At 55.9% G+C, this 113,820-nt stretch carries 103 protein-coding genes and 1 riboswitch; of the genes, 55 read left to right on the top strand and 48 right to left on the bottom strand.

The window, feature by feature from the left end; all coding sequences use genetic code 11:
- Positions 1-388: 388 nt before the first annotated feature.
- On the bottom strand, positions 389-1,240 hold the full coding sequence (gene murI, locus IPZ49_RS07700; protein ID WP_023298885.1) for a glutamate racemase: 852 nt from the start codon (positions 1,238-1,240) through the stop codon (positions 389-391).
- Positions 1,185-3,032 carry a TonB-dependent vitamin B12 receptor BtuB gene (gene btuB / locus IPZ49_RS07695; RefSeq protein WP_063146865.1) on the bottom strand — a complete coding sequence of 616 codons (1,848 nt, stop codon included), beginning with the start codon at positions 3,030-3,032 and terminating at the stop codon, positions 1,185-1,187. Before btuB ends, murI begins: the two co-directional genes overlap by 56 nt.
- Positions 3,033-3,097: 65 nt before the next feature.
- A riboswitch (cobalamin riboswitch) is annotated at positions 3,098-3,274 on the bottom strand.
- 104 nt (positions 3,275-3,378) lie between these two features.
- Here btuB and trmA point away from each other — a divergent pair.
- The gene (gene trmA, locus IPZ49_RS07690) at positions 3,379-4,479 is read left to right on the top strand and encodes a tRNA (uridine(54)-C5)-methyltransferase TrmA (protein WP_023298887.1); all 1,101 of its coding nucleotides are present in this window, start codon (positions 3,379-3,381) and stop codon (positions 4,477-4,479) included.
- 90 nt (positions 4,480-4,569) lie between these two features.
- Here the strand turns inward: trmA and IPZ49_RS07685 are convergent, their stop codons facing one another.
- Complete coding sequence (locus tag IPZ49_RS07685; RefSeq protein WP_017383113.1) at positions 4,570-4,929, bottom strand: YijD family membrane protein; 360 nt, start codon at positions 4,927-4,929, stop codon at positions 4,570-4,572.
- Positions 4,930-4,938: 9 nt separating this feature from the next.
- Complete coding sequence (gene fabR / locus IPZ49_RS07680; protein WP_003862059.1) at positions 4,939-5,577, bottom strand: HTH-type transcriptional repressor FabR; 639 nt, start codon at positions 5,575-5,577, stop codon at positions 4,939-4,941.
- 196 nt (positions 5,578-5,773) lie between these two features.
- Here fabR and sthA point away from each other — a divergent pair, with 196 nt between their 5' ends.
- Entirely contained in the window at positions 5,774-7,174 is a 1,401-nt protein-coding gene (gene sthA, locus IPZ49_RS07675; protein WP_003862057.1) for a Si-specific NAD(P)(+) transhydrogenase, read from the top strand.
- Here sthA and oxyR read toward each other — a convergent pair.
- The 4 genes from oxyR to argC all read right to left on the bottom strand — a co-directional run bounded on the left by oxyR (position 7,157) and on the right by argC (position 11,646).
- Positions 7,157-8,074: a DNA-binding transcriptional regulator OxyR gene (gene oxyR, locus IPZ49_RS07670; protein ID WP_022649783.1), complete on the bottom strand. Its 918-nt coding sequence runs from the start codon at positions 8,072-8,074 to the stop codon at positions 7,157-7,159. The genes sthA and oxyR overlap by 18 nt on opposite strands.
- Positions 8,075-8,379: 305 nt before the next feature.
- The gene (gene argH / locus IPZ49_RS07665; protein WP_063146863.1) at positions 8,380-9,753 is read right to left on the bottom strand and encodes an argininosuccinate lyase; all 1,374 of its coding nucleotides are present in this window, start codon (positions 9,751-9,753) and stop codon (positions 8,380-8,382) included.
- Between the two features lie 105 nt (positions 9,754-9,858).
- A complete protein-coding gene (gene argB / locus IPZ49_RS07660) occupies positions 9,859-10,635 on the bottom strand; it encodes an acetylglutamate kinase (protein WP_094948456.1) in 777 nt (258 codons plus the stop codon).
- 6 nt (positions 10,636-10,641) lie between these two features.
- Positions 10,642-11,646: an N-acetyl-gamma-glutamyl-phosphate reductase gene (argC, locus tag IPZ49_RS07655; RefSeq protein WP_045623064.1), complete on the bottom strand. Its 1,005-nt coding sequence runs from the start codon at positions 11,644-11,646 to the stop codon at positions 10,642-10,644.
- An 88-nt stretch (positions 11,647-11,734) separates the two neighbouring features.
- On the opposite strand from argC, the gene argE reads away from it, so the two are divergent.
- From argE to IPZ49_RS07630, 5 genes are all read left to right on the top strand, one after another.
- Positions 11,735-12,886 carry an acetylornithine deacetylase gene (gene argE, locus IPZ49_RS07650; RefSeq protein ID WP_015569956.1) on the top strand — a complete coding sequence of 384 codons (1,152 nt, stop codon included), beginning with the start codon at positions 11,735-11,737 and terminating at the stop codon, positions 12,884-12,886.
- 305 nt (positions 12,887-13,191) lie between these two features.
- Positions 13,192-15,843, top strand: coding sequence for a phosphoenolpyruvate carboxylase (gene ppc, locus IPZ49_RS07645; RefSeq protein WP_058646045.1), 2,652 nt, complete (start codon positions 13,192-13,194; stop codon positions 15,841-15,843).
- A gap of 102 nt (positions 15,844-15,945) precedes the next feature.
- Entirely contained in the window at positions 15,946-16,710 is a 765-nt protein-coding gene (locus IPZ49_RS07640; protein ID WP_023298892.1) for a helix-turn-helix transcriptional regulator, read from the top strand.
- A gap of 128 nt (positions 16,711-16,838) precedes the next feature.
- Positions 16,839-17,501, top strand: coding sequence for a fructose-6-phosphate aldolase (fsa, locus tag IPZ49_RS07635; protein WP_022649789.1), 663 nt, complete (start codon positions 16,839-16,841; stop codon positions 17,499-17,501).
- A 12-nt stretch (positions 17,502-17,513) separates the two neighbouring features.
- The gene (locus tag IPZ49_RS07630; protein WP_046621342.1) at positions 17,514-18,617 is read left to right on the top strand and encodes a glycerol dehydrogenase; all 1,104 of its coding nucleotides are present in this window, start codon (positions 17,514-17,516) and stop codon (positions 18,615-18,617) included.
- Between the two features lie 91 nt (positions 18,618-18,708).
- On the opposite strand, the gene katG is transcribed toward IPZ49_RS07630, so the two are convergent.
- The 4 genes from katG to metB all read right to left on the bottom strand — a co-directional run bounded on the left by katG (position 18,709) and on the right by metB (position 25,790).
- On the bottom strand, positions 18,709-20,889 hold the full coding sequence (gene katG / locus IPZ49_RS07625) for a catalase/peroxidase HPI (protein ID WP_063146862.1): 2,181 nt from the start codon (positions 20,887-20,889) through the stop codon (positions 18,709-18,711).
- Positions 20,890-21,033: 144 nt separating this feature from the next.
- Positions 21,034-21,924: a methylenetetrahydrofolate reductase gene (gene metF / locus IPZ49_RS07620; protein WP_022649792.1), complete on the bottom strand. Its 891-nt coding sequence runs from the start codon at positions 21,922-21,924 to the stop codon at positions 21,034-21,036.
- Between the two features lie 270 nt (positions 21,925-22,194).
- A complete protein-coding gene (locus tag IPZ49_RS07615) occupies positions 22,195-24,627 on the bottom strand; it encodes a bifunctional aspartate kinase/homoserine dehydrogenase II (protein ID WP_023298896.1) in 2,433 nt (810 codons plus the stop codon).
- Positions 24,628-24,629: 2 nt separating this feature from the next.
- Positions 24,630-25,790 (bottom strand): cystathionine gamma-synthase, encoded by a 1,161-nt coding sequence (gene metB, locus IPZ49_RS07610; RefSeq protein WP_017383102.1) that lies wholly within the window; start codon positions 25,788-25,790, stop codon positions 24,630-24,632.
- A gap of 275 nt (positions 25,791-26,065) precedes the next feature.
- Between metB and metJ the strand changes: the two genes are divergently transcribed.
- Positions 26,066-26,383 carry a met regulon transcriptional regulator MetJ gene (gene metJ / locus IPZ49_RS07605; protein WP_006179183.1) on the top strand — a complete coding sequence of 106 codons (318 nt, stop codon included), beginning with the start codon at positions 26,066-26,068 and terminating at the stop codon, positions 26,381-26,383.
- A 48-nt stretch (positions 26,384-26,431) separates the two neighbouring features.
- On the opposite strand, the gene rpmE is transcribed toward metJ, so the two are convergent.
- Complete coding sequence (rpmE, locus tag IPZ49_RS07600) at positions 26,432-26,644, bottom strand: 50S ribosomal protein L31 (RefSeq protein ID WP_003862040.1); 213 nt, start codon at positions 26,642-26,644, stop codon at positions 26,432-26,434.
- 200 nt (positions 26,645-26,844) lie between these two features.
- Here rpmE and priA point away from each other — a divergent pair, with 200 nt between their 5' ends.
- The 7 genes from priA to rraA all read left to right on the top strand — a co-directional run bounded on the left by priA (position 26,845) and on the right by rraA (position 34,782).
- Entirely contained in the window at positions 26,845-29,040 is a 2,196-nt protein-coding gene (gene priA / locus IPZ49_RS07595) for a primosomal protein N' (protein WP_063146861.1), read from the top strand.
- 119 nt (positions 29,041-29,159) lie between these two features.
- Complete coding sequence (gene cytR / locus IPZ49_RS07590) at positions 29,160-30,185, top strand: DNA-binding transcriptional regulator CytR (protein ID WP_063146860.1); 1,026 nt, start codon at positions 29,160-29,162, stop codon at positions 30,183-30,185.
- Positions 30,186-30,277: 92 nt separating this feature from the next.
- On the top strand, positions 30,278-31,246 hold the full coding sequence (gene ftsN / locus IPZ49_RS07585) for a cell division protein FtsN (RefSeq protein WP_017383099.1): 969 nt from the start codon (positions 30,278-30,280) through the stop codon (positions 31,244-31,246).
- A gap of 94 nt (positions 31,247-31,340) precedes the next feature.
- Positions 31,341-31,871 carry an ATP-dependent protease subunit HslV gene (hslV, locus tag IPZ49_RS07580; protein ID WP_022649795.1) on the top strand — a complete coding sequence of 177 codons (531 nt, stop codon included), beginning with the start codon at positions 31,341-31,343 and terminating at the stop codon, positions 31,869-31,871.
- A 9-nt stretch (positions 31,872-31,880) separates the two neighbouring features.
- Positions 31,881-33,215, top strand: a complete 1,335-nt coding sequence (gene hslU / locus IPZ49_RS07575; protein WP_022649796.1) for an HslU--HslV peptidase ATPase subunit — start codon at positions 31,881-31,883, stop codon at positions 33,213-33,215.
- Between the two features lie 62 nt (positions 33,216-33,277).
- Positions 33,278-34,204, top strand: coding sequence for a 1,4-dihydroxy-2-naphthoate polyprenyltransferase (gene menA / locus IPZ49_RS07570; RefSeq protein ID WP_088581795.1), 927 nt, complete (start codon positions 33,278-33,280; stop codon positions 34,202-34,204).
- Positions 34,205-34,296: 92 nt separating this feature from the next.
- Positions 34,297-34,782, top strand: a complete 486-nt coding sequence (rraA, locus tag IPZ49_RS07565) for a ribonuclease E activity regulator RraA (RefSeq protein WP_063146859.1) — start codon at positions 34,297-34,299, stop codon at positions 34,780-34,782.
- A gap of 583 nt (positions 34,783-35,365) precedes the next feature.
- Here rraA and zapB read toward each other — a convergent pair.
- The gene (gene zapB, locus IPZ49_RS07560) at positions 35,366-35,605 is read right to left on the bottom strand and encodes a septal ring assembly protein ZapB (RefSeq protein WP_022649799.1); all 240 of its coding nucleotides are present in this window, start codon (positions 35,603-35,605) and stop codon (positions 35,366-35,368) included.
- A 400-nt stretch (positions 35,606-36,005) separates the two neighbouring features.
- Between zapB and IPZ49_RS07555 the strand changes: the two genes are divergently transcribed.
- The 4 genes from IPZ49_RS07555 to fpr all read left to right on the top strand — a co-directional run bounded on the left by IPZ49_RS07555 (position 36,006) and on the right by fpr (position 40,405).
- Positions 36,006-36,851 carry an MIP/aquaporin family protein gene (locus IPZ49_RS07555; protein ID WP_058646049.1) on the top strand — a complete coding sequence of 282 codons (846 nt, stop codon included), beginning with the start codon at positions 36,006-36,008 and terminating at the stop codon, positions 36,849-36,851.
- A 21-nt stretch (positions 36,852-36,872) separates the two neighbouring features.
- On the top strand, positions 36,873-38,381 hold the full coding sequence (glpK, locus tag IPZ49_RS07550; RefSeq protein WP_022649801.1) for a glycerol kinase GlpK: 1,509 nt from the start codon (positions 36,873-36,875) through the stop codon (positions 38,379-38,381).
- Positions 38,382-38,551: 170 nt separating this feature from the next.
- Entirely contained in the window at positions 38,552-39,562 is a 1,011-nt protein-coding gene (gene glpX / locus IPZ49_RS07545) for a class II fructose-bisphosphatase (protein ID WP_023307187.1), read from the top strand.
- Between the two features lie 96 nt (positions 39,563-39,658).
- The gene (fpr, locus tag IPZ49_RS07540) at positions 39,659-40,405 is read left to right on the top strand and encodes a ferredoxin--NADP(+) reductase (protein ID WP_022649803.1); all 747 of its coding nucleotides are present in this window, start codon (positions 39,659-39,661) and stop codon (positions 40,403-40,405) included.
- On the opposite strand, the gene IPZ49_RS07535 is transcribed toward fpr, so the two are convergent.
- The gene (locus tag IPZ49_RS07535) at positions 40,406-40,825 is read right to left on the bottom strand and encodes a DUF805 domain-containing protein (protein WP_022649804.1); all 420 of its coding nucleotides are present in this window, start codon (positions 40,823-40,825) and stop codon (positions 40,406-40,408) included.
- Positions 40,826-40,937: 112 nt separating this feature from the next.
- On the opposite strand from IPZ49_RS07535, the gene IPZ49_RS07530 reads away from it, so the two are divergent.
- A complete protein-coding gene (locus tag IPZ49_RS07530; protein WP_022649805.1) occupies positions 40,938-41,534 on the top strand; it encodes a DUF1454 family protein in 597 nt (198 codons plus the stop codon).
- Between the two features lie 111 nt (positions 41,535-41,645).
- The gene (gene tpiA, locus IPZ49_RS07525) at positions 41,646-42,413 is read left to right on the top strand and encodes a triose-phosphate isomerase (RefSeq protein ID WP_003862019.1); all 768 of its coding nucleotides are present in this window, start codon (positions 41,646-41,648) and stop codon (positions 42,411-42,413) included.
- Positions 42,414-42,460: 47 nt separating this feature from the next.
- Here tpiA and IPZ49_RS07520 read toward each other — a convergent pair whose 3' ends face one another.
- The 6 genes from IPZ49_RS07520 to cpxP all read right to left on the bottom strand — a co-directional run bounded on the left by IPZ49_RS07520 (position 42,461) and on the right by cpxP (position 48,606).
- Positions 42,461-43,765 carry an SLC13 family permease gene (locus tag IPZ49_RS07520; protein ID WP_023307188.1) on the bottom strand — a complete coding sequence of 435 codons (1,305 nt, stop codon included), beginning with the start codon at positions 43,763-43,765 and terminating at the stop codon, positions 42,461-42,463.
- Between the two features lie 73 nt (positions 43,766-43,838).
- Positions 43,839-44,582 carry a CDP-diacylglycerol diphosphatase gene (locus tag IPZ49_RS07515; RefSeq protein WP_023307189.1) on the bottom strand — a complete coding sequence of 248 codons (744 nt, stop codon included), beginning with the start codon at positions 44,580-44,582 and terminating at the stop codon, positions 43,839-43,841.
- 111 nt (positions 44,583-44,693) lie between these two features.
- Positions 44,694-45,683, bottom strand: a complete 990-nt coding sequence (locus tag IPZ49_RS07510) for a sulfate ABC transporter substrate-binding protein (RefSeq protein ID WP_023298902.1) — start codon at positions 45,681-45,683, stop codon at positions 44,694-44,696.
- Positions 45,684-45,914: 231 nt separating this feature from the next.
- Positions 45,915-46,877: a 6-phosphofructokinase gene (gene pfkA, locus IPZ49_RS07505; RefSeq protein ID WP_003862009.1), complete on the bottom strand. Its 963-nt coding sequence runs from the start codon at positions 46,875-46,877 to the stop codon at positions 45,915-45,917.
- Between the two features lie 184 nt (positions 46,878-47,061).
- Positions 47,062-47,946, bottom strand: a complete 885-nt coding sequence (fieF, locus tag IPZ49_RS07500) for a CDF family cation-efflux transporter FieF (RefSeq protein WP_063146857.1) — start codon at positions 47,944-47,946, stop codon at positions 47,062-47,064.
- A gap of 153 nt (positions 47,947-48,099) precedes the next feature.
- Complete coding sequence (cpxP, locus tag IPZ49_RS07495; RefSeq protein WP_023305089.1) at positions 48,100-48,606, bottom strand: cell-envelope stress modulator CpxP; 507 nt, start codon at positions 48,604-48,606, stop codon at positions 48,100-48,102.
- Positions 48,607-48,756: 150 nt separating this feature from the next.
- Between cpxP and cpxR the strand changes: the two genes are divergently transcribed.
- Entirely contained in the window at positions 48,757-49,455 is a 699-nt protein-coding gene (gene cpxR, locus IPZ49_RS07490) for an envelope stress response regulator transcription factor CpxR (RefSeq protein ID WP_003862004.1), read from the top strand.
- Positions 49,452-50,825, top strand: coding sequence for an envelope stress sensor histidine kinase CpxA (cpxA, locus tag IPZ49_RS07485; protein WP_022649811.1), 1,374 nt, complete (start codon positions 49,452-49,454; stop codon positions 50,823-50,825). The genes cpxR and cpxA overlap by 4 nt, the downstream gene beginning before the upstream one ends.
- A gap of 99 nt (positions 50,826-50,924) precedes the next feature.
- Here cpxA and yiiM read toward each other — a convergent pair whose 3' ends face one another.
- Together yiiM and sodA are read right to left on the bottom strand one after the other, a co-directional pair.
- Positions 50,925-51,599, bottom strand: a complete 675-nt coding sequence (gene yiiM, locus IPZ49_RS07480; RefSeq protein WP_038416933.1) for a 6-hydroxyaminopurine reductase — start codon at positions 51,597-51,599, stop codon at positions 50,925-50,927.
- A gap of 66 nt (positions 51,600-51,665) precedes the next feature.
- Complete coding sequence (gene sodA, locus IPZ49_RS07475) at positions 51,666-52,286, bottom strand: superoxide dismutase [Mn] (RefSeq protein WP_003861999.1); 621 nt, start codon at positions 52,284-52,286, stop codon at positions 51,666-51,668.
- Positions 52,287-52,574: 288 nt separating this feature from the next.
- On the opposite strand from sodA, the gene rhaT reads away from it, so the two are divergent.
- Entirely contained in the window at positions 52,575-53,609 is a 1,035-nt protein-coding gene (rhaT, locus tag IPZ49_RS07470; protein WP_022649813.1) for an L-rhamnose/proton symporter RhaT, read from the top strand.
- Here the strand turns inward: rhaT and rhaR are convergent, their stop codons facing one another.
- Both rhaR and rhaS (IPZ49_RS07460) read right to left on the bottom strand, forming a co-directional pair.
- Positions 53,610-54,458 carry an HTH-type transcriptional activator RhaR gene (gene rhaR, locus IPZ49_RS07465; RefSeq protein WP_063146856.1) on the bottom strand — a complete coding sequence of 283 codons (849 nt, stop codon included), beginning with the start codon at positions 54,456-54,458 and terminating at the stop codon, positions 53,610-53,612. It abuts the gene before it with no gap.
- Between the two features lie 73 nt (positions 54,459-54,531).
- Entirely contained in the window at positions 54,532-55,368 is an 837-nt protein-coding gene (gene rhaS, locus IPZ49_RS07460; RefSeq protein ID WP_022649815.1) for an HTH-type transcriptional activator RhaS, read from the bottom strand.
- Positions 55,369-55,669: 301 nt separating this feature from the next.
- On the opposite strand from rhaS (IPZ49_RS07460), the gene rhaB reads away from it, so the two are divergent.
- From rhaB to rhaM, 9 genes are all read left to right on the top strand, one after another.
- Positions 55,670-57,139, top strand: coding sequence for a rhamnulokinase (rhaB, locus tag IPZ49_RS07455; RefSeq protein WP_063146854.1), 1,470 nt, complete (start codon positions 55,670-55,672; stop codon positions 57,137-57,139).
- The gene (gene rhaA / locus IPZ49_RS07450; protein WP_022649817.1) at positions 57,136-58,395 is read left to right on the top strand and encodes an L-rhamnose isomerase; all 1,260 of its coding nucleotides are present in this window, start codon (positions 57,136-57,138) and stop codon (positions 58,393-58,395) included. Before rhaB ends, rhaA begins: the two co-directional genes overlap by 4 nt.
- A gap of 121 nt (positions 58,396-58,516) precedes the next feature.
- Entirely contained in the window at positions 58,517-59,347 is an 831-nt protein-coding gene (gene rhaD, locus IPZ49_RS07445) for a rhamnulose-1-phosphate aldolase (RefSeq protein ID WP_022649818.1), read from the top strand.
- Between the two features lie 82 nt (positions 59,348-59,429).
- On the top strand, positions 59,430-60,416 hold the full coding sequence (gene rhaS, locus IPZ49_RS07440; RefSeq protein WP_023298909.1) for a rhamnose ABC transporter substrate-binding protein: 987 nt from the start codon (positions 59,430-59,432) through the stop codon (positions 60,414-60,416).
- Positions 60,417-60,515: 99 nt separating this feature from the next.
- On the top strand, positions 60,516-62,018 hold the full coding sequence (locus IPZ49_RS07435; protein ID WP_023305095.1) for a sugar ABC transporter ATP-binding protein: 1,503 nt from the start codon (positions 60,516-60,518) through the stop codon (positions 62,016-62,018).
- The gene (locus IPZ49_RS07430) at positions 62,018-63,022 is read left to right on the top strand and encodes an ABC transporter permease (RefSeq protein WP_023305096.1); all 1,005 of its coding nucleotides are present in this window, start codon (positions 62,018-62,020) and stop codon (positions 63,020-63,022) included. The genes IPZ49_RS07435 and IPZ49_RS07430 overlap by 1 nt, the downstream gene beginning before the upstream one ends.
- Entirely contained in the window at positions 63,019-64,020 is a 1,002-nt protein-coding gene (locus tag IPZ49_RS07425; RefSeq protein ID WP_046621318.1) for an ABC transporter permease, read from the top strand. The genes IPZ49_RS07430 and IPZ49_RS07425 overlap by 4 nt, the downstream gene beginning before the upstream one ends.
- Positions 64,021-64,155: 135 nt before the next feature.
- On the top strand, positions 64,156-65,304 hold the full coding sequence (gene fucO, locus IPZ49_RS07420) for a lactaldehyde reductase (RefSeq protein ID WP_022649823.1): 1,149 nt from the start codon (positions 64,156-64,158) through the stop codon (positions 65,302-65,304).
- A complete protein-coding gene (rhaM, locus tag IPZ49_RS07415) occupies positions 65,301-65,615 on the top strand; it encodes an L-rhamnose mutarotase (RefSeq protein ID WP_022649824.1) in 315 nt (104 codons plus the stop codon). The genes fucO and rhaM overlap by 4 nt, the downstream gene beginning before the upstream one ends.
- 31 nt (positions 65,616-65,646) lie before the next feature.
- Here the strand turns inward: rhaM and IPZ49_RS07410 are convergent, their stop codons facing one another.
- The 6 genes from IPZ49_RS07410 to IPZ49_RS07385 form a co-directional block, all read right to left on the bottom strand.
- Entirely contained in the window at positions 65,647-66,348 is a 702-nt protein-coding gene (locus IPZ49_RS07410; protein ID WP_080463635.1) for a molecular chaperone, read from the bottom strand.
- Positions 66,348-67,652: a fimbrial protein gene (locus tag IPZ49_RS07405; protein WP_063146852.1), complete on the bottom strand. Its 1,305-nt coding sequence runs from the start codon at positions 67,650-67,652 to the stop codon at positions 66,348-66,350. Before IPZ49_RS07405 ends, IPZ49_RS07410 begins: the two co-directional genes overlap by 1 nt.
- Positions 67,653-67,671: 19 nt before the next feature.
- Positions 67,672-70,194, bottom strand: coding sequence for a fimbria/pilus outer membrane usher protein (locus IPZ49_RS07400; protein WP_048965900.1), 2,523 nt, complete (start codon positions 70,192-70,194; stop codon positions 67,672-67,674).
- A gap of 35 nt (positions 70,195-70,229) precedes the next feature.
- The gene (locus tag IPZ49_RS07395; RefSeq protein ID WP_022649828.1) at positions 70,230-70,958 is read right to left on the bottom strand and encodes a molecular chaperone; all 729 of its coding nucleotides are present in this window, start codon (positions 70,956-70,958) and stop codon (positions 70,230-70,232) included.
- A gap of 59 nt (positions 70,959-71,017) precedes the next feature.
- Complete coding sequence (locus IPZ49_RS07390) at positions 71,018-71,557, bottom strand: fimbrial protein (protein WP_022649829.1); 540 nt, start codon at positions 71,555-71,557, stop codon at positions 71,018-71,020.
- Positions 71,558-72,022: 465 nt separating this feature from the next.
- Positions 72,023-72,571: a helix-turn-helix domain-containing protein gene (locus IPZ49_RS07385; RefSeq protein WP_022649830.1), complete on the bottom strand. Its 549-nt coding sequence runs from the start codon at positions 72,569-72,571 to the stop codon at positions 72,023-72,025.
- A 103-nt stretch (positions 72,572-72,674) separates the two neighbouring features.
- Between IPZ49_RS07385 and IPZ49_RS07380 the strand changes: the two genes are divergently transcribed.
- Both IPZ49_RS07380 and IPZ49_RS07375 read left to right on the top strand, forming a co-directional pair.
- Complete coding sequence (locus tag IPZ49_RS07380) at positions 72,675-73,334, top strand: AzlC family ABC transporter permease (protein WP_022649831.1); 660 nt, start codon at positions 72,675-72,677, stop codon at positions 73,332-73,334.
- Positions 73,334-73,657, top strand: coding sequence for an AzlD domain-containing protein (locus tag IPZ49_RS07375; RefSeq protein WP_022649832.1), 324 nt, complete (start codon positions 73,334-73,336; stop codon positions 73,655-73,657). Before IPZ49_RS07380 ends, IPZ49_RS07375 begins: the two co-directional genes overlap by 1 nt.
- Before the next feature lie 39 nt (positions 73,658-73,696).
- On the opposite strand, the gene IPZ49_RS07370 is transcribed toward IPZ49_RS07375, so the two are convergent.
- Entirely contained in the window at positions 73,697-73,909 is a 213-nt protein-coding gene (locus IPZ49_RS07370; protein ID WP_003861966.1) for a DUF1471 domain-containing protein, read from the bottom strand.
- A 114-nt stretch (positions 73,910-74,023) separates the two neighbouring features.
- On the bottom strand, positions 74,024-74,860 hold the full coding sequence (gene fdhD / locus IPZ49_RS07365; protein ID WP_045308722.1) for a formate dehydrogenase accessory sulfurtransferase FdhD: 837 nt from the start codon (positions 74,858-74,860) through the stop codon (positions 74,024-74,026).
- 371 nt (positions 74,861-75,231) lie between these two features.
- Here fdhD and fdnG point away from each other — a divergent pair, with 371 nt between their 5' ends.
- From fdnG to fdhE, 4 genes are read left to right on the top strand one after another with little or no spacing between them, the layout of a single operon-like run.
- Positions 75,232-78,282: a formate dehydrogenase-N subunit alpha gene (gene fdnG, locus IPZ49_RS07360; RefSeq protein WP_139153886.1), complete on the top strand. Its 3,051-nt coding sequence runs from the start codon at positions 75,232-75,234 to the stop codon at positions 78,280-78,282.
- Positions 78,283-78,294: 12 nt separating this feature from the next.
- On the top strand, positions 78,295-79,197 hold the full coding sequence (gene fdxH, locus IPZ49_RS07355) for a formate dehydrogenase subunit beta (protein ID WP_003861960.1): 903 nt from the start codon (positions 78,295-78,297) through the stop codon (positions 79,195-79,197).
- On the top strand, positions 79,194-79,829 hold the full coding sequence (gene fdoI / locus IPZ49_RS07350; RefSeq protein ID WP_006808711.1) for a formate dehydrogenase cytochrome b556 subunit: 636 nt from the start codon (positions 79,194-79,196) through the stop codon (positions 79,827-79,829). The genes fdxH and fdoI overlap by 4 nt, the downstream gene beginning before the upstream one ends.
- Complete coding sequence (gene fdhE / locus IPZ49_RS07345) at positions 79,826-80,755, top strand: formate dehydrogenase accessory protein FdhE (RefSeq protein WP_063146851.1); 930 nt, start codon at positions 79,826-79,828, stop codon at positions 80,753-80,755. The genes fdoI and fdhE overlap by 4 nt, the downstream gene beginning before the upstream one ends.
- Positions 80,756-80,794: 39 nt before the next feature.
- Here the strand turns inward: fdhE and IPZ49_RS07340 are convergent, their stop codons facing one another.
- Positions 80,795-81,166, bottom strand: a complete 372-nt coding sequence (locus IPZ49_RS07340; protein WP_080339264.1) for a type II toxin-antitoxin system VapC family toxin — start codon at positions 81,164-81,166, stop codon at positions 80,795-80,797.
- A gap of 2 nt (positions 81,167-81,168) precedes the next feature.
- Positions 81,169-81,411: a ribbon-helix-helix protein, CopG family gene (locus tag IPZ49_RS07335; protein ID WP_023298920.1), complete on the bottom strand. Its 243-nt coding sequence runs from the start codon at positions 81,409-81,411 to the stop codon at positions 81,169-81,171.
- 199 nt (positions 81,412-81,610) lie between these two features.
- Here IPZ49_RS07335 and IPZ49_RS07330 point away from each other — a divergent pair, with 199 nt between their 5' ends.
- Positions 81,611-82,531 (top strand): alpha/beta hydrolase, encoded by a 921-nt coding sequence (locus tag IPZ49_RS07330; protein WP_063146850.1) that lies wholly within the window; start codon positions 81,611-81,613, stop codon positions 82,529-82,531.
- A gap of 8 nt (positions 82,532-82,539) precedes the next feature.
- Here IPZ49_RS07330 and fabY read toward each other — a convergent pair whose 3' ends face one another.
- The 6 genes from fabY to IPZ49_RS07300 all read right to left on the bottom strand — a co-directional run bounded on the left by fabY (position 82,540) and on the right by IPZ49_RS07300 (position 87,284).
- The gene (gene fabY, locus IPZ49_RS07325; RefSeq protein WP_022649838.1) at positions 82,540-83,481 is read right to left on the bottom strand and encodes a fatty acid biosynthesis protein FabY; all 942 of its coding nucleotides are present in this window, start codon (positions 83,479-83,481) and stop codon (positions 82,540-82,542) included.
- A gap of 44 nt (positions 83,482-83,525) precedes the next feature.
- The gene (gene dtd / locus IPZ49_RS07320; RefSeq protein ID WP_063146849.1) at positions 83,526-83,963 is read right to left on the bottom strand and encodes a D-aminoacyl-tRNA deacylase; all 438 of its coding nucleotides are present in this window, start codon (positions 83,961-83,963) and stop codon (positions 83,526-83,528) included.
- Positions 83,960-84,841 carry a virulence factor BrkB family protein gene (locus IPZ49_RS07315; protein ID WP_023298923.1) on the bottom strand — a complete coding sequence of 294 codons (882 nt, stop codon included), beginning with the start codon at positions 84,839-84,841 and terminating at the stop codon, positions 83,960-83,962. The genes dtd and IPZ49_RS07315 overlap by 4 nt, the downstream gene beginning before the upstream one ends.
- Complete coding sequence (gene yihX, locus IPZ49_RS07310; protein ID WP_003861947.1) at positions 84,835-85,434, bottom strand: glucose-1-phosphatase; 600 nt, start codon at positions 85,432-85,434, stop codon at positions 84,835-84,837. Before yihX ends, IPZ49_RS07315 begins: the two co-directional genes overlap by 7 nt.
- A gap of 118 nt (positions 85,435-85,552) precedes the next feature.
- On the bottom strand, positions 85,553-86,353 hold the full coding sequence (locus IPZ49_RS07305) for a DeoR/GlpR family DNA-binding transcription regulator (protein WP_023298924.1): 801 nt from the start codon (positions 86,351-86,353) through the stop codon (positions 85,553-85,555).
- A gap of 34 nt (positions 86,354-86,387) precedes the next feature.
- Complete coding sequence (locus IPZ49_RS07300) at positions 86,388-87,284, bottom strand: sugar kinase (protein WP_022649843.1); 897 nt, start codon at positions 87,282-87,284, stop codon at positions 86,388-86,390.
- A 155-nt stretch (positions 87,285-87,439) separates the two neighbouring features.
- Here IPZ49_RS07300 and yihU point away from each other — a divergent pair, with 155 nt between their 5' ends.
- The 7 genes from yihU (at position 87,440) to ompL (ending at position 96,177) form a co-directional block, all read left to right on the top strand.
- Complete coding sequence (yihU, locus tag IPZ49_RS07295) at positions 87,440-88,330, top strand: sulfolactaldehyde 3-reductase (protein WP_022649844.1); 891 nt, start codon at positions 87,440-87,442, stop codon at positions 88,328-88,330.
- Positions 88,331-88,347: 17 nt separating this feature from the next.
- Complete coding sequence (gene yihT, locus IPZ49_RS07290; RefSeq protein WP_058677378.1) at positions 88,348-89,223, top strand: sulfofructosephosphate aldolase; 876 nt, start codon at positions 88,348-88,350, stop codon at positions 89,221-89,223.
- Positions 89,224-89,237: 14 nt separating this feature from the next.
- Positions 89,238-90,479 carry a sulfoquinovose isomerase gene (gene yihS / locus IPZ49_RS07285; RefSeq protein WP_022649846.1) on the top strand — a complete coding sequence of 414 codons (1,242 nt, stop codon included), beginning with the start codon at positions 89,238-89,240 and terminating at the stop codon, positions 90,477-90,479.
- A gap of 16 nt (positions 90,480-90,495) precedes the next feature.
- A complete protein-coding gene (locus IPZ49_RS07280) occupies positions 90,496-92,520 on the top strand; it encodes an alpha-glucosidase (protein WP_063146848.1) in 2,025 nt (674 codons plus the stop codon).
- A 45-nt stretch (positions 92,521-92,565) separates the two neighbouring features.
- Positions 92,566-93,948: an MFS transporter gene (locus IPZ49_RS07275; protein ID WP_022649848.1), complete on the top strand. Its 1,383-nt coding sequence runs from the start codon at positions 92,566-92,568 to the stop codon at positions 93,946-93,948.
- Positions 93,949-93,991: 43 nt separating this feature from the next.
- Positions 93,992-95,416, top strand: coding sequence for an MFS transporter (locus IPZ49_RS07270; RefSeq protein WP_022649849.1), 1,425 nt, complete (start codon positions 93,992-93,994; stop codon positions 95,414-95,416).
- A 74-nt stretch (positions 95,417-95,490) separates the two neighbouring features.
- Positions 95,491-96,177: a porin OmpL gene (gene ompL / locus IPZ49_RS07265; protein WP_032626918.1), complete on the top strand. Its 687-nt coding sequence runs from the start codon at positions 95,491-95,493 to the stop codon at positions 96,175-96,177.
- A 79-nt stretch (positions 96,178-96,256) separates the two neighbouring features.
- On the opposite strand, the gene typA is transcribed toward ompL, so the two are convergent.
- Complete coding sequence (typA, locus tag IPZ49_RS07260; protein WP_022649851.1) at positions 96,257-98,080, bottom strand: ribosome-dependent GTPase TypA; 1,824 nt, start codon at positions 98,078-98,080, stop codon at positions 96,257-96,259.
- A gap of 377 nt (positions 98,081-98,457) precedes the next feature.
- Between typA and glnA the strand changes: the two genes are divergently transcribed.
- The 4 genes from glnA to IPZ49_RS07240 all read left to right on the top strand — a co-directional run bounded on the left by glnA (position 98,458) and on the right by IPZ49_RS07240 (position 102,729).
- Positions 98,458-99,867: a glutamate--ammonia ligase gene (gene glnA / locus IPZ49_RS07255; protein WP_023298930.1), complete on the top strand. Its 1,410-nt coding sequence runs from the start codon at positions 98,458-98,460 to the stop codon at positions 99,865-99,867.
- Positions 99,868-100,034: 167 nt separating this feature from the next.
- Positions 100,035-101,084: a nitrogen regulation protein NR(II) gene (gene glnL, locus IPZ49_RS07250; RefSeq protein WP_058677723.1), complete on the top strand. Its 1,050-nt coding sequence runs from the start codon at positions 100,035-100,037 to the stop codon at positions 101,082-101,084.
- An 11-nt stretch (positions 101,085-101,095) separates the two neighbouring features.
- Positions 101,096-102,508, top strand: a complete 1,413-nt coding sequence (gene glnG / locus IPZ49_RS07245; protein WP_038416956.1) for a nitrogen regulation protein NR(I) — start codon at positions 101,096-101,098, stop codon at positions 102,506-102,508.
- A gap of 110 nt (positions 102,509-102,618) precedes the next feature.
- Entirely contained in the window at positions 102,619-102,729 is a 111-nt protein-coding gene (locus IPZ49_RS07240; RefSeq protein WP_017382667.1) for a YshB family small membrane protein, read from the top strand.
- Between the two features lie 100 nt (positions 102,730-102,829).
- Here the strand turns inward: IPZ49_RS07240 and hemN are convergent, their stop codons facing one another.
- Together hemN and yihI are read right to left on the bottom strand one after the other, a co-directional pair.
- On the bottom strand, positions 102,830-104,203 hold the full coding sequence (gene hemN, locus IPZ49_RS07235) for an oxygen-independent coproporphyrinogen III oxidase (RefSeq protein WP_032626916.1): 1,374 nt from the start codon (positions 104,201-104,203) through the stop codon (positions 102,830-102,832).
- Between the two features lie 188 nt (positions 104,204-104,391).
- The gene (yihI, locus tag IPZ49_RS07230; protein ID WP_022649854.1) at positions 104,392-104,907 is read right to left on the bottom strand and encodes a Der GTPase-activating protein YihI; all 516 of its coding nucleotides are present in this window, start codon (positions 104,905-104,907) and stop codon (positions 104,392-104,394) included.
- A gap of 580 nt (positions 104,908-105,487) precedes the next feature.
- Here yihI and yihA point away from each other — a divergent pair.
- Complete coding sequence (gene yihA, locus IPZ49_RS07225; protein WP_003861913.1) at positions 105,488-106,117, top strand: ribosome biogenesis GTP-binding protein YihA/YsxC; 630 nt, start codon at positions 105,488-105,490, stop codon at positions 106,115-106,117.
- A 311-nt stretch (positions 106,118-106,428) separates the two neighbouring features.
- Here yihA and polA read toward each other — a convergent pair whose 3' ends face one another.
- A complete protein-coding gene (polA, locus tag IPZ49_RS07220; RefSeq protein ID WP_045308732.1) occupies positions 106,429-109,221 on the bottom strand; it encodes a DNA polymerase I in 2,793 nt (930 codons plus the stop codon).
- 439 nt (positions 109,222-109,660) lie between these two features.
- Here polA and IPZ49_RS07215 point away from each other — a divergent pair, with 439 nt between their 5' ends.
- Entirely contained in the window at positions 109,661-110,569 is a 909-nt protein-coding gene (locus IPZ49_RS07215) for an acyltransferase (protein WP_022649857.1), read from the top strand.
- A gap of 21 nt (positions 110,570-110,590) precedes the next feature.
- On the opposite strand, the gene dsbA is transcribed toward IPZ49_RS07215, so the two are convergent.
- The 3 genes from dsbA to IPZ49_RS07200 form a co-directional block, all read right to left on the bottom strand.
- Positions 110,591-111,214, bottom strand: coding sequence for a thiol:disulfide interchange protein DsbA (gene dsbA, locus IPZ49_RS07210; RefSeq protein ID WP_022649858.1), 624 nt, complete (start codon positions 111,212-111,214; stop codon positions 110,591-110,593).
- Positions 111,215-111,241: 27 nt separating this feature from the next.
- Positions 111,242-112,228, bottom strand: coding sequence for a serine/threonine protein kinase (locus IPZ49_RS07205; protein WP_022649859.1), 987 nt, complete (start codon positions 112,226-112,228; stop codon positions 111,242-111,244).
- Positions 112,229-112,303: 75 nt separating this feature from the next.
- The gene (locus IPZ49_RS07200) at positions 112,304-112,573 is read right to left on the bottom strand and encodes a YihD family protein (protein WP_003861904.1); all 270 of its coding nucleotides are present in this window, start codon (positions 112,571-112,573) and stop codon (positions 112,304-112,306) included.
- Positions 112,574-112,641: 68 nt separating this feature from the next.
- Between IPZ49_RS07200 and mobA the strand changes: the two genes are divergently transcribed.
- Positions 112,642-113,226 carry a molybdenum cofactor guanylyltransferase MobA gene (mobA, locus tag IPZ49_RS07195; protein ID WP_063146847.1) on the top strand — a complete coding sequence of 195 codons (585 nt, stop codon included), beginning with the start codon at positions 112,642-112,644 and terminating at the stop codon, positions 113,224-113,226.
- The gene (mobB, locus tag IPZ49_RS07190; RefSeq protein ID WP_022649861.1) at positions 113,223-113,726 is read left to right on the top strand and encodes a molybdopterin-guanine dinucleotide biosynthesis protein MobB; all 504 of its coding nucleotides are present in this window, start codon (positions 113,223-113,225) and stop codon (positions 113,724-113,726) included. The genes mobA and mobB overlap by 4 nt, the downstream gene beginning before the upstream one ends.
- The last annotated feature ends 94 nt before the right edge of the window (positions 113,727-113,820 follow it).

Raw genomic sequence — 113,820 nt, 5'->3', positions numbered from 1 at the left:
TCAATTTAAGTTTGATGCTCGTGAATTAAACTTCGTAATGAATTACGTATGTTCACTCAGAGACTTGGTATTCATTTTTCGTCCGAGGACGTTAAGAATCCATGTCACTTTGAGTGCCCACACAGATTGTCTGATAAATTGTTAAAGAGCAGTTGCGACGCGCTTCAGCGCTCTGTCGCGAGGTGGCGTATATTACGCTTTCCTCTTTCAGAGTCAACCCGTTATTTTCACTTTTCTCTGTTGGCGTTCATCTCTGAACCCCGCTGTCCCGGCGGCTTGTAAGCCGTTGTTCCGTGTCAGTGGAGGCGCATTATAGGGAGTTCTCAGACGTTGACAACCCCTCTTTGAAAAAAAACGTTCAACCGTCTCTTTTTTGCTCAAAACCGTGCTACAGCGCCAGTTTTTCGAGCGTTTCGAAGCCATAACGACGTAAAACGGGCAAAAGTTGTTCGGTTTCTTTTGTTATCGCCATACAGAAAGCGATGTTCGCATCCGCTGATTTCGCATCCGGCGCCTCGTGCTCCAGTAGCCAGGCCGTCCGACGCGCAATCGCAGCACCGGAATCCACCAGCCGGGTCCCTTCAGGCAAAACCTTTAACAGCTCTTCCTGTAATAGCGGGAAATGGGTGCAGCCGAGAACAACCGTATCCGGTGGTTCCTGCATCCGCAGCCATGGACGCAGAATGCGACGCAGCTCTTCAAGCGATACCGTCTCGCCGTGCAGTTTCGCTTCCGCCATTTCCACCAGCTCCGCGGAGCCGAGCATGGCGATCTGGCATTCATTGGCAAAGCGCTCAATAAGCTCACGCGTATAAGGACGTTTTACCGTACCGCGTGTCGCCAGCAACCCCACGATACCGTTCGCCGTCAGACGCGCCGCAGGTTTGATTGCCGGGACAACGCCCACAACCGGGAACGGGAATTTTTCGCGCAGGGCAGGAAGAGAGACCGTGCTTGCCGTATTACAGGCAATAACCGCCAGCGCCAGGGGATAGCGCTTTTGTACCGCAGTGACGATTTCAATCACACGCTCAACGATAAAGTCTTCACTCTTTTCCCCATACGGGAACGCGACGTTATCGAAGGCGTAGATGTAATGGAGATCCGGCAGGAGCTGCCGAATCTCATCATAGACCGAAAGCCCACCGACGCCGGAATCAAACACCAGCACGGTGGGACGCGGATCAGAAGGTGTAGCTGCCAGACAAGGTGTATTCCCGTCCTGCAGTTTTGTAGCCATAAACTGTCTCGTAATCTTTATCGAACAGGTTGGCTATTTTACCACGAACTGTGAGATGTGAGGTGACAGGATATGAAACCGCGACGTCCCACAGGCTGACGCCGCCCATTTTAACTTTCTCTGACGGATAGGTTCCAAAGTCGGTGTCGTAGCGCGTGCCGAGATAGTGATACGTCAGGCTCCAGTCAACATCATAGATCTGCGTATCAAGCTGATATTTCACCTGCTGTTTAGCACGACGGTCCAGAAGTTGATTGGTTGCCGCATTGCGGGCATCCACATAGTCGTAGCCCACAGTATGCGTCAACGGACCCGTATCAAACGACGCTGTCGCTTCTACACCTTTAATGCGTGCTTTGCCGACGTTGTAATATTGCTGCAGGTTATTGTTGAAGTCGATGAGATTATCAACGTCATTACGATAGCCGGATACGCGCCAGCTTACGCCTGCCGTCAGGCCTTCAAACGCCCCTTCCCACTGCTTGCTCTCTTCAGGATCAAGATGGGTATTGCCGTAGAAGCCATAGAGCTGACCCAGATTCGGCGCTTTATAGGCCGTGCCATAAGAGGCTATGAAGCGGTAACCGTCAACGAACTCCCAGGCTGCGCTACTTTGCCAGGTACCATGGCGACCAAACTGAGAGTTGTCATCGCTGCGGGCCGCCGCCTCCAGAGTGAAATCTCCAAACTGCTGCAACCCAGTCAGGTAGACGCCAGTGTTACGCAGGTCATAGGCGTTGGTTACGTAGTTGGTACCCGGCTCGGTGCTCTGTTTCTGCCAGTCAACGCCCGCGCCGATGTTGCCATGTCCCACGTCAACTGAGTTGGTCCACTGAACATTGTACTGTTTGATTTCATCCAGGGTTGCTGTGGAGTCATAGCGTCCAAGGTGCGGATCGTAATTGTAGTCTTTGCTGTGACTGTAGCTGGAGAGCAACTGTGAATGGAAAACATCCCGGTTAAACCGCAATCCGGCATCCCAGGTCTGGCTATAGAGTTGGCGGGTATCAACCAGCACATCAGGGGTGAATGAACTGTAATAGCCGTCATAGGCGGTACGGTTGCTGTAACCATAGCCGCGAACGAAACCACTCCATTGCTCAGAGAAAGCATGCTCCAGTGCGCCGTAGAGCGTTTTATTCATAAAGCCGTCGCGATCGGTCTGGGCAAGGCCGCCGTTATTACCGTCAGCAACGACGTCAAAGCCTTTTGTGTAGGTGTAATCCCCCGCCAGCGTAACGCGCGTACTTTCACCCAATGTTTGCTGGGTGCTGCCACCATAATTCTGGAAGCCGTGTGTCCCAACGCCAGCATTCAGCGTTGTGCCATCCTTCGCACGCGTAGTGATAATGTTGACTACACCACCGATCGCATCCGAGCCGTACACCGCCGAACGCGGTCCACGAAGATATTCGATGCGCTGCACCAGGGAGATCGGAAACTGGCTGAGATCGGACGACCCCGTGACGCCCGCCTGGTTAAGGCGGATCCCATCGACGAGAATCAGGACATGGCTGGAGTTCGTACCGCGTATAAAGAGAGAAGAGAGCTGCCCCATCCCGCCATTTTGTGCCGTATCTACGCCAGGCAGGCGACGCATGACATCCAGAACCGTGGTGGATTGCCAGCGGTCGATATCGGCCCGCGTCACGACAGAAGTCGCAGCCAGAACAGATTTTTCAGGTTGTTCGAAACGGTTTGCTGTCACCACCAACGAGTCGGCGCTTTCCTGCGCCCAGCCCGAAAATGCCGTGACGGAAAACGCCGTCAACAGCGATACTTTTTTAATCATTGTTAAAGCATCCACAATATAAGAAGGATGCCGCAGGCCTCATCGATAGCACGCGATGATGAAACCAAATGCGACGTGATCCCGGCAGGTCTTCGGGCTGGGTGGCGTTATACGGATGAAGACTTCCCGTTTTCACAGTGTCTACAACTCTCATCCCGCCAGTCTTTACCGCTGCGCGTCAGCTCCAGATTTGCACTGGATTCCCTTTTCACTCTCAGGAGACCGGAAACAGAATGCTACAATTAGACACGTATAGATGTCCAGATAGCTATTAGCCATTAAATCTGGACATCCACTGCACAATCCCTACAATCCCCGCGTAATTCTTTATCACTCAGGACGCATCATGACCCCCGAACACCTCCCGACAGAACAGTACGACGCACAGCTGGCAGAAAAAGTTGTCCGCCTGCAAAGTATGATGACGCCTTTCAACGCGCCCGTTCCCGAGGTGTTTCGTTCTCCGGTCAGCCACTACCGTATGCGCGCTGAGTTTCGCATCTGGCACGATGGCGATGACCTGTACCACATCATTTTCGATCAGCAGACGAAATCCCGGATTCGCGTAGACAGTTTCCCGGCGGCGAGTGAGCTTATCAACCAGCTAATGACGCTGATGATCGACGGTGTGCGCACTAATCCGGTGCTGCGCAACAAGCTGTTCCAGATTGACTACCTGACCACCCAAAGCAATCAGGCCATTGTCTCTCTGCTCTATCACAAAGCGCTGACCGACGAGTGGCGCGAGCAGGCAGAAGCCCTGCGCGATGCGCTGCGCGCGCAGAACATCAACGTGCACCTGATTGGCCGCGCGACCAAAACCAAAATCATGCTGGACCAGGATTACATCGACGAGCGTTTGCCGGTGGCAGGAAAAGAGATGGTTTACCGTCAGGTGGAGAACAGCTTCACCCAGCCGAATGCGGCAATGAACGTGCAGATGCTGGAGTGGGCGCTGAATGCGACGGAAGGGTCGACGGGCGATCTGCTGGAGCTCTACTGCGGTAACGGCAACTTCTCGCTGGCGCTGGCGCGTAACTTCGAACGCGTGCTGGCGACGGAAATCGCCAAACCGTCGGTGGCCGCCGCGCAGTACAACATCGCCGCTAACCATATTGATAATGTGCAGATCATTCGTATGGCGGCAGAAGAGTTTACCCAGGCGATGAACGGCGTACGTGAGTTTAACCGCCTGCAAGGGATTGATTTGAAGAGCTACCAGTGTGAGACAATTTTTGTCGATCCGCCGCGCAGTGGCCTGGACAGCGAAACCGAGAAGATGGTGCAGGCGTACCCGCGTATTTTGTACATCTCCTGTAACCCGGAGACGCTGTGCAAGAATCTGGAAACATTAAGCCAGACGCACAAGGTTGAACGTCTGGCGCTGTTCGATCAGTTCCCATATACGCACCATATGGAGTGCGGCGTACTGCTCACGGCGAAGTAATGTGGGCCTTGTAGGGCAGGTAAGCGAAGCGCCACCTGCCAAAAAAGCCGGATGGCGCTTCGCTTATCCGGCCTACAATGACAAAACCCTTTACTCTGGTAACTGGCTCTTGCGGCTACGCATGCGAGAGCCAATCCAGAACACCAGCGCCACAGACAGCACCGCAGGCAGGAAGTTAGAACCGATATCCGGATACTCTGCACGCACCACGGTGCTGTACAACAGTACACCCAGAATAAAACAGGCTGCGGCCAGCCCCGGTAACCCAACCGGCATGGTGCGGTTCAGATAACGTTGATGCAGGCAATACACCGTCAGCACCAGCGCGATAATCGGGAAAATCGAGAACGGTACAATTGAGCTGAAAACCGCCGCAAACGTACCGTTAATGGATAAGCCAGCGATCAATGCCAGCAACAGCGTTCCTTTATCCTGACCTGACTGTTTCATTACTCACCTTCACTCATCGTTTTGATGTGCCAACTTCTCTTGTTCACGGCGATACCAGTAGTACGCACCTTTAGAAATCATCCGCAGCTGCAATACCAGTCGCTCTTCGAGTTGCTTACGTTGTTCAATGCTGACATCCAGCGCTTCGGCACCCGCACTGAAAACAATGGTCACCATCGCCTCGGCCTGTGCTTCAGTAAACGCACGCGGCATATGGTTTTCGAGTTCAAGATAGTCGGCAAGTTCCGCGATGAAATGCTGAATTTCACGCGCGACGGCGGCACGAAACGCCGCCGACGTGCCAGAGCGCTCGCGCAGCAAAAGGCGAAACGCGTTAGGGTTATTGCCGATAAATTCCATAAATGTCGACACGGAGGTGCGGATCACGCTGCCGCCTTTGGCAATACGCTGACGCGCCTGACGCATAAGCTGGCGCAGCATCAAACCGCTCTCGTCGACCATGGTCAGGCCCAGTTCATCCACATCACGGAAATGACGATAGAAGGACGTTGGCGCAATCCCGGCCTCGCGCGCCACTTCGCGCAGGCTTAAACTGGCAAAACTCCGCTCAGCACTCAGTTGACTGAATGCGGCTTCCACCAGCGAACGCCGGGTTTTCTCTTTTTGTTGTGCTCTTACGCCCATCACGATAGTTGAATCCTTCCAAAGGCCCGTTGGCACTATACCAGAGAATAAAATTAATCTGTTTACCTGGCTTTGTGAATGATTGTTTACGCGCGGTTTGTGCTCCACTGCCCGAAAAAAGCACAACGATAATTGGGTTACCCAGGCAATGATGTTATGATTCTGTTGCTTTTATGTATAAGAACAGGTAAGCCTTGCCATGCCACATTCCTACGATTACGACGCAATAGTTATTGGTTCCGGCCCCGGCGGCGAAGGTGCTGCTATGGGTCTGGTAAAACAGGGAGCCAGAGTAGCGGTTATTGAGCGCTACCATAATGTCGGCGGCGGTTGCACCCACTGGGGCACCATCCCTTCGAAAGCCCTCCGCCACGCCGTTAGCCGCATTATCGAATTTAACCAGAACCCTCTTTACAGCGACCACTCCCGACTTCTTCGTTCTTCTTTTGCCGATATCCTGAATCACGCAGACACGGTCATTAACCAGCAGACGCGCATGCGTCAGGGTTTCTATGAGCGCAACCACTGTGAAATTCTGCAGGGTAACGCGCATTTTGTGGATGAACACACCCTGGCGCTGGAGTGCCACGACGGTTCGGTTGAGACGCTCACCGCTGAAAAATTTGTGATCGCCTGCGGATCGCGCCCATATCATCCGGCAGACGTGGACTTCTCTCATCCACGCATTTACGACAGCGACTCCATCCTCAGCCTGCACCACGAGCCACGCCATGTGATCATCTATGGCGCGGGCGTGATTGGCTGTGAATATGCGTCGATTTTCCGGGGAATGGAGGTCAAAGTTGATTTGATCAACACCCGCGACCGGCTGCTGGCGTTCCTCGATCAGGAGATGTCAGATTCCCTCTCCTACCACTTCTGGAACAGTGGCGTGGTGATTCGCCACAACGAAGAGTACGAGAAAATCGAAGGCTGCGACGACGGTGTGATCATGCACCTGAAATCTGGTAAGAAGCTGAAGGCGGACTGCCTGCTGTATGCCAACGGCCGTACCGGCAACACGGATTCATTGCAGCTGGAGAATATCGGGCTTGAAACCGACAGCCGCGGTCAGCTCAAGGTCAACAGCATGTACCAGACTGCGCTGCCGCACGTTTACGCGGTCGGCGACGTTATTGGTTACCCAAGTCTGGCCTCCGCTGCTTACGATCAGGGCCGCATCGCCGCACAGGCGCTGGTGAAAGGTGAAGCGACGGCGCATCTGATCGAGGACATCCCGACGGGCATCTACACCATCCCGGAAATCAGTTCTGTCGGCAAAACCGAGCAGCAGTTGACGGCCATGAAGGTGCCTTACGAGGTGGGTCGTGCCCAGTTTAAACACCTGGCGCGCGCACAAATTGTGGGGATGAGCGTGGGTACGCTGAAGATCCTGTTCCATCGCGAGACGAAAGAGATCCTCGGTATTCACTGCTTTGGTGAACGTGCCGCGGAAATCATTCATATCGGCCAGGCGATCATGGAGCAAAAAGGTGGTGGCAACACCATCGAGTACTTCGTTAACACCACCTTTAACTACCCGACCATGGCGGAAGCCTATCGGGTAGCTGCGCTGAACGGCTTAAACCGCCTGTTTTAACGCGTTGTCGAAATGGCCATCCATTGCACCACGGATGGCCTCTGCCAGCTGCTCATAGCGGCTGCGCAGCGGTGAACCCGGACGATAAACCAGGCCGATCGTGCGACGCGGCTCTGGCTTAATACACGGCAGATAGACCACGCCATCACGCTTACGCTCGCGCGGCACGGCCAGCGCAGGCAGCAGCGTAATGCCACTTCCCGCCGCGACCATGTTACGCAGCGTTTCCAGGCTGGTTGCGCGGAAATGGGTATCTTCATCTGCACCCGCTTCGAAGCAGAAGCCCATCGCCTGATCGCGCAGACAGTGGCCGTCTTCCAGCATCAGCAGCTTTTCTCCGGCCAGATCGGCCATCGGCACGCGATCGCGGTTCGCCCACGGGTGATCTTCATAGATCGCCAGCATCATCGGCTCATCGAACAGCGGTACTTCAATAAACGCTTCACTCTCTTTGACCAGCGCCAGGATCGCGCAGTCGAGCTTGCCGCTGTCTAACTGCGCCAGCAGCTGATGGGTTTGCGCTTCATGCAGGTACATTTCGAGTTTCGGGAACGTCTGGTGCAGCAGCGGAATGATTTGCGGCAACAGATACGGGCCAACGGTTGGGATCAGGCCAATATGCAGCGGGCCGGACATCGCCTCCCCCTGCTGGCTTGCCATTTCCTTGAGCACTTTGACCTCGCGCAGTACGGTGCGCGCCTGATCCACCAGCAGCAGACCTGCCTGCGTGAACAGTACCTTACGACTGGTGCGCTCCAGCAGCATCACGCCCAGCTCATCTTCCAGCTTGCGGATCTGACCGCTCAGCGTTGGCTGGCTGACATGGCAGGAGTCTGCCGCGCGGCGAAAATGGCGATGCTCAGCTAACGCTACCAGGTATTCAAGATCACGAATATTCATTATTCATCCTCCGTCGCCACGATAGTTCATGGCGATAGATAGCATAGCAACGAACGATTATCCCTATCAAGCATTCTGTTGAATAATACATCACATAGACGAGGCGGCACGTGTTTGACCCAAAACGACCCCGCACCGTCAGCGAGTTTCTCTCAAAACTCGAAAAACTAAAGCCAACGTGAACTTTTGCGGACCCCGTGGTCCGCTTTTTTTTGCGTATAAAAAAGCCCGGCACTAAGCCAGGCTCCGTTTTTCTCCCTCTCCCTGTGGAAGAGGGCCGGGGTGAGGGCACCAGCCCGCACAAATCAAACCAACCGGTTTTTCGCGTCCGCAATCGCCTGCGCTACCTGCTTCGGCGAGACTCCACCTTTCGCCGCACGCTTATCCAGGCAGGATTGCAGGGCCAGAATCGGGTAGACATCCTCCCTAATAACCGCACTGAATTTTTGCAGGTCGGCAAGCGCCAGCTCTTCAAGGGCTTTACCCTGACGAATCGCTTCCACTACCGCTTCACCCACAATATGGTGCGCCTCGCGGAACGGTACGCCTTTCGCCACCAGGTAGTCTGCCAGCTCGGTAGAGTTAGCATAGCCCTGCTGCGCCGCTTCCTGACAGCGCGGACGTTTCACCTGAATACCGTCCAGCACCAGCGCGCCCATATGCAGACAGTCCAGCCAGGTGTCGAGCGCGTCGAACAGCCCCTCTTTGTCTTCCTGCATGTCTTTGTTGTATGCCAGCGGCAGCCCTTTCAGGGTCATCATCATGCCGGTCAGCGCGCCCTGCACGCGGCCACACTTACCGCGGATCAGCTCCAGCGCATCCGGGTTTTTCTTTTGCGGCATCAGGGAGGAGCCGGACGTCACGCGGTCGGACAGCTCGACGAAGCCCGCTTCGCCAGAGTTAAAGAAGATCAGGTCTTCGGCAAAGCGCGACAGGTGCACCATCCCGATAGAGGCATTCGACAGCAGCTCCAGCACGTGGTCACGGTCAGAGACGCTGTCCAGGCTGTTGCGGGTGGCGGAAGCAAAGCCCAGCCAGCCTGCCAGCTGCTCACGGTCGATTTCATAAGCCGTACCGGCCAGCGCGCCGCTGCCCAGCGGGCTGACGTCCAGACGCGTTAAGGTATCCTGTAAACGGCTCTCATCACGCGCCAGCATCTCAACGTAGGCCAGACACCAGTGCGCGAACGTCACTGGTTGCGCGCGTTGCAGGTGGGTATAACCCGGCATCACCGCATCCTGATTGTTCTGCGCAGTGTCCACCAGCGCGCTCTGCAGCTGACGATTCGCCGCCAGCAGTTCGCCGACGGTCTCTTTACACCACAGCTTCAGGTCGGTCGCCACCTGGTCATTACGGCTACGCCCGGTATGGAGCTTTTTACCCAGCTGGCCGACTTTGTCGATAAGTTTGCCTTCCACCCAACTGTGAATATCTTCGGCATCGCTCTGGAGGATTTGCTGCGGATCCAGACGCACCTCTTCCAGCAGGTTGTTCAGCGCCTCTTCCAGCTGCTGCTGTTCGTCTGCGGTCAGCACGCCAACGGTCACCAGCGCTTTGGACCAGGCCACAGAGCCGACAATATCCTGTTCGGCCAGGCGGTAGTCGAAGCGCAAAGAGTCGTTGAACTGTTTGAACCGCTGATCCGCTGCCTGTGTAAAACGCCCACCCCAAAGTGCCATAACGAATTTCCTTAATGATGATATTTTTGCCCGGTGGCGCTGCGCTTACCGGGCCTACAAAATTCACGTAGGCCGGATAAGCGAAGCGCCATCCGGCACAGAATCTTAAGCCAGAATACGCGTACCAATCGGCGTACCGTTAAACAGCGCCGGGAGTTGCTCCGCGTGACGCCAGGAGGCGATATCCACCGGACGACCCAGCGTGCGCGCGGCATCCAGCGCCGCGTTCACCTTAACGATCATGCCGTCGGTGATAATGCCCTGATCGATCAGCTGTTCGGCTTTTGCGGCGGTCATTTCCGCTATACGCTGGCCTTTGCCGTCCAGAATACCGCTCACGTCGGAGAGCAGGATCAGGTCTGCGCCCAGCGTGGCCGCCAGCGCGGTTGCCGCCTGGTCCGCATTGACGTTCATCAGCTCGCCCTCTTCGGTCACGCCGATTGAGCTCACCACCGGCAGAAAACCACCTTCCAGCAGGGTGTTAATCAGCTTAGGCGAACCTGGCTGCGCCAGTCCAACATGGCCAAGCGCTTCGTCGAGCTGGGTCACTTTCACGCTATCGCCATCGCCCAGACAGAGACCAACGGACGCGATGTGGTGCTTCTTCGCCCACGCCAGCAGCGTTTTGTTCGCCGTCCCCGCCAGCGCACCAGTAATAATGTCAATCTGGTCGGCAGGCGTGACGCGCAGGCCATTTTTCTTAATCACCGGCAGGTTGAGCCCTTTCATCAGCTCGTCCACCACACAGCCGCCGCCGTGGACAATCACCAGCGGACGTTGATGTGATTCACGATAGTTCACCAGCGCGGTAAACAGGCGCTCCAGCGCTTCTTCGCTGTCCAGCAGTACACCACCGAGTTTGATAATTAATGGGTTCATCATCACACCTTAAATAAGAGCCTGCGTTTCAGGGAAGCCGAAACGAATATTTGCACACTGCATTGCCTGTGCGGCAGCGCCTTTGAGTAAGTTATCTTCTGCGGCGACCACAATCAGGTGCTCGCCCTGCACGGCAAAGCCGATGTCGCAGAACGGCAGGCCGACCACGTTTTTTAGCGCTGGTACGCCTTTGTCATACAGACGCACCAGTGGTTTATCCGCATACGCCTGCGTGAAGACTTCGCTCACCTGTTCTTTGGTCACACCCGGCTTCAGGCGGCAGGTAATGGTTTCGAGGATCCCGCGCGGGAAGCTACCGAGGTGCGGGGTGAAGATCACCTCCGCGCCCAGATGGGTGGTGATTTCAGGGTGATGACGGTGATTAAACACGCCATACGGCTGAAGGCTCACTTCGCAGAAACTGTTGGAGATCGCGGCCTTGCGCCCGGCGCCGCTCACGCCGCTGGTGGCGTTGATCACCGGCCACTGGTCAAGATCCAGCAGACCCGCGTCGATCAGTGGCTTAAGGGAGAGCTGCGCCGCCGTCGGGTAACAGCCAGGCACGGCAATCAGATTCGCTTCTTTCAGTTTATCTGCGCTCCACTCCGCCAGGCCGTACACCGCTTTTTCGAGCAGATCCGGGTGCTGATGGGTGAAGCCGTAATATTTTTCGTAGAACGCGCTGTCGTTAACGCGAAACGCGCCGGAGAGATCGAAGACCACGCAACCGGCTGCCAGAAACTGCGGCGCCAGGTCGTGACTGACCTCGTGTGCGGTGGCTAAAAACACCACGTCAACGCCGTCGGTAAACTCGCTGATGTCAGACATGGCCTGCAAAGGCAAATCAACCACGCCCTTAAGTTGTGGATGCAAATCGGAAATTAACTTTCCGGCATCATTGCTTTGCGCTGACACGGTCAAAGCGGTTATGGTCATATGTGGGTGGCGATTCACGTAGCTTACAAGCTCTGCGCCCGCATAACCGCTAGCGCCTACAATCAGCGTATTCAACATCGGGTTCCTTTATGCTCAACGTTAATGTATTTTTATTCACATTTATTGCATGAATATTGATACTATCACGACCTAAGGTGTGTCAACAATGAAAATGAACTTACCGCCATTTATCGAGATTTACCGCGCCCTGATTGCCACACCGTCCATCAGCGCAACGGAAGAAGCGCTGGATCAAAGCAATGAGTCTTTAATCAATCTGCTGGCGGGTTGGTTTAGCGATCTTGGGTTTAACGTTGAGGTTCAGCCCGTCCCCGGAACACGTCACAAATTTAACCTGCTCGCCAGCACCGGACATGGCGCTGGCGGCCTGCTGCTGGCTGGTCACACTGACACTGTGCCGTTTGACGATGGCCGCTGGACCCGCGATCCGTTCACCCTGACAGAGCACGACAACAAGCTCTACGGTCTCGGCACGGCGGACATGAAAGGCTTCTTTGCTTTTATCCTCGACGCGCTGCGTGACGTGGACGTGACAACGCTGAAAAAGCCGCTCTACATTCTGGCGACCGCCGATGAAGAGACCAGCATGGCGGGCGCACGGTATTTCTCTGAAAACACGTCGATTCGCCCGGACTGCGCGATCATCGGTGAACCTACCTCTCTGCAACCGATTCGGGCGCACAAAGGCCATATTTCTACCGCAGTGCGCGTGCTGGGCCAGTCTGGTCACTCCAGCGATCCGGCGCGCGGCGTGAACGCCATTGAGCTGATGCATGACGCGATTGGCCGCATCATGACCCTGCGCGACGATCTGAAAGAGCGCTATCACTACGAGGCGTTCACCGTGCCGTATCCGACGCTGAACCTCGGCAGCCTGCACGGCGGTGATGCGTCCAACCGTATCTGCGCCTGCTGCGAACTGCATATGGATATCCGTCCTCTGCCGGGCATGACGCTGAGCGATCTGGATGGCTTACTGAACGAAGCGCTGGCACCGGTCAGCGAGCGCTGGCCGGGACGTCTGACGGTCTCCGAACTGCATCCGCCGATTCCAGGCTACGAATGCCCGCCTGACCACCAGCTGGTTCAGGTGGTGGAAAAACTGCTCGGGGAGAAAACCGACGTGGTGAACTACTGTACCGAAGCGCCGTTTATTCAGACCCTGTGCCCGACGCTGGTTCTGGGCCCTGGCTCCATCAACCAGGCCCACCAGCCGGACGAATATCTCGAAACCCGCTTCATCAAGCCCACCCGCGAACTCATTACCCAGGTTGTGCATCACTTCTGCTGGCATTAAAACGGCCCCTCACCCTGCCCTCTCCCCAAAGGGGAGAGGGTGTTCAAGTACCCTCTCCCCTTTGGGGAGAGGGTTAGGGTGAGGGGAGTAAATCCCGCGATCTCCGTCACATTCCCATAAGCATCTCTTATCTGACGCAATACGAATTAAATTTCGTAAATTGCCCGCATTTATTCATCTGCTGAACCGTTTTCGCAGCAATTGACGACGGGGGTTTTACGTGGCTTTATAAAGGGAGATGACAAAATAATGTCCAGAAATTTTCGCCTGGGCATAAACAAAAATGATGGGGTGACTGGGTTTTTATGAACGAACAATATTCCGCGTTGCGTAGTAATGTCAGTATGCTCGGCAAAGTGCTTGGAGATACCATCAAAGATGCGTTGGGGGAGAACATCCTCGACCGTGTTGAAACCATCCGCAAGCTGTCCAAATCTTCCCGCGCCGGTAACGAGGCCAATCGTCAGGAGCTGCTCACCACCTTGCAGAACCTCTCTAATGATGAGCTACTGCCCGTTGCCCGCGCCTTCAGCCAGTTTCTGAACCTGGCAAACACCGCTGAGCAATACCACAGCATTTCGCCAAAAGGCGAAGCGGCCAGCAACCCGGAAGTCATTGCCCGCACCCTTCGTAAACTCAAAGACCAGCCCAACCTCAACGAAGCGACCATCAAAAAAGCGGTGGAATCCCTTTCGCTGGAGCTGGTGCTGACCGCACACCCAACCGAAATCACACGTCGTACGCTGATCCACAAAATGGTGGAAGTGAACAACTGTCTGAAGCAGTTGGATAACAAAGACATTGCCGACTACGAACGTAACCAGCTTATGCGCCGCCTGCGCCAGCTGATTGCTCAGTCCTGGCACACCGATGAAATTCGTAAGCATCGCCCAAGCCCGGTCGACGAAGCCAAATGGGGCTTTGCGGTGGTGGAAAACAGCCTGTGGGAAGGGGTGCCAAACTACCTGCGCGAGCTGAACGAACAGCTGGAAGAAAATCTGGGCTATCGCCTGCCGGTCGACTTTGTGCCGGTTCGCTTCACTTCCTGGATGGGCGGCGACCGCGACGGCAACCCGAACGTGACGGCGGAAATCACCCGTCACGTCCTGTTGTTGAGCCGCTGGAAAGCAACCGACCTGTTCCTGAAAGATATTCAGGTGCTGATCTCCGAGCTGTCGATGGTAGAAGCGACGCCGGATCTGCGCGCGCTGGCCGGTGAAGAAGGTGCCAGTGAGCCGTACCGTTTCCTGATGAAAAAACTGCGCGGTCAGCTGATGGCCACGCAGGCCTGGCTGGAAGCGCGCCTGAAAGGCCAGCGCCTGCCGAAGCCGGAAGGTCTGCTGAGCCAGAACGAACAGCTCTGGGAACCGCTGTACGCCTGTTATAAATCGCTTCAGGCCTGCGGGATGGGCATCATTGCCAATGGCGAACTGCTCGACACCCTGCGCCGCGTGAAGTGTTTCGGCGTGCCGCTGGTGCGTATCGACGTCCGTCAGGAAAGCACCCGTCATACCGAAGCGCTGGGCGAGCTGACCCGCTATCTCGGCATTGGCGACTATGAAAGCTGGTCCGAAGCCGACAAACAGGCGTTCCTGATCCGCGAGCTGAACTCCAAGCGCCCGCTGCTGCCGCGCAATTGGGAGCCAAGCAATGACACCCGCGAAGTGCTCAACACCTGTAAAGCGATCGTGGATGCGCCGAAAGGATCGGTGGCCGCCTATGTGATCTCCATGGCGAAGACCCCGTCCGACGTGCTGGGCGTTCACCTTCTGCTGAAAGAAGCGGGCATCGACTACGCTCTGCCGGTAGCACCGCTGTTTGAGACTCTCGACGACCTGAACAACGCCAACGACGTGATGACCCAGCTGCTGAACATCGACTGGTATCGCGGCTTTATTCAGGGCAAGCAGATGGTGATGATTGGCTATTCCGACTCCGCGAAAGATGCGGGCGTGATGGCAGCCTCCTGGGCGCAGTATCAGGCGCAGGATGCGCTAATCAAAACCTGCGAAAAAGCCGGTATTGAACTGACCCTGTTCCACGGACGCGGCGGCTCAATTGGTCGTGGCGGTGCGCCTGCACACGCGGCGCTGCTCTCCCAACCACCAGGAAGCCTGAAAGGCGGACTGCGCGTGACCGAGCAGGGCGAGATGATCCGCTTCAAGTACGGCCTGCCGGAAGTGACCATCAGCAGCCTGTCGCTCTATACCAGTGCGATCCTGGAAGCCAACCTGCTGCCGCCGCCGGAGCCAAAAGAATCCTGGTGCCGGATTATGGACGAGCTGTCTGACATCTCCTGCGATCTGTATCGCGGCTACGTGCGTGAAAACAAAGACTTTGTGCCTTACTTCCGCTCAGCCACGCCTGAGCAGGAGCTGGGTAAACTGCCGCTCGGCTCGCGCCCGGCCAAGCGTCGTCCTACTGGCGGCGTTGAATCCCTGCGCGCCATTCCGTGGATCTTTGCCTGGACGCAAAACCGTCTGATGCTGCCAGCCTGGCTGGGTGCCGGTGCGGCGCTGCAAAAAGTGGTGGAAGACGGTAAGCAGAGCGAACTGGAAACCATGTGCCGCGACTGGCCATTCTTCTCTACCCGTCTGGGCATGCTGGAGATGGTCTTCTCGAAAGCCGACCTGTGGCTGGCGGAATACTACGATCAGCGTCTGGTGAAACCCGAGCTGTGGGCGCTGGGTAAAGAGCTACGCGAGCTGCTGGAAGGCGACATCAAAGTGGTGCTGGATATCGCTAACGACTCCCACCTGATGGAAGACCTGCCGTGGATCGCCGAGTCTATCCAACTGCGTAACATCTACACCGACCCGCTGAACGTTTTACAGGCTGAACTGCTGCACCGTTCGCGTCTGGCGGAAGAGGAAGGTAAAGAGCCGGATCCGCGCGTTGAACAGGCGCTGATGGTGACGATTGCGGGCGTTGCGGCGGGGATGCGTAACACCGGTTGATCGGTTTTGCCGGGTGGCGCTTACGCTTACCCGGCCTACAATAGGCTTTTCGTAGGCCCGGCAAGCGCCAGCGTCGCCGGGCAATACCCTGGTATCCACACCATGCACCACGATATCCCCCACATCCTGAATGACCTGATCAACGGCACCTTGCCGCTGCGTCAGGTGCATTTCCCCCCTTCGGCTAAACCGCTCCCCCGAACGTCACCTTGCCTCGTGCTTAGCTTTGATACGGCCTGCGAAGCGTTATTTTTTTCATCCGGTAATATTCCGCTTCAACCCGCCTTTTCGCTCAACATCAGCTTCGGCAAGCAACAACTGACTCTTCAGCTCGAGCGCGACAACACGCTTTTGCAACAGCAACAGGTTGCCAGACGCGGGCCGCGAGTGGGCGCATTCCTTTTGCAGACGCTCGCTGAATTGCAAATGCAGCCAGACGATCGGGAAACGGCCAGACTGGTGGTATTAAGTTTGCTCAGCCACTGTCGCGATCTGCTGGGCAGCGATATCCATACCGCCAGCCGCAGCCGTGCATTATTTGAAGCGATTCGTCACTACATCGAAGAACATCACGCCTCTGCACTGACCCGTGAATCGGTGGCGCAGGCGTTTTATATTTCACCGAACTACCTTTCTCATCTTTTTCAAAAAACAGGCAGCGTGGGGTTCAACGAATATCTTACGCAAACACGCCTCGAGCACGCGCGTCAGCTTCTTAAAGGCTACGAGTTTAAAATCAAAGATATCGCTGCAAGCTGCGGATTTACGGACAGCAACTACTTTTGCCGTCTCTTTCGCAAGCACACTGAACGTTCCCCTTCCGAATATCGACGCCAGTATCACAGCCAGCTGATCGCCAAAAAGTAGCATTGTGATCGCTCTCTCACTTCGCCAGGGACATTACATTTATCCAGTATTTGGCAAAATTGACCTGTATTCGCCGCGACTGGGTGCGCCGTATCCTTTATTCAACCTTTCTGACTTAAGGAAAAATAATGGAACTGTACCTGGATACCGCCAACGTGGCAGAAGTTGAACACCTGGCGCGCATTTTTCCCATTGCGGGCGTGACCACCAACCCAAGCATCGTAGCCGCCAGCGGCGAATCTGTCTGGGAGGTGTTGCCGCGCCTGCAGCATGCTATCGGCCCGGAGGGCAGGCTGTTTGCCCAAACCATGAGCCGCGACGCCGAAGGAATGGTGGCGGAAGCAAAACGGCTGAACAATGCCCTGCCGGACATCGTGGTAAAAATTCCCGTCACTGCACAGGGGCTCATCGCGATTAAAGCGCTGAAGAAAGAGGGAATTACCACGCTGGGAACCGCCGTTTACAGCGCCGCTCAGGGGTTACTGGCCGCGCTGGCAGGAGCGAAATATGTCGCACCGTATGTAAACCGCGTCGATGCGCAGGGCGGTGACGGCATTCGCACGGTACAGGAACTGCAATCCCTGCTGGAACAGCATGCGCCAGAGAGCATGGTGCTGGCTGCCAGCTTTAAAACGCCGCGCCAGGCGCTGGATTGCCTGTTGGCAGGATGTGAGGCAATCACGCTTCCCTTAGACGTAGCGCAACAAATGCTCGGCACGCCAGCGGTAGAGTCAGCCATAGAGAAGTTCGAGCAGGACTGGAAAAACGCGTTTGGTAACCTCAACCTCTAAGGGAGAAATGTTATGGACCGTATCATTCAATCGCCGGGGAAGTACATCCAGGGCGCTGATGTTCTTACTCGTCTCGGCGACTACCTGAAGCCGCTGGCGACTCGCTGGCTGGTGGTAGGCGATAAATTTGTGCTGGGTTTTGCCGAAGAAACCCTGCGTCAGAGTTTTAAAAAAGCCGGACTCCATGCCGAAATTGCACCGTTTGGCGGCGAATGTTCGCAAAATGAAATCGATCGCCTGAAAAAACTGGCCGACAGTACCGACTGCCTGGCGGTGCTGGGTATCGGGGGAGGAAAAACGCTGGATACCGCCAAAGCGCTGGCGCACTTTATGGACGTGCCGGTGGCTATTGCCCCGACCATTGCCTCCACCGATGCGCCGTGCAGTGCCCTTTCCGTGATTTATACCGACAGCGGCGAGTTCGATCGCTACCTGATGCTGCCGCACAACCCGAACATGGTGATTGTCGATACCAGGGTGGTGGCGGGCGCACCTGCGCGCCTGCTGGCCGCCGGGATTGGCGATGCCCTGGCAACCTGGTTTGAAGCGCGCGCCTGTTCGCGTAGCGGCGCCACGACCATGGCGGGTGGCAAGTGCACGCAGGCAGCGTTAGCGCTGGCTGAGCTGTGCTACAACACGCTGGTTGAAGAGGGCGAGAAAGCGATGCTGGCGGCGGAACAACACGTGGTGACGCCTGCTCTGGAACGCATTATTGAAGCCAACACCTATCTGAGCGGCGTGGGCTTCGAAAGTGGCGGGCTGGCGGCGGCACACGCCATTCACAATGGCATGACGGCGGTGCCGGATGCGCACCATTTCTACCACGGTGAAAAAGTGGCATTTGGTACGCTGACGCAACTGGTACTGGAGAACGCGCCGGTAGAAGAAATCGAAACCGTTGCGGCGCTGTGCCATAGCGTCGGGCTGCCAATTACGCTGGCGCAGCTGAATATCAAAGAGGATATTCCGGCTAAAATGCGGCTGATCGCGGAGGCGTCCTGTGCCGAAGGGGAAACCATTCACAACATGCCTGGCGGCGTAACGCCGGATCAGGTCTATGCGGCGCTGCTGGTGGCGGACCAGTATGGACAGCGATTCTTGCAGGAGTGGGAGTAATAGAAAAGCCGGGTGGCGCTGCGCTTACCCGGCCTACATGGCACTTTAATTTGTAGGCCGGGTAAGGCGTAGCCGCCACCCGGCACAAGGGTTACTTCACGTCAAACCGATCCAAATCCATCACTCGCGCCCATGCGGCAACGAAGTCGCGGACGAACTTCTCTTGTGCATCGCTGCTGGCGTAAACTTCGGCCAGCGCGCGGAGGACAGCGTTGGAACCGAAGACCAGATCGGCGCGGGTGGCGGTATATTTCACTTCCCCGCTGGCGCGATCGCTACCGGCAAACAGCTCGTTTGAGTCGTCGGTCGCTTTCCACTGGGTATTCATATCCAGCAGATTGACGAAGAAGTCGTTGCTCAGCACGCCCTCGCGGTTAGTAAACACGCCATTCTTGCTGCCATCGAAGTTTGCACCCAGCACGCGCAAACCGCCGATCAACACCGTCAGTTCCGGCGCGGTCAGGGTCAACTGCTGGGCTTTGTCGATCAGCAGCGACTCCGTGGTGGACACATCCACCTGTGCGCGATAGTTACGGAAACCGTCGGCAATCGGTTCGAGCAGGTTAAACATCTCGATATCCGTCTGATCCTGGCGCGCATCCACACGACCTGGAGTGAACGGTACATTGACGTAAACGCCTGCCGCTTTCGCCGCCTGCTCAACGCCCACGACACCCGCCAGCACAATGATATCGGCCAGTGAAGCTTTGTTGGTGGTGCGCTGGATCGCTTCCAGAGCCGGTAATGCCCGCACCGCCGCGGCGTTAACGTCCCAGTCGCGCTGAGGTGCCAGCGCCAGACGCGCGCCGTTCGCGCCGCCACGCTTGTCGCCGCCGCGGAAGGTCGATGCCGACGCCCAGGCCACGGAAACCAGCTCGCTCACGGAGAGACCAGAGGCCGCGATTTCCGCTTTCAGGCTTTCAATATCTTCCTGCGTCGGATGGAACACCGGCTGAGGCAGCGGATCCTGCCAAATCAGATCTTCTTTCGGTACTTCCGGGCCGATGTACCGCACTTTTGGCCCCATATCGCGGTGGGTCAGCTTGAACCACGCGCGCGCAAAGGCTTCGTTGAAGGCCTGCGGATCGTTCAGGAAACGACGGGAAATTTTCTCGAATTCCGGATCAAAACGCAGCGTCAGGTCGGTGACCAGCATGGTTGGCTTGCGTTTTTTCGACGGGTCGAACGGGTCAGGCATAATTTCCGGCGCATCCACGGCTTCAAACTGAATTGCGCCCGCCGGGCTACGCGTCTGCACCCATTCGTATTTGAACAGGTTCTCGAAGAAATAGTTGCTCCACTGGGTTGGGGTTTGAGACCAGATAACTTCCAGCCCGGAGGTGATGGCGTCAGCGCCAATACCGGTGCCGTGCGTGCTGGCCCAGCCCAGGCCCTGCGCTTCAATAGGCGACGCTTCAGGGTCAGTGCCCACGTGCGTGGCTTCGCCTGCACCGTGCGTTTTACCGAGCGTATGGCCGCCTGCAATAAGCGCAACGGTCTCTTCGTCATTCATGCCCATGTTGCCAAAGGTAGCGCGGATCGCCGCCGCCGCAGACAGCGGTTCACCACTGGCGTTTGGCCCCTCCGGGTTAACGTAAATCAGGCCCATTTCTGTGGCGGCCAGCGGGCGCTTCGCCAGCGCTTCCGGGTCACGGTGAGTCAGCCAGGCTTTTTCATCGCCCCAGTTCACGTCCAGATCCGGTTCCCAGACGTCTTCACGCCCGGCACCGAAACCAAAGGTGCGGAAGCCGGAGTTCTCCAGCGCCACGTTACCCGCGAGGATAAACAGGTCGGCCCAGGAGATTTTTTGTCCGTATTTTTGCTTAATTGGCCACAGCAGACGGCGAGCCTTATCCAGGCTGACGTTGTCAGGCCAGGAGTTCAGCGGCGCAAAACGCTGCTGACCGCGACCGGCACCGCCGCGACCATCAACGGAGCGATAGGTACCCGCACCGTGCCAGGCCATACGGATAAACAGGCCCGCATAGCTGCCCCAGTCGGCAGGCCACCACGGTTGTGAGTCGGTTAACAGTGCTTTGAGATCGCCCTTAAGGGCGGAATAGTCGAGCTTACTGAATTCTTTGCGGTAGTCGAAGTCTTCACCCAGAGGGTTTGAACGGCTGGAGTGTTGATTAAGTAAATCGATGCGTAGTTGTTTAGGCCACCACTCTTTGCTGCCGGTACCTGCACCCGCGCTGTGATCGACGCCGCCCTGGTGGAACGGACATTTGCCGGCGGATGCCGCGTTATTGGTCTCGTCTGACATGCTCATCGCTATGCTCCCTTTACAGTGTTACCGTTACGATATACACCACTAGCGATAAGAGATAGTTGAATTAATCCACAGATTCGATAGCTAATACCTTTTAACTTTCTGTTCGAGTAAAAAACCCTCACTTTATGAGGGTTTTTTACTTTATAACGCCGGGCGGACACCCAGCGTATGGCAAATGGCGTAACTCATCTCCGCGCGGTTAAGCGTATAGAAGTGGAAATCCTTCACCCCTTCACGGCTTAAAATCTTCACCATATCCATCGCGATATTGGCCCCCACCAGTTTGCGTGTTTCTGGGTCATCGTCCAAACCTTCGTACATTTTGGACATCCACAGCGGAATGCGCACGTTGGTCATATCCGCGAATTTCTTCGCCTGTTTGAAGTTCGAGACCGGCAGAATGCCAGGGATGATTTCGACATCAATACCCGCCGAGACGCAGCGGTCGCGAAAGCGTAAATAGCTTTCCACATCAAAGAAGAACTGAGTAATGGCGCGATTGGCACCTGCGTCCACCTTACGCTTCAGGTTAAGCAGATCCGCCTGGGCGCTTTTCGCTTCCGGGTGAACTTCCGGGTAAGCGGCAACGGAAATATCAAAGTCAGCAACGTCTTTCAGCAGGGCAACCAGATCGGTGGCGTACATGTCCGGCTTACCGCTCCCCGGCGGCAGGTCGCCGCGCAGGGCAACGATATGACGAATGCCGTTGTTCCAGTAGTCCTGAGCAATCGCGCGCAGTTCATCAGGGGTGGCGTCGATACAGGTTAGGTGCGGTGCCGCTTCCAGACCGGTTCGGTCTTTAATGCCCTTAATGATGCTGTGCGTGCGGTCACGCTCACCGGAGTTGGCGCCGTAGGTTACGGAGACGAACTTCGGCTTCAGGCTGCTCAGGCGATCGATAGAGCTCCACAGGGTTTGCTCCATTTCACTGGTGCGCGGCGGGAAAAATTCAAAAGAGACGTTAATCTGGCCGTTTACTTCGGCCAGGCTCTGATTCAGGGCTTCCCGCTGGTTGGCGTGAAAAAAGCTCATACCTTACCTCTATCTTTCGCGTGTCATTGTTTGTTGTGTTGTGAACTTCTATACGTTTAGACGTCCAGATGTAAAAATGACGGAAAAGCGGGATGACGTCAACAGAAATAATCAACATTAACGGTGAGGTTTGTTCAGGGAAGATGAAGGGCGTTCATGATGGGGGGTGAGAAGGCCCCTCACCCCAGCCCTCTCCCCAAAGGGGCGAGGGGGGAAAGACCGCACCGAGCAGTCCCCTCTCCCCTAAGGGGAGAGGGTTAGGGTGAGGGGTTACAGTAGCTTAGCCAGGCGATTAATGTCGGACTGAATGGCTCCGGCGGTCACATCGCGCCCCGCACCCGGGCCACGGATCACCAGCGGGTTATCGCGGTACCAGCGGCTTTCGATGGCGAAGACGTTATCGCACGGCAGCAGCGCCGCCAGCGGATGTTCAGGACGTACCGCCTCCACGCCCACGCGCGCTTTACCGTTCGCCTCGAAGCGCGCCACGTAACGCAGCACCAGGCCCATCTCGTTTGCCGCTTCCAGACGTTGCACCATCTGCTCGTTCAGCTCGTCGCCGTTCTCAAAGAAGTGATCGACAGATCCTTCCTCGCAGCCCGCAGGCACCAGAGACTCAACGCGTACCTGACCCGGCTCAATGTCGTAGCCCGCTTCACGCGCCAGGATCACCAGCTTGCGCATCACGTCTTTACCGGCAAGGTCAACGCGCGGATCCGGCTCGGTTAAGCCCTGCTGCCACGCCTGATCCACCAGGTCGGTGAACGGCACGGTACCGTCAAATTGCAGGAACAGCCAGGAGAGCGTGCCGGAGAAGATCCCGCTCAGCGCCAGAATGCTGTCGCCGCTATCAATCAGATCGCGCACGGTATGGTTAACCGGCAGACCTGCGCCAACGGTGGCGTTATACAGCCAGTGACGACCCGTTTTTTCGAACGCGTCGTGGATCTGGCGATATTTATCAGTGCTGCTCGCGCCTGCCAGCTTGTTGGCGCTGATGACGTGGAACCCGTGGCTGGCAAAATCCAGATACTGATCGGCCAGTTGCTCGCTGGCGGTAACGTCCAGCACCACCAGATCGTCGTACGGGTGCGCGCGCATCCACAGGAACAGCGACTCTTCGTCCTGCTCAACCGCTTCATCGTTAAAGAAGGCCAGCGCCCGACTGGCGTCCAGCCCTTCGTAGTTCAACAGGCTGCGGCGGCTGTCCACCACGCCTGCCAGAATAAACTCAAATCCGGTACGCGCCGAAAGCGTGACCTGCTCGCGGGCGAACAGCTCCAGCCAGCGGGAACCGATGTTCCCTTTCCCGAACAGTACCAGGCCGATGCGTTTTTCCGCACGGAACAGGGAGGTGTGCAGGCCCTGAATCAGGCTTTCGGTTGGCCCCTTGCGCAGAACGGCAACCAGGCTGATGCCCTCTTCCGACTGCCAGGTGAACTCCACCGGCTGCCCTTTCAGCTGCTGCCAGAAGCGGTGGCAGTGCAGCGGGTTACGGGTGACGCCCGCGCCCACCATTGCCACCAGCGCCAGTCCCTGACGCAGGCGAAGCTCGCCCGGCAGTCCCGCTTCATCCAGAATCTTCAGGGCGCTGTCCACCACTTCAGCGGTATAGCAGAACTGCAACAGCTGGCGATCGTTATGCACGCCAACGGCCAGCGGACGCACCTGGGCACGTTTCAGGATGGTGTCGATATCTTTGTGCGCCAGTTTGAAATCCTGGCCCGCAGGCACCTGGAACTCAATCAGGCAGATGTCATCGTGGCTGGTGACAATGCGCGCGCCCGTACCGGATGCCAGCACGCGCTCGATGCGAGTGGAACCCTGATCCGGCGTGTAGCTACAGCGTAGTTGCAGGTCGATGTCGCTGCCGGAAACCGGCTGTAGCGTGCGCGCGTGCAGCACTGGTGCCGCCAGACGCGCCAGCTCGCTCGCTTCGTCGAGACGCAGCAGCGGCAACAGGCAGGCATCTTTCACTTTGCGCGGGTCCGCGCTGTAGACACCGGCCACGTCGCTCCAGATGGTGACGCGGGACACGCCCGCCAGGGCGCCAATCTGCGTTGCCGAGTAGTCAGAGCCGTTACGGCCCAGCAGTACGGTTTCACCTGCGTTGCTGCGACTGATAAAGCCGGTCACCACAATACGTTTACCCGGATGTTGCACCAGCAGCTGTTGCAGCAGCGGGTAGGACAACCCTTCGTCTACCTGCGGCTGTGCGGCGCGTTCGGCACGCAGGAAATCACGCGCGTCGAGCCAGGCGGCTTCCACGCCAAGATGTTGCAGCACGGCGGCCATCAGGCGCGCAGACCACACTTCACCATGGCCAACCACTTCCGCATACACCGCATCGGTAATGCCGCTGTCCAGCAGAGCTGCCAGACGCTCAAGGTCGTGCGTAAAAGCGCTTATCAGTCCGTCCGCCACGTCTGCAGGCAGCAAACCGGCAATCAGTTCACTCTGGTAACGACGTAAGGACTGTTGCACCTGATGCGCAGAGAGGCGATCGGTCTGGCTCAGTTTCAGCCAGCTAATCAGCTGGTTGGTGGTGCTGCCCGCCGCAGAGACAACCATCATGTCCCCCGGCTGTGAATACTCGGTCATGATCCCTGCGACACGCAGATAACATTTCACATCAGCAAGACTACTACCACCAAACTTGTGCAGCTGACGACCCTTCGCCCCTGCCTGCGCTATCACACTCATGATTACCCCTTGGCTGCGACCCGGAAGCCATTTTCCAGATCGGCAATTAAATCTTCAGAATCTTCAATACCGGTCGAGATACGCAGCAGCGTCTCGGAAATCCCGGCGGCGGCACGTGCTTCGGGTGCCATACCTGCGTGCGTCATGGTTGCGGCGTGGGAGATCAAGCTTTCTACTCCCCCTAAGGATTCCGCCAGCGTAAACAATGACAACCCGCTCAGGAAGCGACGCAGCGTTTGCTCGTCACCGTCCAGTTCAAAACTTAACATCGCGCCAAATCCTTTCTGTTGGCGCGCGGCAATCTCGTGCCCCTGGTTTTCCGGCAGCGACGGGTGATAAAGCTTCTTCACCAGCGGCTGGGTTTTCAGGAAATCCACGATCGCCTGGGCATTACGCTGCGCCACGTCCATACGCGGTGACAGGGTGCGGATACCGCGCAGCAGCAAATAGCTGTCGAACGCGCCCGCGGTGACGCCAATGTTATTGGCCCACCATGCCAGTTCAGTGACAACATCAGGATCTTTGGCAATCACCACACCCGCTACCACGTCAGAATGGCCGTTCAGATATTTCGTGCATGAATGCAACACCAGATCGGCACCCAGTGCCAGTGGGTTCTGAAGGGCCGGACTGAGGAACGTATTATCCACTACACTTATCGCTCCCGCATCCCTTGCGAGCTGACAAATTTTCGCAATATCGACTACGCGCAACAATGGATTGCTTGGACTTTCCACCAGAACCAGCTTTGGCTGTTCGGCTAACGCCTGTTTCAGCGCCTGTTCGTCGTTTTGATCGACAAACAACACGCGGTAGCAGCCACGTTTCGCCAGGCTATCAAACAGACGATAGCTGCCGCCGTAGCAGTCGTGCGGCGCCACCAGCAAATCGCCAGGTTTCAGGAACACCGTGGTCACCAGATGAATGGCAGACATGCCGGTATTGGTTAATACCGCACCTGCGCCGCCTTCCAGTTCCGCCAGCGCGCGCTGGGTAACGTCACGCGTAGGATTGCCGCGACGCGAGTAGTCATGCGCGCGAGGTTCATTAAATCCGGTGAAATTATAGGTGCTGGAGAGATGAATTGGCGGGACAACGCAGCCGTACTGCTCGTCATCATTCAATCCGCTACGCACTGCGATGGTGGCCTGTTTACGCGTCATGGTGAGGCTTCCTGGCGAATGAGGTGAATAGTCAGGCACCAGAGTAAACATTGAAAGTATGGACGTCAATACATCTGGACATCTAAACTTCTTTGCGTATAGATTGAGCAATGCGCAAATAGCCGTTAAAATTATATGCTTTAGGACACGCTACAGCGGCAATATCCGTGCCTCGGTATCGTCTCTACGGTAAACTACGCAAGATTACGGTTCAAAACTGATGGTTACCGGTTTTGCACCTTTAGATTAATGACTGAGAGGATTAAAGGTATCTCATGGCTGAATGGAGCGGCGAATATATCAGCCCATACGCTGAGCACGGTAAGAAGAGTGAGCAAGTCAAGAAAATCACGGTGTCCATTCCTCTGAAGGTGTTGAAGATCCTCACCGATGAACGTACGCGTCGTCAGGTGAACAACCTGCGTCACGCCACTAACAGCGAACTGCTGTGCGAAGCGTTCCTGCATGCGTTTACCGGCCAACCGTTGCCGAACGATGACGATCTGCGCAAAGAGCGCAGTGACGAAATTCCAGAAGAGGCGAAGGTGATCATGCGTGAATTGGGTATCGACCCGGATACGTGGGAATACTGATAAGCGGATACAAAAAAGGCACCTTGCGGTGCCTTTTTTTCGGGAAACTTATTTAGCGCCCGGGATGCTGAAACGCTTGTTGAAGCGGTCAACACGGCCACCGGTTGCAACATCACGCTGCTTACCAGTGTAGAACGGGTGGCATTTGCCGCACACGTCCAGGTTCAGATCGTGACCCACGGTAGAGCGGATCTGGATAGAGTTACCGCAAGAGCAGTTTGCAGTAATCATTTCGTATTTCGGGTGAATATCTTTTTTCATGGGAGAACCTCAGTTAAGGCCGCGTCGCTCTTCCAGCCCTAACGCCAGACACCACGCGATGTTGAATGTAAGTTCTTTGGCGTAAAGTACACCAAAGGCGGCGAATCATACAGAATTTAACCAACGTATGCAAACTGATCCGCACGCCGCTTTCACTAATGTGTATACTAACGCGCCACTTTTCAAGTCAGGAAGATTCGATGCCCGTCGCTCACGTTGCCCTGCCCGTTCCGCTTCCCCGCACCTTTGACTACCTGCTGCCCGACAGCATGAGCGCCAAAGCGGGCTGTCGCGTGACCGTGCCGTTCGGTAAACAGCAGCGCGTGGGGATCGTCGTCTCCGTCAGCGATAAAAGCGAGCTGCCGCTTACCGAGCTGAAATCGATCGTTGAAGTGCTGGATGATGAACCTGTTTACTCTCACAGCACCTGGCGACTGCTGCTGTGGGCGGCAGATTATTATCACCATCCTATTGGCGACGTATTGTTCCACGCCCTGCCGATTATGCTGCGTCAGGGTAAGCGCGCCAGCCATGCGCCAATGTGGTACTGGTTTGCCACGGAGGAAGGCCAGGCCGTCGACATCAACAGCCTGAAGCGCTCGCAAAAACAACAGCAGGCGTTGGCCGCGCTACGCCAGGGGAAAATCTGGCGCCATCAGGTCGACGAGCTCGAGGTGAGCGAAACCGCGTTGCAGGCATTAAGGAAGAAAGGGCTGAGCGAGCTGGCCAGCGAAGCACCTGCCCTTCACGACTGGCGCGACGGCTTTTCCGTCTCGGGCGATCGCCTGCGTCTGAATACCGAGCAGGCCACCGCCGTGGGCGCGATTCACAGCGCCGCCGATCGTTTCTCCGCCTGGCTGCTGGCGGGCGTCACCGGCTCCGGTAAAACCGAAGTGTATCTGAGCGTACTGGAAAATGTGCTCGCGCAGGGTAAACAGGCGCTGGTAATGGTGCCGGAAATCGGCCTGACGCCGCAAACCATCGCCCGTTTCCGTGAACGCTTTAATGCGCCCGTTGAGGTTCTGCACTCCGGCCTGAACGACAGCGAGCGCCTCAGCGCCTGGCTGAAAGCGAAAAACGGCGAAGCGGCGATTGTGATTGGCACCCGTTCCTCACTCTTTACGCCGTTTAAAAATCTCGGCGTTATCGTGATCGATGAAGAGCATGACAGCTCCTATAAACAGCAGGAAGGCTGGCGCTATCACGCCCGCGACTTAGCCGTGTACCGCGCCCACAGCGAGCAAATCCCCATTATTCTGGGGTCCGCCACCCCCGCGCTTGAAACGCTGCACAACGTTCGCCAGCGTAAATACCACATGCTGCGCCTGACGCGCCGCGCGGGGAATGCCCGTCCGGCCATTCAGCATGTGCTGGATCTGAAAGGCCAACAGGTGCAGGCCGGGTTAGCGCCTGCGCTGATTAGCCGCATGCGCCAACATTTGCAGGCGGGCAACCAGGTGATCCTGTTCCTGAACCGCCGCGGCTTCGCGCCTGCGTTGCTGTGCCACGACTGCGGCTGGATTGCCGAGTGCCCGCGCTGCGATCACTACTACACCTTCCACCAGGCTCAGCGCCATTTACGCTGCCACCACTGCGACAGCCAGCGTCCGGTACCCCGTCAGTGCCCGTCCTGCGGCTCAACGCACATCGTGCCGGTGGGTCTGGGGACGGAGCAGCTCGAACAGGCGCTGGCGCCGTTCTTCCCTGATGTGCCCATTTCGCGTATCGACAGGGATACCACCAGCCGCAAAGGGGCACTGGAGCAGCAGCTGGCGGAAGTGCATCGCGGCGGCGCGCGCATCCTGATTGGCACTCAAATGCTGGCGAAAGGGCATCACTTCCCGGACGTGACGCTGGTCGCCCTGCTGGACGTCGACGGCGCGCTGTTCTCCGCGGATTTTCGCTCCGCCGAGCGTTTCGCACAGCTTTATACCCAGGTTGCTGGTCGCGCCGGTCGAGCGGGTAAGCAGGGCGAAGTAGTGCTGCAAACGCACCATCCTGAGCACCCGCTGCTGCAAACGCTGCTGCACAAAGGCTATGACGCCTTCGCCGACCAGGCGCTGGCCGAACGTCAGACGATGCAGCTTCCTCCGTGGACCAGCCACGTCATCATCCGTGCGGAAGATCATAACAACCAGCAGGCGCCGCTATTCCTGCAACAGCTGAGAAATCTCCTGCAGGCCAGCCCACTGGTGGATAATCAGCTGTGGATTTTAGGCCCGGTACCCGCGCTCGCCCCGAAACGCGGCGGCCGTTTCCGCTGGCAACTCTTACTTCAGCACCCTTCGCGTATCCGTTTACAGCAGATCGTCAGCGGCACGCTGGCGCTGATTAATACCCTGCCGGAAGCGCGAAAAGTGAAGTGGGTTCTGGACGTCGATCCGATTGAAGGCTGAAGACGGATCGAAAAATTTAATGCGCCTCACACTTTTTATGAAAATTCTGTAACCGATTCCATTAACTATCTGTAAAAATGGTGCGGTCCGCAGTTCGGTGTTCAGGCGAGGAGAAGACGTTGAAGTCCAGGAAAGAGGTTGCCTCGGCGACCATGAAAGACGTTGCCGAGAAAGCACAAGTCTCAACAGCAACCGTGTCCCGCGCATTGATGAACCCTGACAAAGTCTCCCAGGCGACCCGAAACCGGGTTGAAAAGGCGGCGCTTGAGGTCGGTTATTTCCCGCAAGCCATGGGGCGCAACGTTAAACGCAACGAATCCCGCACCATCCTGGTGATCGTGCCGGACATCTGCGATCCCTTCTTCAGCGAAATCATCCGCGGCATTGAGGTCACGGCCGCCGCCCAGGGCTATCTGGTGCTGATTGGTGATTGTGCCCACCAGAACCAGCAGGAAAAAACGTTCATCGACCTGATCATCACCAAGCAGATTGATGGCATGCTGCTGCTTGGCTCACGCCTGCCGTTTGATGCCAGCATTGAAGAACAGCGCAATTTACCGCCAATGGTCATGGCGAACGAATTCGCGCCGGAGCTGGAGCTGCCGACCGTTCATATCGATAACCTCACCGCTGCGTTCAACGCCGTGAACTATCTTCAGGAGCTGGGGCATAAGCGTATCGGTTGTATTGCCGGACCAGAAGAGATGCCGCTGTGTCATTACCGGTTGCAGGGCTACGTTCAGGCGCTTCGCCGTACCGGGGCTGTTGTCGATCCGCACTACATTGCGCGCGGTGATTTCACCTTTGAAGCGGGCGGGCAGGCGCTGCAAAAATTGCTTGCCTTACCAGAACCGCCTACCGCGGTCTTCTGCCACAGCGACGTGATGGCGCTGGGGGCGTTATCCTACGCCAAACGTCACGGCCTGCGCGTGCCAAAGGACCTGTCGATAATCGGTTTTGATAATATTTCGCTTTCGGAGTTTTGCGATCCGCCGCTTTCGACTGTTTCGCAGCCGCGGTATGACATTGGCCGGGAAGCGATGCTGCTTTTGCTGGATCAGCTGCACGGTCAAACAGTTAGCAGTGGGTCACGACTACTGGATTGTGAGCTGATTGTGCGCGGCTCTACCCAGGCATTAACTTAAAGTAAATACCTTTCGACACCCTTATCTGGTCAAAGCCCCGTCGCTTAAGTAACATGGCGGGCTGACGAACGAATAAATACAGCGAAACGATAGTGGCACAACGAGATTATGTACGTCGCGGCCAGCCGGCACCTTCGCGACGCAAAAAGAGTAGTTCAAAAAGCAAGCAACGTAGCCTGTCTGCTGTCTCCCCAGCCATGGTCGCCATTGCTGCGGCTGTGCTGGTGGCCTTTATTGGCGGCCTCTACTTCATTACGCATCATAAAAAAGAAGAGTCTGAAGCCCTTCAGGGTAACAAGGTCGTCGGCAACGGCCTTCCTCCGAAGCCTGAAGAGCGCTGGCGCTACATTAAAGAGCTGGAAAGCCGCCAGCCTGGCGTACGTGCGCCTACCGAGCCTTCTGCCGGGGGTGAAGTGAAGAATGCCGATCAGCTGACGGACGAACAGCGCCAGTTGCTCGCTCAGATGCAGGCGGACATGCGCCAGCAGCCTACGCAACTGAACGAAGTACCGTGGAACGAACAAACCCCGGCGCAGCGTCAGCAAACGTTGCAGCGCCAGCGTCAGGCACAGCAGCAAACGCAACAGCAGCAGTGGACGCAGACGCAGCCGGTACAACAGCCGCGTACACAACCGCAGCAGCAGACGCGTACTGTACAAACGCAGCCTGTTCAGCAGCAGCCGAAAGCCCAGCCGCAGAAGCAAACAGCACAGCCGTATCAGGATCTGTTGCAGACGCCTGCACATACCACTGCGCAACAGCCAAAAACGCAGCAGGCTGCGCCGGTCACTAAAGAGACCGAGGCACCAAAGCAGACGGCTGAGAAAAAAGATGAACGCCGCTGGATGGTTCAGTGCGGTTCGTTTAAAGGCGCTGAGCAGGCAGAAACGGTGCGAGCTCAGCTGGCATTTGAAGGATTTGACTCACGCATTACCACCAATAACGGCTGGAATCGCGTGGTGATTGGACCGGTCAAAGGCAAAGAAAACGCAGACGGCACCATTTCCCGTTTGAAAGTGGCTGGCCACACAAACTGCATTCGACTCGCCTCCGGGGGTTGAAACCCCCAAAATCCCCCCCATCTATCATTTAATTCAGCCCTGAGCACAGGCTCAGGGCTTCTGTTTCCCGAATCTGTAACCAGGGGGTCTGCTCGTGACAACAATAGTAAGTGTACGCCGTAACGGCCAGGTGGTAATTGCCGGTGATGGCCAGGCCACGCTGGGTAATACCGTCATGAAAGGCAACGTGAAGAAAGTACGTCGTCTTTATAACGACAAAGTGATCGCCGGTTTCGCAGGCGGCACGGCTGATGCCTTCACGCTGTTTGAACTGTTTGAACGCAAACTGGAAATGCATCAGGGTCATCTGGTGAAAGCCGCCGTTGAGCTGGCAAAAGACTGGCGTACCGACCGCATGCTGCGCAAGCTCGAAGCGCTGCTGGCCGTGGCTGACGAAAACGCCTCGCTGATCATCACCGGTAACGGCGACGTGGTTCAGCCTGAAAACGACCTGATTGCCATCGGCTCTGGCGGCCCGTACGCCCAGGCCGCAGCCCGTGCGCTGTTGGAAAATACCGACATGAACGCGCGCGATATCGCGGTGAAAGCGTTGGATATTGCAGGTGATATCTGCATCTATACCAACCACAATCACACCATCGAAGAATTGACCTCCAAAGCGTAAGGATCGCCCATGTCTGAAATGACCCCACGCGAAATTGTCAGCGAACTGAACAAACACATTATCGGCCAGGACAACGCCAAGCGCTCCGTGGCTATCGCACTACGTAACCGCTGGCGTCGCATGCAGCTCGACGAAGAGCTCCGCCATGAAGTGACGCCAAAAAATATTCTGATGATCGGCCCGACCGGGGTGGGTAAAACCGAAATCGCTCGTCGTCTGGCCAAACTGGCTAACGCGCCGTTCATCAAAGTTGAAGCCACCAAGTTCACCGAAGTGGGCTATGTGGGTAAAGAAGTGGACTCCATCATCCGCGATCTGACCGATTCAGCGATTAAGATGGTGCGTGTCCAGGCGATTGAGAAAAACCGCTATCGCGCCGAAGAGATGGCCGAAGAGCGTATTCTCGACGTGCTGATCCCACCGGCAAAAAATAACTGGGGACAGGCTGAACAGCAGCCTGAACCTTCTGCTGCGCGTCAGGCATTCCGCAAAAAATTGCGCGAAGGCGAGCTGGACGACAAAGAGATTGAGATCGATCTCGCTGCCGCGCCAATGGGCGTTGAAATCATGGCCCCTCCGGGCATGGAAGAGATGACCAGCCAGTTGCAGTCCATGTTCCAGAACCTGGGCGGGCAGAAGCAGAAAGCGCGTAAGCTGAAAATCAAAGACGCGATGAAGCTGCTGATTGAAGAAGAAGCCGCGAAGCTGGTTAACCCGGAAGAGCTGAAACAGGACGCTATCGATGCGGTTGAGCAGCACGGTATCGTGTTTATCGACGAAATCGACAAAATCTGTAAGCGCGGCGGCAACAGCTCCGGCCCGGATGTTTCCCGCGAAGGCGTTCAGCGCGACCTGCTGCCGCTGGTGGAAGGTTGCACCGTCTCTACCAAGCACGGCATGGTGAAAACTGACCACATTCTGTTTATCGCGTCAGGTGCGTTTCAGGTTGCCAGCCCATCCGATCTCATTCCGGAACTGCAGGGTCGTCTGCCAATCCGCGTTGAGCTGCAGGCGCTGACCACTGAAGATTTCGAACGTATCCTGACTGAGCCAAACGCTTCTGTGACCGTACAGTACAAAGCGTTGATGGCGACCGAAGGCGTGAATATCGAGTTCACCGACGATGGGATCAAACGCATCGCTCAGGCCGCATGGCAGGTCAACGAAACCACCGAAAACATCGGTGCGCGTCGTCTGCACACCGTGCTGGAACGCCTGGTGGAAGATATCTCTTACGATGCGAGCGACCTTAACGGTCAAACAATTACCATTGACGCAGAGTATGTGGGCAAACACCTGGATGCGTTAGTGGCAGATGAAGATCTGAGCCGTTTTATTCTATAATCGCGTTCAATGCATTTTCATCACTGTTGATGGGGGCTATGGCCCCCATTTTTATTGGCTAAATAACTATGACTGATATCAGCCGTACGCAGGCGTGGCTCGAAAGTCTGCGTCCAAAAACGCTTCCTCTGGCTTTTGCCGCCATTATCGTCGGTACCGCACTTGCCTGGTGGCAGGGGCATTTCGATCCCCTGGTGGCTGGTCTGGCGCTTGTCACCGCCGGGCTACTGCAAATCCTCTCTAATCTCGCCAATGATTACGGCGATGCGGTAAAAGGCAGCGATAAACCTGATCGTATCGGGCCGCTGCGCGGGATGCAAAAAGGGGTAATTACCCAGGCACAGATGAAGCGGGCACTGATTATCACCGTGGTGTTGATTTGCCTGTCCGGCCTGGCGCTGGTGACGGTCGCCTCGAAAACCACCAGCGATTTCATTGGCTTCCTGGTGCTGGGCTTGCTCGCCATTATTGCAGCAATTACCTATACCGTCGGGACGCGTCCTTACGGGTATATTGGTCTGGGCGACATCTCCGTACTGGTGTTCTTCGGCTGGCTGAGCGTCATGGGAAGCTGGTACTTGCAGGCGCATACGGTGATCCCCGCCCTGTTCCTGCCCGCGACCGCCTGCGGTCTGCTGGCGACGGCGGTGCTGAATATCAATAACCTGCGCGACATCGACAGCGACCGTGAGAACGGTAAGAACACGCTGGCCGTGCGTCTGGGCCCGGTGAATGCCCGCCGCTATCACGCCTGCCTGCTCATCGGCGCGCTGGTCTGCCTGGCACTGTTCAATCTGATCTCTCTGCACAGCCTGTGGGGCTGGCTGTTTGTGCTCGCCGCACCGCTGCTGGTTAAGCAGGCCCGCTATGTCATGCGTGAACTCAGCCCGGCTGCCATGCCGCCGATGCTGGAGCGCACGGTAAAAGGCGCGTTGCTGACTAACCTGCTGTTCGTCATCGGGATTGTCTTAAGCCAGACGCTGAGTTAGCTGACAAATATCAATTAACAATTGATGATTTTGCCAACAAGGCATTTCGCACGATATACTGAACACATTCGCAGCAACAGAGCGTTAAACCTATGAAATACGATACCTCCGAGCTTTGTGACATCTACCAGGAAGATGTCAACGTCGTTGAACCCCTGTTCTCCAACTTTGGTGGACGGTCGTCGTTTGGCGGACAAATCATCACGGTGAAATGTTTCGAGGACAACGGGTTGCTGTACGATCTGCTTGAAGAGAGCGGCCGTGGCCGCGTTCTGGTGGTCGACGGCGGCGGTTCCGTGCGCCGTGCATTGATTGATGCTGAACTGGCGGGAATTGCCGTCCAGAACGAGTGGGAAGGCATTGTGGTGTACGGTTCCGTGCGTCAGGTGGACGATCTCGAAGACATGGATATCGGGATTCAGGCCATCGCGGCCATACCGGTAGGCGCAGCGGGCGACGGCATCGGCGAAAGCGACCTGCGCGTCAATTTCGGCGGCGTGACCTTCTTCTCGGGCGACCACCTTTATGCTGACAATACCGGCATTATCCTTTCTGAGGATGCGCTGGATATTGAGTAGTTAATCGGTAAGCGAGATGCATAAAAAAACCGCCAACAGCAATGTGGCGGTTTTTTTGTCCCTCGGGATTCGCGGTCCGTTGGGTGATATTGCAACCTTTAACCAGGATTTTTATCTTACCCTGATTCATTCCTCAGGTAACCCCTGTCGACCCTTTATGAATTCCTAATTATGTGTGGAAACCTTAACTCCGCAGCTGTTGCTCATTATGATGCTGTGTCCCTTTCCGCCATCTCGCAAATGGGCGTCGGTCCAGGGAAAGGTGTATTCACAGCCGTAAAGCAACCTTTAACCGGGCTTGTGTCCACCGACTTATCACCGGTGGTGAACGGTGGAGCGGTAAGCAGCAGGGACCGCATAATGAAACGCTATTTATGTATCGCGTTCATTGTCGCCAGCGTACTCGTTGTAAAGAGCGATGAACCTGTTGGGTTTGTTGCTTTTGCTACGACAGCGCAGGACAAGTAGCGTTAAGGCCGCCTCAGGCGGCCTTTTTTATGGTTTGATATCGGTTAGCGAAAACCATAAAAAAGCCGGGTGGCGGCTTCGCCTTACCCGGCCTAATCAGTTAACCCCACCGGAATTAAACTTCTTCCATACGTCCCAGCAGTGCCTGCAGGCGATCCTGCCAGCCGTTCTGCTGTTCGCGCAGCTGGTTGTTTTCGCGCTCCAGTTCTTCACGGCTGTGCTGAGCATTCTGAACTTCCTGGGAGAGGGAGTTGTTTTTCTCTTTCAGCTCTTCAATTTCCATCTGCAGCAGGGTGATGGTGTCGATCGCCTGCTGTACTTTCGATTCCAGTTTCTCAAACACTTCTAAAGACATGATGCTACCTCTCCTGAATTGCAAGGCGACGCTTTAACGTAAACGCGCACGACATATACTGTCGATTGTATGGAGCGCGGCGCTCTGTGTCCAGCGACACACCGCGCAGATCGCGGTTTGCAACACTTTTAGGTCTGGTCCTGGTGCGTTCGCGGCATATACCCCTAAATTGTTAACTCTTTAGTTAATGAAATGATTCAGCTCACATTATACCTTTGATGCAAAAACGCGCTTTATGGCGCGAAAACGCTCATTTTATTGACACAGACCACACATTTTGATTTCGATATTTCTCGTTTGTGCTCGTTAACGATAAATTAACACTATGTCTACAGGGCATCGTGGCTGTCACGGGCGGTCACGCAAACAATAAACATTACTCTTTTGCAGGATTCCGATTATGAGTCAGACATCAACCTTAAAAGGCCAGTGCATTGCCGAGTTCCTGGGTACCGGGTTGTTGATATTCTTCGGAGTAGGCTGTGTCGCTGCACTGAAAGTGGCGGGTGCCAGTTTTGGTCAGTGGGAAATCAGTATTATCTGGGGTTTGGGCGTGGCGATGGCCATCTACCTGACCGCAGGGGTTTCCGGCGCACATCTTAACCCGGCGGTGACCATCGCGTTGTGGCTATTCGCGTGCTTTGACGGACGCAAAGTTGTCCCTTTCATCATTTCACAATTTGCCGGCGCCTTTTGCGCAGCGGCGTTAGTTTACGGGCTTTATTACAATCTTTTCACCGACTTCGAACAGACGCATCATATGGTGCGTGGCAGTGTCGAAAGTCTGGATCTGGCAGGCATTTTCTCAACGTATCCGAATCCGCATATTAATTTTGTGCAGGCGTTCGCAGTTGAAATGGTGATTACCGCTATTCTGATGGGCGTCATTATGGCGCTGGGCGACGACGGAAACGGCATTCCGCGCGGCCCGCTGGCACCACTTTTGATTGGCCTTCTGATTGCGGTAATTGGCGCATCAATGGGTCCGCTGACCGGCTTTGCGATGAATCCGGCGCGTGACCTGGGTCCAAAAACCTTCGCCTTCTTTGCAGGATGGGGCGATGTCGCCTTTACCGGCGGCAAAGACATTCCTTACTTCCTGGTTCCGCTGTTCGGGCCAATCGTAGGGGCGGCGCTGGGCGCATTCGGCTATCGCAAATTAATTGGTCGCCACTTACCTTGCGACACCTGTGTGGAAGAGGAAAAAGAGACGACTTCCACCACACAACAAAAAGCTTCGCTGTAATCTGACTACGGGACACATACCATGACCGAAAAAAAATATATCGTTGCGCTCGACCAGGGCACTACCAGCTCCCGCGCTGTCGTAATGGATCATGACGCGAACATTGTCAGCGTGTCTCAACGCGAATTTGAGCAAATCTATCCGCGTCCAGGCTGGGTTGAACACGACCCGATGGAGATCTGGGCATCACAAAGCTCCACGCTGGTGGAAGTGCTGGCGAAAGCCGACATCAGTTCTGACGAGATTGCCGCTATCGGTATCACCAACCAGCGTGAAACCACCGTTGTCTGGGAGCGCGAAACCGGTAAGCCCATCTACAACGCCATTGTCTGGCAGTGCCGCCGCACCTCAGAGATCTGCGAAAAACTGAAGCGCGACGGAATGGAAGAGTACGTGCGCAGTACAACCGGTCTGGTCATTGACCCCTATTTCTCCGGCACCAAAGTGAAGTGGATCCTCGATCACGTGGAAGGTTCACGCGAGCGTGCACGACGCGGCGAGCTGCTGTTTGGCACCGTCGATACCTGGCTTATCTGGAAGATGACTCAGGGACGCGTTCACGTCACCGACTACACCAACGCCTCGCGCACCATGCTGTTCAACATCAACACCTTGGAGTGGGATGACAAGATGCTGGACGCGCTGGACATTCCGCGTGCGATGCTGCCAGACGTGCGCAAATCTTCAGAAGTATACGGCCAGACCAACATCGGCGGTAAAGGCGGCACCCGTATTCCTATCGCCGGTATTGCCGGTGACCAGCAGGCGGCGCTGTTCGGCCAGCTGTGCGTCAAGGAAGGGATGGCGAAGAACACTTACGGCACCGGCTGCTTTATGCTCATGAACACCGGCGAGAAAGCGGTGAAATCAGAAAACGGTCTGCTGACCACCATCGCCTGCGGCCCACGCGGTGAAGTGAACTATGCCCTGGAAGGGGCGGTATTCATGGCGGGCGCCTCCATTCAGTGGCTGCGCGACGAGATGAAGCTGATCAGCGATGCGTTTGACTCCGAATACTTCGCGACCAAAGTGAAAGACACCAACGGCGTATACGTGGTGCCAGCGTTTACCGGTCTGGGCGCACCGTACTGGGATCCGTACGCCCGCGGCGCGATTTTCGGCCTGACGCGCGGTGTGAACTCAAACCACATTATTCGTGCGACCCTGGAATCCATCGCCTACCAGACGCGCGACGTGCTGGAAGCGATGCAGGCGGACTCCGGCATTCGTCTGCACGCCCTGCGCGTGGACGGCGGTGCGGTAGCCAACAACTTCCTGATGCAGTTCCAGTCCGACATTCTGGGTACCCGCGTTGAACGTCCTGAGGTGCGAGAAGTGACGGCGCTGGGCGCGGCGTATCTGGCAGGTCTGGCGGTTGGCTTCTGGCAAAACCTTGACGAGCTTCAGGAAAAAGCGGTGATCGAACGCGAATTCCGTCCAGGCATCGAAACCACCGAGCGCAACTACCGCTACAGCGGCTGGAAGAAAGCGGTGAAACGTGCCCTGGCATGGGAAGAGCACGACGAGTAAGACAGACTCACCCCTCACCCTAACCCTCTCTCCAAAGGGGCTAGGGGACTTAAAACACCCTCTCCCCTTTGGGGAGAGGGCCGGGGTGAGGGGCTCAGACCGCACCACCCCTCCCCCTCCCCACTCTGTGATAAACTTCGTGCAATTCCTTTTGATTGTACGAGTACCTCATGAAACGTGAACTTGCTATCGAGTTTTCCCGCGTCACCGAAGCTGCCGCCCTCGCAGGCTACAAGTGGCTGGGCCGTGGCGACAAAAATACCGCAGACGGCGCAGCCGTCCACGCCATGCGCATTGTGCTTAATCAGGTCAATATCGATGGCACTATCGTCATTGGCGAAGGCGAAATCGACGAAGCCCCGATGCTCTACATCGGTGAAAAAGTCGGGACAGGCAAAGGCGATGCGGTGGATATCGCGGTCGACCCGATCGAAGGCACGCGCATGACGGCGATGGGCCAGGCCAATGCGCTGGCGGTGCTGGCGGTGGGCGATAAGGGCTGCTTCCTCAACGCGCCAGATATGTACATGGAAAAGCTGATTGTCGGTCCTGGTGCTAAAGGCGCTATCGACCTTAGCCTGCCGCTGGATGCCAACCTGCGCAATATCGCAGCGGCGCTGGGTAAACCGCTCAACGAACTCACCGTGACCATCCTGGCGAAACCGCGCCACGACGCCACCATCGCTTATCTGCAAGCACTCGGCGTGCGCGTATTTGCCATTCCTGATGGCGACGTTGCCGCCTCTATTCTGACCTGCATGCCGGACAGTGAGGTCGACGTGCTTTACGGCATCGGCGGCGCGCCGGAAGGTGTGGTCTCTGCGGCAGTGATCCGCGCGCTGGACGGCGATATGCAGGCGCGTCTGCTGCCACGCCATGAGGTCAAAGGCGACAGCGACGAGAACCTTCGCATTGGTGAAGACGAACTGGCGCGCTGTGCGGCGATGGGCATCGAGGCCAATAAAGTGCTCGCGCTGAACGAGATGGCTCGCAGCGATAACGTGGTCTTCTCCGCAACCGGCATCACCAAAGGCGATCTGCTGGATGGCATCACCCGCAAGGGAAACATGGCCACCACTGAAACCTTGCTGATCCGCGGCAAATCCCGCACCATTCGCCGCATTCAGTCCATTCATTATCTCGACCGCAAAGACCCGGACGTACAGACGCACATTCTGTAAAACCGTTTGATCGATAGAGCTTTCCGGCCCGAATGGGCTGGAAATGTTTCCCACAAGTACGGAAGATAGAAGAGAGAAACAGCACAGGAGAAGATCATGGCGGACTGGGTAACAGGTAAAGTCACAAAGGTACAGTTCTGGACCGATGCGCTATTTAGCCTCACGCTGCACGCTCCCGTTCATCCGTTTACCGCCGGGCAGTTTGCCAAGCTCGGGCTGGATATCGACGGTGAACGCGTACAGCGCGCCTACTCTTACGTTAACGCGCCTGATAACCCGGATCTCGAGTTCTATCTGGTCACCGTCCCGGACGGTAAGCTCAGCCCGCGCCTCGCCGCGCTGAAACCGGGCGATGAGGTGCAGATTGTCTCCGACGCGGCGGGGTTCTTCGTGCTGGATGAAATCCCCGACTGTGACACGCTCTGGATGCTGGCGACCGGCACGGCCATCGGCCCGTATCTCTCTATCCTGGAGTACGGCAAAGATCTGGAGCGCTTTAAGAATATCGTGCTGGTCCACGCCGCGCGCTACGCCGCAGACCTGAGCTATTTGCCGCAGATGCAGGCGCTGGAACAGCGATATGGCGGGAAGTTAAAAATTCAGACGGTGGTCAGCCGCGAAACCGCAGCTGGCTCGTTAACCGGCCGCGTTCCGGCGTTGATTGAAAGCGGCGCGCTGGAAGAGGCGGTGGGTTTACCGATGAATACCGAAACCAGCCATGTGATGCTGTGCGGTAATCCGCAGATGGTGCGCGATACGCAGCAACTGCTGAAGGATACCCGGCAGATGACGAAACACCTTCGCCGCCGACCGGGCCATATGACCGCCGAACACTACTGGTGATCAGCGGTACTTCACCTCAAGGGTATCTTTTCCGTATTTGTTCTCGCTCTGGGTGCCAATAAACGCACCCAGTTCGACAACCATCATCACAAAGATAACCGTCGGCAGCAGTCTGCCCACCACCCACGGGAGGATGGAGGGCAGCATTGACCAGTTCCCCGCCACCAGCATCCACGCCAGAATAATCAGAAAAGCCCAAGCGCCGGAGCGACCGCGATCGTGCAGACGTTTCACCACCACGGCGGCGGTTGGCCACAGTAAACAGACCAGCGCAAAAGCCGCAGTTTGCGTGCTCAGCCAGGCGTTATAGGCAACAAAAAACAGAAGCAGCATGGCGACAACCCACGCTGCCATCCAGATCCAGAAGTCACGGCGTCCAATACGCCCTTTGAATGAAAACAACCACTGCTGTATGGTCATGTAAGGTTCCTTATTATTGTTTAGCCCGCATTTTACCCTGGAGTTGTGACCTTTTGACAAGCCGACCAGATATCGTTTTAATCATGGGCAATAACGGCCAGGGGCAATGTTGATGAAAAGTTCGGCACACTCTCTTTATTTGTGTTTAGCGATGCTGAGCGCCAGTTTTTCTCTGCACGCCGCGGAACCGGCTTCCCCGGTCACCGCCCCCTACCTTCTGGCGGGCGCCCCCTCTTTCGATCAATCTATCAGCCAGTTCCGCGAAGCCTTCAATAAAGAAAACCCCTCGCTTGCGCTGGGAGAGTTCCGTGCGATTGACGGTGCCCGAGATACGCCAACCCTGACCCGCGCTGCCAGCAAAATTAACGAGAATCTATATGCTTCCACTGCCCTTGAGCGCGGAACGTTAAAAATCAAAAGCATGCAGATCACCTGGTTGCCGATTCAGGGCCCAGAGCAGAAAGCGGCGAAAGCGAAAGCGCTGGAGTATATGAGCGCTATTCTGCGCGCCTTTACCCCCACCTTCACGAAAGCGCAAAGCCAGCAAAAGCTGCAAAAACTGCTTACCGCCGGGAAAAACAAACGCTATTACGCCGATACGGAAGGTGCCGTTCGCTATGTCGTCGCAGATAACGGCGAAAAGGGGCTGACCTTCGCGGTTGAACCGATTAAGCTGGCCCTATCAGACGCACTCGAGGGGGCGAATTAATGACAAAAAGCAAAGCCTTTCGAGGGAAAATCTCTATACTGATTCACAGACCATGCTGCCCTTAAGGGTGGCCATATTCCTTAATTCGCTTATTGAGCGTGGAGAATTGAAATGCGACATCCTTTAGTGATGGGTAACTGGAAACTGAACGGCAGCCGCCACATGGTAAACGAACTGGTTGCTAACCTGCGTAAAGAGCTGGCTGGCGTGACCGGCTGCGCGGTTGCTATCGCTCCGCCGGATATGTACCTGGATCTGGCTAAACGTGCCGCTGACGGCAGCCACATCATTCTGGGCGCGCAGAACGTTGACGTTAACCTGTCTGGCGCGTTTACCGGTGAAACCTCCGCTGAAATGCTGAAAGACATCGGCGCGAAATACATCATCATCGGCCACTCTGAGCGTCGCACCTACCACAAAGAATCTGACGAGTTCATCGCGAAGAAATTCGCTGTGCTGAAAGAGCAGGGTCTGATCCCGGTTCTGTGCATCGGTGAAACCGAAGCAGAAAACGAAGCGGGTAAAACCGAAGAAGTGTGCGCACGTCAGATCGACGCTGTGCTGAAAACCCAGGGCGCGGCAGCGTTCGAAGGCGCGGTTATCGCTTACGAGCCAGTCTGGGCGATCGGTACCGGCAAATCTGCAACTCCAGCGCAGGCACAGGCGGTGCACAAGTTCATCCGTGACCACATTGCAAAAGCAGACGCGAAAGTGGCTGAGCAGGTCATCATCCAGTACGGCGGTTCCGTTAACGCATCAAACGCAGCTGAGCTGTTCACCCAGCCAGACATCGATGGCGCGCTGGTTGGCGGCGCATCCCTGAAAGCAGACGCTTTCGCGGTGATCGTTAAAGCGGCAGAAGCGGCTAAGCAGGCGTAATTGCCTTTGGGGCGGGTGGCGCTTCGCTAACCCGCCCTACAAAACCACTACAAACGTCCTAATACGCTAAACCACAAATAATCCAGCGGCAGCAGCACCAGATACGTCGCAATCGCCAGCGCCAGGCAGAGCAGCATCCCCGCCTTCGCAGGCACTTTCCCTAAGCCCATCGCCACCACAATCGGCGACGCCTGATACGGCAGCAGCGGCGTGGAATACCCCAGCACCTGAATCATGATCACCGACAGCAGCGGGAAGCCGGTCGCGTCGGAGAAGCTCTGCGCCAGCGTGGTGTACAGCGCCGGAACGCCGTTGGCGGTCATAATGAAGTTGAGCGCCGTGGTGATCCCCGTCAGCGCCAGGAAGCTGGTAAACGGGCGGTCTGCATCCAGCGGCATGATATGGAGCAACGCCTCGCCTACGGCCGCACCGATACCGGTCTGCGTCACCGTAATGGCCAGCCCGAGTATACCCGCGACGTAAATACAGGTGCGCATATTCACCCCCGCCGAGAACTCCTCGCCGGTGATAAATCCGATGCGCGGCAGCATAACGATGACCGAGGCCGCCAGCCCTGTCCACGCTGGGCCCACGCCATGCCAGCTCTCCGTTACCCACATCGTCAACACCACCGCCAGCAGCCAGGCGAGTCGTTTTTCGTCACGCCCCATCGGTTCAGACGGCGTCAGATCCTTCGCTGGTTTCGGGCTACCGGGGAACAGCCAGCAGATCAGGCCAATCAGAATCAGGCCTTTGAGAATACCCAGCACCGGCGTGTGCAGCAGCAGATACGGGACATAGTTGAGGTGGATACCGTATGAGCCCTCCGCCGCGCCGCTCATCACCAGGTTTGGCACGTTAGCGGGCAAAATAGTGGCCGAGAGCTGGAAAGTGCCAAACCCGACCGCCAGCGCCAGGCCAAACCAGGCCCGCGAGCCATCAGGAATGCCGGCCCGCTTCGCCATCGCGGCGACAATCGGCATCAGCAGCGCAATACGTCCCATGTTCGACGGCATCACGAATGCCAGGGCATAGCTCAGCAGCACAACGCTTGCCACCATCAGCACCCAGGAGTCGGTAAGCTTTGCCGACAGCGCCCGGGCGGCCCTGTCCGCCAGGCCGGTTTTCCGAATCGCCACGCCCAGCACAAAGCCGCTGAACACCAGCCAGAAGGCAGACGAGGCGAAGCCGCCAAAGATCACTTCCGGCGGGGCGATTCTGGCGGTCATCGCCGCCGTAAAGAACAGCAGCGCGGTGATAAATTCCGGCAACAGCGACGTCGCCCACAGCACGATGGTGACGCCGACGATCAGCGAGGGAAGCAGCAGAGGATGCGTTAACCAGAGCGACATACCTGTCTCCTGTAGAATTTTTCAGCAAGTCTACGGCGACAGGCAGGGCGAGTAAACGCTATTTATGGTGGGGTCACTTCAGGATATCGCATTGATGATCCTGCAATTCCTCAGCCGACGCACGGTTAAAGGTAAGCAGGTTACGCTCTGTCGCCAGCAATACAAACGAGCCGTCCGACTGCTGCGCCATCGCCAGCGCGAAGCGTCCCATATGGTCGCGCGCTTCCGGCAGTTCTTCCGCCAGCATCATAAACGGGCTGCGCTGCACCAGTTCGTTCTCCGTCACCCGACGGGCAAGGTACTCATGCCCTTCCAGCCCGCCCGGAAGCGGTAGCCACTGGGTGCTAATTTGCCCCTGCGCCGCGTTCAGCTTCTCGCGCACGTCCGGGCGCAGGCAGGAGATGTGGATATGAAAATGGTTCTGCGTGCGCCCGGTCGGGGAGTTGATGGTCAGCGAAATAGCGCTGTCAGGCACGTCGGCTCCCCGTTTCATGCTCATAAAATGACGAGACTGCCATGCCAGCCAGAAGAAATTCGGTGTCTGAGGCTCAGTCAGCAGCGGGCTTTCGGTGCCGTTGATACGGTACGTGGGCATCAGCAGGTATTGCAGCGGTCCGTTGCGGTCCTTGAACACCACGTAGCCCGCATCTGGCATCACCTGCGCACACGGTGCCGGGTTACGGTTATGCAGCTGGTTGGGCACACACTGGTCGAGAACGATATGACGCAACGCATTCGGATTACCCGCTTTCATCCAGTACACGCCGCCTGCGGCAAGGGCGATAACGATCAGAATCAGTAAGATAATTTTTTTCACAACGCGTTCCCTGTTTTCAATAGAGGCAAAAGAGTAACGCAAAATGATGACCAAATAAAAAACCCGGTGGATTTCTCACACCGGGTTACCGTGTCGTTCTTTGTAAAACGCTTAGCGCTTGCTGATCTGGTCGAAGGTGCCGCCGTTAGAGAAGTGCTCTTTTTGCGCTTTGGTCCAGCCGCCAAAAACATCATCGATAGTGAACAGCTTCAGTTTCGGGAAGGCGTTTTCGTATTTCTTCGCGACGGCCTCATCGCGCGGGCGGTAGAAGTTTTTCGCCGCAATTTCCTGCCCTTCCGGTGAGTAGAGGTACTTCAGGTAGGCTTCCGCCACCGCTTTGGTGCCCTTCTTATCAACAACCTTATCGACGACGGAGACGGTCGGCTCAGCCAGGATGGATTCGCTCGGGGTCACGATCTCGAATTTGTCTTTACCCAGCTCGTTGGTCGCCAGCAGGGCTTCGTTTTCCCAGGCAATCAGCACGTCGCCGATGCCGCGCTCGACGAAGGTGTTAGTTGCGCCGCGCGCGCCGGAGTCCAGCACTTCGACATTTTTAAACAGCGCTTTCACGAATTCCTGCGCTTTAGCCTGGTCACCGTTGTTGTGGTGCAGGGCGTAGCCCCAGGCCGCCAGGTAGTTCCAGCGTGCGCCGCCGGAGCTTTTCGGGTTCGGCGTGATGACAGACACGCCCGGCTTAATCAGGTCGTTCCAGTCTTTAATCTGTTTCGGGTTGCCTTTGCGCACCAGGAAGACAATGGTCGAGGTGTATGGCGCAGAGTTGTCCGGCAGGCGCTTGATCCAGTTTTTGTCGATACGGCCACGCTCCGCGATCGCGTCTACGTCATAAGCCAGCGCCAGGGTAACCACATCGGCTTCAATGCCGTTGATCACCGATGTCGCCTGCTTACCTGAACCGCCGTGAGACTGGCGAACCACCACGTTATCGCCGGTTTCCTGTTTCCAGTGCGCCGCAAAAGCTTTGTTGTACTGGTCGTACAGTTCACGCGTCGGATCGTACGACACGTTCAGTAACTGAATGTCCTTTGCCAGAACGCTGGTCGATGCCAGCAATAATGTTAACCCCACGCCCCATTTATTCATCGCCCGGCTCTCTTGTTTAGTGTTTTGATGAATGCAGCGTGCCAGAAAGCTAACCGATGATTAAAGAATAAAAAAAGATTGGCTATAACGTGGAGGAATAAAAAAAGTGAATGAGCGGCCTGATGCCCTCACCCCAACCCTCTCCCACGGGAGAGGGAGCAACCATAAAAAACGGTAACCCAAGGGTTACCGTTTTGCATTTACCTTGCCGCCACCGGGCAACAGAGCCGATCAGTACAGTTTTTTCGCGCAGTCCAGCCAGTCACCTTTGAACGGACGCTTCATGTTTTCAATGGCGTCGATGATGTCATGGTGAACCAGTTTCTCGTTCTGAATACCGACGCAGCGGCCGCCGTGGCCCTGTAGCAGCAGCTCGATCGCGTACGCACCCATGCGGGACGCCAGGATACGGTCGTACGGGCCTGGGGAACCGCCACGCTGAATGTGACCCAGAACGGTCGCGCGGGTTTCGCGTTTGGTTTCGGTTTCGATGTACTTCGCCAGCTCGTCAACGTCACAGATGTGCTCGGTGATAGCAACGATGGCGTGTTTCTTACCTTTCGCGATGCCGGCTTTGATCTCTGCGACCAGATCTTCACGGCTGAACTCTACTTCCGGAACTACCACGAACTCACAGCCACCGGCAATGGCCGCCGCCAGGGTCAGGTCGCCGCAGTAACGGCCCATCACTTCAACAATGGAAATACGCTGGTGAGAGGAAGAGGTGTCACGCAGGCGGTCAATCGCTTCCACAACGGTACCCAGCGCGGTGAAGTAACCGATGGTGTAATCAGTGCCTTTGATGTCGTTGTCGATGGTGCCAGGCAGGCCGATGCACGGGAAGCCCATTTCAGTCAGACGTTTTGCACCCATGTACGAGCCGTCGCCGCCGATAACCACCAGCGCATCCAGACCCCGTTTTTTCATGTTTTCGATAGCCACTTCACGGATGTGTTCGTCACGGAATTCCGGGAAGCGCGCGGAACCGAGGAAAGTACCGCCACGGTTGATCATGTCAGACACGCTGTAGCGGTCGAGCTGAACCATGCGGTCTTCATATAGACCCAGGTAACCGTCATAGATACCAAAAACTTCCAGACCTTCCGTCAGCGCTGCACGGACAACCCCACGGATTGCCGCGTTCATGCCCGGCGCATCACCGCCGCTTGTCAACACACCGATTTTCTTAATCATGACTACCTCTGAACTTAGGAATGCAAAATTGAAATCTGCTGCCGGAAGAAACTGTTCAACCGTCGAATACTGCAAATAGTATATCAATCCCTTCCAGCTGAATTGATTCAGGTCAGGCCATATGGTGGTAATTTATCCACAAAATGCTGGTCTGGCTCACTTTTTTACAACGAATTACGAAAGCTCAAAACGCCCTGGGGACGACAGAGCACGGATCCTGGTGAATAATGACGTCTGACCCAGGGAAACGCTGCAAAATCGCCTGCTCCACCTGTTCAGCGACCATATGCGCCTGAACCAGTGGCAGGTTGTCTTCCATTTCCAAATGAATCTGAATAAAGCGGGTCGGCCCTGACTGCCGCGTACGAAGATCGTGAGCACCACTGACGCCAGGCCAGTGGGTCACGATGGCATAAATTTCATCACGTTCTGCATCCGGAAGCGCACGGTCAAGAAGCGACTGTACCGCGTCATACCCCATCCGCAACGCGCAGTATAAAATATAGATCCCTATCCCTAACGCAAACAACGCATCGGCACGATGCCAGCCATACCAGGCCAGACCGAGCGCAATAAGAATTGCCCCATTCATCATAACATCAGACTGATAATGAAGCATATCGGCCCGTACAGCCTGGCTTTGTGTTTTGCGTACAACCCAGCGCTGGAACGTTACAAGAACAAGTGTGCTTATAAGTGCAACTACGGTTACGACCACACCAACGCCCGGATCGTTCATCGGAGAAGGCGAAATAAGATGCTGAATGCCGGTCAAAAACAGGAAAAGCGCGGAGCCAGAAATAAACATACTTTGTGCCAGCGCGGCCAGCGATTCCGCTTTGCCGTGGCCAAACGTATGCTCTTCATCCGCCGGTTGCAGCGAATAGCGCACCACCAGCAGGTTGGTCAGCGAGGCGGCAATATCCACAAGTGAATCCACCAGCGCCGCCAGAATACTAACCGACCCGGTGTACCACCACGCGAAAATTTTAATGATCAGCAAACACGACGCCGTCACCGTCGCGGCGATTGCGGCCCGGCTTACCAGCCGTCCATAGGATTGATTCATAAACACTCCTGTCATGCCATGGCGCTAGTATAACGGATGGTTGAGGAGTCAAAGGATGAATAAACGGTTAACAACACTGAACGATGGGCAAAAAAAACCCCCACATCATGTGGGGGAAGACAGGGATGGTGTCTATGGCAAGGAAAACAGGGTTTACTGGTTACTACGGGTACTGCTATTGCTACTGAAAAGCGTCATATCTGAGCTTCGCTGCATCCGTGCAACCTCACGCAACTGGTTCATACGTTGCTGATGTTTGGTATTCAAAACCGCTTGCTGCTCGGGCGTTAGCAGGTGGAACATCTGGTTGCGTACCTTCGCCATTTCTACCTGGCGGGCAACCTGTTCCTGCGCCATTTTTTCTGCCTGAGCGCGTACAGCGCTTTCGTCAAAATTTTCTGCGGTGACAAGGCGATGCATTGTCTCCATTTCGCTAACATTAACAGGGGGCTGGTCGTGTCTTGCCCTCTGCATCAGATCTCGCATCTGTTGACGCTGATGTTCGGTTAAACTTATGCCGTCAAACATATGGCTTTGGCTGCTGTGCTGCGTTGCGCCCTCTGCTGAGGAACCGTTATCGCTGTTGATAGCTACAGCAGCCTGGCTAAACGCACAGAAGGCCAGCGTTGAGGCCATGACGGCAGCGGTAACTTTGCGCATCACTTGCTCCCAAAATCTTTCGTGTCGCGATTCAACGAGAGACAGTCTACGATTCAGGCTGCAAACATGCGTCAGGGGGTGTAAAACAACGTAAAGTCATGGATTAGATAGCCTTGATGTCGTAATTTCTGCCTCGGAGGTATTTAAACAATGAATAAAATCCTGTTAGTTGATGATGACCGAGAGCTCACATCTCTTTTAAAGGAGTTGCTCGACATGGAAGGTTTCAACGTCCTGGTTGCCCATGATGGGGAACAGGCGCTGAGTCTCCTTGACGACAGCATCGATTTACTTTTGCTCGACGTCATGATGCCGAAGAAAAACGGTATTGATACGTTGAAAGAGCTTCGCCAGACACACCAGACCCCCGTCATTATGCTGACCGCGCGCGGCAGCGAGCTTGACCGCGTACTCGGCCTTGAGCTGGGTGCGGATGACTATTTACCTAAGCCGTTCAACGACCGTGAACTGGTGGCCCGTATTCGCGCGATCCTGCGCCGCTCTCACTGGAGCGAGCAGCAGCAGAATACCGACAACAGCTCACCTACGCTGGAAGTGGACTCCCTGAGCCTGAACCCGGGCCGCCAGGAAGCGAGCTTCGACGGTGAAACGCTGGAGCTAACCGGCACCGAGTTCACCCTGCTGTATCTGCTGGCGCAGCATCTCGGCCAGGTGGTGTCGCGTGAACACTTGAGCCAGGAAGTGCTGGGCAAACGCCTTACCCCGTTTGACCGCGCCATCGATATGCATATCTCGAACCTGCGCCGTAAACTGCCGGAGCGTAAAGACGGTCACCCCTGGTTTAAAACTCTGCGTGGTCGCGGTTATCTGATGGTTTCCGCTTCATGATAGGCAGCTTAACCGCCCGCATCTTCGCCATCTTCTGGCTGACGCTGGCACTGGTTTTAATGCTCGTTTTGATGTTGCCAAAACTCGACTCACGCCAAATGACGGAGCTGCTCGACAGCGAGCAACGTCAGGGCGTGATGATCGAGCAGCACGTGGAAGCGGAGCTGGCAAACGATCCGCCGAACGATTTAATGTGGTGGCGCAGGCTGTTTCGCGCTATCGACAAGTGGGCGCCCCCCGGACAACGTCTTTTACTGGTCACTAGTGAAGGCCGCGTGATTGGGGCCGATCGCAATGAAATGCAGATTATCCGCAACTTTATTGGCCAGGCGGATAACGCCGATCACCCGCAGAAAAAGAAATATGGTCGGGTAGAAATGGTGGGCCCTTTCTCGGTGCGGGATGGGGAAGATAACTACCAGCTCTACCTGATTCGCCCCGCGAGCAGTTCCCAGTCCGACTTCATCAACCTGCTATTTGACCGTCCGCTGTTGCTGTTGATTGTCACCATGCTGGTTAGTTCCCCGCTGCTGTTATGGCTGGCGTGGAGCCTGGCGAAACCGGCGCGTAAGCTGAAAAACGCGGCGGACGAAGTGGCGCAGGGCAACCTGAGGCAGCATCCGGAGCTGGAATCCGGGCCGCAGGAGTTCCTGGCCGCCGGAACCAGTTTTAACCAGATGGTGAGCGCGCTTGATCGAATGATGACGGCCCAGCAACGTCTGCTGTCGGATATCTCCCACGAGCTGCGGACGCCGCTCACGCGTTTACAGCTGGGTACCGCCCTGCTGCGCCGTCGCAGCGGTGAGAGCAAAGAGCTGGAGCGTATTGAGACGGAAGCGCATCGCCTGGACAGCATGATCAACGATCTGCTGGTGATGTCGCGTAATCAGCAGAAAAACGCGCTGGTGAGCGAAACGGTGAAAGCCAATCACCTCTGGCATGAGGTGCTGGACAACGCGGCCTTCGAAGCGGAACAGATGGGCAAATCCTTCACCGTCAATTTCCCGCCGGGCCCGTGGCCGCTGTACGGTAACCCCAACACGCTGGAAAGCGCGCTGGAGAATATCGTGCGTAACGCCCTGCGCTACTCGCACACGAAGATTGAAGTGGCGTTTTCGGTGGATAAAGACGGGATCACTATCATCGTGGACGACGACGGTCCAGGCGTCAGCCCGGAAGATCGCGAGCAGATTTTCCGTCCGTTCTACCGTACCGACGAGGCGCGCGACCGTGAATCTGGCGGTACGGGGCTGGGTCTGGCGATTGTTGAAACCGCCATGCAGCAGCACCGTGGCTGGGTGAAAGCCGATGACAGCCCGCTGGGCGGGCTGCGGCTAACGCTGTGGCTGCCGCTGTATAAGCGTTCGTAATCCCCTCGCCCTAACCCTCTCCCCATAGGGGAGAGGGGACGGCTCGGTGCGGTCTTTTCACCCTCGCCCCTTTGGGGAGAGGGCCGGGGTGAGGGGCAATTATTTCCCCCACAATCTCCGCGAACTGCTCTCGATCTTGCCGCTTATCCGCCGCTTCTGCATCGTTCTGGTCCAGCTGGTGGATAATCCTGCCGCTGACAGCAGGCGGTGAAACTGTTCATCGTCGAACGGCATATGCCAGGCAATGGCACAGGCCTCGAATACCGACACCTCACTCAGGCGCGAAGCCAGCTCAATCGGCGCATCCGCCGAAACCTGTCCCGCCTGCACAACGCGATACAGCCAGCCGGTTTTACCCGCGTTTTGCAGCTGGGCCGACATATCCTGAATGCCAAAATGGTAGTTAAGCTTGAAGCACGGCGAGCGCGGCTGGGTGACCTGAATCAGAGCATCGCCCCAGCGATAAATATCGCCAATAAAGACGTTCTTCTCCGTCAGCCCTTCCGTTGAGAGATTTTCGCCAAACGCGGGGGCGACGAAAAGGTCCGCCTGTTCAGGAAATTCGGTTTTCCAGTGCTGATAGTGCTCGCGCGGATAGTGGCACAGCGCGCGATCGGGCCCGCCGTGGATTTTCTTTTCGGCCTGCTGGTCGCCCGCCAGACCAAGCTCGGTAAGCGTCAGCTCACCGTCGACCTGCACTTTGGCGATAGCGCTAGGGCGACTGCCTTCGTACTCCCTTACCTTGCCTGTAAACACATTCACCGGGTAATGCATCTCCACTCCTTCAGATACAAAAAAAGCGAGTCATCAGACTCGCTTCTCACAGGCGTCAATGCAACCTTATTTTTTAGCGGCGAAACGCGCTGCTGCTTCGTCCCAGTTCACTACATCCCAGAAGGCTTTGATGTAGTCAGGGCGACGGTTCTGGAACTTCAGGTAGTATGCGTGTTCCCACACGTCCAGACCCAGAATTGGGAAGCCGGATGCGCCAGAGATAGCTTCACCCATCAGCGGGGAGTCCTGGTTTGCGGTTGAAACGACCGCCAGTTTGTCACCTTTCAGGACCAGCCACGCCCAGCCAGAGCCGAAACGGGTTGCAGCGGCTTTTTCGAATTCCGCTTTGAAGTTGTCAACGGAACCGAAGTCACGCTCGATAGCCGCTTTCAGGTCGCCCTGAAGGGTGGTGCCGGTTTTCAGGCCTTTCCAGAACAGGCTGTGGTTAGCGTGACCGCCCGCGTTGTTGCGCAGCACGGTTTTCTTGTCTGCTGGCAGCTGGTCCAGTTTGGTGATCAGCTCTTCAACAGGCAGATTAGCGAACTCTGGCAGGCTTTCCAGCGCAGCATTCGCGTTATTCACGTAGGTCTGGTGATGTTTAGTGTGATGGATTTCCATCGTCTGCTTGTCGAAATGCGGTTCCAGTGCGTCGTAGGCATACGGCAGGGATGGCAGTGTATAACTCATAATCCTCTCCATTATTGTCGGGCGGCACAGCTGTTAATGCCGCGTAAGCAGTTGGTTCATTATAGTTAATTAAATGATATTGAAAATGATTATCAATGCCGTAGTTTTTATAAGGTTATTCGGTTTTTGAGAAATGAAGGAATTGTGAGTCTGCTCACGCGGTTAACGTGCTGATTGCCATTCAAAACAAAAGTGCGGCAACCTTCTGAAGGTTCCCAAACCGCCTAATTTTTACACTCATCAAGTCGGCGGGAAGCCTCCGGCTATAAAAACGATGAGGATGTAAAAATGAATCATGCGATTACGATGGGTATCTTCTGGCATTTGATAGGCGCGGCCAGTGCAGCCTGTTTCTATGCCCCGTTTAAAAAGGTGAAAGGCTGGTCATGGGAAACCATGTGGTCCGTTGGCGGTACCGTGTCCTGGCTGATTTTGCCGTGGACAATCAGCGCCATGCTGCTGCCCGATTTCTGGGGCTACTTCTCCTCCTTCAACGCCTCCACCCTGCTGCCGGTATTCCTGTTCGGCGCGATGTGGGGTATCGGTAATATCAACTACGGCCTCACCATGCGCTACCTCGGCATGTCGATGGGGATTGGCATCGCGATCGGCATTACGCTGATTGTTGGCACCCTGATGACGCCAATCCTCAACGGCAACTTCGATGTGCTGATCAACACCCAGGGTGGGCGAATGACGCTGCTGGGCGTGCTGGTAGCGGTGATCGGCGTGGGAATTGTCACCCGCGCGGGCCAGTTGAAAGAACGCAAGATGGGCATCAAAGCCGAAGAGTTCAACCTGAAGAAAGGGCTGCTACTGGCGGTGATGTGCGGCGTCTTCTCGGCGGGCATGTCGTTCGCGATGAACGCCGCCAAACCGATGCACGACGCCGCTGCGGCGCTGGGCGTCGACCCGCTGTACGTTGCCCTGCCAAGCTACGTGGTGATCATGGGCGGCGGCGCACTGGTAAACCTCGGCTTTTGCTTCATTCGTCTGGCAAAAGTGAAGAATCTGTCGGTAAAAGCCGACTTCTCGCTGGCAAAACCGCTGATCGTCACCAACGTCCTGCTTTCCGCCCTCGGCGGTCTGATGTGGTATCTGCAATTCTTCTTCTACGCCTGGGGTCACGCCAGTATTCCGGCGCAGTATGACTACATGAGCTGGATGCTGCACATGAGCTTCTACGTGCTGTGCGGCGGGCTGGTTGGGCTGGTGCTGAAAGAGTGGAACAACGCCGGGCGTCGTCCGGTTGGCGTGCTGAGCCTGGGCTGCGTGGTGATTATTATTGCGGCCAATATCGTCGGCCTCGGCATGGCGAACTGATTACGCTGCCTTTCGACTGCGATGACGCCACTGAACCGGCGTCATCCCCACCTCACGGTTAAACACCACCGAAAAGTAGTTACTGTCCTCAAAGCCGCAGCGCATCGCCACTTCACTCACCATCAGCTCCGTATGCTGTAACAGATACTGAGCGTGGCAGATGCGCAGCTGGCGCAGATAGTGGTTTACCGTCATCCCCGTCTGGGTGCGGAACTGCTGGCGCAGCGCGCGCTCGCTGCACTGCTCCTGCTCGCAGAATTTTTCCAGCACGAAACTCTTGTTAAGACTGCCCGCAAGCCGGGTGATGAGCTTATCCAGCAGCGCTTCCTGCGTGGTGGCAGAGGGATTATCCGTAGCGTAACGATGGCGCTTCAGGGTTATCACCAGCTGGGCAAAAAGCAGCTCCGACATCTGGTTTGCCACCGGATCGCTCTTCTGGCTCTCCTGCTCCAGCTGGGAAATCGTCTGGCGCACCTGAGCCATGCCGTTGCTGCTTAAGCGCCAGTGCGGTTCGCCTCTGGCATCATGAAAACCGGGGATATTGCCCGCCCAGTCGACATTCAGTTTAAGCCTGTCAGGGCAGTAGATGACGTTCTGCAACACCAGATCGTTAACCGAGGCGTAAGAGTGTTTATCTTCGGCGCGGATGTAGAACAGGTCTCCGCGCGTGATGCGGTAGGGACGGTCGTTGAGGACGTGCAGGCCGTTGCCCCGCCACACCAGCACCAGCTCGCAGAACTCGTGGGTATGCTCGGCAAAGACGTTTTGCGGATAGCGGTCCGCCACCGCGACGGCCTGACTCGCGGAGGCAAAAAAATCATCTTTACGAAGAATTAACTGAGCAGCCACACCACAACCTCGACGGCGAATAACCGGACATTATTAGCCTTTCTGCGGTAAAAAAACGGTGACTGCCCTCGCGTTACTGAAGCAACGCGTCTTTCCCCTGACGGATATCGCGCGGCGACCAGCTAAATTCCCGACGAAACAGCGTTGAAAAGTGGTTACTGTCGCCGAAACCGCAGCGATAGGCGATATCCGTGACGCTTTCATCCGTGTGTCTTAAAAGGTGACGCGCTTTGATCAGGCGCAGACGGTTGAGGTAGCGCTGCGGCGTCAGCCCGGTATGCTGCTTGAGCTGACGATGCAGCGTGCGCAGCGAGAGCGAAAAGTCATCCGCCAGCGTTTCCCAGCAGACATCTTCGGCAAAATGATCTTCCAGCCAGGCCATCAGCTGATTCAGGCGCGCGTCGTTATTTTCCAGCCCTTCCACCAGGCTGCTGCGCCGCAGCAGCACCAGCAGCTGCATAAACAGCATCTCGCGGGTAGCAATGGCGTGCGTCTCCTGTCCATCCTCGCTCTGCTCCATCTGGCTTACCAGCTGACGCACCTGCTGCAACGTGGACTGATTCACCCGCCAGTGCGACGGATAATGGCCGTCCTTCTCCTGCGGCAACAGCTGATTCAGCCCGGAGAGAAACTGAAACGCATCCGGAGAACGATAGAGCACATTGGTCAGGCACAGGTTATCGGTATGTTCATACAGGTGCCTGTCGTGATCGCGCACGAAGCACACCGTACCGCCGCTGATGGTATACGGCTGACCATTAAACACGTGGATGCCCGTTCCGTGCTCAACAATCACAATTTCATGAAAATCATGATGATGTTCCGGGAACGCAGCCTGAGGCAGCCGTGGCTCAATCGCAACCGGCGAAGCCCCCGAAGGAAAAAAATCGACGCTGTGCAGTACGGTCATAACGGCCTCTACCAATGAGAAAAGTTCTCAAAATAGTAATTAAGGCCTTCCCCGCTCACCTTAAATTTTTGACAGAAAACCGCGCAAAAGCTGCCGGTTTTTCAAGAAACAGGCGGAAAGATCGGGAAATGCGGTCAGCGTCACACTGCCTGCAAACCCCGCGATTACTGGAAACTGTGAACTCCCTCACGTTCATCTTTGCTTTCTTGCCAGCGCGAGATTTGGGCTGTCAGTGGCGAGAAGGTGGCTATTTCTTCCCTTTCTTACACTCCTCGCTAATGACTTAAGAAAGGACCCGACCATGACTTTTCGCCATTGTGTGGCTGTCGATTTAGGCGCATCCAGCGGCCGTGTAATGCTCGCCACCTGGGACTGCGACCTGCACACCCTTACGCTTCGCGAAATGCACCGTTTCGCCAATTGTCTGCAAAAACAGGACGGTTTTGTTACCTGGGATATCGACGCCCTGGAAGCAGAGATTCGCACCGGACTTCACAACGTCTGCGAAGACGGTATTCGCATCGACAGTATCGGCATTGATACCTGGGGTGTGGATTACGTGCTGCTGGACAGTCACGGCGAACGCGTCGGCCTGCCGGTCTCCTACCGCGACAGCCGCACCGATGGGCTGATGGCGCACGCCATCGCGCAGCTTGGCAAGGAGAACATCTATGGTCGCAGTGGCATCCAGTTCCTGCCGTTTAACACGCTGTATCAGCTACGTGCGCTGGTTGAGCAACAGCCTGAGCTGGTCGAAAAGGTGGCGCATGCGCTGCTGATCCCGGACTACTTAAGCTACCGTCTGACCGGCAATATGAACTGGGAATACACCAACGCCACCACCACGCAGCTGGTCAACATCAACACCGATAACTGGGATGAACATCTGCTGGCCTGGACGGGCGCCTCGCCGTCCTGGTTCGGCGCGCCAACCCATCCGGGCAATGTGATCGGTCACTGGCTTTGCCCGCAGGGGAATGAAATCCCTGTTGTCGCCGTCGCCAGTCACGACACCGCGAGCGCGGTCATTGCCTCGCCGCTCGCCGACAAAGATGCGGCCTATCTCTCTTCCGGCACCTGGTCGCTGATGGGCTTCGAGAGCAAAACCCCGTACACCAGCGATGCCGCGATGGCGGCGAACATCACCAACGAAGGCGGTGCCGAAGGCCGCTACCGGGTGCTGAAGAACATCATGGGGCTGTGGCTGCTCCAGCGGGTGCTGAAAGAGCAGGCCATCACCGACCTGCCCGCGCTTATCGCGGAAGCCGAAACGCTGAAGGCCTGCACCTTTCTGATCAACCCGAACGACGATCGCTTTATCAACCCGGTGCACATGAGCGCCGAAATCCAGGCCGCCTGTTTTGAAGCGGGGCAGCCGGTACCTTCCCGCCCCGCCGAGCTGGCACGCTGCATTTTTGACAGCCTCGCCCTGCTGTATGCCGACATCCTGAGCGAGCTGGCTGACCTTCGCGGCAAACCGTTCACACAACTGCATATCGTGGGCGGCGGCTGCCAGAACCAGCTGCTGAACCAGCTCTGCGCGGATGCCTGCGGCATTACCGTGGTGGCAGGTCCGATTGAAGCCTCCACGCTCGGCAATATCGGCATTCAGCTGATGACCCTGGACGAACTTTCAAACGTCGACGATTTCCGTTCGGTGGTGACGGCGAATAACAGCCTGACCACCTTCACCCCCCATCCCTGCCATGAAATTGCCCGCTACCGGGCGCAGTTTCAGCAAAAACGACTGACTAAGGAGCTTTGCGCATGACCACTCAACTTGAACAAGCCTGGGACCTGGCTAAACAGCGTTTCGCCGCCGTCGGCGTGGATGTCGAAGAGGCGCTGCGCCAGCTCGACCGTCTGCCCGTCTCCATGCACTGCTGGCAGGGTGATGACGTCGCCGGTTTCGAGAACCCGGGCGGTTCCCTGACGGGGGGTATTCAGGCCACGGGTAACTACCCGGGCAAAGCGCGCAACGCCACCGAACTGCGTGCGGATCTGGAACTGGCGCTGAGCCTGATCCCCGGGCCAAAGCGCCTGAACCTGCACGCCATTTATCTCGAATCCGACGAGCCGGTCGCGCGTAACGAAATCAAACCGGAACACTTTAAGAACTGGGTGGAGTGGGCGAAGGCCAACCGGCTGGGTCTGGATTTTAACCCGTCCTGCTTCTCGCACCCGCTGAGCGCGGACGGCTTTACCCTTGCGCACGCCAACGACGAAATCCGCCAGTTCTGGATCGACCATGTCAAAGCCAGCCGCCGCGTCTCGGCGTATTTCGGCGAGCAGCTTGGCACGCCATCGGTAATGAATATCTGGATCCCGGACGGCATGAAGGACATCACCGTAGACCGACTGGCCCCGCGTCAGCGTCTGCTGGCCGCGCTGGATGAAGCTATCAGCGAAAAACTGGACCCGGCGCACCACATCGACGCCGTCGAGAGCAAGCTGTTCGGCATTGGCGCAGAGAGCTACACCGTGGGCTCAAACGAGTTCTACATGGGTTACGCCACCAGCCGCCAGACCGCGCTGTGCCTGGATGCCGGCCATTTCCACCCAACCGAGGTGATCTCCGACAAAATTTCCGCCGCCATGCTCTACGTGCCGCGTCTGCTGCTGCACGTCAGCCGCCCGGTGCGCTGGGACAGCGACCACGTGGTGCTGCTGGATGACGAAACCCAGGCCATTGCCAGCGAAATCATCCGCCACGACCTCTTTGACCGCGTACACATTGGCCTCGACTTCTTCGACGCCTCCATCAACCGCATCGCGGCGTGGGTTATCGGCACCCGCAACATGAAGAAAGCCCTGCTGCGCGCGCTGCTGGAGCCTGTCGCCGCCCTGAAACAGCTGGAAGAAAACGGCGACTACACCGCGCGCCTGGCGCTGCTGGAAGAGCAGAAATCCCTGCCGTGGCAGGCGGTGTGGGAGATGTACTGCCAGCGTCACGATGCGCCTGCGGGCAGCCAGTGGCTGGACAACGTGCGGGCATATGAGGAAGACGTGTTGAGTCAGCGCGGGTAACTGCCCCCTCACCCCTGCCCTCTCCCCAAAGGGGAGAGGGAGCAAACCATCCCCTCTCCCCTTTGGGGAGAGGGTTAGGGTGAGGGGTTCAACCTCACCGCGATAACTGGAAATGAAAACTATGCAGACCATCACCACTTCCTGGTTCGTCCAGGGCATGATCAAAGCCACCTCTGACGCCTGGCTCAAAGGCTGGGATGAGCGCAACGGCGGCAACCTGACGCTACGCCTGGACGACGCGGATATCGAGCCATTTGCCGCCGATTTCCACCAGAAGCCGCGCTATATCGCCCTGAGCCAGCCGATGCCGCTGCTCGCCAACACGCCGTTTATCGTCACCGGTTCCGGGAAGTTCTTCCGCAACGTCCAGCTCGACCCGCAGGCCAACCTTGGCGTGGTGAAAGTGGACAGCGACGGTGCGGGCTACCACATTCTGTGGGGGCTAACGGACGACGCGGTACCGACATCCGAACTCCCGGCGCACTTCCTCTCCCACTGCGAGCGCATCAAGGCGACCAATGGCAAGGACCGCGTGATCATGCACTGCCACGCCACCAACCTGATCGCCCTGACCTACGTGCTGGAAAATAATTCTGATTTCTTCACCCGCAAACTGTGGGAAGGCAGTACCGAGTGTCTGGTGGTGTTCCCGGACGGCGTCGGCATTCTGCCGTGGATGGTGCCGGGCACCGACGAAATCGGTCAGGCAACCGCAACGGACATGCAGAAGCACTCACTGGTGCTGTGGCCGTTCCACGGCGTCTTCGGCAGCGGCCCGACGCTGGATGAAACCTTCGGCCTGATCGACACCGCTGAGAAATCCGCGGAAGTGCTGGTGAAGGTCTATTCCATGGGCGGCATGAAGCAGACCATCACCCGGGAAGAGCTGATCGCCCTGGGCAAACGCTTTGGCGTCACCCCCATGCAGTCGGCGTTAGATCTTTACCAATAACAACATCGCGCCCCGCTCATTGAGACGGGGCGAAAACCACCTGCAATCCCTACAACTAACTCAAGTCAGTGGAGTAAAAGCAATGAAAATAAAAGCAAGCTTGATCCTCACCGTTGCCGCTCTGGCGTTGTCCGGTTCCGCTTTAGCAGAAGTGAAAATCGCCCTGGTGGCGAAGTCCTTAGGAAATGGATTCTTCGAGGCAGCGAACGTCGGCGCGCAGGAGGCGGCCAAAGAGTTAGGCGATGTGAAAGTGATTTATACCGGCCCGACCACCACCACGGCGGAAGCGCAGATCGAGGTGCTGAACGGGTTGATCGCCCAGGGCGTGGATGCGATCGCGATTTCCGCGAACGATCCGGACGCCGTCGTGCCGGTGCTGAAAAAAGCGATGCAGCGCGGCATTAAGGTTGTGTCGTGGGACTCCGGGGTGGCGAAAGCCGGACGCCAGATCCACCTCAACCCGTCCAATAATGCCCTGATTGGCGAAACCAACGTGAAGCTCGCCGCCGACGCGCTGAAAGCGCTGAACGTGGAGAAGGGCGACGTGGCGGTGCTGAGCGCCACGCCAACCTCCACCAACCAGAATACCTGGATTGCGGAGATGAAAAAGGTGCTGCCGAAGTACCCGTCCGTCAATCTGGTGACCGTGGCCTACGGAGACGATCTCTCTGACAAAAGCTACCGCGAAGCGGTCGGCTTGCTGAAAACCTACCCCGAACTGAAAGTGATTGTTTCGCCATCGTCCGTGGGCATTGTGGCCGCTGCGCAGGCGGTGAAGGACCAGGGCAAGATTGGCAAAGTGTACGTCACCGGTTTAGGCCTGCCGTCCGAGATGGCGGGCGCGGTGAAGTCCGGCGCGAGCAAGAGCTTTGCCATCTGGAACCCGATCGACCTCGGCTATGCGGCAACCTACCTGGCGGATGACCTGGTGAAAGGCACGGCCACGAAAGGTGAGGCCAGCATGGGCAGACTGGGCAAAGTGAAGCTGGATGCTGACGGCAACGGCGCGATGGCCGAGCCGTTCGTCTACGATGCCAGCAATATTGATAAGTTCTCGAAAATCTTTTGATGCAATTTGTAGGCCGGATAAGCGTAGCGCCATCCGGCAAAAGGCGGGTGGCGCTGCCGCTTACCCGCCCTACAAATTCCTCTGTCCAGGAGAACTATCATGACCCCATTGCTACAGCTTTCTGGCATCACCAAGGTGTTCCCCGGCGTGCGTGCTCTTGAGAACGTGCAGCTTGCGCTGTGGCCCGGCAAAGTGACGGCGCTTATAGGCGAAAACGGCGCGGGCAAGTCGACGCTGGTCAAAGTGATGACCGGCATTTACCAGCCCGACGAGGGCGAAATTCTCTATAAAGCGATCCCCGTTCATCTCCCGACGCCGGAGTCGGCGCATAAAATGGGCATCACCGCCATTCACCAGGAAACCGTGCTGTTTGATGAACTCTCGGTCACCGAGAATATTTTTGTCGGTCAGTACCTTCACAAAGGCTTCCTGAAAAAGCTCGACTGGCCGGAAATGCACCGCCGGGCGCAGGCGATCCTCACGCGGCTGGAAGTGCAAATCGACCCGCGCGCGACGCTGAAAACCCTGAGCATCGCCCAGCGTCACATGGTGGCGATTGCCCGCGCGCTGTCGTTTGAGGCGCAGGTGGTGATCCTCGATGAACCGACGGCGGCGCTGTCGCAGCATGAAATCCTCGAGTTTTACCAGATTGTGGAGCGCTTAAAGCAGGAGGGCAAAGCCATCCTGTTTATCTCCCACAAGTTCGACGAGATTTTTGAGCTGGCCGATCACTACACTATTTTGCGCGACGGCGCGTTCGTCGGTGCAGGTGCAATAAATGAGATCACCGAGGAGCGGATGGTGTCGATGATGGTCGGGCGCGCCATTACCCAAACTTTCCCTAAAATCGACTGCGAAAAAGGCGAGACGGTGCTGGAGGTGAAAAACCTCTGCCATCCGACCGAATTTGCGCATATCTCGTTCTCCCTGCGTAAAGGGGAAATCCTCGGCTTTTACGGGCTGGTGGGGGCCGGGCGTACCGAGCTGATGCAGGCGCTTTCCGGCGTCACGCGGCCATCGTCCGGGGAAATTATCCTCAACGGACAGCCCCGGCGCTTCCGCCAGCCTGCGGATGCGATCAAAGCCGGTATCGTCTGCGTGCCGGAAGAAAGACAGAAACAGGGGGCGATTATCGCCCTGCCGATTGCCCAGAACATCAGCCTGCCTCAGCTCAGCAAGCTCAATCCGAACGGTGTGCTGCATGACGACCGTGAATGGAAGCTGGCGGACGAGTACGCCAAACGCCTGCAAGTGAAAGCCTTCAGCTGGAAGCAGGCGGTGGAGACCCTCTCTGGCGGCAACCAGCAAAAGGTCGTGATCGGCAAATGGCTGGCGACGCACCCTGACGTGATTATCCTCGATGAGCCGACAAAAGGCATCGATATCGGCTCAAAAGCAGCCGTGCATCAGTTTATGTCCGAGCTGGTCAGTCAGGGGCTGGCGGTAATTATGGTCTCGTCCGAACTGCCGGAAGTGATGGGCATGGCGGATCGCATTATCGTCATGCACGAGGGGCTGATGGTGGCCGAGTACCAGGCGGGAGACGCGACGGCGGAAACCATCGTCAGCGCCGCCAGCGGTGCAAAACAGGAGGCGGCATAATGCTTAGCTCACTCTTAAAACACCGCGAAGCCCTGCTGGGCGCGGTGATTATCCTGATGATCGTCGCCATTGGCAGCCGCGTGCCATCGTTTATCGCGCCGGGCAACCTGGTGGAGATGTTTAACGACACCGCCATTCTGATCGTCCTCGCGCTCGGGCAGATGATGGTGCTGCTCACGAAAGGCATCGACCTGTCGATGGCGGCCAATCTGGCCCTGACCGGGATGATTGTCGCCCTGATTAATTTCCATTACCCGGACGTGCCCGTCTGGGCGCTGCTGATCCTTGCCAGCGTGCTTGGGCTGCTGATGGGCGCGATAAACGGCCTGCTGGTGTGGAAGCTGGGCATTCCGGCGATTGTGGTAACGCTCGGTACTATGAGCATCTACCGTGGAATGATCTTTTTGCTCTCCGGCGGCGGCTGGGTGAACTCAAACCAGATGGGTACAGATTTCCTCGGCCTGCCACGTGCGTCAGTGCTGGGCTTGCCGGTGCTGAGCTGGTGCGCCATCGCCGCGCTGCTGCTGGTGGGCTACTTCCTGCGCTACAGCCGCACCGGACGAGCGCTCTACACCGCAGGCGGTAATGCCACGGCAGCGTACTACACCGGGATCAACGCCGGAAAAATGCAGTTCATTAGTTTCTGCCTTTCCGGTCTGCTGGCCGGGTTCTGCGGCTACCTGTGGATATCGCGCTTTGCCGTTGCGTATGTTGACGTCGCTAACGGTTTTGAATTGCAGGTGGTGGCAGCCTGTGTGATTGGGGGGATCAGCACCATGGGCGGCACCGGGCGCGTGCTCGGCTGTCTGTTTGGCGCACTGTTCCTCGGGGTGATTAACAACGCCCTGCCGGTGATCGGCGTCTCCCCGTTCTGGCAGATGGCGATTTCCGGCACGGTAATTGTGATAGCGGTGCTGCTGAACGAGCGCGGCAATAAACGTAAAGGCCGATTGATACTGCGCGATGCGGCGCTGGCACGTCAGAAACTGGCGGTGAAATCATGAGTAAAATGATGACATCTGAAGCAATCAAACCCACTTCTGCGCCGGGCTTCTTCCAGCGTCTGCTGTGCTGGGAGGGCTTCCTGCTGGCGGTGACGCTGGCGGTGTTTGTGGTGAACGCGCTCGCCTCACCCTACTTCCTCAATATCTGGAACCTCTCCGACGCGACGTTCAACTTCACCGAAAAAGCGATCATCGTGTTGCCGATGGCGATGCTGATTATCGCCAGGGAAATTGACCTGTCGGTAGCCTCCACCATCGCGCTCAGCTCCACGGTGATGGGCTTTTGCGCTGCGGCGGGCGTCGATACGCCGCTGCTGGTCTGCGTCGGATTAGGCGTCGGGCTACTGTGCGGGCTGTTCAACGGCATTCTGGTGACGCGCTTTAACCTGTCGTCCATCGTCATCACCATCGGCACCATGAGCCTGTACCGCGGGATCACCTACATTCTGCTCGGGGACCAGGCGCTGAACAGCTACCCTGAGAGCTTCGCCTGGTTCGGCCAGGGCTACGTCTGGGGCGCGCTGTCGTTTGAATTCGCGCTGTTTATCGTGCTGGCCGCTCTGTTTGCCTTTGTGCTGCACCGCACCAACTTTGGCCGCCGCACCTACGCCATCGGCAACAACCCGACCGGCGCGTGGTACTCCGGCATCAACGTGAAGCGCCACAACCTGATCCTCTTCGCGCTGGTTGGGCTGATGTCCGGCCTGGCGTCGGTGCTGCTTACCTCGCGTCTGGGCAGCACCCGCCCGACCATCGCGATGGGCTGGGAGCTGGCGGTGGTGACGATGGCGGTGCTCGGCGGCGTCAATATTCTCGGTGGGTCCGGCAGCATGGTGGGCGTGATTATCGCCGCCTTCCTGATGGGGCTGGTGACCTTCGGCCTGAGCCTGCTCAACGTGCCCGGCATTGTGATGTCGGTGATTATCGGCGCGATGCTAATCGTGGTGATTTCGCTGCCGATTATTACCCGCCGGATGATGCAGCGAAGACGGAATTAAATTGCCCCTCACCCCTGCCCTCTCCCCTGAGGGGAGAGGGTGAAAAGCCGCACCGAGCAGTCCCCTCTCCCCTCCGGGGAGAGGGTTAGGGTGAGGGGAACGGATTACCTCAAAAGCATATTAAGGAGAATTATCATGAGCTTTATGTTGGCACTCCCCAAAATCAGCCTGCACGGCGCGGGCGCGATCGGCGATATGGTCAATCTGGTGGCAAACAAGCAGTGGGGAAAAGCGCTGATTGTCACCGACGGCCAGTTAGTGAAGCTGGGCCTGCTCGACAGTTTGTTTTCCGCGCTGGACGCCCATCAGATGTCGTATCACCTGTTCGATGAGGTATTCCCGAATCCGACGGAAGCGCTGGTGCAAAAAGGCTATGCGGCATATCAGGATGCGGAGTGTGATTACCTGATTGCCTTTGGCGGCGGCAGCCCGATTGATACCGCCAAGGCGATCAAAATCCTCACCGCCAACCCCGGTCCGTCAACCGATTACTCCGGCGTCGGCAAAGTAAAAAACGCGGGCGTACCGCTTGTGGCGATCAACACCACCGCAGGCACGGCAGCAGAGATGACCAGCAACGCGGTGATCATCGACTCCGCGCGCCAGGTGAAGGAGGTGATAATCGATCCGAACATCATCCCGGATATCGCCGTGGACGATGCCAGCGTGATGCTCGATATTCCGGCCTCCGTGACCGCCGCAACCGGCATGGACGCGCTAACCCACGCCATTGAAGCTTACGTCTCCGTGGGCGCGCACCCACTGACCGATGCCAACGCGCTGGAAGCCATTCGTCTGATCAACCTCTGGCTGCCGAAAGCGGTCGACGACGGTCACAACCTGGAAGCGCGCGAGCAGATGGCTTTTGGGCAGTATCTGGCGGGCATGGCGTTTAACAGCGCCGGGCTGGGGCTGGTGCATGCTCTGGCGCACCAGCCGGGCGCGACGCACAACCTGCCGCACGGCGTGTGCAACGCCATCCTGCTGCCGATCATCGAAAACTTTAACCGCCCGAACGCGGTCGCCCGATTCGCCCGTGTGGCGCAGGCGATGGGCGTTGACACGCGCGGCATGAGCGACGAAGCGGCCAGCATGTCCGCCATTCAGGCGATTCGCGATCTGAGCGCCCGGGTCGGCATTCCGTCCGGATTTAGCCAGCTCGGCGTCACCAAAGCCGATATTGAAGGCTGGCTGGATAAAGCGCTCGCTGACCCGTGCGCGCCGTGCAACCCACGTACCGCCAGCCGCGATGAGGTCCGCGAGCTGTACCTGGAGGCATTATGATCCGCAAAGCGTTTGTGATGCAGGTAAACCCGGATGCGCACGAGGAGTATGCGCGCCGCCACAACCCGATCTGGCCTGAGCTGGAAGCGGTATTGAAAGCCCACGGCGCGCACCACTACGCCATTTACCTCGACAAAGCCCGCAACCTGCTGTTTGCGACAGTGGAGATTGAATCGGAGGAGCGCTGGAACGCGGTGGCAAACACCGACGTCTGCCAGCGCTGGTGGAAACATATGGCTGACGTTATGCCGTCTAACCCGGACAACAGCCCGGTGAGTGCGGAGCTGAACGAGGTGTTTTACCTGGACTGAGCCATGGCCCGGCATATTGTGTCGGGTCGCGTTATTTAACCGGCCAGTTATAAACAGCGCTATTACCGTTGTCGTCGATTAACTCCCCCTGCACCTGCCCGGAGAAGGGGGCATTGGCGGCAAAGGCGTAGCGCTTCTCCCCGAAGGGGGCAACCATCATGTCGGGTAGTTGTGTCACCGGATACAGCTTTTCGCCTGCCTTAAAGTTAATGCCCGCAAAAGAGACAAAGTAAGGCGAATCATTATGACAAACCAGCACAGAACCCTCGCGATGAAAGGTTAATCGCGCCCACGCGCTTTCTGGATTGTTGAGCGACGCCGGACGCCAGAATATTTTCATCTGTGTATTCATCGTCAGCACCATGCTTTGTTGTTGTGTGGCAACACTTCCGGTAGGCGGGATTTCATAGATGTTCAGCCAGAATGCCGATTCCCGGTCAGTGGGCATACGCGCTTTGTTGTGCATGATACGTAGCCCTTGTACTCCCTTAGGCTCCAGACGAAACAACGGCGGCACCGCAACAAACGGCGTTTTAACACTTCCCGGTTCGCGATTGATATCGCCATCATCCACCCAGGTTTGCACGACTACCGGCCACGGATTGGTATTCACCAGCATCAGACTCTGTTGCGCTTCGCCTTCATGAAAAATCACACGCGTTGCGGAGGCAATAATGCCCGCTGCGCAGGGCCAGGACACAAGCATCCATAGCATTAACAGAGAAATACGCATCATTGCACTTTCACCCAAACATACGCCCTGGCATCTACCTTACCGGCAGCGATCGCCTCGTCAGGTAAACGCACCAGTGAAGCATTAAAGTTAATCAGGTAGTCCTGGGTATTCCCTGATCCTGCAATTCGGGTTGCCCCTACATTGACGGGATACCAGCCACCGCTATTGCCCGTTGCGCAACTGGTGGTCGTACAGCGATCCCAACCGAGGAACTGGCGAACTATACCGTCGCTGGCATTAGCAATCTGTATCCCCACTCCCCTTGCCATACCGGTTTGTCCGTAATTCTCGGAAAGGAGATGGCTCACCCCGCCGCTGCTGTTTACCAGCCCAAGAGTTTGCGCGGCGAGAAAGCTTTCGTAAGGCACCTGTAACCCCAGCGCCGTCTGGTTTTGCGCCACACCGCCGACAGCTGTATTTTCACAACGAACCGTCACGCTGAAATTGGCTTGCGCCGCTTTGCCGCTTTCCAGCTCAGTTCGCGTAACAGAAGGGAACACGACCACAGGCGTGACGTTTTTCGCCACGCACGTAGCGATGGTGGTCAGCGTTGAGACAGGTGCCGTTCCCATGTTTAACGCCATCCAGTTATCGTAACCCCACCCGGTGTAACTGGTTGCCGAGTCTCCGGAATCACAGTAAGCATCGTTATTTTTACTGCCCGGCGAACAAAAACTGACGTAGCCATTGGGCTGATTACAGCTATAGCTGCCGCTACTCACCGGAGCGCCACACCAGGTTCCAGCTCCCGTGTTGGTGGGAACATCTGCGCTGAGACGAATCGCCTCGGCGCGAATGGGGCTAAAATCCTTGACCCGAATATAAATTTTTTTGCCATCGTCTGAGACCGCGTAACGGGTCATCGGTATCCGTTGATAATTTCGGGTAAACACAGTGCCTGAGTTAAGGTGCGTTAAACGCACCCCGACTTTTTTAAATAAGGTGCCGTAAACATTCGGATTACCGCTTGCCTGCCCCATATCCCAGTAGCCGCCGTAACGGTCATCTCCGTTAGTGGCAATGATTTCGAAGATGTTATTTTTATCGCTAATATCGCAGACCCACAAAATATTATCGGGGCTGCTATAGAGCGGATTATCAGAGAAGCGCACCACGCTACTAGCCAAAACTGTACCTTCCGGCTGAACGTCAATGCTGCTGACATTGATACGCCCCAGCGCAAGCCCTGTCCCCATTCCGTCCTCTTCGGTGTGCTCGAATTTTGGCCCTTTTTCGCACTGGGCAAACGCCGCCACGCTCATCAGGCAAAATGCCGCGACGACAAAACGTAGTCTGTTCATGATTTCCTCCCTGGTGGGCTTAACGGCAAGGCAACGTTAATACCCGTAACGGTTCCGACGGCTGCGTATTTTGCCAGGCTATTCGACAGCTTTCCTGCTGGGCCTCCCCCCACTTAATCCGCAATATGCCTTTCTCGTCGCTGGCGCGAAAATAGAGCTGACTCGCCTGCCCCATCATGCCAATGCTGTTGTCATACTCATCGTAAACGGCAGCCCCCATCGGGATAACCTCACCTTTCAGCCTCTGCGCAGTGATCAACATGGCCTGTCCCTGAAGCGTGGTGTAGCGCAGGCGAACCATCGCCCCGGCGAATGGCGCAACACGCTGAACCGATGTCTGGAGTTCCACATCGTCGGCCATGTCTTGCGGGTCCAGGCTGACAGTATTGAACTGATAAGGCACCAACGATGGTGCAAGCGCATAGCCAAACGCGTTCACCTGTGCCCCTTGCCCGCCGGATATCCGTGCGCCATCCGCACCGGGTGCTTCAATTAATGCGAAGGTGTCACCAAGATACGGTCCCGGCGTGATACCTCCACGATGCAATACCAGTGCCCCCTGTAACGATGCCGACGCCTGCCAGTAATCGCTGGAGGAAGACCACGACGCGCCGCCGCTGGCCCAAGGGAAATTCTTCTGAAAATTTGCTCCCCAGACGGACTGCTCCCCGCGATCGTTTGTGGCGTAGTTGAGGCTGTAGCTCAGCGGATCGCGCTCACCCATCACCCCGCTAAGCGTCGACTGATAATCTCCGCCGTCATCATCACTATGGTTAGCGCTAATCGAAAGCATTGGCGAGTAGCGACTCTGCCCAAGCGGAATAGAAAACGATAATGACCACAGCGTTTGCGTTTTTGCCTGCCAGGCGTCGCTCCAGTCGACGGCGTTCCCCATGCCGTTTTGTGAAGATGGGGTGATTCGTCGGGTGCGCGCCGCCGTAAGGTTCACCGATATGCCGTAGGCAAATGCCTTACTCCAGCTGGCCTGAAGCTGCTTATCGCGGCTTTTCTGGTCGCGATAGTCCTGTGAAGAGAAGGAAAGATTAATATTACCCAACCAGTCCAGCGCCTGGCTGGCCGAAAGCTCAACCCTGGAGCGCTGCCGCCAGGTGGAGGATTGCCACTCCTCATTATGCGCAGCGCGTGAACCGAGCACATCGTACAGCTCAGCATAGCCGCCTGTAGAGTAGCGGTAGCCCGCCAACGCAACCGACGTCCCCGTCTGTGGAAAATGTTTACTGTAGTTGAGCCTGGACATCCAGCCGGTTTGGTAATCGTCGCTGTTCAGCCGTGCGCGCGAGAAAGTGCTGTCCATCCCCCATGCGCCCAGCGTGGAACTGTAAACGCCGCCGAGCATAAACGCCTGATAGCCGTTTGCCAGTTGATTGCCCGCATTGATAGTGAGCGCATTCGTTACCCCGTGCTGCCAGACAATTTCACTGAATTCGTCATTGTTGCCCACGTCCCGCACGCGCCCCACTGTCGCACTGTATTCCGAAAACCCCGCGCGCATGGATTCCGCCAGCGCGGAAAAGGGTACGTTAAACGTACTTTCACTCCCATCCGCTTCCGTGACAATGACGTTCAGATCGCCTGCGTAATTAGTGGGATAAAGATCGTCAATCGCAAACGCACCGGGCGCGACCGTGGTTTCATAGAGCGTGTTGTTGCCCTGGCGAATGGTCACTTTGGCGTTGGTTCGCGCAATCCCACGCACCACTGGCGCGTAGCCGCGCTGAGATTCCGGACGCATTCGGGTATCGGAGGTGAGCTGCACGCCGCGAAAGCTGATCCCGGAAAAAAATCTGCCGTCGGTGTAGCCTTCGCCAATCATCATTTCACTGCGCAGCGGCACAATCGCTCGCTGGACATAGCGCCGCGTTGTTGTCCAATGGCTGCCCAGATCGCTGTCATAGTTGAGCGCAGACTGCTGACGATAGCGCCACAGTCCCAGATTTAACCCGCCATTCAGGTTCAGGTAAGTGGAGTCTGTCGTGCCACCGCCATCCTGCTTTTGCGTGACGTGGTACTGGTTAGCCATGTAGTTGAGAAAGAGCATACTTTCTCCGGACTCCAGGCTCTCTTCACGTATTCCTCCTCGCGGCAGTTTATCCAGCAGGGTTTGTGGTACCGAAAAATCAACACGCATTTGCGACATCACGCTGCTCACCGTGATGCCGGAAAAAAGCGCATTGTCCGGACGATAGCAGCCTTCTCCAGGCTCTTCCGGCAACGATTTCAGCCCAATCTTTTTTAAGGTACCCCAGCTAAAACACGGCATTACGCGATGTTCCACGGCTGTAAATACGATGTCATCCCTCGCGGCCAGCGTACCGTTAACATATAGATCCAGTGTATAACTGCCGGGCTTGATCATTGAATCCTGGTTTAACTGTTCAATATCAACCTTATTCAGGCCAGACCCGCGAAGTAGCGACGCGTCAAAGACATACGCTTCTTGCGCTTGCACGAAAGAGGCGCTGATTAACGTCAGCGTCGAGACAAACAGACAACACCGGGGATACGCGCGATGTCGGAGCATAAAACCCTCCCTGCCCACTCTTTCCATGTCGACTTCTAGCGAGGCAGCGTGAAGGTGTGGCTCACCGCCGTGCCATAATCATTCATGGCGTAAACCGTGACAGATGTGGCCACCGGATCGGTTAAAACCCAGCGTGTGTCGCCAAATGGTGGAATCATCACCGATTGGCCAACCGCCGTAGATTTCTCACCTCGGGTTAACAGCGCGTTGCGCAGTGAAATATGCCATGGCGTAGGGTTTTGTAACGTCAGCATATTTCCTTTACGCTGCACCTGAAGTTGCGTCAGAGCCTGACTGGCGTCGCCGCGCAGACCGGGCGGGCGATAAAATACTTTGAGCCGGCTTTTTACAATCAATGCCAGGCGATTCTGTGCAAGATCGGACGATTTAATGGCGGGATATTGCAAATAATTAAACCAGAACACGGACTCGCGATCCTGTGGGAGCTGTTGGGTCTGCCCTGTAAATTTTAGCCGCAGCGCATGACCATTCAGCGCATTAATCCGAAATATTTGTGGCGTGACGATAAAAGGTGCATCCGCTGTGTCTGGCGTTGAATCTGGGTTATTTTTATCCAGCCACACCTGCACCAGCATCGGTGTATCACCATTGTTAGAAAATTCTACAACCTTATCTTTTGCATCGGCAGAATAAATTATTCTATTACCTTTAAGAATAACACTGGAAGATGCTATGTTCGATATAAAAATAGAAGACAAAAATGCCATTACAGCAATAAAACAGCATTTATTAGTGTACAGCATATACACCTCCCTAATTAATAGGGAATAAATGGCGCTACGTTAAGTAGCGCCTAAAAGAGTTACAAATAGGTAATTGCGAACTGTGCTTGCGCTTCTACTGCTCCGGCCGTAGCCCCGCCAGCAGAAGAGTAGTAACGTGCAGCCATATCAAAGGAGACAGAGTCTGGACCGCTCGTTCCACCTACCGTCTGCATAGACGTTTTTGCTATGCCGCTGGTGAAGTCCAGCTCGGTCGTGCCTTCAAGTAGCTGAATAGCAACGTTCGTCGCCGGGCTTGCCGCCGCGATATTTTTTAGGTTGTTACCGTCCAGATAATTACTGACAAAACGTACGCCTGCCGAAGATGACGACGTCGCAGTAACATCGCAGCCGCTCAACGTCACAGTGAAAGGCGTTTGCCCTGCGCTGGACCCCGCGGCCGTCAGCTCGCTTTTACTGACGGCAGGCAACAGGACAACCGGATAAGAATCGGTGCCATTAATTTTTATGGTACAGGTTTGATCGGTAACTTCTCCTAAAAAACGTACGGTATTATTTGCATAGACAGCGCCACTTACTCCGACAGATACAATAAATGCTACCAGCACTCTTTTTTTCATTTTTATTGTCTCCTTTACATGCCCTTATCGTTATAAGAGCCAATGCGCGAATAATGATTATTTCTTAGAACAAACATACCCCTATAAAAATTATGTGTAAATATATTTCAGAGGTTAACAAATCATAAAAATAAGCAGCCCTGCGAAAAAACAAGGTAATCACACATAAATTCCATGAATAACAAAAATAGGTTAACAGGATAAAGTATCGCCATTAAACGTGACGTCTCCCACCTAACCCAATGAATTCTCGCATAAATGAACAATTAGTCTTTCATATTTATTTATAATCCAAATGATTAAATATTCTAAAAACTGTATTAAACTTAAATTAAAGTACAAAGAACAATTCACGCCATAAATGATTTAATGGTCGAATATATTTAATATGGATATTTTGTTTTATGATCTTAGTCTCATTTTATCGCCCCGCTGTCGTCTTACCGGCAGCGGGTTTGCCGCTGTTTAGCTTTGTTCCGCCACCAGCAGCGCGTGCGTATCTGGCTCCAGCGCCTTAAAGATATGCGGCTGGTCAGCGGGATAGCAAATGTAATCTCCCGGGCCGAGCTCTTCCGCCGCGTCGATCAGGCCGACCATCGCCCGCCCCTGGGTCACGATAATATGCTCAACCGACCCTGGCGGATGCGGCTGGGAAATACGGTCTGCCCCCGGCTGAGTCAGCAGCAGGTAGATATCACGACGCGCCCCCGGCGGACACGCCGCGAGCAAAATCGCCTCGTAGTTCGCCTGCCCGGCGACAACTTTTGTGCCCTCGCCGCGGCGGATCACCTGCGTGACGGGTTGTTGCGGCTCCAGTAACCGGGCAAACGGAATATCCAGCGCCACGCAAAGCGACCAGAGCGTTTCCAGGCTAGGGTTGCCGTTGCCAGACTCCAGTTGTGAAAGCGTGGATTTGGCGATCCCGGCACGGCGGGCAATTTCCGCCAGTGAGAGCCCGGTTCGCAGGCGTTCTCGCACCAGGCTTCTGGCGATTACGCTGATTGGCTGCGTCATAATAACGGCCTCATTCTCTCTATAACGAACGAATCGTTCGCCTTGTAAAACGTTTTTGATGCGTTCATTATAATGGAAATACGTTCGATATGGCTAAAATGGTATGAAGAATCACCTCTCTTGCCTGAAAGGCGACACGATAAAAGCGATCGTCCTGGTCTGCCTAGCGGTGGGCGTGGTCGGCATGTCTTATGGCTCACTGGCGATGGCCTACGGTTTCCCGCTGTGGGTGCCGTTTGTTCTCTCCCTCACGGTGCTGGCAGGCGCATCCGAGTTTATGTTCATCGGCATCGTGGCGAGCGGCGGCAATCCGCTGGCGGCGGCCGCAGCCGGTTTACTGGTAAACGCGCGCCATGTGCCGTTCGGCGTGACGGTGCGTGACCTGGTGGGCAAGCGCGGCCTGAGCTTTTTGGGCTGTCATATCATGAACGATGAAAGCGTGGTGTTTGGCCTGTCGCAAAAAACCGCCGAGCAGCGTAAAGCGGCCTACTGGCTGTGCGGGTTAGGCGTGGCAATCATCTGGCCGCTGGGCGCGGTGCTGGGGGCGATGGTCGGCAAGCTACTGCCAGACCCGGAAACCATCGGGCTGGACGCGGTGTTCCCGGCGATCCTGCTGGCGTTAGTGGTGCCGGCATTTAAAAACCGTACCACGCTGATCCGCGCCTGTAGCGGCGCGTTGTTGTCGCTGGCAGCCGTGCCGTTCGCACCGGTGGGCCTGCCGGTGCTGCTCTCTTTGCTCGGCCTTGCCGCGAGGAAAAAATAATGGAAAACATGACGGTCTTTATTCTCGGCATCGCCATTCTTTCTGCCGGAACCTATCTGATGCGTCTCGGCGGGGCAAAACTCGGCAGCCGGCTGGCGCTTTCTGAACGGTCGCAGGCGCTGCTTTCAGATGCGGCTACCGTTTTGTTGTTCTCCGTCGCGCTGGCGACAACGTTTTATGAAGGGGACCATTTTGCCGGGATGGCGCGCGTGCTGGGGGTGGGGTTCGCGGTGTTTCTGGCCTGGCGCAAAATGCCGTTAATTGTGGTGATCGTCGCGGCGGCGGTGGTGACGGCGCTACTGCGTCTGGCGGGCATAAACTAAAAAGCGCCCCAGGGGCGCTCTTTCGACGGTACTGCGAAATTATTTGTTCAGTTCAGCGGTCATGTGTACGCGGTTACCGGTGAATGCCTGGGTAATTTTGTAGGATGACGCGCCCGCTTCCTGAGCCTGTGCGGCGATTTTAGCTTCAGCACCGTCCAGCGTAGAGGCGGATGCGGTCACAGTCTGCGCAGCGAAAGAACCGAAAGATGTAGCAAGAGCGATTACTGCGACAAAAGTTTTGATGCTTTTCATGAGATAAACCCTTTCGTTAAGTTGTTTAGATAAGGCACCGTGCCTTGATGAGATAAATACTAGACCTCATCATGAACAACTAAAAGCGGAAGGATTTGCTATACTCATTCAAAATTACTGATTAACAATTAATCGCTGCGGATGGGTGTAAATTGTCGCCCTGCCTGGCTTGCAGAACCCCACCAGCGTCAGGTTGCAGCGCTCCGCCACTTCAACCGCCAGCGTGGTTGCCGCTGACACCGCAAACAAAATTTCCACGCCGCACATGGCGGATTTTTGCACCATCTCGTAGCTGGCGCGGCTGGAAACGAGCGCGGCCCCTTGCTGCCAGACGTTGTTTTCCCGAGCGCGACGGCCCAGCAGCTTATCCAGCGCGACGTGGCGGCCAACATCTTCATGCCCGCCTGCAATGCTCCCCGACGGCAATACCCACGCCGCCGCATGCGTACAACCGCTGAGCTGGCCGATGGGCTGAACGTCATTCAGGTGCACAAGCGCCCGATCAAGATGCGCCAGATTGAACGTCTGGGTGAACGGCAGGGGGATAATGGGTTTGCCGATATCGTTAAGCTGTTCAACACCGCACACGCCGCAGCCGGTACGTCCGGCCAGCGCCCGGCGGCGCTCTTTCAGCCCCATAAAGCGGCGGCTGGAGAGTTCGATTTGCACTTCGAGACCGTTACAGGCCGGTACGACGTCCATGCCGTAGATCTCCTGCGGATGCGCAATGATGCCTTCCGAGAGGGAGAAACCGATGGCGAACAGCTCGAGATCTTTCGGCGAGGCCATCATCACCACATGCGAAATCCCGTTGTAAACCAGGGCAACGGGGACCTCTTCCGCCAGAAAATCCGGCGTGGCATGTGAAATGTGAGGCGGTCTGTGTACCGACAGTTCCACAATGCCCGCAGGCAGTGGCGACGCGTGGGTAGCACGGTTTTGTTTAAACACGACGGTATTCCTGAACAACCACGGAAGTGAGCCTGCTATTGCACCACAAACAGCGGACCTTACGCATAGTATGGATCAACTTTTCAGCATCCATTCTCCTACTCAATTCGGAGGGGTGCAACCGGTCATCTGCTACACACCCTTAACATCCGCAGAGAGAAATGTGATTGATATCACACTTTATAATCAATGCCGTGATAATACGTTCACTTTGTTTTAACGCCGTTGGAACAGGCGTACCGACATTGTGGTATTCTGGGCTTATCCCTCGGAGAAATGAGGGATTAACGCAAATTTTTCTCCTTTGCGGTTAATTCTCAACCGCAAAGTAAAACTACATAGCAATGTCGTAATGAACCAAGGAGTGACCCATGCAGGTCAGCAGAAGGCAGTTCTTTAAGATCTGCGCTGGCGGTATGGCAGGCACCACGGCGGCGGCACTGGGCTTTGCGCCCGGCGTAGCGCTGGCGGAAACTCGGCAGTATAAACTGCTGCGCACCCGCGAAACCCGTAACACCTGTACGTACTGCTCCGTCGGCTGTGGGCTGTTAATGTATAGCCTCGGCGACGGTGCGAAAAACGCCAAAGCATCTATTTTCCACATCGAAGGCGATCCGGATCATCCGGTCAACCGTGGTGCGCTGTGTCCGAAAGGGGCCGGTCTGGTAGATTTTATCCACTCCGAAAGCCGCCTGAAGTTTCCTGAGTACCGCGCTCCCGGCTCTGACAAATGGCAGCAAATCACCTGGGAAGAGGCGTTCGATCGCATCGCTAAGCTGATGAAAGAAGACCGCGATGCCAACTTTATTGCGAAGAATGCCGAAGGCACCACCGTTAATCGCTGGCTCTCCACCGGCATGCTGTGTGCTTCAGCGTCCAGTAACGAAACCGGCTATTTAACCCAGAAATTTACGCGCGCACTCGGTATGCTCGCGGTCGACAACCAGGCGCGTGTCTGACACGGACCAACGGTAGCAAGTCTTGCTCCAACATTTGGTCGCGGTGCGATGACCAACCACTGGGTCGACATCAAGAACGCCAACCTTATTGTGGTGATGGGCGGTAACGCCGCTGAAGCGCACCCTGTCGGGTTCCGCTGGGCGATGGAAGCCAAAATCCACAACGGCGCGAAGCTGATTGTGATCGATCCCCGCTTTACGCGTACAGCGTCAGTGGCGGATTTCTACACCCCTATTCGTTCAGGTACTGACATCACTTTCCTGTCAGGCGTATTGCTGTACCTGATGACCAACGAAAAATATAACCGCGAGTACACCGAAGCCTATACCAACGCCAGCCTGATCGTGCGTGAGGATTACCACTTCGAAGATGGCCTGTTCAGCGGTTATGACGCAGAAAAACGCAGGTACGACAAAACCAGCTGGAACTACGAGCTGGACGAAAACGGCTTTGCGAAGCGCGACACCACCCTGCAACACCCGCGCTGCGTGTGGAACCTGCTGAAAGAGCACGTGTCCCGCTATACGCCAGAGGTTGTCGAAAACATCTGTGGGACGCCGAAGGCGGACTTCCTGAAGGTGTGCGAGCTTATCGCCGAAACCAGCGCCAAAGATAAGACCGCGTCGTTCCTGTATGCACTCGGCTGGACGCAGCACTCCATCGGCGCGCAGAACATCCGCACCATGGCGATGGTTCAGTTGCTGCTCGGCAACATGGGGATGGCAGGCGGCGGCGTTAACGCCCTGCGCGGTCACTCCAACATTCAGGGTCTGACCGACCTTGGCCTGTTGTCTCAGAGCCTGACGGGTTACATGAACCTGCCGAGCGAGAAACAGACCGACCTGCAAACCTATCTGACGGCCAGCACGCCAAAACCGCTGCTCGAAGGCCAGGTAAACTACTGGGGCAACTATCCGAAGTTCTTCGTCTCGCTGATGAAAGCTTTCTACGGCGACAAGGCGACGGCGGAAAACAGCTGGGGCTTTGACTGGCTGCCGAAGTGGGACAAAGGGTACGACGTCCTCCAGTACTTCGAAATGATGCACCAGGGCCAGGTCAACGGCTATATCTGCCAGGGCTTTAACCCGGTGGCGTCGTTCCCGAACAAGAACAAGGTTGTCGAGTCTCTGTCGAAACTGAAGTATCTGGTGACGATTGACCCGCTCAATACCGAAACCTCGACGTTCTGGCAGAACCACGGTGAGTCGAACGATGTCGACCCGTCGAAGATTCAGACCGAAGTATTCCGTCTGCCGTCCACCTGCTTCGCGGAAGAGAACGGCTCTATCGTCAACTCTGGCCGCTGGTTGCAGTGGCACTGGAAAGGTGCGGACGCCCCGGGCATCGCCCTGAACGACGGCGAGATCCTGGCCGGTATCTTCTTACGCCTGCGTAAAATGTACGCGGCTGAAGGCGGCGCAACGCCTGAGCCGGTGCTGAACATGACCTGGAACTATTCGACGCCGGAAAACCCTGCGCCGGAAGAAGTGGCCATGGAGAGCAACGGTAAGGCGCTGGCGGACGTTATCGACCCGGCGACCGGCACCGTGCTGGCGAAGAAAGGCGATCAGCTCAGCACCTTCGCACACCTGCGTGACGACGGTACGACGTCAAGCGGCTGCTGGATCTTTGCCGGTAGCTGGACGCCGAAAGGCAACCAGATGGCCAACCGCGATAACGCCGACCCGTCGGGCCTCGGTAATACGCTGGGCTGGGCATGGGCATGGCCGCTTAACCGCCGCATCCTCTATAACCGTGCCTCTGCTGACCCGCAGGGCAACCCGTGGGATCCGAAGCGTCAGCTACTCAAGTGGGACGGCGCGAAATGGGGCGGTGTGGATATTCCGGACTACAGCACTGCCGCACCAGGCAGCGATGTCGGGCCGTTTATCATGCAGCCTGAAGGGATGGGGCGCCTGTTTGCTATCGATAAGATGGCGGAAGGTCCGTTCCCGGAACACTATGAGCCGTTTGAGACGCCGCTGGGTACTAACCCGCTGCACCCGAACGTGGTCTCTAACCCGGCAGCCCGTATCTTCAAGGGCGATTTTGAAGCGCTGGGTAAAAAGGACAAGTTCCCGTATGTCGGCACCACTTACCGTCTGACTGAGCACTTCCACTACTGGACCAAGCACGCGCTGCTGAATGCCATCGCGCAGCCGGAACAGTTTGTGGAGATCGGCGAGAAGCTGGCGAACAAACTCGGCATCGCCCATGGCGATACCGTGAAGGTCTCCTCTAACCGCGGCTACATCAAAGCCAAGGCGGTGGTGACCAAGCGTATTCGCACGCTGAACGTTCATGGTCAGCAGGTGGATACCATCGGCATCCCAATTCACTGGGGTTATGAGGGCGTGGCGAAGAAAGGGTTCATTGCGAATACCCTGACGCCGTTCGTCGGTGATGCGAACACGCAGACGCCGGAGTTTAAGGCCTTCCTCGTGAACGTGGAAAAGGTGTAACGGAGACGACTTATGGCTTATCAATCTCAAGACATTATCCGTCGTTCCGCGACTAACGGTTTCACGCCCGCGCCTCAGGCGCGGGACCACCAGCAGGAAGTGGCGAAGCTTATCGACGTGACCACCTGTATCGGCTGTAAAGCCTGTCAGGTGGCTTGTTCAGAGTGGAACGACATCCGTGACGAAGTGGGTCACAACGTCGGGGTGTACGACAACCCGGCGGACCTGACCGCCAAGTCCTGGACGGTAATGCGTTTCTCGGAAGTGGAACAGAACGACAAACTGGAATGGCTTATCCGCAAAGACGGCTGTATGCACTGTGCGGATCCGGGCTGCCTGAAGGCGTGTCCGTCAGAAGGGGCTATCATTCAGTATGCCAACGGCATCGTCGACTTCCAGTCTGAGCAGTGTATTGGCTGCGGCTACTGCATCGCGGGCTGTCCGTTCGACGTGCCGCGCATGAACCCGGAAGACAACCGCGTCTACAAATGTACGCTGTGCGTTGACCGCGTAAATGTCGGTCAGGAGCCAGCCTGCGTGAAGACCTGCCCAACCGGCGCTATCCACTTTGGCTCTAAAGAGGATATGAAAACGCTGGCGGCAGAGCGCGTGGGCGAGCTGAAAACCCGTGGTTACGATAACGCGGGCCTGTACGATCCGGCCGGGGTTGGCGGTACGCACGTGATGTACGTGCTGCACCACGCCGACAAGCCGAATCTGTACCATGGCCTGCCGGAGAACCCGGAAATCAGCGCCACCGTGAAGTTCTGGAAAGGTATCTGGAAACCGCTGGCCGCGGTCGGTTTTGCGGCCACCTTTGCAGCGAGCATCTTCCACTACGTCGGCGTTGGTCCGAACCGCGCGGAAGAGGAAGACGATAACCTGCATGAAGAGAAAGACGAGGTGCGCAAATGAGAAAACGTGACACCATCGTGCGCTACACCGCGCCGGAACGCATCAACCACTGGGTCACCGCCTTCTGCTTCATGCTGGCGGCGATAAGCGGGCTGGGGTTCTTCTTCCCCTCCTTCAACTGGCTGATGCAGATACTGGGCACGCCGCAGCTGGCGCGCATCCTGCACCCGTTCGTGGGTGTGGTGATGTTTGCCTCGTTTATCATCATGTTTTTCCGCTACTGGCACCATAACCTAATCAATCGGGATGATATCTTTTGGGCGAAGAATATTCGTAAGATCGTCGTCAACGAGGAAGTGGGTGATACCGGGCGTTATAACTTCGGCCAGAAATGCGTATTCTGGGCGGCGATTATCTTCCTGGTCCTGTTGCTGGTGAGCGGCGTGATCATCTGGCGTCCGTACTTTGCGCCTGCTTTCTCAATCCCGGTGATCCGATTTGCGCTGATGCTGCATTCATTTGCCGCAGTGGCGTTAATTGTGGTTATCATGGTGCATATCTACGCCGCCCTTTGGGTGAAAGGCACCATTACCGCGATGGTGGAAGGATGGGTAACCAGTACATGGGCGAAGAAACATCACCCGCGCTGGTACCGTGAAGTCCGCCAGAAACAGGAAAAGTCATCTGAATGAGTATTCGCATAATCCCGCAAGATGAGCTGGGGTCGAGCGAGAAACGCAGGGCGGATTATATTCCGCCGTTGTTGTTCCCCAGACTCAAGAACCTCTACAACCGCCGCGCAGAGCGTCTGCGCGAGCTGGCAGAGAACAACCCGCTGGGCGATTTTCTGCGTTTTGCCGCGCTGGTCGCCCATGCGCAGGAAGTGGTGCTATACGACCACCCGCTGCAAATGGATCTGACCGCACGCATCAAAGAAGCCAACGCGCAGGGCAAGCCGCCGCTGGACATTCACGTTCTGCCGCGCGACAAGCACTGGCATAAGCTGCTGCATTCGCTGATTGCCGAGCTGAAGCCCGAAATGAGCGGCACGGCGCTGGCGGTCATTGAGAACCTGGAAAAAGCCTCAGAGCAAGAGCTGGAAGAGATGGCGAGCGCGCTGTTTGCCTCCGACTTCTCGCTGGTGAGCAGCGATAAAGCGCCGTTCATCTGGGCTGCGCTGTCGCTCTACTGGGCGCAAATGGCGAGCCTGATCCCGGGTAAAGCCCGCGCTGAATATGGCGAAGCGCGCCAGTTTTGCCCGGTGTGCGGCTCAATGCCGGTCTCCAGCATGGTACAGATTGGTACGACGCAGGGGCTGCGCTACTTGCACTGCAACCTGTGTGAAACCGAGTGGCACGTGGTGCGCATCAAGTGCAGCAACTGCGAACAGACCCGCGATCTGAACTATTGGTCGCTGGAAAACGAAGACGCGGCGGTGAAAGCCGAAAGCTGCGGCGACTGCGGGACCTACCTGAAGATTCTGTATCAGGAAAAAGACCCGAAAGTCGAAGCGGTAGCCGACGATCTCGCCTCGCTGATCCTGGACGCGAAGATGGAGCAGGAAGGCTTTGCCCGTAGCTCGATCAACCCGTTCCTGTTCCCGGGGGAAGGGGAGTAATCTCCTGTGAGAATGCCGGGCGGCGCACGCTTGCCCGGCCTACAGGTGGTAAGGTGAAACGACCCCAGCAATACCCGAAAAGTCTTTCGTATTGCGCGAAATTAACGGACAGCTTCTGCTCTGAGCAGTAGCCAGAATAATGGCGTCAGGAAGCTTCATCCCGTGCTGTTCGCGAAGTAATACGCTTCTTTCAGCAATTTCCCTTGTTATATCAATAATTTCAAAGGCCCCCATCACGGCTGCCGTTTTTGCTTCTTGACCGTGCCTGCGAGCGCCCACCATTACTTCCATCCATGTGATGAGGCTAATGGCACGATGCGAAGCTGTGCGATCGATCGCATCCGCAGCCTCAACGTGGTTATTAAAAAGATCGATGAGGATATTGGTGTCAAACACAGCCATGTGCTCCATCATTACCACTCCTCACGCAGCTTGCGTTCGTACTCGAGCCCATCTTCCTGCTGATTTCCCCACAGGCCAAGCGCTTCGCGGATAACCGATGAATTCTGCTGGTCGAGATACAGTTCTATGGCTTCCCGCAGCAGTTCGGCGCGCGGCCGGTTGCGCAACTGCTTCAGGTTATCCAGTCGTTGAATCACGTCATCAGACAAATCGATCAGTATTCTGCCCATAGTAAGGTCCGCCAAAAGACTCATATATCACCTTAGTATATCATCCACGGTTAATTTTCAGGCAATATATCCATAATTAAGACATGGTTAAAGAACATTGTTAAGGCAGTCACCGATTTTGCGAGCCGCTTTCCAGGACATTTATATCTTCAAATTCCTCTGTTTTCATCTTTCGTAAACCAGGCTATAAAGCTGTATATAAATACAGCATGAGGACGTAACCATGGCGCTGGAAAAGGGAATTGATAAGCTTGTACAAGATTTTATTGCAGCAGGGCGGCCTTCCTCGCGAAAGCAGAATATAGATGAACGGAGAGCCGGGTATGTTGCCAGCACAGCTCTGGCCGGGGAGACAGAAACTCGTGTCCAGGTTGAAACGCTTGTTCTTGAGGAGATGACCTTTCGGCTATTTTCGCCTGTCAATGCCCCTGAAACGTTACCTTGTGCCCTCTACTATCATGGCGGTTGTTTTGTCAGCGGTGGGTTTGAAACCCATGATAATCAGCTTCGCCAACTGGCGTTTTACGGTAACTGTCGGGTCATTGCGGTTCAGTACAGACTCGCACCCGAGCATACCTTCCCCGCTGCGCATGACGATGCAGAGAGAGCGGCAGATCTTGTCTGGCAAAATGCAGAACAATTAGGTGTGGATAAAAACCGGATTACACTTTGTGGAGACAGTGCGGGAGGGCATCTTGCGCTGGTAACGTCATTGCGGCTTAAGGCCAAAGGTCTCTGGGATCCCGCACAGCTCATTCTTATCTACCCCATGCTCGACGCTACGGCCAGTTTTGAAAGCTATACCCTCAATGGCATGGACTACGTAATTACTCGCGATACCCTTTTGAGCGGCTATGAAATGTATCTGGATAAAGCTGACCGTCAGCATCCTGAAGTCAGCCCACTGTGGCGCAACGACTTTAGCGGTCTGCCGAAGGTCCATATTGTTACCGCTGAGTATGATCCGTTACGAGACGAAGGCGAGGCGCTTTATCAGCGCCTCACGGAGCAAGGCGTGAAGTGTACCGCTCAACGATGGCGGGGTGTAATTCACGGCTTCTTCCAGTTGGGTGGAATTAGCCAGTCAGCGCGAGACGTTATGCGAGATATTGCCTGGCGCATTAACCATGCAGGGCGAGAGTGAGAAGGATACTACTCCTCCTCGTTCCCGCCCTCTTCATACGCGCCATACGGCTTCGCAGGCAGAACGATATAGGTGCCTTCAAACACCGCGCCCGGCGTTTCATCGCCGAACAGCTCAACCTGCATTTGTACGCGTGCTTTACGCCCACGCGCCAGACGGTCGAGATCGCCGCCCAGTGCGCCCAGGTCAGCTACCGCGCTCGGCTTGCCGCTGATCGGCGCGCTGTAGCGGATATGGGCATCGGCCAGAATAATGGTGCCGCCGAGATGACGTTCGCGCAGCATCAGCCAGATCAGTCCCCAGCCGGTGAGCGTGGCGAGTGAAAACAGGCTACCGGCAAACAGGGTATGGTGTGGGTTCTGGTTGCCGGTTTCCGGCATGGTGGTAATAAATTTTTGCCCGGTATATTGCTGAATACGCACGCCCATTTTTTCACTGAGCGGAATGTGCTGATACCACGCCTGCTGGAGCTGCCCGCACCAGTCGGCACGATGGAGAATATCGTCCAGGGTGGCGATGGGTTTGATCATCAAAAAGTGACGAATCGGCGTAGTTTGCGGGGCGGTGATTTCCCCCTGATTCACGAAACCAAGCTTGGCAAAGAACTCAACGGCATCTTCACGGGCGCTACAGGTGACGCGCTTGACCCCTTCCTGACGGGCGACGGATTCCAGCGTCATTGCCATCAGCGTTCCGAGGCCTTTGTCCTGCACGGAGGGGTGAACGGCCATAAAGCGGATTGAAGCTTCGTTGTCGGCATTGATATACAAACGCCCCACGGCAACCAGATTGCCCTCTTCATCAACCACCATCTGGTGGTGCGCCATCGCGTCCCAGGCGTCGCGTTCAGACCCTTTAGGTTGATGCAGTGGCTTGCGCAGCATTTCCCAGCGGAAATGGTAATAAACCTCTAACTCTTCTTCCGTTTGCGGTACTCGAAGGTGATACATAGCTGTACTCTCTCTTGTTACCCGCGGCCAGGCCGCCAGTTGGCTCATACCTGGAGCCAGAATGTGACGGGGCCATCGTTCACCAGCGAAACCTGCATATCCGCAGCGAATCGTCCGGTTTGTGTATTCATGTCCTGTTGGCGACAGCGCTCAACAAAGTACTCGTAAAGGGCTTCTGCGCGATCCGGTGCCGCGCCCTTCGAAAAACTCGGCCGCATGCCGCGTTCGGTATCCGCAGCCAGCGTAAACTGGGACACCACCAGCACGCTGCCGCCCGCCTGCTGAACGTTCAGGTTCATCTTGCCTTCCGCATCGCTGAAAATGCGGTAGCCCAGCACGCGCTCACACAAGCGGTTGGCTTTTTGTTCGTCGTCATCCTTTTCGACACCCAGGAGCACCAAAAGTCCTGGGCCGATTTCACCCGTCACCTCATCCGCCACGGTGACGCTGGCACGGATTACGCGCTGAATCAATGCAATCATGGTTGGTCTGCTTCTTGTTGTTTTTCAGCTTCTGCTGCTTTTTTAAGTTCGCGGTAGACCCCGAGAGTGACAGTTATTTCGGCGCCAAGCAAGACGATGCACCACGTCCAGTAGACCCAGACAAACAAAATGGGGATCACCGCCAGTACGCCGTAAATCAGCTGATAAGAGGGGAACATGGTGATATAAAGCGCGAATCCTTTCTTGCCCAACTCAAAGAGCAACGCCGCGACCAGCGCACCCACCACGGCATCCCGGTTGGGTACACGCGTAGTTGGCACCACGCTATAAAGCAGCCAGAACGAAAGCCACGATAAAATCAGCGGGAAGATGCGCAGCACGTTATCGATAACGCTGTTTAAATCGCTCGCCCAGCGCAGCGAAAGAAGGTAGGAGCTGATCGCCAGGCTCGCCCCCGCCAGCAAGGGGCCGAGGGTTAAAATCATCCAGTAGACGGCAAAGGAATAGACCTTTGGGCGGACTTTTTTGCTCCGCCAGATAGTGTTGAGCGCACTGTCGATGGAGTACATCAGCAGCAGCGCGGTAACAATAAGCCCACACGCCCCCACCGCCGTCATCTTGCTGGAGTTAGCGACAAACTGTTCAATGTAGTTCTGGATCACATCGCCGGTGGCAGGAATAAAGTTTGCGAAAACAAAATGGCGAAGCTGCATGCTCACATCGGCAAACATCGGAAACGCCGAAAAAAGCGCAAAAATCACCGCCACCAGCGGAACCAGCGAGAGCAAGGACACGTAAGCGAGATTGCCCGCCAGCGTGGTCATGTTGTCCTCATCAATGCGATGCCAGAGGAGTTTCAGCCACGCCCTCAGCGGGCGCGTGTGGTGATTGGCTTTTTGATGAACGGTTTTTAGCATAACTGCTTCGCAAAGTAGTTCGGTATCGTCTCTTTTCCGGTCACCAGAATGGAGGTGATACCTAACTGATTAGCCCCTTCTATATTATCGGCGTTGTCGTCAAAAAAGACCGCATCCGCTGCCGTGAATCCTTCTTCCTGCAATACCGCCTGATAGATGCGCGCCTCAGGTTTACGCATCCCCATCTCCTGGGAGAGATACACTTTATCTGCCGCCGCGTGAATTTCAGGGTATTCATCCGGCCAGAAGGTGGTATGCAGGCGGTTGGTATTAGACAGCACGACAACGCGATGCCCCTGCTCGCGCAGCTTGTGCATGATGTCGATCACTTCGGGGCGGATCGCGACAAATATAGCCTGCCAACCGTGGGAAAATTGCTCGTAGCTTAACGAGAGACCCATTTCCTGACAGAAACGCTCTGCGAACGCTTCGTCGCTGATCTCACCGCGCTCGTGCAAATGGAAAGTCTCACCCATCGCGAAATTCTGCTTTAACGTCGCCAGCGGAACACGGCTAAAATCGCTCCATGCGCCCAGCACCCGGTTAAAATCGATATCGACGATAACATTTCCTAAGTCAAAGATATAAAGCATGTTTATCTCCTTTCGCCGTGGAAAAGTAACTGTAGCGGGAAAGAGAAAGTTTAGCTATGCGCCAGATTCAGCTTAGAGAAAGGAAAGGCCCGCATCGCAATATCGGGCCATAAGACGATCAGCCAGCCTGCTGCTCTTCTCCGGAATTCACTTCGACAACCTCAACCTTGCTGGATTTTAGGTGACTTTGCAGCGCCGGGCCGGGCAGCTCATCGGTGAACAGTGCCGTCGCCTGCGCCACGTTGCCAATTTCAACCGCCGCGGAGGCGTGGTATTTCGTATGATCGGCCGCCAGTAAAATGTGGCGGGAGTGGGCAATCATGGTTTTCACCACGCTGGCTTCGTTAACGTCAAATTCCATCATCGCGCCGTCGTGCTCTATCGCCCCCACGCTGGTCACGAGGTAGTCCGCCCGGAAGCCAGACACAAACGCCGTTGCCGCAGGCCCGATAATGCCGCCGTTATGCGGGCGCAGCGTACCGCCAGGTACCATCACCTCAAAACGCGGGTTCTTATAAAGAATGTGCGCCACCCGCAGGCTGTTGGTGATGATGCGCAGATGATTATGATTAAGCAGTGCCCGGGCAACGTGCTCCACGGTCGTCCCGATAGTGATAAAGATGGTCGAGCCATCCGGGATATAGTCCGCAATCGCTTCGGCAATCGCCCGTTTCTCTTCGGTCAGCGAAACTTCACGCTGTTCGAACGCCGTATTGACCACGCTGGATGCCCTGCCCGCACCGCCGTGATGACGGGTGATCAGCCCCTGCTCGCTGAGCTTACGGATATCCCGGCGCACGGTTTGCGTCGACACATCCAGCAGCTGCGCCAGTTCATCAATGTTCATATAGCCGCGATCGGCAATCAGCGTCAGCAGCTGATCGTGACGCGGGTTGCCGGTCAGTTCGGTAAGGCTCATGGGCTGTCCTCTGAAAACCATCACGCCCCGCATTTTATACAAAAAGTGACAAAAAAGAGCGGGTTTGATCACAGTCGGGTATACCCGCGCGCCCGCCGGGCTTTGTGCATTTCAGTGCTGCGACGGCGCTGGCAAAACGCACGGCGTCTGCGGCGGGCAATTTCTGCCCCAGGCTGACCGCCAGCGCACCGTGGAACACGTCGCCCGCGCCGGTGGTATCAATGACGTTCACTTCAAAACCAGGCTGATGACATAGCGCGCCGTTTTCCAGCCAGAAACAGCCGTCTCGCCCCTGCGTGACATACACATGTCCATTTGTGAGCATTTGTGCTTTTTTTAATGCGTCTTCTGTTTCATCCAACTGCGTTAAACGCCGCAGCCCAGGCGCAGAGAAGGCCGCGTGATCGCTTAAGGCGATCAGCTCCGCGATATCCTGCGGGGTAACATCCGCATCCAGCAACGTCGGAACGCCCTGCTGACGGGCCAGGGTAAATGCCTGTTTTGCCCCGTCATGCCAGCGCACGTCGGCTAAGACAATGTCCCACTGAGAGAAGTCGATTTCATGCAGCCAGCCTGCCTCGGCGGGCAGATCGGGGCTGGGGTAGTTAGCAATCACTCTTTCCCCACCTGCGTCCACCAGCACTGCCGATTGCGACGATCGGGCCCCCTTAACTACGCGCGTATAGCGGGTGTTCACCCCCAGGGATTCCAGCTCCGCAAGCAACCGTCTGCCGGTATCGTCGTCCCCCACCCGACCAATAAAATCCACTTCCGCGCCCAGTTTCGCGGCTGCCACTGCCGCCGTTGCCGCCGGGCCGCCGCCCACTTCCGTGTAGTCTTTTGCGACATATTTCCCACCTTCTTTTGGTAAATCATCGAGATACCAGATGCGATCCAGCACGGTAATGCCGACACAAACGATGCGAGTCATGGTGATTCCTTCTGCGATTTCTGATGCCTTCATTTTAATTTCACCAAATGTTTAAAAAGTGACCCGTGTCAATTTTTTGACTATAAATTACAAATACGATCAAAAACAGACACCACAAACGCGCAAAAATTGACACGATGTGACAGGAGAGAGGCATGTCAGCAATCGCATTTATCGGCTTAGGACAGATGGGCGCACCCATGGCGAAGAATCTGTTGAAACAGGGCCACCAGCTTAACGTTTTTGATGTGAACCCGCAGGCGGTTCAGGCGCTGGTAGAGAGCGGCGCCCGGGCGGCGGCAACGCCCGCACAGGCAGCAACGGATGCCGAATTCGTGATCACTATGCTGCCAAACGGCGACCTGGTGCGCAGCGTGCTGTTCGGCGAGCACGGCGTGTGCGAAGGATTATCCCGCGACGCGCTGGTCATTGATATGTCCACCATTCACCCGCTGCAAACCGACGCGCTGATCCGCGACATGGCAGAGCAAGGCTTCAGCCTGATGGACGTGCCCGTCGGGCGCACCTCTGATCATGCCATCGCCGGTACGCTACTCCTGCTGGCAGGCGGCACGGCAGAGCAGGTTGAGCGCGCCACCCCCGTCTTAATGGCGATGGGTAATGAACTGATTAACGCCGGCGGGCCGGGAATGGGCATCCGCGTGAAGCTCATCAATAACTACATGAGCATCGCCCTGAACGCCCTTTCCGCCGAGGCCGCCGTACTGTGCGAAGCGCTTGGCCTCTCCTTTGACGTGGCGCTCAAGGTGATGAGCGGCACACCTGCGGGCAAAGGCCACTTCACCACGTCATGGCCGAACAAGGTGCTGAAAGGGGATCTTTCACCCGCCTTCATGATCGACCTTGCGCATAAGGATCTGGGGATCGCCCTCGACGTGGCCAACCAGCTGCATGTCCCAATGCCGCTGGGCGCGGCTTCACGCGAAGTTTACAACCAGGCACGCGCCGCCGGGCGCGGGCGCGAAGACTGGACAGCCATTCTTGAACAGGTTCGCGCATCTGCCGGGCTGAAAAAATCACACTGATACGAAAGGACTGAGGAATGACGATGTACACCCTGAAAGATATCACCCGACCTTCCGGCGGTTTTGCGATGCTGGCCGTGGATCAGCGCGAAGCGATGCGCCTGATGTTTGCGGCGGCAGGCGCGCCGGTACCGGTAACCGACCAGCACCTGACGGATTTTAAAGTCAACGCGGCAAAAATTCTGTCGCCGTACGCCTCTGCCATTCTCGTCGACCAGCAGTTCTGCTATCGCCAGATTGTCGAGCAGCGGGCCGTGGCCAAAAGCTGCGCGATGATTGTGGCAGCCGACGAGTTTATTCCGGGGAACGGTATTCCGGTCGACAGCGTGGTGATCGACAAGAGCATTGACGCGCAGGCGGTCAAACGCGACGGCGGCAAGGCGCTGAAGCTGCTGGTGCTGTGGCGCAGCGATGAAGATCCGCAGCAGCGCCTGGAGATGGTGAAAGCGTTCAATACGCTGTGCCACGATAACGGTCTGTTGAGCATTATCGAGCCGGTTGTGCGTCCACCGCGCCGCGGCGCCGCGTTTGACCGCGAGCAGGCGATTATCGATGCGGCCAAAGAGCTGGGCGACAGCGGTGCCGACCTCTACAAAGTGGAAATGCCGCTGTTTGGTAAGGGCACGCAGCAGGAGCTGCTGGCGGCCTCGCAGAAGCTGCACGAGAACATCGCCATGCCGTGGGTGATCCTCTCCTCCGGCGTGGACGATAAGTTATTCCCGCGCGCGGTGAGCGTGGCGATGCAGGCGGGGGCATCGGGCTTTTTAGCCGGTCGCGCCGTCTGGTCCTCTGTGATTGGCCTGCCGGACACCGAGCTGATGCTGCGTGATATTTCCGTACCAAAACTTCAGCGTCTGGGTGAGATCGTCGACGAAATGATGGCTCGCCGTTAAGAAAGGATCCGAACATGAAATGGTTTAATACCCTGAGCCATAACCGCTGGCTCGAACAAGAGACCGACCGCATTCTCGATTTCGGTAAAAACGCCGCCGTACCGACCGGCTTTGGCTGGCTGGGCAATAACGGGCAGGTGCGTAGCGATATGGGCACCCATCTGTGGATCACAGCCCGCATGCTGCACGTGTACGCGGTGGCGGCGAACATGGGCCGTCCTGGTGCGTACGCCCTGGTTGAGCACGGCATTAATGCCCTGAACGGTCCGCTGCGCGACAAGCAGCACGGTGGCTGGTACGCCTGCGTAAACGATGAAGGCGTAATTGATGCCTCCAAGCAGGGCTATCAGCATTTCTTCGTCCTGCTGGGCGCGGCGAGCGCCGTCACCACCGGCCATCCGCAGGCACGCAAGTTGCTGGACGACGCCATCGAGGTGATTGAGCGTTACTTCTGGAGCGAACAGGAGCAGATGTGCCTGGAGTCCTGGGATGAAGCGTTCAGCAAAACGGAAGATTACCGCGGCGGTAACGCCAACATGCACGCCGTGGAAGCCTTCCTGATCGTTTATGACGTGACCCACGACCGTAAATGGCTCGACCGCGCCCTGCGCATCGCCTCGGTGATTATTCACGACGTGGCGCGCAAAGGGGAGTACCGCGTTAACGAGCATTTCGACACCAACTGGAACCCGATCCGCGACTACAACATCGATAACCCCGCCCACCGCTTCCGCGCCTACGGCGGCACGCCGGGGCACTGGATTGAGTGGGGTCGCCTGATGCTGCACCTGCGCGCCGCGCTGGAAGCCCGCTTTGAAACCCCGCCGGAATGGCTGCTGGAAGATGCGAAAGGCCTGTTCCACGCCACTATCCGCGACGCCTGGGCACCCGACGGGGCCGATGGCTTTGTCTACTCCGTGGGCTGGGACGGTAAACCTATCGTCCGCGAACGCGTGCGCTGGCCAATCGTCGAAGCGATGGGTACGGCTTACGCGCTCTACACCGTCACCGGTGAGGCGCAGTACGAAGCCTGGTATCAGAAGTGGTGGGATTACTGCATCAAGTACCTGATGGATTACGAAAACGGTTCATGGTGGCAGGAGCTGGACACCAATAACGAAGTGACCACCAAAGTCTGGGACGGCAAGCAGGATATTTACCATCTGCTGCACTGCCTGGTGATCCCCCGCCTGCCGCTGGCGCCGGGCTTAGCGCCTGCCGTAGCCGCCGGATTACTGGATAGCCTGGCCAAATAATAAAGACGGAGTTTTTATGCGTACCCTACACAATATTGACCTGAAAAATAACGAAAGTGGTTTTACCCTGCGCTGGCAGGACCGTCTGATTTTATCCCACTCTGCGGATGCCCCTTGCCTGTGGATCGGCGCAGGTGAGGCGGATATCGAGATGTTTCGCGGCAACTTCAGCATCAAAGACAAGCTCAACGAAAAGATTGCCCTGACGAACGCGACCGTTACGCAGCAAAGCACGGGCTGGGCAATCCGCTTTACCCGCGGCGACGCGGTGAGCGCGACACTGCTGGTGGGCGTAGATGCTGAAGGCCGTCTGGAGCTGAAGCTGAAAAATGACGCCGCCAGCCATAACCGCATCTGGCTGCGGCTGGCAGCTCAGCCTGACGATCATATTTACGGCTGCGGCGAGCAGTTCTCGTATTTCGATCTGCGCGGCAAGCCGCTTCCGCTGTGGACCAGCGAGCAGGGCGTGGGCCGCAATAAGCAGACCTACGTCACCTGGCAGGCCGACTGCAAAGAGAACGCGGGCGGCGATTACTACTGGACCTTCTTCCCGCAGCCTACCTTCGTGAGCACCCAGAAGTACTACTGCCACGTGGATAACAGCTGTTATATGAACTTCGACTTCAGCGCGCCGGACTTCCACGAGCTGGCGTTCTGGGAAGATAACGCCACGCTGCGCTTCGAATGCGCAGAAACCTACGTCGATCTGCTGGAAAAACTGACCGGCCTGCTGGGGCGTCAGCCTGAACTGCCGGACTGGGTTTACGACGGCGTGACGCTGGGTATTCAGGGTGGCACCGAGGTGTGTCAGCAGAAGCTCGACGCCATGCGCGAGGGCGGCGTGAAGGTGAACGGCATCTGGGCGCAGGACTGGTCCGGCATCCGCATGACCTCCTTCGGCAAACGCGTGATGTGGAACTGGAAGTGGAACAGCGCGCTCTATCCGCAGCTTGATGAGCGGATTGCGCAGTGGAAACAGGAAGGCGTGCAGTTCCTCTCCTATATCAACCCGTACGTCGCCAGCGATAAAGATCTCTGCGAAGAGGCGGCGAAACGCGGCTATCTGACCAAAAACGCCAACGGCGAGGATTACCACGTTGAGTTCGGCGAGTTCTACGCGGGCGTTATCGACCTGACCAACCCGGCAGCCTACGACTGGTACAAAGAGGTCATCAAAAAGAACCTGATCGAACTGGGCTGCGGCGGCTGGATGGCCGATTTCGGGGAATATCTGCCGACCGATACCTTCCTGCACAACGGCGTTAGCGCGGAGATCATGCATAACGCCTGGCCTGCCCTGTGGGCGAAATGTAACTACGAAGCACTGGAGGAGACCGGCAAGCTCGGGGAGATCCTGTTCTTCATGCGCGCGGGCTACACCGGCAGCCAGAAGCACTCGGTGATGATGTGGGCGGGGGATCAGAACGTCGACTGGAGCCTGGACGACGGTCTGGCGTCCGTCGTACCGGCGGCGCTGTCTCTGGCGATGACCGGGCACGGGCTGCACCACAGCGACATTGGCGGCTATACGACGCTGTTCGAGATGAAGCGCAGCAAAGAGCTGCTGCTGCGCTGGTGCGATTTCAGCGCCTTTACGCCGATGATGCGTACCCACGAGGGCAATCGCCCTGGCGACAACTGGCAGTTCGACGGCGACGCCGAAACCATCGCGCACTTCGCGCGCATGACCACCGTATTCACCACTCTGAAGCCGTACATCAAAGCTGCGGTTGCGCAGAACGCGAAAAGCGGCCTGCCGGTGATGCGTCCGCTGTTCCTGCACTACGAGGACGACGCGCGCGCCTACACGCTGAAATACCAGTACCTGTTTGGCCGCGATCTGCTGGTGGCCCCGGTTCATGAAGAGGGACGCCGCGACTGGTCGCTCTATCTGCCGCAGGACAGCTGGGTCAATGCGTGGACGGGGGAAACCTGCCAGGGCGGTGACGTGACCGTTGATGCCCCGCTCGGCAAACCGCCGGTCTTCTATCGCCAGCAAAGCGAATGGGCAGATCTGTTTAGCACCTTACGTCATATCTGATAAGGCTCGCCCGCGGGGAAACCTGCGGGCAGACGGAGAACAATAATGAGTCAACATACTTCTGACCCGGCAACCCTGCGCCTGCCGTTTAAAGAAAAACTCGCCTACGGGATGGGCGATCTCGGCTCTAACATCCTGCTGGATATCGGCACGCTGTATCTGCTGAAGTTCTACACCGACGTGCTGGGACTGCCCGGTACCTACGGGGGGATTATCTTCCTGATTGCGAAGTTTTTTACCGCCTTCACCGATATGGGCACCGGGATCATGCTCGACTCTCGGCGCAAGATTGGCCCGAAAGGGAAATTCCGCCCGTTCGTGCTGTATGCAGCCTTCCCTGTGACGCTGCTGGCGATTGCCAACTTCGTCGGCACACCGTTTGAGATGACCGGCAAAACGGTGATGGCAACGGTGCTGTTCATGCTGTACGGCCTGTTCTTCAGCATGATGAACTGCTCTTACGGCGCGATGGTGCCCGCCATTACCAAAAACCCGGACGAGCGAGCCTCGCTGGCGGCCTGGCGTCAGGGCGGCGCCACGCTCGGCCTGCTGCTCTGTACGGTGGGCTTTGTCCCGGTGATGAACCTCATTGAGGGCAATGACCAGCTTGGCTACATCTTTGCCGCCACCCTCTTCTCGCTGTTCGGGTTGTTCTTTATGTGGTGGTGCTATAAGGGCGTAACCGAGCGTTACGTTGAGACGCAACCTGCTAACCCGGCGCAGAAACCGGGGCTGTTGCAGTCGTTTCGCGCCATCGCCGGGAACCGTCCGCTGTTTATCCTGTGCATCGCTAACCTGTGCACGCTGGGTGCCTTTAACGTCAAACTCGCCATTCAGGTCTACTACACGCAGTACGTGCTGAACGACCCGATCCTGCTGTCGTACATGGGCTTCTTCAGCATGGGCTGTATTTTTATCGGCGTCTTTATGATGCCTGGCGCGGTGCGGCGCTTTGGTAAGAAAAAGGTCTATATCAGCGGGCTGGCAATTTGGGTGGCAGGCGATCTGCTTAACTACTTCTTCGGCGGCGGCTCGGTGAGCTTTGTGGCGTTCTCCTGTCTGGCGTTCTTCGGTTCCGCGTTCGTGAACAGCCTGAACTGGGCGCTGGTCTCCGATACCGTGGAGTACGGCGAGTGGCGCACCGGCGTACGCTCCGAGGGGACGGTCTATACCGGCTTTACCTTCTTCCGCAAGGTATCGCAGGCGCTGGCGGGCTTCTTCCCGGGGATCATGCTTACGCAGATTGGCTATGTGCCCAACGTGGTGCAATCCGCCGGCACGGTTGAAGGGCTGCGGCAGCTGATATTTATCTACCCGAGCCTGCTGGCGGTCATCACCATCGTGGCGATGGGCTGCTTCTACAACCTCAACGAGAAGATGTATGTGCGCATCGTGGAAGAAATTGAGCTGCGCAAACGTACGGCATAAATGACGTGATTGAGCGCCCTGCGGGGCGCTTTGAGGATCGACCATGACACACAATACTGATCCGTTAACCCTGAAATTGAGCCTGCGAGAGAAGTGCGCCTACGGGATGGGCGATTTTGGCTCGAACCTGATGCTGTGTATTGGCACGCTGTATCTGCTGAAGTTTTACACGGACGAGCTGGGCATGCCCGCGTTCTACGGCGGCATCATTTTTCTGGTCGCCAAGTTCTTTACCGCGTTTACCGACATGCTGACCGGGGTGCTGCTGGACTCCCGGCGTAATATCGGCGCGCGGGGGAAATTCCGGCCATTCATTCTCTACGCCTCCGTCCCGGTGGCGCTGGTGGCCACGGCGCAGTTTATGGCCAACGACTTTAGCCTGACAGTGAAAACGGCCCTCGCCACCGTGCTCTTCATGATGTTTGGCCTCTGCTACAGCCTGATGAACTGCGCCTACGGTGCAATGGTTCCGGCCATCACCAAAAACCCGAACGAGCGCGCGCAGCTTGCGGCGTGGCGTCAGGGCGGCGCAACGGTAGGACTGTTGCTCTGCACCGTCGGCTTTATGCCGATTCAGGCGCTGTTCGTCAGCCAGCCCTCACTCGGCTATCTGGTGGCCGCGCTGGTGTTCGTCACCGGGGGGCTGTTCTGCATGTGGTGGTGCTACAGCGGGGTGAAAGAGCGCTACGTCGAGCTTACGCCCGATCACCATAAGCCCGGCATTCTGAAATCATTCTGCGCAATTTTCCGCAATCCGCCGCTGCTGGTGCTGTGCATCGCCAACCTCTGTACCCTCGCCGCGTTTAACATCAAGCTGGCGATTCAGGTCTACTACACCCAGTACGTGCTGAACGATCTGCATCTCCTGTCGTGGATGGGCTTTTTCAGCATGGGCTGCATTCTGATTGGCGTGTTTCTGGTGCCCGGTGCGGTAAAGCGCTTTGGCAAGAAACCGGTCTATCTGGGCGGGCTGGCGCTGTGGGCGGTGGGCGACGTGCTGAATTTCTTCTGGGGGACCAGCTCCCTGCTGTTTGTGCTCTTTTCCTGCATGGCCTTCTTTGGCACGGCGTTTGTGAACAGCCTGAACTGGGCGCTGGTGCCGGATACGGTTGATTACGGCGAGTGGAAAACCGGGATTCGCGCCGAAGGGTCGGTGTATACCGGCTATACCTTCTCGCGCAAAATCTCCGCGGCGCTCGCCGGTTTTCTGCCCGGCATCATGCTGACCCAGATTGGCTACGTTCCCCATGCCGTGCAGAGCGCGGGCACGCTGCTGGGTTTGCGTCAGCTGATTTTCCTCTGGCCGTGCGGCCTGGCGATCGTTGCTGCCGTGACCATGGGGCTGTTTTATAAACTCAACGAAGCGCGCTTCGCCTTTATTATCGAGGAGATTGGAAAACGGAAAAAACAGACAGCAAATACCCCTGAGATAACCACCAACAATAAAGCGTCAGCAGTCACTTTATAACTATAAATCCGGCCAATATGTCCTTCCTGTTAATCAGGAGGGAGGCCTTTCTGTACCTGATACATGGACAAATTATGAATAGAATCATCACCGTACTGATCGTGTCGTCTGTGTCCTGCCCGGTTTTTGCCGGGGCCTATGTCGAAACGCGCGAAGCGTACAATACGGCCTCTGAGCTGCACGAGGTGATCCTGCGTGCGGGCTATAACTTCGATATGGGCGCGGGGCTGATGTTCACCAACGCTTATAACGTGGGGAAATGGGACGAACTGAAGCACAGCTATAACGAAATCGAGGGTTGGTATCCGCTCTTCAAACCGACCGACAAACTCACCTTCCAGCCCGGCGGCTTGATCAATGACAGCAGCGCAGGATCGGGTGGAGCACTCTATTTAGATACTAACTATAAATTTACGGACTGGTTCAATCTGACGTTCCGCTATCGCTATAACCATAACAATTACGATACGCCGGACTATAACGGGCAGATGGATAAAAACGACACGCACGAATTCGCCAACTACTGGAATTTCAAAGTGACGGATGCGTTTTTCTACACCTTTGAGCCGCATTTTTTCCAGCGGGTGAATGATTACCACAGCAAAAATGGCAAAGATCATCACTGGGAAATTACCAACAAGTTCAGCTATAAGATCGACAGAAACTGGCTGCCGTATCTTGAGCTACAGTGGCTGGACCGATGGAATGATTACAACCGCGAGCAGTACCGGATTCGGTTAGGGTTACGTTATTCCTTCTAATAAAAAAGCCGCTGATCGCTCAGCGGCTTTTCGTTGCCGGGTGGCGCTTGCGCTTTACCCGGCCTACGGCATAACCGAATTACTCTTCTTTCGCACCGCGCATAGCACGTTTACGATCGTTCTCGGTCAGGTGACGTTTACGGATACGAATTGACTGAGGCGTCACTTCTACCAGTTCGTCATCATCGATGAATTCCAGAGCCTGCTCCAGCGTCATCTTGATCGGTGGAACCAGAACCGTTGCTTCGTCAGTACCGGACGCACGCATGTTGGTCAGTTTCTTACCGGTCAGGCAGTTTACCGTCAGGTCGTTAGAACGGCTGTGAATACCGATGATCTGGCCTTCGTAAACTTCAGCACCGTGACCCAAGAACAGCTTACCGCGATCCTGCAGACCGAACAGCGCAAACGCAACCGCTTTACCCTGACCGTTGGAGATCAGTACGCCGTTGTTACGCTGGCCCACTTCGCCCGGACGGATGTCGTCATAGTGGCTGAAGGTGGAGTACAGCAGGCCAGTACCGGAGGTCATGGTCATGAACTCAGAACGGAAGCCGATCAGGCCACGGCTTGGGATCACGTAGTCGAGACGTACGCGGCCTTTGCCATCTGGATTCATGTTTTTCAGGTCGCCTTTACGCTCACCCAGTGCCTGCATGACAGAACCCTGGTGCTGCTCTTCAACGTCCAGCGTTACGTTTTCGAATGGCTCTTGTTTACGGCCATCGATTTCGCGGAAGATAACTTTCGGACGGGATACCGCCATCTCGAAACCTTCACGACGCATGTTCTCAATCAGAACAGACAGGTGCAGCTCACCACGACCGGAAACGCGGAATGCATCAGCGTCTTCGGTTTCTTCAACGCGCAGCGCAACGTTGTGCACCAGCTCTTTGTTCAGGCGGTCAAGGATCTGACGAGAGGTAACGAACTTACCTTCTTTACCACAGAACGGAGAGGTGTTGACGTTGAAGAACATGGATACGGTTGGTTCATCAACGGACAGGGCTGGCAGCGCTTCGACGTTCTGCGGATCGCAGATGGTGTCGGAGATGTTCAGTTCACCCAGACCGGTAATAGCGATGATGTCGCCCGCTTCAGCGATGTCGCTCTCGATACGCTCAAGACCCAGGTGAGTCAGAACTTTACCGACTTTACCGTTACGGGTTTTGCCTTCGCTATCGATGATAGTGACCTGCTGGTTAGGCTTCACTTTACCGCGCTTGATACGACCAATGCCGATTACGCCAACATAGTTGTTGTAGTCGAGCTGGGAGATCTGCATTTGCAGGGTGCCTTCCAGGTCAACGTTTGGCGCAGGAACGCGGTCAACAATCGTCTGGTACAGCGGAGTCATGTCTTCCGCCATGTCTTCGTGATCCAGACCGGCGATACCGTTCAGCGCAGACGCATAAACGATAGGGAAGTCCAGCTGTTCGTCAGTCGCGTCGAGGTTAACGAACAGGTCGAAGACCTGGTCAACAACCCAGTCAGGACGCGCGCCAGGACGGTCAACCTTGTTGATCACAACGATAGGTTTCAGGCCGTGGGCAAATGCTTTTTTGGTCACGAAGCGCGTTTGCGGCATAGGGCCATCAAATGCGTCAACCACCAGCAGCACGGAATCCACCATGGACATCACGCGCTCAACTTCACCACCGAAGTCGGCGTGCCCTGGGGTATCAACGATGTTGATACGGTAGTCATTCCATTTGATAGCGGTGTTTTTGGCGAGGATGGTAATCCCACGCTCTTTCTCCAAATCGTTGGAGTCCATCACACGCTCTTGAGTTTCGGCACGAGCATCAAACGTACCGGACTGCTGTAGCAGCTTGTCAACCAGGGTAGTTTTACCATGGTCGACGTGCGCGATGATGGCGATATTACGCAATTTTTCGATCACAACTTTGCCTCAGGCATTTAGAAATAGCGCGTTATTGTACACGGATTAATCGCACTACAAAACAGGATCACAAACATCCCCCGCAAACAAGTATTGCAGAGATGCTTTGTGATCGCTTTCACGGAGCGGTAAAAGGGCACTTTAACGTAAATTGCACCAATATGGTGCTCAATGTTCACACTGAAGCACTATAATGGTGCAACGAATCCAATGTGGTGCAGCCCTTCTGCACTATGGTGCGCATGATAACGCCTTTTTGGGGTGTTTTAAAAGTTGGCACAGATTTCGCTTTACAGAAATACAGTAAAAATATGGCAGCCCAGCCGATTTGAAGACCTCGTTACCACGACGACAATGACCAATCTGGAGAGTTAAGTATGTCCGCTGAACACGTTTTGACGATGCTGAACGAACATGAAGTGAAGTTTGTTGATCTGCGCTTCACCGATACCAAAGGTAAAGAACAGCACGTCACGATCCCTGCTCATCAGGTGAACGCCGAATTCTTTGAAGAAGGCAAAATGTTTGACGGCTCCTCCATTGGCGGCTGGAAAGGCATTAACGAATCCGACATGGTTCTGATGCCAGATGCAACCACTGCGCTCATTGACCCGTTCTACGAAGAACCTACGCTGATCATCCGCTGCGATATCCTGGAACCTGGCACGCTGCAAGGCTATGACCGTGACCCACGCTCCATCGCAAAACGCGCTGAAGAGTACCTGCGTTCTACCGGTATTGCAGACACCGTTCTGTTCGGGCCAGAGCCAGAGTTCTTCCTGTTCGACGACATCCGTTTTGGTGCTTCCATTTCTGGTTCCCACGTCGCTATCGATGACATCGAAGGCGCATGGAACTCTTCCACCAAGTACGAAGGTGGTAACAAAGGTCACCGTCCGGGCGTGAAAGGCGGTTACTTCCCGGTTCCTCCGGTCGATTCTTCACAGGACATCCGTTCTACCATGTGTCTGATCATGGAAGAGATGGGCCTGGTTGTTGAAGCGCACCACCACGAAGTGGCAACGGCTGGCCAGAACGAGATCGCCACCCGCTTCAACACCATGACCAAAAAAGCGGACGAGATTCAGATTTACAAATACGTTGTGCACAATGTTGCGCACCGTTTCGGTAAAACCGCGACCTTCATGCCAAAACCCATGTTTGGCGACAACGGTTCCGGCATGCACTGCCACATGTCCCTGTCCAGGAACGGCACTAACCTGTTCTCTGGCGACAAGTACGCGGGTCTGTCCGAGCAGGCGCTGCACTACATCGGTGGTGTTATCAAACACGCTAAAGCGATCAACGCCCTGGCGAACCCAACCACTAACTCCTACAAGCGTCTGGTCCCTGGCTACGAAGCACCAGTAATGCTGGCGTACTCTGCCCGTAACCGTTCTGCTTCTATCCGTATCCCGGTGGTTGCGTCTCCGAAAGCGCGTCGTATCGAAGTGCGCTTCCCGGACCCGGCGGCTAACCCATACCTGTGCTTCGCAGCACTGCTGATGGCCGGTCTGGACGGTATCAAGAACAAGATCCACCCGGGCGAAGCCATGGACAAAAACCTGTACGACCTGCCGCCAGAAGAAGCGAAAGAGATCCCACAGGTTGCCGGCTCTCTGGAAGAAGCCCTCCAGGCGCTGGACGCAGACCGCGAGTTCCTGACCGCTGGCGGCGTGTTCACCGATGAAGCTATCGACGCTTACATCGCGCTGCGTACCGAAGAAAACGACCGCGTTCGCATGACGCCGCACCCGGTTGAGTTCGAACTGTACTACAGCGTTTAATTGATTTGTTTTACCCGGCGCATACGCGTCGGGAGTCGTTGCCGTGGAAACTTTAGCCCATCTTCGGATGGGCTTTTTTCTCCACCAACAACCTGATCTCACGCGCTTTTTACCTCTAAAACGCTATACTGCACTAAAATAGTGCAACGACTCCAGGAGACTGCTGAATGGCAACTGGCACGCTGCCCGATGCTGGGCAGATCCTCAATTCTTTAATTAACAGTATTTTACTGGTCGACGACGAGCTGGCGGTGCATTACGCCAACCCGGCGGCGCAGCAGCTGCTCGCCCAAAGCGCCCGTAAACTGTTTGGCACGCCGCTGCCAGAACTGCTGAGCTATTTCTCGCTGAATATTGGCCTGATGCAGGAGAGTTTGCAGGCGGGTCAGGGCTTCACCGATAACGAAGTGACACTGGTGATTGACGGACGCTCGCATATTTTGTCCCTCACCGCACAGCGCCTGCCAGATGGCATGATTCTGCTGGAAATGGCGCCGATGGATAACCAGCGTCGTCTCAGCCAGGAGCAGCTTCAGCATGCGCAGCAGATTGCGGCGCGCGACCTGGTGCGCGGGCTGGCCCATGAGATCAAAAACCCGCTGGGCGGCTTACGCGGCGCGGCACAGCTTCTGACCAAAGCGCTGCCTGACCCTGCCCTGGCGGAGTATACCAACGTCATTATTGAGCAGGCGGACCGTCTGCGTAATCTGGTCGATCGCCTGCTCGGGCCGCAGCAGCCAGGGATGCACGTTTCAGAAAGCATTCACAAGGTCGCGGAGCGGGTGGTGAAACTCGTCTCGATGGAGCTGCCGGATAACGTCACGCTGGTGCGTGACTATGACCCAAGCCTGCCGGAGCTGGCGCACGATCCGGACCAGATTGAACAGGTGCTGTTGAACATTGTGCGTAACGCGTTGCAGGCGCTGGGCCCGGAGGGTGGCGAAATTATTCTGCGTACCCGCACCGCGTTCCAGCTGACGCTGCACGGCGTACGTTATCGTCTGGCAGCACGTGTTGATGTGGAAGATAACGGACCGGGGATCCCGCCGCATCTCCAGGACACCCTGTTCTACCCGATGGTCAGCGGTCGCGAAGGCGGCACCGGGCTGGGGTTATCCATAGCCCGAAATTTGATTGACCAACACTCCGGCAAAATTGAATTTACCAGTTGGCCGGGACATACCGAGTTTTCGGTTTTCCTGCCGATTAAAAAATAAAGGTGACGTTTATGCAACGAGGGATAGTCTGGGTAGTCGATGACGATAGCTCCATCCGTTGGGTGCTTGAACGCGCGCTCACAGGAGCGGGATTAAGCTGCACGACGTTTGAGAGTGGCAGCGAGGTGCTCGACGCACTCACCACCAAAACGCCGGACGTTCTGCTCTCGGATATTCGCATGCCGGGTATGGACGGACTGGCGCTCTTAAAGCAGATCAAACAGCGCCACCCTATGCTTCCGGTCATCATAATGACCGCCCACTCCGACCTGGATGCTGCCGTCAGCGCGTACCAGCAGGGCGCGTTTGATTACCTGCCAAAACCGTTTGATATCGACGAAGCCGTTGCGCTGGTTGAGCGCGCTATCAGCCACTATCAGGAGCAACAGCAGCCCCGCAATGCCCCCGACTTTGGACCAACGACGGACATCATCGGTGAAGCGCCAGCCATGCAGGACGTGTTTCGCATCATCGGGCGTCTTTCGCGTTCGTCTATCAGCGTCTTGATTAACGGTGAATCAGGGACCGGTAAAGAGTTGGTCGCACACGCCCTGCATCGCCACAGCCCGCGGGCGAAAGCCCCCTTTATCGCCCTGAACATGGCAGCGATCCCTAAGGATTTAATTGAATCTGAGCTGTTCGGCCACGAAAAAGGGGCATTTACCGGAGCCAATACCATTCGTCAGGGACGCTTTGAACAGGCTGACGGCGGCACGCTTTTCCTGGATGAAATCGGCGATATGCCGCTGGATGTACAGACCCGACTGTTGCGCGTGCTGGCAGATGGACAGTTTTACCGCGTGGGCGGGTATGCGCCGGTGAAGGTGGACGTACGCATTATCGCCGCGACGCACCAGAACCTGGAGCTGCGCGTACAAGAGGGGAAATTCCGTGAGGATTTATTCCATCGTCTGAACGTGATCCGCGTCCACCTGCCGCCGCTGCGCGAGCGTCGGGAAGATATCCCGCGTCTGGCGCGCCATTTCCTGCAGGTGGCGGCCCGCGAGCTGGGCGTGGAAGCCAAACAGCTTCATCCGGAAACGGATGCCGCCCTCACCCGTCTGGCGTGGCCGGGCAACGTGCGTCAGCTGGAAAACACCTGTCGCTGGCTGACGGTGATGGCCGCCGGCCAGGAAGTGCTGATTCAGGATTTACCGGCAGAACTGTTTGAAGCCACCGTGCCCGAGAGCACCTCAGGACATACGTTGCCGGACAGCTGGGCAACGCTGCTGGCGCAGTGGGCAGATCGCGCGCTGCGTTCCGGTCATCAAAACTTGCTCTCTGAAGCACAGCCTGAAATGGAGCGCACGCTGTTGACCACCGCGCTTCGTCATACCCAGGGCCACAAACAGGAAGCGGCTCGCCTGTTGGGATGGGGTCGAAACACCCTGACGCGCAAGCTGAAAGAGCTGGGAATGGAGTGATCTTTCTCCGCTGTGTAAAGGTTACTAATTGAGCGCAAAGTGCCGTTATTTTGCGCTTTACTGTTCCGATGAGTTTTGTATGATCGTGCCCGGAAACTGGGGGGAGCATCATGCTGGAATCATTAGTGACCTTGCTTTCGAGCGGTGCAGCAGAAAGCCACACGCCACAAACTGCCGTTGCGGCGGTATTGTGTGCGGCACTGGTTGGGCTGTTTAGCTAACGAGCTGTCGATGAAAAGCCGGGTGGCGGCTTCGCCTTACCCGGCCTACATAAGTGCGAGTTGTAGGCCGGGTAAGCGAAGCGCCTCCCGGCATTGCAACTTAAATCACGCGCGAGAACTGCTGTAAACGCGCTTTCTGGCGCAGATAGGCATCGAAGCACATGCAGATATTACGAATCAACAGACGCCCCTTCGGCGTGACGACCACCGCGCTCTCCGACACATCCACCAGCCCGTCTTTCGCCAGCGGCGCAAGAAGCTTCAGGTCTTCGGCAAAGTAATCGCTGAATTGCAGATCCCATTGCGACTCCACCTCGCGGAATTCGAGACGGAAGTTGCAGATAAGCGCCTTAATAACATCACGACGGATGCAGTCGTCGCGCGTTAACGCAATGCCGCGCCACAGCGCGTTGCCCGTTTCATCAACCTGCTGGTAATACAGCTTCAGCTCTTTTTGGTTCTGGGCGTAGCAGTCGCCAATCATGCTGATAGCGGAGACACCCATTCCGAGCAGATCGGTATCTCCCTGGGTGGTGTATCCCTGGAAGTTACGGTGGAGAACACCTTCGCGCTGGGCAATCGCCAGTTCGTCGTCAGGGCGGGCAAAGTGATCCATCCCGATAAACTGATAGCCGGTTTCGGTCAGCGAGGCGATGGTCTCCTGCAAAATGTCCAGCTTCTGCTGGGCGGAAGGCAGATCCGCATCTTTGATTTTGCGCTGCGCGGCGAACAGCGTCGGCAGGTGCGCATAGTTAAAGACGCTCAGACGGTCCGGGTTGAGCTCAGCCACGCGTTTAAGCGTGTAGGCGAAGCTCTCCGGCGTCTGCTTCGGCAGGCCGTAAATCAGGTCTATATTCGTTGAGGTAAAGCCGATTTCACGCGCATGGTTGAGTAAGGCAAAGATAAACGCTTCATCCTGCTCGCGGTTGACCAGGCGCTGTACTTCTTTGTTGAAGTCTTGTACACCCATACTCAGGCGGTTGAAGCCTTCGGCGCGTAAATGATCCAGCACATCCAGCTCGATTTCACGCGGATCGACCTCGATCGAAATTTCAGCGTCGTGGTTAAAACTGAAATTGCCGCGCAGTAGCGCCATCAGGCGGCTGATCTGCGCTTTATTCAGATAGGTTGGCGTACCGCCGCCCCAGTGAAGCTGGCTGACGTGACGGCCTTTAAACAGCGGTGCGCGGTGCAGAATTTCCTGTTCAAGCGCATCGAGGTATTGATCGGCTTTGTGCTGCTGGCGGGTAACGATTTTATTGCAGCCGCAGAAGTAGCAGAGCTTGTGGCAGAACGGAATATGGACGTAGAGCGACAGCGGGCGCTCGGGATAGCGCGCCACAGCATGCTGAAAATCCGCCTCGCCGAAAGCGTCAGAAAACTCCAGCGCGGTGGGGTATGAGGTATAACGCGGCCCGGAATAGTTATATTTCTGGATCAGGGCCAAATCCCAGTCGATAGATGGTACAGACATGCTCACTCCTTCCGTTGGTGTCGCGTTCGTATACGGCGGCCCGTTCTGGTCCCGTTGCGGGCCATCATTCGGGTGCGCAGCCACTTCTGTCGCCGCGACAACCGCCGTAGTTTAACGAATAACCACACCAGATAACATATAACCGGAAGGGTTATAAGCAGGACGAGTGTACCTGCCGGGTGCAAATGTTAGTTTCCACCTTTCAGCAGACGCATCATATCTTCCTGCTTTTCGTCTTCCTCTTCGTCTTCTTCATCATCGTAGGACAGACCCAGCTTCTGCATCAGTTCATCAATGCGATCCAGTTTGGCATCTACCCAGGACTGCTCTTCAGCGGTCAGGGTTTCACCCTCTTCAAGACGTTCCAGCAGCGCATCCAGGCGCTCATCGTTCTCCAGCATATCCAGCTCAGCCTGCGGTGAAAGCATAGGTTTCTCGCTCTTTGGTTTGTGCTGCTTAGTGACCGGCGTGTCTGTCACGCCCAGTGGAATGGGAGTTTTACTGCCGATACGAGGATCTTTCTGCTGTTTGCCTTTTGCAGAAGCGCCTGCGGCACCGCCACCATTAGCACGGCTACCCGCAGTATGGCCACGATGCTTTTTATCGCGTTTGCGATCGCGCGCTTCCTGATTCAGTTCTTCGCGCGTTTTGCGGCGTGCTTTTGCAGGGCGTTTCGCGCCCGCAGCGGAGGTCGGTTTTTTCATGATGTTTTATCTTTAAGTCGTTTTCTTCAGTATAGAATTGCGGCGAAATCTAGCAGAAAGCAAGCAAAGAAAAAAGGCGACAGAGCAATCTGTCGCCTTTTTTCCTGACTCACAACCCTTAACGGGTCAGACATTCCCTGTTTGCCTTCAACAAACCCTGTTTATCCCTTGGCTACTACCGTCCGTGATACGGTTCCGTTTCCTGTTAAAAACGCCTCCAGGCGCCGGTCGTCCTGACAATCCTGAGTCTTCGCCTCCTGGCGCTCCTGACCCTTATCCTTAAGTCGTTTTCCTGCTGGCATCCTCGCCTTGACGCACACTTTACCTTGTTCTCTTAAACTAACAAGCAACGAAAAGGTACTAAACCGGATTTTCAGATAATTACTCATTAATAACTCTTTGAATTTTAATATTTTGAGTTTTTTAGCGCCTGCGATTTCTCTTAAATTTCTCATAAGCTTAAGGGCAGATCTCTTACATTCCGTAGGGCTTTCACTTACACGTCAATGACGAAGGGAAAAGCCTTTTGCCCGCATTCAGGTATAATCCCCCGCAGATTACGATTTTTGGAGACGACCACGTGACTACCTGGAACTACCAACAGACGCATTTTGTCACCAGTGCGCCCGATATTCGCCACCTGCCCTCAGACACAGGGATTGAAGTGGCATTTGCTGGCCGCTCCAATGCGGGAAAATCCAGCGCCCTGAATACGCTGACCAATCAGAAAAACCTGGCGCGTACCTCAAAAACACCTGGCCGTACTCAGCTGATTAACCTGTTTGAAGTGGCTGAAGGCAAACGCCTGGTCGATTTACCGGGCTACGGTTACGCGCAGGTACCGGAAGAGATGAAGATCAAATGGCAGCGTGCGCTGGGTGAATACCTGGAAAAACGCATGTGTCTGAAAGGTCTGGTGGTGCTGATGGATATTCGACACCCGCTAAAAGATCTCGACCAGCAGATGATTGACTGGGCGGTGGCAAGCGATATTGCGGTGCTGGTGCTGCTGACAAAAGCGGATAAGCTGGCGAGCGGCGCGCGCAAGGCGCAGGTGAACAAGGTGCGTGAAGCGGTGCTGGCATTCAACGGTGATGTACAGGTTGAACCGTTCTCCTCGCTGAAAAAGCAGGGTGTGGACAAACTGCGACAGAAGCTAGACAGCTGGTTTAACGATCTGGAACCGGCGACAGAAGCGGAAGCAGAGTAACAACAGGCGCGGCGATGACCGCGTTTTTTTCGCCCGAAACTTTCCTTCCCGCAATAAAAAACGCCCCAGTCATTACTGACTGGGGCGGCTAAAATATTCAGCCAAATCCGATTACGTGAAGTAAAAGGTCTGAAAGATAGAACATCTTACCTCTGTACCCTACGTCGTTAACTCTACTCTTTTTTTGTCTCTTGAAAAAGCACTTTTTGTAGTTTTTTTTCATTCTTTACATAGGGAATTCTAATGATCGTCACAAAACGCGCGTACTTATGTTGCTTACTTACATAAAACGCGCGTTATTCCGATAACGCTTAGTGAGCCTGATCCCAGTTTTCGCCGCTACCCACTTCCACCAGCAACGGAACGTCCAGCTTCATGCTGTTTTCCATCAGTTCATGGATCTTCTGAGAGACCTTTTCCAGGTCGTCTTTATGGACTTCAAATACCAGTTCATCGTGTACCTGCATGATCATTTTCACGCGCGGTTTCTCTTTTTCCAGCCAGGCATCAACGGCGATCATCGCGCGTTTGATGATGTCTGCCGCAGTGCCCTGCATCGGGGCATTGATAGCAGCACGTTCAGCGCCAGCACGGCGCGCGGCGTTGCTGGATTTGATGTCCGGAAGGTAAAGACGACGGCCATCCAGCGTTTCAACGTAGCCTTTCTCTTTCGCCTGCGCGCGGGTACGCTCCATATATTCCAGCACGCCCGGATAGCGCTCAAAGTAGAGATCCATATACTTCTGCGACTCTTTACGCGGAATGTTGAGCTGGCGTGATAGGCCAAATGCGCTCATGCCGTAAATAAGGCCAAAGTTAATCGCTTTAGCGCTACGACGCTGTTCGTTTGTCACGCTGTCCAGCGGCAGGCCAAACACTTCGGCAGCTGTCGCCCGGTGGATATCCTTCCCTTCGGCAAATGCCGTCAGCAGGCCTTTGTCACGCGACAGGTGCGCCATAATACGCAGTTCGATTTGCGAGTAGTCTGCGGAGACAATCAGATAATCCTCTGGCGCAATGAAAGCCTGCCGTATACGGCGGCCCTCTTCATTACGCACCGGAATGTTTTGCAGGTTAGGATCGGTTGACGAAAGTCGCCCGGTCGCCGCTACAGCCTGGTGATAGGAAGTGTGTACGCGGCCCGTTTTAGGGTTAATCATCAACGGCAGTTTGTCGGTATAGGTCGATTTCAGCTTCGCCAGACCACGGTACTGCAGGATAACTTTTGGCAGCGGATAGTCCAGCGCCAGCTCTTCCAGCACCTCTTCAGAGGTTGAAGGCGCGCCGCCCGGCGTTTTCTTCAGCGGTTTAATACCCTGCTTTTCAAACAGGATGGTTTGCAGCTGTTTCGGTGACGACAGGTTAAATGCCTCTCCAGCAAGCTCATGCGCTTTCTGTTCAAGCTCGGTCAGGCGCTGCGCCAGCTCGCCAGAGTGATTATGCAGCACCGTTGGGTCGATTTTGACGCCGTTACGCTCAATGCGGGACAGCACAGGCACCAGCGGCATCTCAATGTTCTGGAAAACATTCAGCGGCCCTTCGTGCTTCTGCAATTTCGGCCACATTTTGAGATGCAGCTGTAGCGTGACGTCAGCGTCTTCCGCGGCGTAGCGGCCTGCTTCTTCCAGCGCGATCTGGTTAAAGGTCAGCTGATTTTTGCCCTTACCGGCAATTTCTTCAAAGGTGATGGTTTTGTGTTTCAGCCAACGATCGGATAAGGAATCCATATCATGGCGGCCCGCCACGCTGTCCAGAATGTAAGATTCCAGCATGGTGTCAAAAGCGATACCACGCAGTTCAATGCCGTAGTTTTGCAGAATACCGCGGTCGTACTTCAGGTTTTGCCCGACCTTCAGCGCTTTCTCGTCTTCCAGAATCGGCTTCAGCAGTTCTAAGGCGCGCTCGCGCGAGATCTGCTCCGGCGCATCCAGATAGTCATGCGCTACCGGAACATAGGCTGCCATACCCGGCTCCGTCGCGAATGACAGACCTACCATATTGGCAGATATGTTATCGAGACTGTCCGTTTCGGTATCGAACGCAAATACCGGTGCTTTTTTCAGCTTTTCAATCCAGGCGACGAGCTGCGACTCTTCAAGGATGGTTTCATAGTTATCGAATGAGAGCGCTGCCGCTTCTTCTTCTGCCTGCTCTTCGGCATCGACAACGATAGTTTCTTTCGGCTTCGCCGCAGCTTTTGCCCCTTTCGCCTGAAGCCATTTCCCGGCTTCGACATCCGTGGTCCAGCGTTTAAATTCGTATTTTCTGAACAGGCCAAGCAGTTCTTCTGCGGCGGGTTCCTGCACTTCAAGCTGGTCGCAGGTAAGCTCCAGCTCGACGTCGGTTTTGATGGTGGCTAACTGATAAGAGAGGTAAGCCACCTCTTTGTTATCGGCGAGCTTTCCGGCCATGGTTTTTGCACCACGGAAGGTAAGTCCGGCAATTTTGTCGGACTCAGCGTACAGCGTATCCAACCCACCTAACCCTTGCAGCAGCGCCTGAGCTGTTTTTTCGCCCACGCCCGGCACGCCAGGGATGTTATCCGAGGAATCCCCCATCAGGGCGAGGAAATCAATAATGAGTTCTGGCGGCACGCCATATTTGGCAACCACTTCTTCCGGGCCAAGAATGGTGTTGGTCATGGTATTAATCAGCGTGATCCCAGGTGTTACCAGCTGCGCCATGTCTTTATCACCGGTACTGATCAGCACCGGGCGGCCAGCCTTTTCAGCTTCGCGCGCCAGGGTGCCAATAACGTCGTCAGCCTCAACGCCCGAGACAGCCAGCAAAGGCAGCCCCATCGCTTTGACCATAGCGTGCAGCGGTTCAATCTGCGCACGCAGATCGTCAGGCATGGGAGGACGGTGAGATTTGTAATGCTCAAATAATTCATCGCGGAAGGTTTTCCCCTTCGCATCAAACACCACGGCCGCATGGGTTGGGTGGTATTGCAGAATCAGGCTGCGTAGCATATTCAGCACGCCGTACATTGCGCCGGTAGGTTCCCCTGCGCTGTTGGTCAGAGGAGGAAACGCATGATACGCCCGATAAAGGTAAGAAGAGCCATCGACGAGTATAAGTGGGTTTTCTGGGATCTGAACCATAATGTCCGTGCCTTTAATTAATTTATGGGTAAAGGATGCCACAGAAGGATGAAAACATCAGGTTTTAGCGCTTTATACAGAAAAAGATTTTGCGATCGTGAAGATCGCTCGCAAAAACAAACTGTGGATAAGTTTGTGCATATTTTTAATACAGGTGAATAACAGTTCTATAAAACTGATACTGAAAACTTATTTATCAAATAAAATCAATTAGTTGAAATTAGATCACTTAAGATCCCACCCCGCTGATGGTTATTTAGTCTATGTGGATATAAGACGTAAGCACCCTGTCTATATAGAAAATTTCGCTGCATGGCAGGAAAAGCCGCAGCCTCTTCGTGCGAAAGCGCCCTGGTCTGGGCCAATATCTGATAAGATCGGCGCCCAGCACCGGATAGCCGGCTGCTTAATTACAGCTAACTATCTGAAAAAATTCATTATGTCGAAAATACTCGCTGCGATAACCTTATTGCTAAGCGTCATTTTAACTATTCTGGTTACCATCGCCTGTTCTGTGCCAATCATCGTTGCCGGAATAATTAAGCTCCTGCTGCCCGTCCCTCCGGTATGGCGTGCAGTGTCTGCTTTTTGTAATTTTATGATGTACTGCTGGTGTGAAGGGCTGGCGATCCTGTTGTATCTGAACCCCTGGTTAAAGTGGGACGTTCAGGGCCTCGAGAAGCTGAATAAAAAGAACTGGTATCTGCTGATCTGCAATCATCACAGCTGGGCCGACATCGTTGTATTGTGCGTGCTGTTTCGCAAACATATTCCGATGAACAAATACTTTCTGAAACAGCAACTGGCATGGGTGCCTTTCATTGGTCTGGCCTGCTGGGCGCTGGATATGCCGTTTATGAAACGCTATTCACGCAGCTATCTGATTCGTCATCCGGAACGCCGCGGTATGGACGTGGAAACTACGCGCCGTTCTTGCGAGAAGTTTCGCGCGCATCCCACCACCATAGTTAATTTCGTCGAAGGTTCGCGCTTTACCGAAGAGAAGCGCCAGCAGACTCGCTCTCCGTATCAGCACCTGTTGCCGCCAAAGGCAGCGGGTATCGCAATGGCCCTCAACGTGCTGGGTGAGCAGTTTGATAAATTGTTGAACGTAACGCTCTGCTATCCGGAAAACGACAGGACGCCGTTCTACGATATGCTCAGCGGCAAGCTGACGCGTATCGTAGTCCGCGTTGATCTGTTGCCCATCGATACGGAACTGCACGGTGATTACGTTAACGATAAAAACTTCAAACGTCGTTTCCAGCTTTGGCTCAATACACTCTGGAAAGAGAAAGACGAACAGATAGCGGAGTTAAAATCTTCATACAAAAACGCCGGTCAATGACCGGCGTTTTCTTTATGTTTGTTACTTCATCTCAACCAGGTGTTTCACGGTATCAGCGTACTGTTGTACGAAGATATCCATACTGGTGGTGTCCATACCACGCATATTTACCTGGTATTTACCGTTAACATACATCGCCGGCACGCCCTGCAACTGGAAGTCAGCGGCAGCTTTTTCCTGCTGTGCCACGAGAGATTTCACCACAAAACTGTTCCAGGCAGCGTCGTAGTCTTCACCTTTCACACCGGCATCAACAAACACTTTACGGATATCTGCCGTAGTTTGTACGGTCTGGGTTTTCTGTACGGCTTCAAACATAGGCGCGGTGATCTTATCTTCCACACCCAGCGCAATCGCAACCGCCCATGCCTGAGTCAAATCTTTACCCAATGGGCCAAGGAACTCAACGTGGTATTTCGTCATTTTGGTGCCTTCCGGCAGCTTTTTCTTCACGTTGTCAGAAACATGAAGTACCTGCTCAAACTCGTAGCAGTGCGGGCAGTAGAAGGAGAAGAACTCCAGCACCTGAGGCTCGCCAGCTACAGGCTTGTCCAGCGTAATGTACTGCTTGCCGTCGGTAAACTGCGCAGCAGTTGCGCTAAATGCCAGAATCATACCAGCCAGCGCCAGCCAAATTTTTTTCATGATTAACTCTCTCCTGGGTGTGTCCAATTAATACATCGGCGTTAATTGCAGAGGGGGTTCCTGTAGAACCTTAACCTGCTCGGTAAATGTGGATATCTGGTTGCGCCAGTAATCCTCCCCGGTAAGCCAGGGGAAATTTCGGGGAAAAGCCGGGTCTTCCCAACGCCTGATTAACCACGCGAGATAATAAACAAATCGCATCGCACGTAAAGGCTCTATCAGGGCAATTTCGTCTGAATTAAAGGGGCTAAATTCTTCATAAGCTTCAATTATGGTCTCAAGCTGCATGCGCTGCTCGGCTTTATCACCGTTGAGCAGCATCCACAGATCCTGCACCGCAGGTCCCATACGAGCGTCATCAAGATCGACAAATAGCGGGCCGTCGCGCCAGAGAATATTCCCGGCGTGGCAGTCACCGTGCAGGCGTAGAGCGGTAATATCATCCCGCCAGCAGGCTTTTACAGCATCAATAAGCTTATCGGTCGCCGTGAGGAAATTATCCTTAAGCGCCTTTGGGATCAGCGCCGATGTTTCGAATACCTCTCGCGGCTCAATAAGATATTCCTGAACACCAATCGTCGGTCGGGCAACAAACGATTTTTTACGTCCCGTCTGATGAATGCGCCCCAGATAACGGGCAACCCATTCCATCTGATCGATATTATCTGCCTCAAACTGTCTTCCGCCCAGGCTCGGAAATACCGCGTAGTAAAAACCCTGATGGGTCAGCAGCGTTTGGTTATTAAATTTGAGCGGTGCCGCAACGGGAACATCGTCATCCAGCAGATCGTGGGCAAACTGATGCTCTTCCTGAATTTGTTCTGCGGACCAGCGCTGTGGCCGGTAAAACTTTACGACAAAGCGCTGGCGCTCTTCGTCCTGAAATTGGTAGACACGGTTTTCGTAGCTGTTTAAAGGGGTTAACCCGGAATCCACCCGAATACCCTGCTCGAACAGCGCATCCATAATGGTATCCGGGTGTAGTGTCTGGAAAGTAAAAGCCTGGTCGTTCATCCGATCATCCGGAAATTATACGAATGATTCAGGATATCATCTTGTGGCGATTTCGGTGGCTCCGCTTACAAGCTTTTACTCTTTAATTACGCCTCGGGCGCGCAGTAATGCGGTTTTAAAATCCTCTTCATAATCTTTCTGAATACCAGGAATAACAGCATCTTTAGCCGAGTCACGCATTTTGAGGTGGTAGATCAGGATGTCGTCAGAAAGGTCTGCCAGTTCGCCATCAAAACCTGACTCTTTCGCCAGTTTCTGTAAAAATTGCATCAGATTCAGCTCTGGCTCTTTTTGCCAGGCCGGCTGGAGAAGCTCAATGACTTCATTAAGACGTTTACATTTCATGGTAGTGCTCCTTTCATTTAGAGAGACACGTTAGCAGGGTCAATCCCACAATAAAAGAGGCGATATTCGTGAATCAATGCCAGGAAATCATCGGGGTCGTTCTTGCCGGAGGCAGGGCAACACGAATGGGCGGAAAAGATAAAGGTCTTCAGCTCCTGAACAACACCCCCTTATGGCAGCATGTTGCTGATACGCTGGCAAATCAGGTGTCGTCGATGGCGATCAGCGCTAACCGACATGTTGATATTTATCAGCGCAGTGGGTATCCGGTTTATCAGGATAAGCTTGTGGACTACCCCGGCCCGCTGGCGGGAATGCTTTCCGTTATGCAGCAGTCGCACGGAGAGTGGTTTCTCTTTTGTTCATGTGATACGCCCTTCATCCCGTCCTGTCTGGTTAAACGTCTGGTGCAGCGGTGCGAGGGTGCTCCCGTCGTCTGGGTACACGACGGCGAACGCGACCATCAGACGATCGCATTGATTAATCGCTCGTTAATATCTGCGCTGGAAGATTACCTGGCCGCAGGAGAGCGACGCGTCATGGTATTTATGCGCCAGTCAGGAGGGCATTCCGTTGATTTCAGCGACATGAAATCGGCGTTTGTGAATGTAAACACGACGGAAGATTTGCAGATGATGCAGGAGAAGAAATGATACCCGTATTAGCGATCTCTGCCTGGAGCGGCACCGGGAAGACTACGCTGCTAAAAAAGCTGATACCTGCACTTTGCGCTAAAGGTATTCGTCCCGGATTGATTAAGCACACGCACCATAACATGGATGTCGATAAGCCGGGGAAAGATAGCTATGAGCTGCGTAAGGCTGGCGCTGCACAAACGATGGTGGCGAGTAACCAGCGCTGGGCGTTAATGACAGAAACTCCGGATGAAGCACCGCTGGATCTCGCTTATCTTGTCAGCCGGATGGATCATTCCACGCTGGATCTGGTGCTGGTTGAGGGGTTTAAGCACGAGGCTGTTGCGAAGATCCTGCTGTTCAGAAACGGTGCCGGGCATGATGTAAGTGAGTTAACGCTGGATGAACATGTGATTGCTGTGGCCAGTGACGCTGCGTTGACGCTGGAAGTACCGGTTCTGGATTTGAATAATGTGGAGGGGATTGCAGAGTTTATTTTGGCGTGGTGTGCAGTCTGAAAGCTGCCGGGTGACGGCTTCGCCTGACCCGGCCTATCGTTTTTCGACGTACAAACGCAAAAAGGCCATCCTTGCGGATGGCCTCTTCACTTGT

The sequence above is a fragment of the Enterobacter cloacae complex sp. S2 genome (genome assembly GCF_015159675.1).
In the GTDB taxonomy this organism is placed as follows: Bacteria; Pseudomonadota; Gammaproteobacteria; order Enterobacterales; family Enterobacteriaceae; genus Enterobacter; species Enterobacter intestinihominis.
This window is presented reverse-complemented; position numbering and strand designations above follow the sequence as displayed.

Bases quoted from the DNA above. Each gene is read 5' to 3' on its own strand.
- metJ (WP_006179183.1), top strand. From the start codon at position 26,066: ATGGCTGAATGGAGCGGCGAATATATCAGCCCATACGCTGAGCACGGT.
- fdoI (WP_006808711.1), top strand. From the start codon at position 79,194: ATGAGAAAACGTGACACCATCGTGCGCTACACCGCGCCGGAACGCATC.
- argE (WP_015569956.1), top strand. From the start codon at position 11,735: ATGAAAATGAACTTACCGCCATTTATCGAGATTTACCGCGCCCTGATT.
- IPZ49_RS07280 (WP_063146848.1), top strand. From the start codon at position 90,496: ATGCGTACCCTACACAATATTGACCTGAAAAATAACGAAAGTGGTTTT.
- glnG (WP_038416956.1), top strand. From the start codon at position 101,096: ATGCAACGAGGGATAGTCTGGGTAGTCGATGACGATAGCTCCATCCGT.
- mobB (WP_022649861.1), top strand. From the start codon at position 113,223: ATGATACCCGTATTAGCGATCTCTGCCTGGAGCGGCACCGGGAAGACT.
- IPZ49_RS07425 (WP_046621318.1), top strand. From the start codon at position 63,019: ATGAGTAAAATGATGACATCTGAAGCAATCAAACCCACTTCTGCGCCG.
- btuB (WP_063146865.1), bottom strand. From the start codon at position 3,032: ATGATTAAAAAAGTATCGCTGTTGACGGCGTTTTCCGTCACGGCATTT.
- IPZ49_RS07275 (WP_022649848.1), top strand. From the start codon at position 92,566: ATGAGTCAACATACTTCTGACCCGGCAACCCTGCGCCTGCCGTTTAAA.
- argC (WP_045623064.1), bottom strand. From the start codon at position 11,646: ATGTTGAATACGCTGATTGTAGGCGCTAGCGGTTATGCGGGCGCAGAG.
- yihX (WP_003861947.1), bottom strand. From the start codon at position 85,434: ATGCTTTATATCTTTGACTTAGGAAATGTTATCGTCGATATCGATTTT.
- fdhE (WP_063146851.1), top strand. From the start codon at position 79,826: ATGAGTATTCGCATAATCCCGCAAGATGAGCTGGGGTCGAGCGAGAAA.
- IPZ49_RS07315 (WP_023298923.1), bottom strand. From the start codon at position 84,841: ATGCTAAAAACCGTTCATCAAAAAGCCAATCACCACACGCGCCCGCTG.
- IPZ49_RS07340 (WP_080339264.1), bottom strand. From the start codon at position 81,166: ATGGAGCACATGGCTGTGTTTGACACCAATATCCTCATCGATCTTTTT.
- IPZ49_RS07510 (WP_023298902.1), bottom strand. From the start codon at position 45,683: ATGAATAAATGGGGCGTGGGGTTAACATTATTGCTGGCATCGACCAGC.
- IPZ49_RS07405 (WP_063146852.1), bottom strand. From the start codon at position 67,652: ATGAACAGACTACGTTTTGTCGTCGCGGCATTTTGCCTGATGAGCGTG.
- fabY (WP_022649838.1), bottom strand. From the start codon at position 83,481: ATGTATCACCTTCGAGTACCGCAAACGGAAGAAGAGTTAGAGGTTTAT.
- IPZ49_RS07205 (WP_022649859.1), bottom strand. From the start codon at position 112,228: ATGAACGACCAGGCTTTTACTTTCCAGACACTACACCCGGATACCATT.
- fdxH (WP_003861960.1), top strand. From the start codon at position 78,295: ATGGCTTATCAATCTCAAGACATTATCCGTCGTTCCGCGACTAACGGT.
- IPZ49_RS07375 (WP_022649832.1), top strand. From the start codon at position 73,334: ATGGAAAACATGACGGTCTTTATTCTCGGCATCGCCATTCTTTCTGCC.
- IPZ49_RS07395 (WP_022649828.1), bottom strand. From the start codon at position 70,958: ATGCTGTACACTAATAAATGCTGTTTTATTGCTGTAATGGCATTTTTG.
- fieF (WP_063146857.1), bottom strand. From the start codon at position 47,946: ATGAATCAATCCTATGGACGGCTGGTAAGCCGGGCCGCAATCGCCGCG.
- murI (WP_023298885.1), bottom strand. From the start codon at position 1,240: ATGGCTACAAAACTGCAGGACGGGAATACACCTTGTCTGGCAGCTACA.
- IPZ49_RS07630 (WP_046621342.1), top strand. From the start codon at position 17,514: ATGGACCGTATCATTCAATCGCCGGGGAAGTACATCCAGGGCGCTGAT.
- rraA (WP_063146859.1), top strand. From the start codon at position 34,297: ATGAAATACGATACCTCCGAGCTTTGTGACATCTACCAGGAAGATGTC.
- priA (WP_063146861.1), top strand. From the start codon at position 26,845: ATGCCCGTCGCTCACGTTGCCCTGCCCGTTCCGCTTCCCCGCACCTTT.
- IPZ49_RS07370 (WP_003861966.1), bottom strand. From the start codon at position 73,909: ATGAAAAGCATCAAAACTTTTGTCGCAGTAATCGCTCTTGCTACATCT.
- yihT (WP_058677378.1), top strand. From the start codon at position 88,348: ATGACGATGTACACCCTGAAAGATATCACCCGACCTTCCGGCGGTTTT.
- IPZ49_RS07270 (WP_022649849.1), top strand. From the start codon at position 93,992: ATGACACACAATACTGATCCGTTAACCCTGAAATTGAGCCTGCGAGAG.
- IPZ49_RS07215 (WP_022649857.1), top strand. From the start codon at position 109,661: ATGTCGAAAATACTCGCTGCGATAACCTTATTGCTAAGCGTCATTTTA.
- rhaM (WP_022649824.1), top strand. From the start codon at position 65,301: ATGATCCGCAAAGCGTTTGTGATGCAGGTAAACCCGGATGCGCACGAG.
- yihI (WP_022649854.1), bottom strand. From the start codon at position 104,907: ATGAAAAAACCGACCTCCGCTGCGGGCGCGAAACGCCCTGCAAAAGCA.
- yiiM (WP_038416933.1), bottom strand. From the start codon at position 51,599: ATGCATTACCCGGTGAATGTGTTTACAGGCAAGGTAAGGGAGTACGAA.
- IPZ49_RS07200 (WP_003861904.1), bottom strand. From the start codon at position 112,573: ATGAAATGTAAACGTCTTAATGAAGTCATTGAGCTTCTCCAGCCGGCC.
- IPZ49_RS07300 (WP_022649843.1), bottom strand. From the start codon at position 87,284: ATGACTCGCATCGTTTGTGTCGGCATTACCGTGCTGGATCGCATCTGG.
- IPZ49_RS07240 (WP_017382667.1), top strand. From the start codon at position 102,619: ATGCTGGAATCATTAGTGACCTTGCTTTCGAGCGGTGCAGCAGAAAGC.
- argH (WP_063146863.1), bottom strand. From the start codon at position 9,753: ATGGCACTTTGGGGTGGGCGTTTTACACAGGCAGCGGATCAGCGGTTC.
- rhaA (WP_022649817.1), top strand. From the start codon at position 57,136: ATGACCACTCAACTTGAACAAGCCTGGGACCTGGCTAAACAGCGTTTC.
- trmA (WP_023298887.1), top strand. From the start codon at position 3,379: ATGACCCCCGAACACCTCCCGACAGAACAGTACGACGCACAGCTGGCA.
- IPZ49_RS07335 (WP_023298920.1), bottom strand. From the start codon at position 81,411: ATGAGTCTTTTGGCGGACCTTACTATGGGCAGAATACTGATCGATTTG.
- katG (WP_063146862.1), bottom strand. From the start codon at position 20,889: ATGAGCATGTCAGACGAGACCAATAACGCGGCATCCGCCGGCAAATGT.
- hemN (WP_032626916.1), bottom strand. From the start codon at position 104,203: ATGTCTGTACCATCTATCGACTGGGATTTGGCCCTGATCCAGAAATAT.
- oxyR (WP_022649783.1), bottom strand. From the start codon at position 8,074: ATGAATATTCGTGATCTTGAATACCTGGTAGCGTTAGCTGAGCATCGC.
- glpX (WP_023307187.1), top strand. From the start codon at position 38,552: ATGAAACGTGAACTTGCTATCGAGTTTTCCCGCGTCACCGAAGCTGCC.
- sodA (WP_003861999.1), bottom strand. From the start codon at position 52,286: ATGAGTTATACACTGCCATCCCTGCCGTATGCCTACGACGCACTGGAA.
- IPZ49_RS07535 (WP_022649804.1), bottom strand. From the start codon at position 40,825: ATGACCATACAGCAGTGGTTGTTTTCATTCAAAGGGCGTATTGGACGC.
- yihS (WP_022649846.1), top strand. From the start codon at position 89,238: ATGAAATGGTTTAATACCCTGAGCCATAACCGCTGGCTCGAACAAGAG.
- glnL (WP_058677723.1), top strand. From the start codon at position 100,035: ATGGCAACTGGCACGCTGCCCGATGCTGGGCAGATCCTCAATTCTTTA.
- IPZ49_RS07520 (WP_023307188.1), bottom strand. From the start codon at position 43,765: ATGTCGCTCTGGTTAACGCATCCTCTGCTGCTTCCCTCGCTGATCGTC.
- IPZ49_RS07400 (WP_048965900.1), bottom strand. From the start codon at position 70,194: ATGCTCCGACATCGCGCGTATCCCCGGTGTTGTCTGTTTGTCTCGACG.
- zapB (WP_022649799.1), bottom strand. From the start codon at position 35,605: ATGTCTTTAGAAGTGTTTGAGAAACTGGAATCGAAAGTACAGCAGGCG.
- IPZ49_RS07640 (WP_023298892.1), top strand. From the start codon at position 15,946: ATGCACCACGATATCCCCCACATCCTGAATGACCTGATCAACGGCACC.
- ppc (WP_058646045.1), top strand. From the start codon at position 13,192: ATGAACGAACAATATTCCGCGTTGCGTAGTAATGTCAGTATGCTCGGC.
- IPZ49_RS07555 (WP_058646049.1), top strand. From the start codon at position 36,006: ATGAGTCAGACATCAACCTTAAAAGGCCAGTGCATTGCCGAGTTCCTG.
- argB (WP_094948456.1), bottom strand. From the start codon at position 10,635: ATGATGAACCCATTAATTATCAAACTCGGTGGTGTACTGCTGGACAGC.
- IPZ49_RS07305 (WP_023298924.1), bottom strand. From the start codon at position 86,353: ATGAGCCTTACCGAACTGACCGGCAACCCGCGTCACGATCAGCTGCTG.
- dsbA (WP_022649858.1), bottom strand. From the start codon at position 111,214: ATGAAAAAAATTTGGCTGGCGCTGGCTGGTATGATTCTGGCATTTAGC.
- IPZ49_RS07430 (WP_023305096.1), top strand. From the start codon at position 62,018: ATGCTTAGCTCACTCTTAAAACACCGCGAAGCCCTGCTGGGCGCGGTG.
- rpmE (WP_003862040.1), bottom strand. From the start codon at position 26,644: ATGAAAAAAGATATTCACCCGAAATACGAAATGATTACTGCAAACTGC.
- IPZ49_RS07530 (WP_022649805.1), top strand. From the start codon at position 40,938: ATGAAAAGTTCGGCACACTCTCTTTATTTGTGTTTAGCGATGCTGAGC.
- rhaB (WP_063146854.1), top strand. From the start codon at position 55,670: ATGACTTTTCGCCATTGTGTGGCTGTCGATTTAGGCGCATCCAGCGGC.
- rhaS (WP_022649815.1), bottom strand. From the start codon at position 55,368: ATGACCGTACTGCACAGCGTCGATTTTTTTCCTTCGGGGGCTTCGCCG.
- IPZ49_RS07330 (WP_063146850.1), top strand. From the start codon at position 81,611: ATGGCGCTGGAAAAGGGAATTGATAAGCTTGTACAAGATTTTATTGCA.
- yihU (WP_022649844.1), top strand. From the start codon at position 87,440: ATGTCAGCAATCGCATTTATCGGCTTAGGACAGATGGGCGCACCCATG.
- fucO (WP_022649823.1), top strand. From the start codon at position 64,156: ATGAGCTTTATGTTGGCACTCCCCAAAATCAGCCTGCACGGCGCGGGC.
- pfkA (WP_003862009.1), bottom strand. From the start codon at position 46,877: ATGATTAAGAAAATCGGTGTGTTGACAAGCGGCGGTGATGCGCCGGGC.
- fpr (WP_022649803.1), top strand. From the start codon at position 39,659: ATGGCGGACTGGGTAACAGGTAAAGTCACAAAGGTACAGTTCTGGACC.
- tpiA (WP_003862019.1), top strand. From the start codon at position 41,646: ATGCGACATCCTTTAGTGATGGGTAACTGGAAACTGAACGGCAGCCGC.
- metF (WP_022649792.1), bottom strand. From the start codon at position 21,924: ATGAGCTTTTTTCACGCCAACCAGCGGGAAGCCCTGAATCAGAGCCTG.
- cpxP (WP_023305089.1), bottom strand. From the start codon at position 48,606: ATGCGCAAAGTTACCGCTGCCGTCATGGCCTCAACGCTGGCCTTCTGT.
- ompL (WP_032626918.1), top strand. From the start codon at position 95,491: ATGAATAGAATCATCACCGTACTGATCGTGTCGTCTGTGTCCTGCCCG.
- hslU (WP_022649796.1), top strand. From the start codon at position 31,881: ATGTCTGAAATGACCCCACGCGAAATTGTCAGCGAACTGAACAAACAC.
- dtd (WP_063146849.1), bottom strand. From the start codon at position 83,963: ATGATTGCATTGATTCAGCGCGTAATCCGTGCCAGCGTCACCGTGGCG.
- IPZ49_RS07385 (WP_022649830.1), bottom strand. From the start codon at position 72,571: ATGACGCAGCCAATCAGCGTAATCGCCAGAAGCCTGGTGCGAGAACGC.
- cpxA (WP_022649811.1), top strand. From the start codon at position 49,452: ATGATAGGCAGCTTAACCGCCCGCATCTTCGCCATCTTCTGGCTGACG.
- metB (WP_017383102.1), bottom strand. From the start codon at position 25,790: ATGACGCGTAAACAGGCCACCATCGCAGTGCGTAGCGGATTGAATGAT.
- glnA (WP_023298930.1), top strand. From the start codon at position 98,458: ATGTCCGCTGAACACGTTTTGACGATGCTGAACGAACATGAAGTGAAG.
- glpK (WP_022649801.1), top strand. From the start codon at position 36,873: ATGACCGAAAAAAAATATATCGTTGCGCTCGACCAGGGCACTACCAGC.
- IPZ49_RS07390 (WP_022649829.1), bottom strand. From the start codon at position 71,557: ATGAAAAAAAGAGTGCTGGTAGCATTTATTGTATCTGTCGGAGTAAGT.
- cpxR (WP_003862004.1), top strand. From the start codon at position 48,757: ATGAATAAAATCCTGTTAGTTGATGATGACCGAGAGCTCACATCTCTT.
- IPZ49_RS07615 (WP_023298896.1), bottom strand. From the start codon at position 24,627: ATGAGTGTGATAGCGCAGGCAGGGGCGAAGGGTCGTCAGCTGCACAAG.
- IPZ49_RS07435 (WP_023305095.1), top strand. From the start codon at position 60,516: ATGACCCCATTGCTACAGCTTTCTGGCATCACCAAGGTGTTCCCCGGC.
- IPZ49_RS07410 (WP_080463635.1), bottom strand. From the start codon at position 66,348: ATGCGTATTTCTCTGTTAATGCTATGGATGCTTGTGTCCTGGCCCTGC.
- IPZ49_RS07380 (WP_022649831.1), top strand. From the start codon at position 72,675: ATGAAGAATCACCTCTCTTGCCTGAAAGGCGACACGATAAAAGCGATC.
- sthA (WP_003862057.1), top strand. From the start codon at position 5,774: ATGCCACATTCCTACGATTACGACGCAATAGTTATTGGTTCCGGCCCC.
- rhaT (WP_022649813.1), top strand. From the start codon at position 52,575: ATGAATCATGCGATTACGATGGGTATCTTCTGGCATTTGATAGGCGCG.
- fsa (WP_022649789.1), top strand. From the start codon at position 16,839: ATGGAACTGTACCTGGATACCGCCAACGTGGCAGAAGTTGAACACCTG.
- rhaD (WP_022649818.1), top strand. From the start codon at position 58,517: ATGCAGACCATCACCACTTCCTGGTTCGTCCAGGGCATGATCAAAGCC.
- IPZ49_RS07685 (WP_017383113.1), bottom strand. From the start codon at position 4,929: ATGAAACAGTCAGGTCAGGATAAAGGAACGCTGTTGCTGGCATTGATC.
- polA (WP_045308732.1), bottom strand. From the start codon at position 109,221: ATGGTTCAGATCCCAGAAAACCCACTTATACTCGTCGATGGCTCTTCT.
- rhaS (WP_023298909.1), top strand. From the start codon at position 59,430: ATGAAAATAAAAGCAAGCTTGATCCTCACCGTTGCCGCTCTGGCGTTG.